This window comes from Bacillus sp. AK031 (genome assembly GCF_053903065.1).
Window position 1 is genome coordinate 2179761 of the sequence record NZ_CP096424.1, and the last position, 112216, is coordinate 2291976.

133 protein-coding genes, 3 pseudogenes, 1 riboswitch and 3 other annotated features (2 of these 140 only partly in view) are annotated in these 112216 nt (G+C 41.4%); of the genes and pseudogenes, 109 read left to right on the forward strand and 27 right to left on the reverse strand.

Features of this window, described 5'->3' with window-relative positions:
- The 11 genes from M1E09_RS11155 to M1E09_RS11205 all read left to right on the forward strand — a co-directional run.
- Window positions 1-86: the final stretch of a DUF2975 domain-containing protein gene (locus tag M1E09_RS11155; protein WP_456270952.1), read on the forward strand. Its footprint begins 397 nt before the window's first position; the window shows 86 of its 483 coding nt (coding positions 398-483); its start codon lies beyond the left edge, outside the window; its stop codon occupies window positions 84-86.
- Between the two features lie 10 nt (window positions 87-96).
- Complete coding sequence (locus M1E09_RS11160) at window positions 97-315, forward strand: helix-turn-helix domain-containing protein (protein ID WP_456270953.1); 219 nt, start codon at window positions 97-99, stop codon at window positions 313-315.
- Between the two features lie 37 nt (window positions 316-352).
- Window positions 353-1156, forward strand: a complete 804-nt coding sequence (locus M1E09_RS11165; protein WP_456270954.1) for a DUF817 domain-containing protein — start codon at window positions 353-355, stop codon at window positions 1154-1156.
- A gap of 128 nt (window positions 1157-1284) precedes the next feature.
- Entirely contained in the window at window positions 1285-1605 is a 321-nt protein-coding gene (locus tag M1E09_RS11170; protein ID WP_456270955.1) for a hypothetical protein, read from the forward strand.
- Between the two features lie 139 nt (window positions 1606-1744).
- Entirely contained in the window at window positions 1745-2188 is a 444-nt protein-coding gene (locus M1E09_RS11175) for a VanZ family protein (RefSeq protein ID WP_456270956.1), read from the forward strand.
- A gap of 117 nt (window positions 2189-2305) precedes the next feature.
- Window positions 2306-2632, forward strand: coding sequence for a YnfA family protein (locus M1E09_RS11180; RefSeq protein WP_456270957.1), 327 nt, complete (start codon window positions 2306-2308; stop codon window positions 2630-2632).
- 48 nt (window positions 2633-2680) lie between these two features.
- A complete protein-coding gene (locus tag M1E09_RS11185; protein WP_456270958.1) occupies window positions 2681-3139 on the forward strand; it encodes a hypothetical protein in 459 nt (152 codons plus the stop codon).
- A gap of 16 nt (window positions 3140-3155) precedes the next feature.
- Window positions 3156-3428, forward strand: a complete 273-nt coding sequence (locus M1E09_RS11190) for a hypothetical protein (RefSeq protein WP_456270959.1) — start codon at window positions 3156-3158, stop codon at window positions 3426-3428.
- A gap of 799 nt (window positions 3429-4227) precedes the next feature.
- The gene (locus tag M1E09_RS11195) at window positions 4228-4803 is read left to right on the forward strand and encodes a non-canonical purine NTP pyrophosphatase (RefSeq protein ID WP_456270960.1); all 576 of its coding nucleotides are present in this window, start codon (window positions 4228-4230) and stop codon (window positions 4801-4803) included.
- Window positions 4804-4844: 41 nt separating this feature from the next.
- A complete protein-coding gene (locus M1E09_RS11200; RefSeq protein ID WP_456274966.1) occupies window positions 4845-5402 on the forward strand; it encodes an ATP-binding protein in 558 nt (185 codons plus the stop codon).
- A 153-nt stretch (window positions 5403-5555) separates the two neighbouring features.
- Window positions 5556-5864 (forward strand): hypothetical protein, encoded by a 309-nt coding sequence (locus tag M1E09_RS11205; protein ID WP_456270961.1) that lies wholly within the window; start codon window positions 5556-5558, stop codon window positions 5862-5864.
- A 538-nt stretch (window positions 5865-6402) separates the two neighbouring features.
- Here the strand turns inward: M1E09_RS11205 and M1E09_RS11210 are convergent.
- On the reverse strand, window positions 6403-6858 hold the full coding sequence (locus M1E09_RS11210) for a DUF4362 domain-containing protein (protein ID WP_456270962.1): 456 nt from the start codon (window positions 6856-6858) through the stop codon (window positions 6403-6405).
- Between the two features lie 160 nt (window positions 6859-7018).
- Here M1E09_RS11210 and M1E09_RS11215 point away from each other — a divergent pair, with 160 nt between their 5' ends.
- The 15 genes from M1E09_RS11215 to M1E09_RS11285 all read left to right on the forward strand — a co-directional run bounded on the left by M1E09_RS11215 (window position 7019) and on the right by M1E09_RS11285 (window position 20023).
- Entirely contained in the window at window positions 7019-7336 is a 318-nt protein-coding gene (locus M1E09_RS11215; protein WP_456270963.1) for a hypothetical protein, read from the forward strand.
- Between the two features lie 208 nt (window positions 7337-7544).
- Entirely contained in the window at window positions 7545-8336 is a 792-nt protein-coding gene (locus M1E09_RS11220) for a hypothetical protein (protein ID WP_456270964.1), read from the forward strand.
- Window positions 8337-8394: 58 nt separating this feature from the next.
- Window positions 8395-8643, forward strand: a binding site (T-box leader).
- A 257-nt stretch (window positions 8644-8900) separates the two neighbouring features.
- Window positions 8901-9464: a GNAT family N-acetyltransferase gene (locus M1E09_RS11225; RefSeq protein ID WP_456270965.1), complete on the forward strand. Its 564-nt coding sequence runs from the start codon at window positions 8901-8903 to the stop codon at window positions 9462-9464.
- A 146-nt stretch (window positions 9465-9610) separates the two neighbouring features.
- Window positions 9611-10834, forward strand: coding sequence for a translocation protein TolB (locus tag M1E09_RS11230; protein ID WP_456270966.1), 1224 nt, complete (start codon window positions 9611-9613; stop codon window positions 10832-10834).
- A gap of 188 nt (window positions 10835-11022) precedes the next feature.
- On the forward strand, window positions 11023-11214 hold the full coding sequence (locus tag M1E09_RS11235) for a hypothetical protein (protein ID WP_456270967.1): 192 nt from the start codon (window positions 11023-11025) through the stop codon (window positions 11212-11214).
- Window positions 11215-11331: 117 nt separating this feature from the next.
- A complete protein-coding gene (locus M1E09_RS11240) occupies window positions 11332-11622 on the forward strand; it encodes a TIGR04104 family putative zinc finger protein (protein ID WP_456270968.1) in 291 nt (96 codons plus the stop codon).
- Between the two features lie 445 nt (window positions 11623-12067).
- Window positions 12068-12391, forward strand: a complete 324-nt coding sequence (locus M1E09_RS11245; protein WP_456270969.1) for a hypothetical protein — start codon at window positions 12068-12070, stop codon at window positions 12389-12391.
- A gap of 244 nt (window positions 12392-12635) precedes the next feature.
- Window positions 12636-13109, forward strand: a complete 474-nt coding sequence (locus M1E09_RS11250; RefSeq protein ID WP_456270970.1) for a DUF4367 domain-containing protein — start codon at window positions 12636-12638, stop codon at window positions 13107-13109.
- A 95-nt stretch (window positions 13110-13204) separates the two neighbouring features.
- Entirely contained in the window at window positions 13205-13756 is a 552-nt protein-coding gene (locus tag M1E09_RS11255; protein ID WP_456270971.1) for an aspartyl-tRNA synthetase, read from the forward strand.
- A gap of 397 nt (window positions 13757-14153) precedes the next feature.
- Window positions 14154-14552: a hypothetical protein gene (locus M1E09_RS11260; protein WP_456270972.1), complete on the forward strand. Its 399-nt coding sequence runs from the start codon at window positions 14154-14156 to the stop codon at window positions 14550-14552.
- A gap of 163 nt (window positions 14553-14715) precedes the next feature.
- Entirely contained in the window at window positions 14716-15237 is a 522-nt protein-coding gene (locus M1E09_RS11265; RefSeq protein ID WP_456270973.1) for a GNAT family N-acetyltransferase, read from the forward strand.
- Window positions 15238-15307: 70 nt separating this feature from the next.
- Window positions 15308-15478: a hypothetical protein gene (locus M1E09_RS11270; protein WP_456270974.1), complete on the forward strand. Its 171-nt coding sequence runs from the start codon at window positions 15308-15310 to the stop codon at window positions 15476-15478.
- Window positions 15479-15593: 115 nt separating this feature from the next.
- Window positions 15594-16808, forward strand: coding sequence for an MFS transporter (locus M1E09_RS11275; protein WP_456270975.1), 1215 nt, complete (start codon window positions 15594-15596; stop codon window positions 16806-16808).
- Window positions 16809-17355: 547 nt separating this feature from the next.
- Window positions 17356-18741: a PepSY-associated TM helix domain-containing protein gene (locus M1E09_RS11280; RefSeq protein ID WP_456270976.1), complete on the forward strand. Its 1386-nt coding sequence runs from the start codon at window positions 17356-17358 to the stop codon at window positions 18739-18741.
- 754 nt (window positions 18742-19495) lie between these two features.
- Window positions 19496-20023 (forward strand): hypothetical protein, encoded by a 528-nt coding sequence (locus M1E09_RS11285; RefSeq protein WP_456270977.1) that lies wholly within the window; start codon window positions 19496-19498, stop codon window positions 20021-20023.
- 146 nt (window positions 20024-20169) lie between these two features.
- On the opposite strand, the gene M1E09_RS11290 is transcribed toward M1E09_RS11285, so the two are convergent.
- Window positions 20170-20346 carry a hypothetical protein gene (locus tag M1E09_RS11290; RefSeq protein WP_456270978.1) on the reverse strand — a complete coding sequence of 59 codons (177 nt, stop codon included), beginning with the start codon at window positions 20344-20346 and terminating at the stop codon, window positions 20170-20172.
- Window positions 20347-20550: 204 nt separating this feature from the next.
- On the opposite strand from M1E09_RS11290, the gene M1E09_RS11295 reads away from it, so the two are divergent.
- The 16 genes from M1E09_RS11295 to M1E09_RS11370 all read left to right on the forward strand — a co-directional run bounded on the left by M1E09_RS11295 (window position 20551) and on the right by M1E09_RS11370 (window position 33613).
- Window positions 20551-20826: a hypothetical protein gene (locus tag M1E09_RS11295; protein WP_456270979.1), complete on the forward strand. Its 276-nt coding sequence runs from the start codon at window positions 20551-20553 to the stop codon at window positions 20824-20826.
- A gap of 94 nt (window positions 20827-20920) precedes the next feature.
- Window positions 20921-21355, forward strand: coding sequence for a CBO0543 family protein (locus M1E09_RS11300; RefSeq protein ID WP_456270980.1), 435 nt, complete (start codon window positions 20921-20923; stop codon window positions 21353-21355).
- Window positions 21356-21582: 227 nt separating this feature from the next.
- Entirely contained in the window at window positions 21583-21867 is a 285-nt protein-coding gene (locus M1E09_RS11305; RefSeq protein ID WP_456270981.1) for a hypothetical protein, read from the forward strand.
- Window positions 21868-21956: 89 nt separating this feature from the next.
- On the forward strand, window positions 21957-23090 hold the full coding sequence (locus tag M1E09_RS11310) for an alpha-hydroxy-acid oxidizing protein (protein ID WP_456270982.1): 1134 nt from the start codon (window positions 21957-21959) through the stop codon (window positions 23088-23090).
- A gap of 620 nt (window positions 23091-23710) precedes the next feature.
- Window positions 23711-25762 carry a sensor domain-containing protein gene (locus M1E09_RS11315; protein ID WP_456270983.1) on the forward strand — a complete coding sequence of 684 codons (2052 nt, stop codon included), beginning with the start codon at window positions 23711-23713 and terminating at the stop codon, window positions 25760-25762.
- An 89-nt stretch (window positions 25763-25851) separates the two neighbouring features.
- Complete coding sequence (locus tag M1E09_RS11320; protein WP_456270984.1) at window positions 25852-26064, forward strand: hypothetical protein; 213 nt, start codon at window positions 25852-25854, stop codon at window positions 26062-26064.
- Window positions 26065-26192: 128 nt separating this feature from the next.
- Window positions 26193-26612, forward strand: coding sequence for an Rrf2 family transcriptional regulator (locus tag M1E09_RS11325; protein ID WP_456274967.1), 420 nt, complete (start codon window positions 26193-26195; stop codon window positions 26610-26612).
- Between the two features lie 204 nt (window positions 26613-26816).
- Window positions 26817-27938: an NADH-dependent flavin oxidoreductase gene (locus M1E09_RS11330; protein WP_456270985.1), complete on the forward strand. Its 1122-nt coding sequence runs from the start codon at window positions 26817-26819 to the stop codon at window positions 27936-27938.
- A gap of 217 nt (window positions 27939-28155) precedes the next feature.
- Complete coding sequence (locus tag M1E09_RS11335) at window positions 28156-29016, forward strand: pirin family protein (RefSeq protein ID WP_456270986.1); 861 nt, start codon at window positions 28156-28158, stop codon at window positions 29014-29016.
- 434 nt (window positions 29017-29450) lie between these two features.
- Window positions 29451-30050, forward strand: a complete 600-nt coding sequence (locus tag M1E09_RS11340; protein WP_456270987.1) for a nitroreductase family protein — start codon at window positions 29451-29453, stop codon at window positions 30048-30050.
- An 82-nt stretch (window positions 30051-30132) separates the two neighbouring features.
- Window positions 30133-30378 (forward strand): DUF1450 domain-containing protein, encoded by a 246-nt coding sequence (locus tag M1E09_RS11345; RefSeq protein WP_456270988.1) that lies wholly within the window; start codon window positions 30133-30135, stop codon window positions 30376-30378.
- Between the two features lie 23 nt (window positions 30379-30401).
- The gene (locus M1E09_RS11350) at window positions 30402-30875 is read left to right on the forward strand and encodes a hypothetical protein (protein ID WP_456270989.1); all 474 of its coding nucleotides are present in this window, start codon (window positions 30402-30404) and stop codon (window positions 30873-30875) included.
- Window positions 30876-30954: 79 nt separating this feature from the next.
- Window positions 30955-31485 carry an NADPH-dependent FMN reductase gene (locus M1E09_RS11355; protein WP_456270990.1) on the forward strand — a complete coding sequence of 177 codons (531 nt, stop codon included), beginning with the start codon at window positions 30955-30957 and terminating at the stop codon, window positions 31483-31485.
- A gap of 96 nt (window positions 31486-31581) precedes the next feature.
- Window positions 31582-31728, forward strand: a complete 147-nt coding sequence (locus M1E09_RS11360) for a hypothetical protein (RefSeq protein ID WP_456270991.1) — start codon at window positions 31582-31584, stop codon at window positions 31726-31728.
- 141 nt (window positions 31729-31869) lie between these two features.
- Window positions 31870-32298 carry a MerR family transcriptional regulator gene (locus tag M1E09_RS11365; protein ID WP_456270992.1) on the forward strand — a complete coding sequence of 143 codons (429 nt, stop codon included), beginning with the start codon at window positions 31870-31872 and terminating at the stop codon, window positions 32296-32298.
- Between the two features lie 52 nt (window positions 32299-32350).
- On the forward strand, window positions 32351-33613 hold the full coding sequence (locus M1E09_RS11370; protein WP_456270993.1) for a hemolysin family protein: 1263 nt from the start codon (window positions 32351-32353) through the stop codon (window positions 33611-33613).
- A gap of 616 nt (window positions 33614-34229) precedes the next feature.
- On the opposite strand, the gene M1E09_RS11375 is transcribed toward M1E09_RS11370, so the two are convergent.
- Both M1E09_RS11375 and M1E09_RS11380 read right to left on the reverse strand, forming a co-directional pair.
- Window positions 34230-34853, reverse strand: coding sequence for an FMN-dependent NADH-azoreductase (locus tag M1E09_RS11375; RefSeq protein WP_456270994.1), 624 nt, complete (start codon window positions 34851-34853; stop codon window positions 34230-34232).
- A gap of 69 nt (window positions 34854-34922) precedes the next feature.
- Window positions 34923-35357, reverse strand: coding sequence for a MarR family winged helix-turn-helix transcriptional regulator (locus M1E09_RS11380; protein ID WP_456270995.1), 435 nt, complete (start codon window positions 35355-35357; stop codon window positions 34923-34925).
- Between the two features lie 250 nt (window positions 35358-35607).
- Between M1E09_RS11380 and M1E09_RS11385 the strand changes: the two genes are divergently transcribed.
- From M1E09_RS11385 to M1E09_RS11425, 9 genes are all read left to right on the forward strand, one after another.
- Window positions 35608-36363: an aminoglycoside phosphotransferase family protein gene (locus tag M1E09_RS11385; RefSeq protein WP_456270996.1), complete on the forward strand. Its 756-nt coding sequence runs from the start codon at window positions 35608-35610 to the stop codon at window positions 36361-36363.
- 65 nt (window positions 36364-36428) lie between these two features.
- Entirely contained in the window at window positions 36429-37016 is a 588-nt protein-coding gene (locus M1E09_RS11390) for a nucleotidyltransferase family protein (RefSeq protein WP_456270997.1), read from the forward strand.
- A gap of 61 nt (window positions 37017-37077) precedes the next feature.
- Window positions 37078-38439: a TrkH family potassium uptake protein gene (locus M1E09_RS11395; protein WP_456270998.1), complete on the forward strand. Its 1362-nt coding sequence runs from the start codon at window positions 37078-37080 to the stop codon at window positions 38437-38439.
- Window positions 38440-38603: 164 nt separating this feature from the next.
- Window positions 38604-39161, forward strand: a complete 558-nt coding sequence (locus M1E09_RS11400) for a hypothetical protein (protein WP_456270999.1) — start codon at window positions 38604-38606, stop codon at window positions 39159-39161.
- Between the two features lie 260 nt (window positions 39162-39421).
- Window positions 39422-40231 carry a cupin domain-containing protein gene (locus tag M1E09_RS11405; RefSeq protein WP_456271000.1) on the forward strand — a complete coding sequence of 270 codons (810 nt, stop codon included), beginning with the start codon at window positions 39422-39424 and terminating at the stop codon, window positions 40229-40231.
- Window positions 40232-40470: 239 nt separating this feature from the next.
- Window positions 40471-40983 carry an N-acetyltransferase family protein gene (locus M1E09_RS11410; RefSeq protein WP_456271001.1) on the forward strand — a complete coding sequence of 171 codons (513 nt, stop codon included), beginning with the start codon at window positions 40471-40473 and terminating at the stop codon, window positions 40981-40983.
- A 105-nt stretch (window positions 40984-41088) separates the two neighbouring features.
- Window positions 41089-41355 carry a hypothetical protein gene (locus tag M1E09_RS11415; RefSeq protein ID WP_456271002.1) on the forward strand — a complete coding sequence of 89 codons (267 nt, stop codon included), beginning with the start codon at window positions 41089-41091 and terminating at the stop codon, window positions 41353-41355.
- 34 nt (window positions 41356-41389) lie between these two features.
- Complete coding sequence (locus M1E09_RS11420) at window positions 41390-41632, forward strand: hypothetical protein (RefSeq protein ID WP_456271003.1); 243 nt, start codon at window positions 41390-41392, stop codon at window positions 41630-41632.
- Window positions 41633-41660: 28 nt separating this feature from the next.
- Entirely contained in the window at window positions 41661-41858 is a 198-nt protein-coding gene (locus M1E09_RS11425) for a transcription initiation factor TFIIIB (protein ID WP_456271004.1), read from the forward strand.
- A 17-nt stretch (window positions 41859-41875) separates the two neighbouring features.
- On the opposite strand, the gene M1E09_RS11430 is transcribed toward M1E09_RS11425, so the two are convergent.
- Window positions 41876-42436, reverse strand: a complete 561-nt coding sequence (locus M1E09_RS11430) for a CBO0543 family protein (protein ID WP_456271005.1) — start codon at window positions 42434-42436, stop codon at window positions 41876-41878.
- On the reverse strand, window positions 42433-42918 hold the full coding sequence (locus tag M1E09_RS11435; RefSeq protein WP_456271006.1) for a hypothetical protein: 486 nt from the start codon (window positions 42916-42918) through the stop codon (window positions 42433-42435). Before M1E09_RS11435 ends, M1E09_RS11430 begins: the two co-directional genes overlap by 4 nt.
- A gap of 845 nt (window positions 42919-43763) precedes the next feature.
- On the opposite strand from M1E09_RS11435, the gene M1E09_RS11440 reads away from it, so the two are divergent.
- A complete protein-coding gene (locus M1E09_RS11440; RefSeq protein WP_456271007.1) occupies window positions 43764-46931 on the forward strand; it encodes a DEAD/DEAH box helicase in 3168 nt (1055 codons plus the stop codon).
- Window positions 46932-47053: 122 nt separating this feature from the next.
- Here the strand turns inward: M1E09_RS11440 and M1E09_RS11445 are convergent, their stop codons facing one another.
- Window positions 47054-47233 carry a hypothetical protein gene (locus tag M1E09_RS11445; RefSeq protein WP_456271008.1) on the reverse strand — a complete coding sequence of 60 codons (180 nt, stop codon included), beginning with the start codon at window positions 47231-47233 and terminating at the stop codon, window positions 47054-47056.
- A 208-nt stretch (window positions 47234-47441) separates the two neighbouring features.
- Between M1E09_RS11445 and M1E09_RS11450 the strand changes: the two genes are divergently transcribed.
- Complete coding sequence (locus M1E09_RS11450; protein WP_456271009.1) at window positions 47442-47636, forward strand: hypothetical protein; 195 nt, start codon at window positions 47442-47444, stop codon at window positions 47634-47636.
- On the forward strand, window positions 47633-48178 hold the full coding sequence (locus tag M1E09_RS11455; RefSeq protein ID WP_456271010.1) for a DUF4269 domain-containing protein: 546 nt from the start codon (window positions 47633-47635) through the stop codon (window positions 48176-48178). Before M1E09_RS11450 ends, M1E09_RS11455 begins: the two co-directional genes overlap by 4 nt.
- A 67-nt stretch (window positions 48179-48245) precedes the next feature.
- Here M1E09_RS11455 and M1E09_RS11460 read toward each other — a convergent pair whose 3' ends face one another.
- Window positions 48246-48608 carry a DUF2512 family protein gene (locus M1E09_RS11460; protein WP_456271011.1) on the reverse strand — a complete coding sequence of 121 codons (363 nt, stop codon included), beginning with the start codon at window positions 48606-48608 and terminating at the stop codon, window positions 48246-48248.
- 181 nt (window positions 48609-48789) lie between these two features.
- Between M1E09_RS11460 and M1E09_RS11465 the strand changes: the two genes are divergently transcribed.
- The 7 genes from M1E09_RS11465 (at window position 48790) to M1E09_RS11495 (ending at window position 58430) form a co-directional block, all read left to right on the forward strand.
- Window positions 48790-49563, forward strand: coding sequence for a class I SAM-dependent methyltransferase (locus M1E09_RS11465; RefSeq protein ID WP_456271012.1), 774 nt, complete (start codon window positions 48790-48792; stop codon window positions 49561-49563).
- 389 nt (window positions 49564-49952) lie between these two features.
- Window positions 49953-51023 (forward strand): diguanylate cyclase, encoded by a 1071-nt coding sequence (locus M1E09_RS11470; protein ID WP_456271013.1) that lies wholly within the window; start codon window positions 49953-49955, stop codon window positions 51021-51023.
- 143 nt (window positions 51024-51166) lie between these two features.
- Window positions 51167-51396 (forward strand) — a binding site (T-box leader).
- A gap of 57 nt (window positions 51397-51453) precedes the next feature.
- Window positions 51454-51681: a binding site (T-box leader), on the forward strand.
- 122 nt (window positions 51682-51803) lie between these two features.
- Window positions 51804-52877 (forward strand): bifunctional 3-deoxy-7-phosphoheptulonate synthase/chorismate mutase, encoded by a 1074-nt coding sequence (locus tag M1E09_RS11475; protein ID WP_456271014.1) that lies wholly within the window; start codon window positions 51804-51806, stop codon window positions 52875-52877.
- Window positions 52878-53073: 196 nt separating this feature from the next.
- Window positions 53074-54003, forward strand: a complete 930-nt coding sequence (locus M1E09_RS11480) for an HD-GYP domain-containing protein (protein ID WP_456271015.1) — start codon at window positions 53074-53076, stop codon at window positions 54001-54003.
- 708 nt (window positions 54004-54711) lie between these two features.
- Window positions 54712-55590, forward strand: coding sequence for a DUF5700 domain-containing putative Zn-dependent protease (locus M1E09_RS11485; protein WP_456271016.1), 879 nt, complete (start codon window positions 54712-54714; stop codon window positions 55588-55590).
- A 143-nt stretch (window positions 55591-55733) separates the two neighbouring features.
- On the forward strand, window positions 55734-56909 hold the full coding sequence (locus M1E09_RS11490; protein ID WP_456271017.1) for a TraB/GumN family protein: 1176 nt from the start codon (window positions 55734-55736) through the stop codon (window positions 56907-56909).
- A 687-nt stretch (window positions 56910-57596) separates the two neighbouring features.
- Window positions 57597-58430: an aminoglycoside 6-adenylyltransferase gene (locus M1E09_RS11495; protein ID WP_456271018.1), complete on the forward strand. Its 834-nt coding sequence runs from the start codon at window positions 57597-57599 to the stop codon at window positions 58428-58430.
- Window positions 58431-58542: 112 nt separating this feature from the next.
- Here M1E09_RS11495 and M1E09_RS11500 read toward each other — a convergent pair whose 3' ends face one another.
- Window positions 58543-58812, reverse strand: coding sequence for an OsmC family protein (locus M1E09_RS11500; RefSeq protein WP_456274968.1), 270 nt, complete (start codon window positions 58810-58812; stop codon window positions 58543-58545).
- Window positions 58813-59013 (reverse strand): hypothetical protein, encoded by a 201-nt coding sequence (locus M1E09_RS11505; protein WP_456271019.1) that lies wholly within the window; start codon window positions 59011-59013, stop codon window positions 58813-58815. It abuts the gene before it with no gap.
- A 271-nt stretch (window positions 59014-59284) separates the two neighbouring features.
- On the opposite strand from M1E09_RS11505, the gene M1E09_RS11510 reads away from it, so the two are divergent.
- A complete protein-coding gene (locus tag M1E09_RS11510; RefSeq protein WP_456271020.1) occupies window positions 59285-60862 on the forward strand; it encodes a sensor domain-containing diguanylate cyclase in 1578 nt (525 codons plus the stop codon).
- Between the two features lie 119 nt (window positions 60863-60981).
- Here the strand turns inward: M1E09_RS11510 and M1E09_RS11515 are convergent, their stop codons facing one another.
- Window positions 60982-61533 carry a GNAT family N-acetyltransferase gene (locus tag M1E09_RS11515; RefSeq protein WP_456271021.1) on the reverse strand — a complete coding sequence of 184 codons (552 nt, stop codon included), beginning with the start codon at window positions 61531-61533 and terminating at the stop codon, window positions 60982-60984.
- Between the two features lie 150 nt (window positions 61534-61683).
- Here M1E09_RS11515 and M1E09_RS11520 point away from each other — a divergent pair, with 150 nt between their 5' ends.
- The 7 genes from M1E09_RS11520 (at window position 61684) to M1E09_RS11550 (ending at window position 64868) form a co-directional block, all read left to right on the forward strand.
- Window positions 61684-62277, forward strand: a complete 594-nt coding sequence (locus M1E09_RS11520; RefSeq protein WP_456271022.1) for a kinase — start codon at window positions 61684-61686, stop codon at window positions 62275-62277.
- A 17-nt stretch (window positions 62278-62294) separates the two neighbouring features.
- Complete coding sequence (locus tag M1E09_RS11525; RefSeq protein ID WP_456271023.1) at window positions 62295-62522, forward strand: hypothetical protein; 228 nt, start codon at window positions 62295-62297, stop codon at window positions 62520-62522.
- Between the two features lie 61 nt (window positions 62523-62583).
- Window positions 62584-62865, forward strand: coding sequence for a hypothetical protein (locus tag M1E09_RS11530; RefSeq protein ID WP_456271024.1), 282 nt, complete (start codon window positions 62584-62586; stop codon window positions 62863-62865).
- 36 nt (window positions 62866-62901) lie between these two features.
- A complete protein-coding gene (locus M1E09_RS11535; protein WP_456271025.1) occupies window positions 62902-63609 on the forward strand; it encodes a hypothetical protein in 708 nt (235 codons plus the stop codon).
- A 1-nt stretch (window position 63610) separates the two neighbouring features.
- Window positions 63611-63847, forward strand: a complete 237-nt coding sequence (locus M1E09_RS11540) for a hypothetical protein (RefSeq protein WP_456271026.1) — start codon at window positions 63611-63613, stop codon at window positions 63845-63847.
- 321 nt (window positions 63848-64168) lie between these two features.
- Complete coding sequence (locus tag M1E09_RS11545; RefSeq protein ID WP_456271027.1) at window positions 64169-64459, forward strand: hypothetical protein; 291 nt, start codon at window positions 64169-64171, stop codon at window positions 64457-64459.
- Window positions 64460-64577: 118 nt separating this feature from the next.
- Window positions 64578-64868: a hypothetical protein gene (locus tag M1E09_RS11550; protein WP_456271028.1), complete on the forward strand. Its 291-nt coding sequence runs from the start codon at window positions 64578-64580 to the stop codon at window positions 64866-64868.
- Between the two features lie 28 nt (window positions 64869-64896).
- On the opposite strand, the gene M1E09_RS11555 is transcribed toward M1E09_RS11550, so the two are convergent.
- Entirely contained in the window at window positions 64897-66468 is a 1572-nt protein-coding gene (locus tag M1E09_RS11555) for an alkaline phosphatase family protein (protein WP_456271029.1), read from the reverse strand.
- 108 nt (window positions 66469-66576) lie between these two features.
- On the opposite strand from M1E09_RS11555, the gene M1E09_RS11560 reads away from it, so the two are divergent.
- The 6 genes from M1E09_RS11560 to M1E09_RS11585 all read left to right on the forward strand — a co-directional run bounded on the left by M1E09_RS11560 (window position 66577) and on the right by M1E09_RS11585 (window position 71958).
- The gene (locus M1E09_RS11560; RefSeq protein ID WP_456271030.1) at window positions 66577-67107 is read left to right on the forward strand and encodes a GNAT family N-acetyltransferase; all 531 of its coding nucleotides are present in this window, start codon (window positions 66577-66579) and stop codon (window positions 67105-67107) included.
- 117 nt (window positions 67108-67224) lie between these two features.
- The gene (locus M1E09_RS11565; RefSeq protein WP_456271031.1) at window positions 67225-67578 is read left to right on the forward strand and encodes a VOC family protein; all 354 of its coding nucleotides are present in this window, start codon (window positions 67225-67227) and stop codon (window positions 67576-67578) included.
- Window positions 67579-67636: 58 nt separating this feature from the next.
- A complete protein-coding gene (locus M1E09_RS11570) occupies window positions 67637-68821 on the forward strand; it encodes an MFS transporter (protein ID WP_456271032.1) in 1185 nt (394 codons plus the stop codon).
- A gap of 91 nt (window positions 68822-68912) precedes the next feature.
- The gene (locus M1E09_RS11575) at window positions 68913-69071 is read left to right on the forward strand and encodes a hypothetical protein (protein ID WP_456271033.1); all 159 of its coding nucleotides are present in this window, start codon (window positions 68913-68915) and stop codon (window positions 69069-69071) included.
- Between the two features lie 542 nt (window positions 69072-69613).
- Window positions 69614-70813: a CHAD domain-containing protein gene (locus M1E09_RS11580; protein WP_456271034.1), complete on the forward strand. Its 1200-nt coding sequence runs from the start codon at window positions 69614-69616 to the stop codon at window positions 70811-70813.
- Between the two features lie 80 nt (window positions 70814-70893).
- Entirely contained in the window at window positions 70894-71958 is a 1065-nt protein-coding gene (locus M1E09_RS11585; protein ID WP_456271035.1) for a hypothetical protein, read from the forward strand.
- Window positions 71959-72004: 46 nt separating this feature from the next.
- On the opposite strand, the pseudogene M1E09_RS11590 reads toward M1E09_RS11585, so the two are convergent.
- A pseudogene (locus M1E09_RS11590) lies at window positions 72005-72343 on the reverse strand (methyl-accepting chemotaxis protein); the annotation flags it as partial.
- A 710-nt stretch (window positions 72344-73053) separates the two neighbouring features.
- A pseudogene (locus M1E09_RS11595) lies at window positions 73054-73608 on the reverse strand (rhodanese-like domain-containing protein); the annotation flags it as partial.
- Window positions 73609-73895: 287 nt separating this feature from the next.
- Between M1E09_RS11595 and M1E09_RS11600 the strand changes: the two are divergent.
- The 17 genes from M1E09_RS11600 (at window position 73896) to M1E09_RS11680 (ending at window position 86281) form a co-directional block, all read left to right on the forward strand.
- A complete protein-coding gene (locus tag M1E09_RS11600; protein ID WP_456271036.1) occupies window positions 73896-75023 on the forward strand; it encodes an MBL fold metallo-hydrolase in 1128 nt (375 codons plus the stop codon).
- A 44-nt stretch (window positions 75024-75067) separates the two neighbouring features.
- Window positions 75068-75451 (forward strand): DUF302 domain-containing protein, encoded by a 384-nt coding sequence (locus tag M1E09_RS11605; RefSeq protein ID WP_456271037.1) that lies wholly within the window; start codon window positions 75068-75070, stop codon window positions 75449-75451.
- A 930-nt stretch (window positions 75452-76381) separates the two neighbouring features.
- Complete coding sequence (locus M1E09_RS11610; protein ID WP_456271038.1) at window positions 76382-76759, forward strand: hypothetical protein; 378 nt, start codon at window positions 76382-76384, stop codon at window positions 76757-76759.
- Window positions 76749-77009 carry a metal-sensitive transcriptional regulator gene (locus tag M1E09_RS11615; RefSeq protein WP_456271039.1) on the forward strand — a complete coding sequence of 87 codons (261 nt, stop codon included), beginning with the start codon at window positions 76749-76751 and terminating at the stop codon, window positions 77007-77009. The genes M1E09_RS11610 and M1E09_RS11615 overlap by 11 nt, the downstream gene beginning before the upstream one ends.
- A gap of 90 nt (window positions 77010-77099) precedes the next feature.
- Window positions 77100-77327 (forward strand): sulfurtransferase TusA family protein, encoded by a 228-nt coding sequence (locus M1E09_RS11620; protein WP_456271040.1) that lies wholly within the window; start codon window positions 77100-77102, stop codon window positions 77325-77327.
- A 58-nt stretch (window positions 77328-77385) separates the two neighbouring features.
- Window positions 77386-77865, forward strand: a complete 480-nt coding sequence (locus M1E09_RS11625) for a DsrE/DsrF/DrsH-like family protein (RefSeq protein ID WP_456271041.1) — start codon at window positions 77386-77388, stop codon at window positions 77863-77865.
- Between the two features lie 33 nt (window positions 77866-77898).
- Window positions 77899-78252, forward strand: a complete 354-nt coding sequence (locus M1E09_RS11630) for a rhodanese-like domain-containing protein (RefSeq protein WP_456274969.1) — start codon at window positions 77899-77901, stop codon at window positions 78250-78252.
- An 89-nt stretch (window positions 78253-78341) separates the two neighbouring features.
- Window positions 78342-78638 (forward strand): rhodanese-like domain-containing protein, encoded by a 297-nt coding sequence (locus M1E09_RS11635; RefSeq protein ID WP_456271042.1) that lies wholly within the window; start codon window positions 78342-78344, stop codon window positions 78636-78638.
- Between the two features lie 50 nt (window positions 78639-78688).
- The gene (locus M1E09_RS11640) at window positions 78689-79258 is read left to right on the forward strand and encodes a sulfurtransferase TusA family protein (protein WP_456271043.1); all 570 of its coding nucleotides are present in this window, start codon (window positions 78689-78691) and stop codon (window positions 79256-79258) included.
- Window positions 79259-79344: 86 nt separating this feature from the next.
- A complete protein-coding gene (locus M1E09_RS11645) occupies window positions 79345-80472 on the forward strand; it encodes an MBL fold metallo-hydrolase (protein ID WP_456271044.1) in 1128 nt (375 codons plus the stop codon).
- A gap of 256 nt (window positions 80473-80728) precedes the next feature.
- The gene (locus tag M1E09_RS11650) at window positions 80729-80956 is read left to right on the forward strand and encodes a sulfurtransferase TusA family protein (RefSeq protein ID WP_456271045.1); all 228 of its coding nucleotides are present in this window, start codon (window positions 80729-80731) and stop codon (window positions 80954-80956) included.
- A gap of 51 nt (window positions 80957-81007) precedes the next feature.
- Complete coding sequence (locus tag M1E09_RS11655; RefSeq protein ID WP_456271046.1) at window positions 81008-81784, forward strand: sulfite exporter TauE/SafE family protein; 777 nt, start codon at window positions 81008-81010, stop codon at window positions 81782-81784.
- A 681-nt stretch (window positions 81785-82465) separates the two neighbouring features.
- Window positions 82466-82855 carry a YidH family protein gene (locus M1E09_RS11660; RefSeq protein WP_456271047.1) on the forward strand — a complete coding sequence of 130 codons (390 nt, stop codon included), beginning with the start codon at window positions 82466-82468 and terminating at the stop codon, window positions 82853-82855.
- Between the two features lie 115 nt (window positions 82856-82970).
- Window positions 82971-83891, forward strand: coding sequence for a LysM peptidoglycan-binding domain-containing protein (locus tag M1E09_RS11665; protein WP_456271048.1), 921 nt, complete (start codon window positions 82971-82973; stop codon window positions 83889-83891).
- A gap of 112 nt (window positions 83892-84003) precedes the next feature.
- Window positions 84004-84702, forward strand: a complete 699-nt coding sequence (locus M1E09_RS11670; RefSeq protein ID WP_456271049.1) for a YetF domain-containing protein — start codon at window positions 84004-84006, stop codon at window positions 84700-84702.
- A 65-nt stretch (window positions 84703-84767) separates the two neighbouring features.
- Window positions 84768-85220 carry a hypothetical protein gene (locus M1E09_RS11675; RefSeq protein WP_456271050.1) on the forward strand — a complete coding sequence of 151 codons (453 nt, stop codon included), beginning with the start codon at window positions 84768-84770 and terminating at the stop codon, window positions 85218-85220.
- 158 nt (window positions 85221-85378) lie between these two features.
- On the forward strand, window positions 85379-86281 hold the full coding sequence (locus M1E09_RS11680) for an AEC family transporter (RefSeq protein WP_456271051.1): 903 nt from the start codon (window positions 85379-85381) through the stop codon (window positions 86279-86281).
- A 77-nt stretch (window positions 86282-86358) separates the two neighbouring features.
- Here M1E09_RS11680 and M1E09_RS11685 read toward each other — a convergent pair whose 3' ends face one another.
- Both M1E09_RS11685 and M1E09_RS11690 read right to left on the reverse strand, forming a co-directional pair.
- Window positions 86359-86889 (reverse strand): hypothetical protein, encoded by a 531-nt coding sequence (locus tag M1E09_RS11685; RefSeq protein ID WP_456271052.1) that lies wholly within the window; start codon window positions 86887-86889, stop codon window positions 86359-86361.
- 418 nt (window positions 86890-87307) lie between these two features.
- Window positions 87308-89353 carry a PKD domain-containing protein gene (locus M1E09_RS11690; protein WP_456271053.1) on the reverse strand — a complete coding sequence of 682 codons (2046 nt, stop codon included), beginning with the start codon at window positions 89351-89353 and terminating at the stop codon, window positions 87308-87310.
- A gap of 275 nt (window positions 89354-89628) precedes the next feature.
- Between M1E09_RS11690 and M1E09_RS11695 the strand changes: the two genes are divergently transcribed.
- Genes M1E09_RS11695 through M1E09_RS11730 form a run of 8 tightly spaced genes read left to right on the forward strand, consistent with a single transcriptional unit; the run spans window position 89629 to window position 97026 of the window.
- A complete protein-coding gene (locus M1E09_RS11695; RefSeq protein WP_456271054.1) occupies window positions 89629-90108 on the forward strand; it encodes a hypothetical protein in 480 nt (159 codons plus the stop codon).
- A 12-nt stretch (window positions 90109-90120) separates the two neighbouring features.
- Window positions 90121-90585 (forward strand): hypothetical protein, encoded by a 465-nt coding sequence (locus tag M1E09_RS11700; protein ID WP_456271055.1) that lies wholly within the window; start codon window positions 90121-90123, stop codon window positions 90583-90585.
- A 14-nt stretch (window positions 90586-90599) separates the two neighbouring features.
- Window positions 90600-91187, forward strand: a complete 588-nt coding sequence (locus M1E09_RS11705; RefSeq protein WP_456271056.1) for an SCO family protein — start codon at window positions 90600-90602, stop codon at window positions 91185-91187.
- Between the two features lie 15 nt (window positions 91188-91202).
- The gene (locus tag M1E09_RS11710) at window positions 91203-91976 is read left to right on the forward strand and encodes a hypothetical protein (protein WP_456271057.1); all 774 of its coding nucleotides are present in this window, start codon (window positions 91203-91205) and stop codon (window positions 91974-91976) included.
- An 11-nt stretch (window positions 91977-91987) separates the two neighbouring features.
- Entirely contained in the window at window positions 91988-92290 is a 303-nt protein-coding gene (locus M1E09_RS11715) for a hypothetical protein (RefSeq protein ID WP_456271058.1), read from the forward strand.
- A gap of 15 nt (window positions 92291-92305) precedes the next feature.
- Window positions 92306-92605 carry a hypothetical protein gene (locus M1E09_RS11720; protein ID WP_456271059.1) on the forward strand — a complete coding sequence of 100 codons (300 nt, stop codon included), beginning with the start codon at window positions 92306-92308 and terminating at the stop codon, window positions 92603-92605.
- Between the two features lie 28 nt (window positions 92606-92633).
- A complete protein-coding gene (locus tag M1E09_RS11725) occupies window positions 92634-96287 on the forward strand; it encodes a multicopper oxidase domain-containing protein (protein ID WP_456271060.1) in 3654 nt (1217 codons plus the stop codon).
- A gap of 19 nt (window positions 96288-96306) precedes the next feature.
- Window positions 96307-97026, forward strand: coding sequence for a hypothetical protein (locus M1E09_RS11730; protein ID WP_456271061.1), 720 nt, complete (start codon window positions 96307-96309; stop codon window positions 97024-97026).
- A 137-nt stretch (window positions 97027-97163) separates the two neighbouring features.
- Here the strand turns inward: M1E09_RS11730 and M1E09_RS11735 are convergent, their stop codons facing one another.
- Window positions 97164-97850, reverse strand: coding sequence for a hypothetical protein (locus M1E09_RS11735; RefSeq protein ID WP_456271062.1), 687 nt, complete (start codon window positions 97848-97850; stop codon window positions 97164-97166).
- A 348-nt stretch (window positions 97851-98198) separates the two neighbouring features.
- On the opposite strand from M1E09_RS11735, the gene M1E09_RS11740 reads away from it, so the two are divergent.
- Window positions 98199-99410: an MDR family MFS transporter gene (locus M1E09_RS11740; protein ID WP_456271063.1), complete on the forward strand. Its 1212-nt coding sequence runs from the start codon at window positions 98199-98201 to the stop codon at window positions 99408-99410.
- A gap of 586 nt (window positions 99411-99996) precedes the next feature.
- Window positions 99997-100956, forward strand: a complete 960-nt coding sequence (locus M1E09_RS11745; RefSeq protein ID WP_456271064.1) for a bile acid:sodium symporter family protein — start codon at window positions 99997-99999, stop codon at window positions 100954-100956.
- A 155-nt stretch (window positions 100957-101111) separates the two neighbouring features.
- Here M1E09_RS11745 and M1E09_RS11750 read toward each other — a convergent pair whose 3' ends face one another.
- From M1E09_RS11750 to M1E09_RS11765, 4 genes are all read right to left on the reverse strand, one after another.
- The gene (locus M1E09_RS11750) at window positions 101112-101372 is read right to left on the reverse strand and encodes a hypothetical protein (protein WP_456271065.1); all 261 of its coding nucleotides are present in this window, start codon (window positions 101370-101372) and stop codon (window positions 101112-101114) included.
- A gap of 132 nt (window positions 101373-101504) precedes the next feature.
- Window positions 101505-101636 carry a hypothetical protein gene (locus M1E09_RS11755; protein WP_456271066.1) on the reverse strand — a complete coding sequence of 44 codons (132 nt, stop codon included), beginning with the start codon at window positions 101634-101636 and terminating at the stop codon, window positions 101505-101507.
- Between the two features lies 1 nt (window position 101637).
- Window positions 101638-101790, reverse strand: a complete 153-nt coding sequence (locus M1E09_RS11760) for a hypothetical protein (RefSeq protein ID WP_456271067.1) — start codon at window positions 101788-101790, stop codon at window positions 101638-101640.
- 130 nt (window positions 101791-101920) lie between these two features.
- Window positions 101921-102055, reverse strand: a complete 135-nt coding sequence (locus tag M1E09_RS11765) for a hypothetical protein (RefSeq protein WP_421385108.1) — start codon at window positions 102053-102055, stop codon at window positions 101921-101923.
- A gap of 131 nt (window positions 102056-102186) precedes the next feature.
- Between M1E09_RS11765 and M1E09_RS11770 the strand changes: the two genes are divergently transcribed.
- Together M1E09_RS11770 and M1E09_RS11775 are read left to right on the forward strand one after the other, a co-directional pair.
- Entirely contained in the window at window positions 102187-103239 is a 1053-nt protein-coding gene (locus M1E09_RS11770) for an SDR family oxidoreductase (protein ID WP_456271068.1), read from the forward strand.
- Window positions 103240-103323: 84 nt separating this feature from the next.
- Window positions 103324-103830, forward strand: coding sequence for a mismatch-specific DNA-glycosylase (locus M1E09_RS11775; protein ID WP_456271069.1), 507 nt, complete (start codon window positions 103324-103326; stop codon window positions 103828-103830).
- 32 nt (window positions 103831-103862) lie between these two features.
- Here the strand turns inward: M1E09_RS11775 and M1E09_RS11780 are convergent, their stop codons facing one another.
- Complete coding sequence (locus tag M1E09_RS11780) at window positions 103863-104648, reverse strand: class I SAM-dependent methyltransferase (protein ID WP_456271070.1); 786 nt, start codon at window positions 104646-104648, stop codon at window positions 103863-103865.
- Between the two features lie 100 nt (window positions 104649-104748).
- Between M1E09_RS11780 and M1E09_RS11785 the strand changes: the two genes are divergently transcribed.
- Both M1E09_RS11785 and M1E09_RS11790 read left to right on the forward strand, forming a co-directional pair.
- Window positions 104749-105111, forward strand: a complete 363-nt coding sequence (locus M1E09_RS11785) for an aminoacyl-tRNA hydrolase (protein ID WP_456271071.1) — start codon at window positions 104749-104751, stop codon at window positions 105109-105111.
- Between the two features lie 49 nt (window positions 105112-105160).
- Window positions 105161-105499 carry a VOC family protein gene (locus M1E09_RS11790; protein WP_456271072.1) on the forward strand — a complete coding sequence of 113 codons (339 nt, stop codon included), beginning with the start codon at window positions 105161-105163 and terminating at the stop codon, window positions 105497-105499.
- A gap of 89 nt (window positions 105500-105588) precedes the next feature.
- Here the strand turns inward: M1E09_RS11790 and M1E09_RS11795 are convergent, their stop codons facing one another.
- Together M1E09_RS11795 and M1E09_RS11800 are read right to left on the reverse strand one after the other, a co-directional pair.
- Window positions 105589-106248, reverse strand: a complete 660-nt coding sequence (locus M1E09_RS11795; protein WP_456271073.1) for a hypothetical protein — start codon at window positions 106246-106248, stop codon at window positions 105589-105591.
- Window positions 106249-106417: 169 nt separating this feature from the next.
- Window positions 106418-107227 carry an MBL fold metallo-hydrolase gene (locus tag M1E09_RS11800; RefSeq protein ID WP_456271074.1) on the reverse strand — a complete coding sequence of 270 codons (810 nt, stop codon included), beginning with the start codon at window positions 107225-107227 and terminating at the stop codon, window positions 106418-106420.
- A gap of 163 nt (window positions 107228-107390) precedes the next feature.
- Here M1E09_RS11800 and M1E09_RS11805 point away from each other — a divergent pair, with 163 nt between their 5' ends.
- The 3 genes from M1E09_RS11805 to M1E09_RS11815 all read left to right on the forward strand — a co-directional run bounded on the left by M1E09_RS11805 (window position 107391) and on the right by M1E09_RS11815 (window position 109947).
- On the forward strand, window positions 107391-108677 hold the full coding sequence (locus tag M1E09_RS11805) for an MFS transporter (protein ID WP_456271075.1): 1287 nt from the start codon (window positions 107391-107393) through the stop codon (window positions 108675-108677).
- Window positions 108678-108773: 96 nt separating this feature from the next.
- Window positions 108774-108920, forward strand: coding sequence for a hypothetical protein (locus M1E09_RS11810; RefSeq protein WP_456271076.1), 147 nt, complete (start codon window positions 108774-108776; stop codon window positions 108918-108920).
- A 391-nt stretch (window positions 108921-109311) separates the two neighbouring features.
- On the forward strand, window positions 109312-109947 hold the full coding sequence (locus M1E09_RS11815) for an FMN-dependent NADH-azoreductase (RefSeq protein WP_456271077.1): 636 nt from the start codon (window positions 109312-109314) through the stop codon (window positions 109945-109947).
- Window positions 109948-110471: 524 nt separating this feature from the next.
- On the opposite strand, the pseudogene M1E09_RS11820 reads toward M1E09_RS11815, so the two are convergent.
- The 3 genes and pseudogenes from M1E09_RS11820 to M1E09_RS11830 all read right to left on the reverse strand — a co-directional run.
- A pseudogene (locus tag M1E09_RS11820) lies at window positions 110472-110973 on the reverse strand (acireductone dioxygenase).
- A complete protein-coding gene (locus M1E09_RS11825) occupies window positions 110933-111085 on the reverse strand; it encodes a hypothetical protein (protein WP_456275056.1) in 153 nt (50 codons plus the stop codon). The pseudogene M1E09_RS11820 and the gene M1E09_RS11825 overlap by 41 nt, the downstream one beginning before the upstream one ends.
- 53 nt (window positions 111086-111138) lie before the next feature.
- Window positions 111139-111241, reverse strand: a riboswitch (SAM riboswitch).
- Between the two features lie 52 nt (window positions 111242-111293).
- Window positions 111294-112216, reverse strand: partial view of an aminotransferase class I/II-fold pyridoxal phosphate-dependent enzyme gene (locus M1E09_RS11830; protein ID WP_456271078.1) — the 3' portion only. It continues 262 nt past the right edge of the window; 923 of the gene's 1185 nt are visible here — the last part of the coding sequence; its start codon lies beyond the right edge, outside the window; its stop codon occupies window positions 111294-111296.

The following is a 112216-nucleotide window of genomic DNA, read 5'->3' on the forward strand; positions in this document are numbered from 1 at the left end:
TGGTTATCGCGGTCTTTGCAGCAGTCCTCCAGAAATTATTACAAGAAGCAATTGAAATAAAATCTGAAAATGATTTAACGGTCTGAGGTGAATAAAATGGCGATTATTATCAATGTAGATGTGATGCTTGCAAAAAGGAAAATGAGCGTAACAGAACTTTCGGAAAGGGTTGGAATCACAATGGCTAACCTCTCCATCTTGAAAAACGGAAAGGCAAAAGCCATTCGATTTTCAACTCTGGAGGCCATTTGCAAGGCTTTGGAATGCCAGCCTGGTGATATTTTAGAATACCGTCCTGATGAAGATACTGAATAACAAAGCCTGCAAAAAAAAACCTTTGGAGGCACAAAAAATGAGACCACTCAAACAACTCGTTCGTTTTGGCAGGGAGCAGGCGTTATCCTGTTTGTTTCCCGTCGTGATTTTTGCCTCTTTAGCTTTGACACAAATCTTGCCGCTTCCTTTGCTGCCAAGGTATGACTGGCTTCTTCTCATCTGCCTGGTGATGCAGTGGGGGATGCTGCGTTCCGGACTTGAAACCCGCGATGAACTAAAGGTGATCACGGTATTTCACCTTATTGGGCTTGCCCTAGAACTTTTCAAGGTACACATGGGCTCCTGGTCTTATCCGGACGAAGGCTATTCCAAAATTTTTGGAGTGCCTTTATACAGTGGTTTCATGTACGCAAGTGTAGCGAGTTATCTTTGCCAGGCCTGGAGGAGACTAAAGGTTGAACTGGTTCAGTGGCCGCCGTTTATGGTCGTTGTACCTCTGGCTGCTGCTATTTATTTGAACTTTTTCACCCATCATTACTGGATTGATATTCGCTGGTGGTTATCCGGACTGGTCATCATTGTCTTTTGGCCATCCTGGGTCACCTACGAGGTTGGGGGAACCCGCTACCGTATGCCACTTGCACTATCATTTGTGCTCATCGGATTTTTCATATGGATAGCTGAGAATATCGCAACTTTCTTCGGTGCATGGGAATATCCAAACCAAACCGATGCGTGGAGCCTGGTCCATCTAGGGAAGGTAAGTTCTTGGCTTTTATTAGTGATTGTCAGCTTTTTGATTGTAGCGACGTTAAAGCAGGTTAAGGGGAAGAGTTCCTCGAAAGCAGAAAAACATACAACATGGCGCTCTATTCATTAGCGTGCCATGTTTTTCATTGACTAGGTTACCCTCTCTCTTGATGTATATGGTAATGTAGTTATTGAAGGCGATGGAAAGAACCCTTTATAAGTAGAGCAGTAATAGAAATCATTTATGAGGAGACAAACATGCAAATCAATTTACTATTTTTTATAACTTCAACTAAGGAAAAAAACAAAATGCAAACACTTGTAAAAACCTTTGAATCTAATATACGTCCTGTAAAAGGAGATATTCTTGATGATCCAGGGTTTGATGCCGCATTTCACAATGGATATGAAGTGGTAAAAGTAACGATTGATTATTCAAACAACACCTGTTGGGTATCTTTATCACCACTGGCGATTGAAGTGGAAGAAATGAAATTCGAAGAGTATATAGAAAAGTTGAAATCGAACGGGTGGAATACCCTTACAAAAGAAGAGTTATTCAATAAAGGACATAGCTAATTTTATAGAAAGTAGATTGATTGGAACCAATTCGAGGGAAAATGTCGCACGTTATTTCAGCAAGAAGGTATACTGGTTCCATGTGAAAGCGAATAGTGCTGGCAGGACATACATATACCTCTGATAAGAGGTGATGAAAATGCGAATAAACATAAGTAATCTTGCCTTTGCTTTATTCTTCTTTTATATTCTTTTGTTAATGACAGTGAGCTTCTTAGGGGTAGATATTCACAATTTGAGAGCGAGATCCTTCGAAGGTGTGAATCATAATTTTATCCCATTTAAGACAATAAGTGAGTATATTATCGGCATAGACCGCTACAATTTTGATACATGGTTTAATAATACTCTTGGCAATGTTTTATTATTTTTTCCCTTGGGGTTTCTGCTGCCTCTGATGTCCTCAAACTTGACTACACTAAAAAGTGTGTTGGGTATTTCTTTTATGCTAAGTACTTTTATTGAAGTCATACAGTATGCAGCTAAATTAGGAGTATTAGATATAGACGATATTTTACTGAATTTATTTGGAGCCACCCTGGGCTTCATTATATACCTCATTTTGACGAAGTTATTGAAGTAGTCGTTGAAGCTAGTAATTTTCACATAGATCCTTGAATTCATTTGGAAGAATGGACTGTCAGGCAAATGGCTGATATAAGGAAACAAGTTATTTTTTATAAAAGGTTGTGCATTACATATGATTCATGCAATTGGACTTTTCATAGTGGCCGGAGTTGCCGAAATTGGCGGCGGATATCTTATATGGCTTTGGCTGAGAGAAGGTAAGCCCTATTACTGGGGGCTGGGCGGCGGTCTGGCATTGGCCCTATATGGAGTGGTTGCGACTTTTCAAACCTTTCCATTATTCGGCCGGGTCTATGCTGCCTATGGCGGGGTTTTCATCGTACTTTCTGTTTTATGGGGATGGGGAATCGATAAGAAAACACCTGATTTATATGATTGGGCAGGGGCGGCGATTTGCTTGGTTGGTGTATCGGTGATGTTGTTTGCACCGCGCCATTAATGTATATGGAAAAAGAGAAAAGTCTGCCTGACCGATAAGGAGATCATAATGGAAAAGAAGTTGCTACTCTCGTTAATTCTTATATTTGCATTACCAATCACTGCGTGTTCAAGTGACATACCAAATGATGTCCAGGAAATAGAAGTGCGAGCTCATATCAGTGATGTAAAGACGTATGGTGATACCCGCGTCATTAATGATAAAGATAAAGTTCAAAAGGTAAGGAACATATTGAACGATGCTAACTGGGAAAAGAAAGTGACAGATATGGAAAGATTAGCAGATTTTCGTTTTTCCTTTGCATTTGTTGACCAGGAAATCGAAGCGAAAGCCGTAACATATGAGCTTTGGATAAGCCCTACCCTGGATAAAGTTGAAATCGCAAAAGGTGAAAGAGAATATACTCAACTGAACAAGAAAAATTCAGCATTATTATTTGAAAATTTAACGGGGCGAAAGTTATCCCAATTACAAGTGGACAGGGAAGAAAGTTCTGTACCCCAGTAAAAGGAGGATGATGACGGTGAAAACGTTTGTTATGGTAATTCTTGCAGTAAGTTCATTATTGGCCACAGCTTGTAGTCATTCAGAACCGATTATTTCTGAAGAAACAGCCAAGTCCATTATTATCGAACGATACTCTGGATCCAATGGGAACGTAAAAATCCTATCCGTAAGCCACAAAAACAATGAGTATACAGTTAAATGGGAGATTAAAGAAAACTGTGAGAGCGGAACCGACATATTGGATGATGAGACTGGGGAAGTGAAGAGAGGCGAGACTTCAATATGCTAAAATGAAGAATTGACTTTATGGTAGCAGCATTAGTTTATCAAAAGCTCCTCCTTATATTCTTTTAGAGCTTCGTTATTTAGATTATTAAACCTCAAACTAACTGTCTTTAGCACCGCTTTAGAGACACTTAGATTCCAAACTTTCAAACTAACTGTCTTAAGAACCGCTTTAGAGACACTTAGATTCCAATCCCTCATACTAACTGTCTTTAGCACTGCTTTAGAGACACTTAGATTTCAAAACCTCAAACTATCTGTCTTTAGCACGGCTTAAGAGACACTTAGATTTTAAACTCTCAAACTATCTGTCTTTAGCACGGCTTAAGAGATACTTAGATTCCAATACCTCAAACTATCTGTCTTTAGCACGGCTTAAGAGACACTTAGATTCCAAAACCTCAAACTAACTGTCTTTAGCACTGCTTTAGAGACACTTAGATTTAAAACTCTCAAACTATCTGTCTTTAGCACGGCTTAAGAGACACTTAGATTCCAATACCTCAAACTAACTGTCTTTAGCACCGCTTTAGAGACACTTAAATTCCAAAACCCCAAACTAACTGTCTTTAGAAAAGCCCTAGACACACTCAGCTCTCAGAACCAAATACCAATCGTTTTTTAAACTCACTGGAACCTGAGAAAATCTAGACCTCGTAACTAAGGAACTAAATCAGGCAATAAAATAAATCACCTTGATCACATTACCGTAAAGGGACGTTTTCCAAAAAAGGGTTACGTCTTTTTTTGTTGAAATAATAATATTGAGCAACAAATCTGGCTTCAGAAAGGAAACGATCACCATGAAAGAAATCGTATTTGTCACAACGAATAAAGGAAAGGTCGCCGCAGCCCAAAAAGAACTAAAGGATATTAAGGTATTGCCCGTCAACGAAGAATTGGTTGAACCCAGGAGTGACGATATTAAAGAAATTGCCAAGCAAAAGGTAATGCAGGCTTATGAAATTGTCAAAAGGCCATGTATAGCCCTGGATTCAGGTTTTTACATATCACAATTGAACGGCTTTCCAAGAGCCTATGTCAATCACATGTTAGATACGATCGGAATTGATGGTTGTATTAAATTAATGAGAGACGAGTCCAACCGGGAATGTGAGTTCAGATCTTGTTTAGCCTACTTTGATGGAGAAGAGATCAGATACTTTGAAAGTAAATCTCCGGGAATTTTAGCTGAGGAAATCAGAGGGACCGACAATGTGAATAAATGGTCGGACCTATGGTATATCTTCATTCCACAGCATTTCACAAAAACATTGGTGGAATTCAGTGATCCTGATTTTACTAAGTATAACGAATTGAAGGAAGACTCGGGCTTAAAGAAATTTGGCGCATGGTATATTAGAAAAATTGTTCAATAAAAAGAGAGGCGATATATTTGCAGAATCACTGCTGTGACAGCATGAAAAGACTGGTGATCATGACAGTCGGCAAGACACATAGCGGGAAAACAACCTTTGCACATTGTCTGGAGCAAAGGCTGCTGGAATCGCTTGTGATAGACCAGGATAACCACGCTGAATTCATCAATACATATTATAAAAAATTACTGCCTAAACAAGGGCCTAATACTTTAAAAAGCGCCATCTCACAGACCATCGTGGACTATGCAGTGAACCAAACGGACTTCCACCTGATCATAAGCAGCTCAAACCGGAATCAAAAAGGACGCCGCCGACTTCTTGAGCAATTTCATCAGAAGGGATTTATCAGCGTTATTGTCCATTTTGAAATCCCTGACCATATTCTTCAATCTCGCGTTGATCATAGTCAACGAAGTACGAAAATATTCAGGAGTGCGTCAACTTTTACCGAAGTCCTGGTAAGGCAGCAGGCCGATTCACTAAAAGAAGACGTCACAGATCCGATTGAAGGTGAAGCTGGTCATTTGTTTGTGATGAGAGATAACGACGAAGCAGAATCTGTTATTCAAGAAATTGTAAAGATAGCAAAAAGTTAATTATGAAAAAGCGGATTACAGGAAGAAAGGTACCTGTTAAAAATACTCGACTAGCTTGAAAATTCAAAAATCAATAGAACTGCCATTGAAATACAGGTAAAATGGAGTTATGGTTTTATTTGGAAAACAAAAGAGACAAAAAGGAGAAAGAACATGAAGAGAAATCTGATTGGAGCCTTTGTTACAGCAATTGTAATTAGCCTGGTGGTATGGATAGGGAGTTTAATCTTTTTATTTTCTTATTCTGAATGGAGCTTTTTCATCGGTTTTACCCTGTGCATTATCCTGTTTTTCTTTAACAGCAGCGGGGGCATCACTTCAAGAATGGCAAATTTCTCGGCAAGCACGAGTTACGGGAAAGTCCAAAATGATAATGAGTTAAAAGCCAATTTAGGTTTTGTCTTTTATGGTGTAGTGCTGTTTACAGTAGTCAGCCTGGCATTTCAGATTATTACATATTAAGTTTTGAACTAAGCCAAAATCGCAGAAAGCCCAATGCTCTGCGATTTTGTTTTTTCGGTTTAGTTAATTTTCGGTGGCGGTTCTTCATTATTCATTGTACTTTATGACAAGAACCTTATTTCTTATACTATACATTGAGATCGTTTTTAATATAGCTTCATTCGGCATCTGCCTCTTATGTCATCTACTTAGATGGTTTTTAAAATGGATTTATTCACCAGCTGCATCGTTTACCATCCATTTAGATGGTATTTAAAGTCGCTTTATTCACCAGCTGACTCGTCTTCCATCCATTCAGATGGCATTTAAAAGCGCTTTATTTACCAGCTGACTCTTCAATTATCCAATCAGATGGCACTTAACGCGCTTTATTCACCAGCTGACTCGTCTTCCATCCACTCAGATGACACTTAAACGCGCTTTATTCACCAGCTACCTCTTCAATTATCCACTTAGATGACACTTAAAGGCACTTTATTCACCAGCTGACTCGTCTTCCATCCACTCAGATGGCACTTAAACGCGCTTTATTCACCAGCTACTTCTTAACCACCCAAATGAGAGTATCAATATCCGAAACATTACAACCGGAAAGGATATAATCCTTTCGTATGGGCTTTTCCTCAACCTCGATTGATTGGCAGGCTGCCGTTTGAATTTCTCCGCTGCCGAATTTATCCCTCCGGGTGTCCAACTTGTAGCTGATTTTATCACCATCGTATTCCAGGTCCTGCAGGATCGGATCACCCTCTTCTGTATAAGTAACGACTCTAATAGTATCCTTGATTCCCTGATTGACGTTTTCCAAAAAGGCGAAGAACCTGTCTTCATTTTTCACCCCATCATTCGAGTACACAATGTCCTCCGCGGCCTGTTCGTATTCAGGAACATTCCAGTCGCCAATTGTATCCTGTGAGGTATTTTCATTCGATTGGCATCCGGCAGTCCACAAAGATAACATCACAATCAGAATCAATATCAATATCCTTTTCATTCATTAAGCTCCCGGTTTGTTTGACTTACCATTAGTTTACCATAATGGCTTATCGAACAGTTTCTGCCACATAAAATCCTGGAAGTGACACCAGGTTAACGATACAATAAAGCTATGGGGTAATTTGGTAAAAGAGAATATTCAAAAAAGGGAGATGAATATGAAAAAGAACATCCTGGGTACAGTCATTTCAGCACTAGTCATCGCATTATTGGTTTGGATTGCCAGTAAGGTCTTATCTTTTTCATACGTCGATTGGAGCTTCTTCATTGGTCTTGGCATATCTGTTATTGTGTTTTTCTTCAACAGCCGGGGCGGCGTAATGTCGAAAGGGGCGACTCTTGAAGCAAGTGAAGCGGCGTGGAAAGTTCAAAAAGATAATGGAAATGAATTGGAGGCAGAGGTCGGGTATATTTTTTACGGATCCCTGCTGTTTACGATCGTCAGCTTGGTTTGGATGCTGATTACTTACTTTTAATTTTTCATACTCAATCAGAAGGTGCCAAACTTAAGAGTTTGGCACTTTTTTTGTGAAAACATTCTATGTATAGGTAGGAATAGAGCAGTTCTTGGAGAATTATTCCTAATAGTAACTATATTATTGTAAAAAATTATGGTGTTCCTAAGAGCTAAGACCTTTCAGCTTAAGAAAGAAGCCTATTAACATAGTGTGATGAGGTGAATGTATGTACAGTTCAGAGGAAAGAAACACGTATTTTGTGAAAACAATTGAGAAATTAGAATCTTCCAGCTTAATAGATGGGATTGTTCAGCTGGGTTCCGGTGTAACTGGCTATACTGATGAGCATTCGGATATTGATTTAATGGTGTCTACTCCCAACATAGAGGATGCAGCATCAACTAAGGAATTCGTCCGAGAGTCCCTCAGAGATTTCACCCCCCTTTATATAAAAGAGAAACAATTCAGCAAAGACATTTTCCTTATCATTGCCATTCTGAAAAATAGATTGGAATTCAATATTTCCATTGTACCTAGAGAATTTTTATCCGTGAAATCGCCCTTATGGAAAATCATTTTCGACAGAAATGGCCATGTAACAGAGAAAATGAACAGGGAAATGGATCATTTTAACAGTAAACCAGTGAAATACACGGGGAATTTTGATGCCGCATTTGAATTTAGTTATTGTGCCTTTCGACTGGACAAGGAACTGCAACGAAACAATGTCATCTACGCATTAAAGGTCTTGGAGGAAATGAGGGACTATACCTTGATCGTCCAGGCAATGAATGAAAATAAGAAACTTCATCAGTTCAAAGCCTATGATACCTTGAATCCAACATTCAAAAAAGCATTCCTTTCAACCTATCCTGTGGGAATGACTGTTGAGCAGTTGCAAATATCAGCAGAAAAATTGACTCAATTATTTGTTAAAACGGTGGAACAAAGCTCCATCTATTCTATTGATCACACCTTGCATCAATTAATGAAACCTTCCTTAAATGCAATGGAATAATTATCTAGAATTTTGACAATTCCATCAATAAAAGTTATAATCTTTAAAATATTTGATAATCAGTGCGTTGATGAGAAAAGTAGTTAAGAACGGGTATTCACAGAGAGCTCCTGACAGCTGAAAAGGAGCAATGCCTGCCTTGATGAAAAAAGCCTCGGAGCTTCTTACCAATCTAATCTTACATTAGGGATCGTAGGACGGGTTCTTCCGATAAAAAGATAGGGTATGAAAGTACCTGAAGAGGCTGGTATGGCGACATATCAGCAAACTGAGGTGGTACCGCGAAATGATGACTCTCGCCCTCAAGAATGATTTCTTGGGGGTGGGAGTTTTTTTATTGCTTAGGAAACTATAAAAATCTCGGGTTGTGGATAATCTGGATTGTTTTCTGCATCCAGCTCCAGCGCCTAGCCCCTCGGGTCATAAGTCAACCCGTCAAGAAGGTTAAAGAGCAACCTTCTCGCCGGCCCGTCTTATGCCTGTCGGCCCTGAACAAGGCGCTTGCGCTTTTGTTCTTGTCCAATTTTCATTGCAGGGAACTGAAAAAATGAGAGGAGAACTAAGATGAATCCGATATTATTAGATATACCTTTACAGTTAGAGACAGAGAGACTTTATCTTCGTGCACCACATCAATCGGGTGATGGTTCAGTTGTCAATCAAGCCATTCGCGATTCCTATAGTGAATTAAAAGCGTGGCTTCCATTTGCACAAGAAATACCTGCTGTTGACGAAACAGAGATCAACTTGAGAAATGCCCATATTAACTTTTTAAAAAGAGATAGCTTCCGTTTCCTCATTTTCCATAAAGAAACCAATGAGTTTATCGGAACCACGAGCCTTCTGGGGATTGACTGGGATATTCCTAAATGTGAAATTGGCTACTGGATTAACACGAGGTGGGGCGGACATGGGTATATGACAGAAGCGGTGAAAGCCTTGTCTGAATTTGGTTTAGATCACCTTCATTTCAGGAGAATTGAAATCAGGTGTGAATCAACAAATCTAAAAAGTCGTGCCATTCCAAAAAAACTGGGGTATGTACTGGAAGGCACATTACGGAATGATGACCTATCGGCCGACGGCAGAATGCTGACGGACACCTGTGTTTATTCGATAATAAAATAATAGTGAAGTGTTGAAGGGGGAGGGGCATACCTGAATTACACTTTTACCTTATAGGGGAGTGATTGCCGAATGGGGAATCGCTCCTTTTCCTTTTATTAGAATGGAAAAAACAATTTAAAAGCATTCTATAAATAGGAGGGATGCCCTTGTTCATACGGATCTTATTTCTAACCCTATTCACCTGTTTCTATTTCACTTCAATGGTTGCTGCCGAAACACCACTAAAAGCGGCATTTATTCGTGACCACCAACTCTGGCCTAAAGAGGGCGGTGAAGAAAGTCAACTAACGAAAAACCGTTATGTATACTCTCCGAAATGGTCATTTGACGGGCGTTTCATTGCCTATATTGACGGGGATGAGAAGGGTGAAAAAACGGATTTATTCATTTATGACACGAAGCAAAAAGAAAGCTATCAGCCTTATGTAAAGGTTGAAGCAACAAATTTTAAGTGGTCGCCTATAAAAAATCAATTGGCTTACACTTCCGGCGGCTTGTTGAATGTCACAAAAACAAAAAATGGCCGGCCGCAAGGATTTCAAAACGTATCGCTCGGTGTCAGTGATTTTGAATGGTTTCCCAATGGAAAAGAGTTCATTGTTTCTTCGCAAGCCGAGCTGCTTCCAACCGGATGGGGGCCAGTCAGGCTTTATAAAATCCCTGTCGATGCCAAGCTTGCAGCAGATAAAATGAGGCTCTTCTATACAATCGAAACAAAAGAACCTGACCTGTTTGCGATTTCAGCTGACGACTTCAAATGGAGCCCTGACGGAAAATGGGTAAGTTTTCTCGCCACCGCAACAGCTTCCTGGTCAACTGACAGCAATACATTATGCGCTTTATCATCAGAGGGAGATCATTTTCAGCCGATAGGAAAAATGCTGTGGTATCAAGATTGGATGAAATGGGCTCCATCCACTAATCGACTTGCTTACATTTCAGGTGAAGGAAGATTTCTTGTGGAAAATAAGAAAACCACGATCGCCGATATGCCTGCTGCTGTTCAGCAAAAGGAATATACCCCAAAAGGGTTTGTAGATCTTGACTTGGAGTGGTTTTCACCGGAAAGCGTGATTGTTGCCCGCGCTAAAGAAAATAAGGAATGGAACGAAGGACCTGTGCCCACTATGTTCACCTCGCTATATGCGATTAATCTAAGAAATGACAGGCAGTATCAAATTTCATTCCCACGAAAAAAAGAATTGGATGAAGACCCTCAAGTCGTTGGCTCTAAACTCACTTGGGTAAGAAAGAGGGAAAATGCTGAACATGGGGATGTTTGGATGAGAAATGGTTTGACTGGAGAAGAGCGTGTATGGATCAATAATGTTGACTATGCTCCTGTCTTGTTTTCCGGCAATAAAGAATGAGGACCCTTTAGTTAAAATATGGATTAATGCGCTGGAGCTGCTAAAGCTCCAGCTTTTTTTAATTAGAACAGTTTCTGTCATCAGAATTAAGTCATGGTACCATAAGAAAGGAATATGTGCTTTAAATTAGAATTTTCGAAACTTAAATCATGTGGCCTCCGTCTAACTCATAAAAGGGGGATTTACCTATGAAAGAAGTCCGTGATAATGTGAAATATGCCGGATTGATCCTTGCAGTATCCTTAATCATGTATCTGGCTTATGGATATGGGGAAGGAGAATTCGATTCGAAGGTATTCATCCTATTTTTCACTGGTGCCGTTTTCGGCCAGGGTGTCGGATTCATGAGAAATAATAAAAAGCATCGAAATACTTTATAAATATATCGGGAGAGCAAATAATACATAATTCTTTAAACACACCGAGAGCTTTAAAGAGCGCTTCCTGACATCAAAGTCAACACATTTTCAACACAACCTAAAAGGTGGTTTTATTCCTTGCAAAACTGTGAACAATGCAATAATCAATTCAGTTGGGGTAGTATCTATCGTTCCTTATGGGGCTGGATGTACAAACCGATTAAATGTGAAAAATGCGGCAGTTTGCACAATATTACGCTGCGCGGCCGATTCGCAAGTACCTTTCTAACTGTAGTTCCAATGCTGTTATTCGTAAACCTTTTTTCTCCTTTCAATAATATCACTGTGAGTGTCGCGGCTGGTTTATCCATTGCATTCCTGGGTTCACTGCTGACCCCTTATTTCGTTACATACAAGATCTATCAATAACATTCATACATTTTATGGCCAAATATAGAAGCGGCATTGCGAACGTATGTAATAATGTATCCATTGCAAAACTATTATTTACTCGAAGAAGGATTATAAACAGTTAAACGAACAACCATTCAACACTGAACAAACACAAACCGACGAAGATCAATCCGACTCTATTAAGTATATTTTAGAAAAATACTAGCTTGCTGCACTAATTGAGAGGTGAACCCTTTTGTTAAATGGGCTTGGTTTACAGAGTTTACTATTTCTCGGCCTGCTTGCAATATTTCTTTTTTTATTCGTTAAATGGATATTTAAAAAAAGTTAAGAACGGCCGTTATCATCTAAGAAACAATTGCTACATTCAATACTCCTCGTTAATAAAAAGTTCAGAAAAATTGAAACCTTTCTAACTAGACCTCGTATATAAATTAAAGAACGAAGAGGAGGTATACTTATGAAAAAAGCATCAATTGTATTGCTGACAATGTTGATAGAAACCGGGGGCCTTTGGATTGTTTCATTGGTCTTTGGCTGGAACCTTATGGATGTATTGTTCTTAGGCGGATTACTAATCTTTGGTGTCATATGGCTTTATTTATTGTTTTCCAACCAAACCAACAACGGATTTAACGCAGGAGTGAGAGGGTGGACAGGGCAGGACGCAGGTGAAATTAAACTTTTTCGATTCCAAATATCGCCGGTCACTTTAGGCATTGTATTGTTTATGCTGTTAAGTTTTGGCCTGACCATTTTCTATTACTCTTCATACTTTATCTAGAGGATAATCGAAGTTAACAATCATGAAGAAGGGGAAGGAAGAATGTTTGTTTACATCAATATTTACTTAATGCCTATTTTCGCTATCATTTTTTGTCTTAATCTAGTAGAAATTTTAAAAAATATAAAAGCAGATCTACCTACTTCCAAGAATACCTTTTGGTTGACGGCATCGTTTGTATTAATTGTATGGAGTATTGCAATTTCTGCAACTTTTGGAGGGTGACTATTAAGGAGGTAATTGTATGAAGAAAGTTCTGTTCATGCTGACCATAACTATTTTGATTTTATTCGGATGCAGCAGCAGTAATAGCACTTTACATAATTTCGATACTAGTCAATTAGAAAAAGAGATGGACACCCTTTCGTTTCAACCTAAACTCCCTACGAAAATCCCTTTTGAAGAGACCAATGCTCAATTTAGTCAACCACCAAGTTCTGAAAATATCATAACCATTGATTTTATGAGCACGGGTGAAAGCACCAATCACTTGGGACTGATGATTGTAAATGGTAAATCAGTCGAAAGTTCAGACCTGGAGTTCGAAGAGGTCACCATCGGAAATAACAAGGGCAAGTATGCCGTAAATAACGCAGGTGCCATGATTGTAAAATGGACTGATAATAATATTTCATATGATTTAGGGTATTATGGCCAACAATCAGATAAAGAAATTACGAAGGAAGAATTAATCGAAACGGCCGAATCATTCAAATAAAGATATGCAGATGAAAGCTGGGGAGTTTAAAACGCAACCCTCAGCTTTTTATTTTTAAGTAATCATTACATTTACGTTGTAAAAGAGGGGAACATGTGAAAAATTCTACGGTTTTCAAAACAGTTGCTACAGTTGCTATAGTTATTATTCTCATTGTTTTATGGGTCTTCAATGAACAGAAGGACTCCTATTCGGAACCTCATGATGCCATTAATGCAGTTGACAAAGAATTGTTGTTAATTCCTGCTTTCAAAGCGGAGGATGAGTCTTTGTACTTTTTTATAAAGGATAAGAACAACCTGGGGGCTGTGAAAGTTCGAAAAGGATTAACCGGGTGGAAAACCGGGATGTTCAGCTGGAGCCCTATGGATAGTAAGCGAAAGTATGAAGAATTAGGTGGATACCAGGGACATGGAGAGAATCTGATATATGGTCTAATCCGAAATGGTGATCAAAGACTTGTCACAGTTGATGGGCAAGAAGCTGAATTTTTAAATTTGGCGATGTTACCCCCTTCCTTACAGAAGGAATATAATGTAGAGGGATTGTATCTATGGTATTTTGAAAGTGATGAAGATACTGATCATGAGGAGTTAAAGTTGCTCAATAAAGATTCACATACGGTCATTCAATCAATAAATTTATAGAGCGCTCATACATCTCTAATTTTACCTTTCTAGTTTTAAAGATTGCAATCCAACAAAGGAAGAATCCCCAAAGGAGGGATTTTTATTAAAAAGAATAGCAGACAACTTGTAGTCAAGCTATCTCTTTTCGCTCTACTCATCATTGCATTAATAACAAACCCAAGAACAGAGGACTATATCCAGTTTAATGAAGAAAACTTGCACGATCCAATTCCTGCTAACCTAGATATTGAAAGAATTAACTTTTATATCTTTTCTGCATACACACCAGTTGTTCATAATCAGCACGGTGTTACCCATATTGGTGTATTCGGGAAATTCATTCAAATCTCTGATGGCCAGTTTGATTATCCAATTTGGTTGGAGTTATTCAATTAATAATAAAGGGAGTGACATCTTGAAACGAAAATGGTTGATTATTGCTGCCATCCCCTCCGTGCTGCTATTGATTTTTGCCTTAACGTTCATTCCTCATAAATTTATGAATATAGACCCATCTGATGTTTCAAAAATAACTGTTTTTGACGGGAACACTGGATTTGAAACGGAAATCACGGACAGGGAGTCTATCCGCCATATCATCAATAACCTAAATGCTGTGACCACTCAAAAAGGCAAGCCTTCGTTTGGCTATATGGGTTACAGTTTTCGAACAACCATTTTTAATCAAGAGGGCCAAAGATTAAAAGAATTCATTATTAACTCCGATGATACCATCAGGTACAGAGGATTCTTCCATAGAGCTGTTCATCATTCAATTGATTATGAATATATTGAAAGGCTCGTTCGCAAATAATTTTACACCCCAAAAGTTTTTTGGGGGGATTTTTTATCATGCAAGCCAGCCTCGCACTCTACTCAAAAATTTAACACGCTCTGTACGAACACCATTAAAAGAATGAGAAGATGCAGGTATAATAAAAGAAGAGTCAAAGACGAACAGAGACAGGAGAGAAAAAATGAATATTCATTTTGAGAAGTTACTTGAACCCACTCCAGCTATAGTGGAAGCCATGAATCGCTGGGAGAATGATCCAGTTATCATTCCATTGACCCGCCCTAACAAAAATCAGGAGGAATTGGAACGCAGGGAGAAAGTCACTCTGGATGATCTAACTAAACGACTGGCAAACCATCGTACTTATATAATCTATCTTGACAACGAACTGATCGGCGAAATGAATTATATGGTTGACCCAGGTCATCTTTTTAAAAAAGAAGCAGGAACTGCATGGATTGGCATCACAATTGGTGAGCCGGCGGGAAGAGGAAAAGGGATCGGAAGACAGGCGATTCAGTTCCTGGAGAGACAAATTAAATCGGAAGGGCTGTCGCGGATTGAGCTAGGTGTTTTTGAGTTTAACCAAAATGCTATGAAGCTTTATAAAAAAATGGGGTATAAAGAAATTGGCTATATAGAGAACTTCACCTATTGGGAAGGTAAAATGTGGACGGATATCCGCATGGAAAAGCATGTGTGAAACCTGGTGTATACTTTAACACTGAAGTACTTCTATTTTTTATTTGGAACCTTGGACAGCCTTCGGGAAAATGGAGGACCTTGAAAACCTGCTGAAGCTTTCCGACCAACTGGGCTGCCTTCATCGGGCAATTGGCTGGCATCTCTATACACTTCCCTATCAGGACCTTGATGAATTCAAGAAACGTCCGGCCCAATGGCTGCAGGTATTATTGGAATACCGGGATTCCATGGAAAAATGATCTGATAAGAAAACCTCATGTTAATGCAATGAGGTTTTTGATTTTTATAGATTACAAGCTTAAATGGTACAATAAAAAGTATGGTTTTCAGAAAAAATAAAAAGCAGGAATCAAAATGACAACAACTAGCATTTCAAAACACAATATTAAGTATATGTTCTGGATCAGCTTCTTCGGGACCATCAATTTCATTGCCCCTGTATTGACTCTTTTTTATATGGGAAGGGGGCTTGAACCGTTACATATTCTCTGGCTTCAGTTATTCTGGAGCGGAGCTGTCCTTATCGGGGAAGTTCCCGGGGGAGTCGTCGCCGACCGGTTTGGTCCCAAGGTTTCTTTTCTAATCGGGGTCATCATAAAAATCGGAAGTCTCGTATTGTTGATTTTCTCCTATGAACCTTGGATGTTCTTCCTGTTCAGTGCGCTGAATGGGTTTTCTGTCACCTTTTTCTCAGGCGCAGATGAAGCACTTGTCTATGAATCTTTGAAAGAAGTCAATGACCATCACCGGATGGACCGTGCGATGGGTAAAATTCAGTCAGCAGGATTCATTTCTATGATTCTTGCCGTCTTGTTTGGAGCCTATTTTGCCAGTGATTTGAAGGATGAGCAATTTGTCTTTCTGATTGTACTGGGTCTTGCCTTTCACGTGGTTGAATTGCTGTTGATTTTCTTCTTGCGGAGTCCAAGTAACTATGGCGACTACCGGGAAAACCCGTTCACTCAGGTGGCATCCGGGGTGAAGGCAATTCGAAAAGCCCCCACGCTGCTGTTATTGTTTGTGAACTTTACGTTGGTGTTCATTCCGGCTGATTCTGTCTATGAAGCATTCAACCAGCCGATTTTCACCGATGCCGGCCTGCCGGTTGTGATGATCGGTGTGTTATATGCTTTGGCTGCCGTTGGCGGTTTTTTCATCTCCCAATCTGTTGGATGGTTCACGAACCGTTTCAGCAGAGTACTGTTGATGAATGTTACGGGAGCACTGGCAGCTATAGGCTTGCTTCTTTCAGCATTGTATGGGAAATCGCTTTGGATCGTCCTTGGCTCGTTCTTTGTCTTAAGGCTGGGACAGGCGATGAGGGGACCGATTTACTCTCAATTGAAAAATGACTTGATCCCTTCGGAAATCCGCGCGACCACTTTGTCGCTGATTTCCGTATTGGATTCTGCCTTTGATTTGATTGTGTTCGGCCTGTTATCCATCGTGGCATTCAAAGGGGTGACAGGGATCCTGCTCGCGAGCAGTTTTGTCGCATTGGTCGGGACCCTGACGCCTATTCAATGGAAAAAGGCTAAGAAGAAAGGGAGGTTAAAGTATAGCGGATAGACAGCCCAAAGTAAAAGGCAACTCGAAGCAGGTGTGGAAACCTGCTTCGAGCTGCTTTTTTTCATGGTCCTGAAAACTTCTGGCTATGCCAGGGGTTCCAGAGAGCTTATAGCGTTGTATAAAAGAGTCTCCCTTCATGATAGGATAAGCAGGTTTCCCTATCACATCATTTCACTGTAGCAGGAGGTATGCCTGTGAAGGATATGAATATTCCTATCTGAAATAAAGGGAAATTTTCCCGTTAAGCTGTTCAATAGCATTTGATTTAGGCTATTTAAGCGGAATTTTTCCCCTTAAACACAACGAAATGAACCATTTAGGCATCTTTTAAAGAGAATAAGGGGAATCTTTCCCTTTATTTTAGCTATTTTTCGTGCTTTTTCTTAAATAAGCGCAATTTCTCCCCTTATTTCCAAAAACCAACCGATAGTAAAATGTGACAAGTTAATGACGCAGCGATTTTCACCCCTATACTTCATACTTATCTCACAATTACCTATTACTATAATCTTACTGAAAGATTATTGATGCAGGAGTTGTTGAGAGTATGGAAGCAATTAAACTGGAAAGTAAAGATAGAGAAAAGCCGAAGAGAAAGGTTCAGACTGATATATACAGAGCCGTGTGGAGATGGCATTTTTATGCCGGTATTCTTTTTGCACCGTTCTTGATCATCCTGGCCTTTAGCGGAGCGGTCTATTTATTCAAACCGCAGATTGAATCAATGCTGTACAAAGATTTGTATTATGTTCAAGATTCCGGTGACTCCCTGAAGGTTTCCAAGCAGATTGAGAAAGTTCAGGAAGAGTATCCAGGCGGAATCATTACTTCCTATAAAGTATCAGATGATCCATCAAGAACAACAGAGATAGGTTTAATGGAGAATAGTGTGATGAGTACAGTCTATGTCAATCCATATTCCGGTCAGATTCACGGTTCCATGGAGAATTCGGAGAAGTTCACTGAAATTTTCAAGAAACTTCATAGCGAATTGATTATTGGCGGCACGTTTGCAAACCGCCTGGTAGAATTGGCGGCTTGCTGGTGCATCATACTTCTGGTCACAGGATTGTATATTTGGTGGCCGCGCAATAAAGCTTCAATTTGGGGAACTGTTTTGCCGCGTTTCAAGAGCAGAGGAAGAACGTTTTGGAGAGATATGCATGCCGTCCCTGCATTTTGGCTGTCCTTATTTATTGTAATTTTAATAGCAACAGGGCTTCCGTGGTCAGGAGTGATGGGCGAGCAAATCAACCGGCTTGCCGCTTCCACTAACAGCGGCTATCCAGCCTTTGCTTTTGCTTTCGGACCAAAACCAGAATCGGTGGTTACAGCTAAAGATGTGGCAGAGGACGTTCCTTGGGCTTCAGAAAATTTAGAAGTTCCCGCTTCCGGGACTGGTGTCCAGCAGTTAGCACTGGATGAAGTCTCTTCCATTGCAGCTGCCGAGTCAATCAATAAACCTTACACAGTTTCCATGCCACAAGGCGAAAAAGGGGTTTATACGATTGCCACTTCCCATACCAAGCCTGGTGATAATGCAACCTTGCATGTGGATCAATTTTCCGGCGAGGTTCTGACTGATGTCCGGTTCTCGGATTATGGGTTGATGGCAAAAGCGATTACAATGGGGATCGCACTCCATGAAGGCAGATTGTTCGGCCTTGCCAACCAAATAATCGGCCTAGTGGTATGCCTCGGTCTGATTGGATTTATTGTCAGCTCATTAATGATGTGGAAGAAACGAAAGCCGCAAGGAAAGCTTGGATCTTCTCCTAAGCCGAAAGACAAAAGGATAACGAGGACTGTGTTCATCATCATGCTGGTTCTCGGCGTCATCATGCCATTAGTCGGATTATCTATTGTTATCATCTTTGTGTTAGATCGATTTGTTTTTACCAAAATCAAACCCTTACAAAACTGGTTGAATTGATTGTGATGCAAATCGGGTGTTTTTTGGACATCCCGAAAACAACTAAATTCTAACTGAATACTGTTCCGTTTTGGAGAATATAACTTATGTATAACATTAGAAAGAGGCTGGGACATAAGTTGAAAAATTAATTGATTCAAGTAGAAATATCAAAATAAAGCCGCATGAGATCAAGGTTTATATACTTGACTTCATGCGGTTCATTCATTTTATTAGGATCTTTTCTAAAAGATTGTTCTTTTAATGCTATTTTACCCTTCACCCTATTACGTAGGGGGATTGGAGCGGAAGGCGTACGACCTCCTGCGGGACTAGCGGGACAGGTGAGACCCCGGAGGCGTAGCTGAGGAGGCTCACCGCCCGCCCCGCGGAGTCGTGCGTCTGGAGCGGAAATCCATTACTTTTAATCAGCCACACTCATTGCGAAAAGACCCTTTTATTAAGGTTTTGTCCCAGCCTCGTTTTTTTTTGTTTCAGGATAGTTATTGTAAAACAATTGTTGTCCAGACTCCTTTATATAAGCCTAGTGAGAATACACCGTTAATTGCAGATTAACCGATTATTCCGAAACTAATCTAACCGGGTTTTCGTCTAATTAACAGGGTGTTATTCAAGAAACAACAGATTCTTTAGATAAAAGGTGTCTATTGAAAAGAAGGAGAAAGAAGCGGCACATCAGAAGGGCAGGTTAGCTAAAGAAGACTTACATACTTTACACGATATAAAATCGTTATGTTATTGGAGGATGGGGGCATTGAGTACTATATTCAAAACCAGTATTTTATTGTTATTTTTTGGAGCATTATTTTTAGCTGGTTGTATTGGGAGTAAAGTTAACCTGCAAGATGGGGATAAGCATATCCCAGAAGAGGTGGATAAGGTCATTTCTGATTACATCATTCAAGAATACTCCTCCTCATATTTTGATACAGAGAAACAATTCGAAGTCCATAAAGTATATGGCACGAATGAATCAGATGGAATCTTAAGCGTCTATATGTGGTCTTATTACGGCGGTTTTAATAAATCTACTGGAATAGAAAACCAAGCTGGGCATTCCTTACCTGCCGTAATTCGATTAAGTAAAGAAGAAGATTATTCCGTTATTGAATATTTAGAACCAGAAGATGGAAGTGGATACCTGCCCTCTCTAAGAAAGATGTTTCCCAAAAAATACTTAAAGATGACTCATCAAGACAGTGGGAATATAGAGGATTTACAAAAAGAAATGGATAAGAAAGTTAAACAGTGGTTAGAGAAGGATGAGTTGGACAGTCAGTAGAGTCGAAAGAGATATTGGTGGATGTCTGAAGGGCATAAACATTTTATCAGACCATGATATACCCTTTTAGGGGGGCAGCTGCTGTACAAAACAGTCGCCCGGGCAATACTATCCGCATATTTCCTGAGTAAAACCTTGTCCTATACTTAATCTTCCTTTTTATCCGAAGAAGATCCGTTTCTTTCTTTCATCATTTCTAACTCAATTTGTTTCTCTTTTAAATCAATTTCTCTTATTTTTTGCTTATGCTTCAATCCATTCTTATGAGCATAATAAGATAAAGAAATTGCAACAATTAACGGTAACCAGAGCCAATCAAACATTTTTGTTTCTCCTTTCCCTCGTAAACTAGTAATATTATATCATTAGTAATTTAGTGATATTACTCTTGAAACAATTTAGAGTCCAGGATTTACTGATGTGCTGTGCGGTAATTGTGTTGATCTCAATAATGTTCAGATATTCAGGGGTTCTGGAAAATGCAAGAAAGGTAATGTTATTTCGATTAAAAGGTGAGGTGGCAGGCGGTGAATTTTGGAGCATGGCTCTTTTTCGTTTTTGTAATAATAGGGTTGACAATGGCTGTTAAAAATAAAAAGATGACAAAATTGGATATGTCATTATTCATTGTTATTGCCCTTGTATATTACTTAGTTGCTTATTTGTTTGATAATGATATGTTAAGTCCTTTTATCTTCAAAGAGGATAATTTCACAATTAGTTTCGTAGGTATTGCCTTGTTATTTGCCACTTATCTTCTTTTGAAATATGTAATCAGTAAATTAAATAAAAGTAGAAGTTAATTTTCAAGTTATTGATGAACCCCGTTTTCTTGAATACTTCCCGGAATTAATAGGAGAATAACTTGTATGAGATTTGATCGGGGAGAAGATATTTGTGACTATAGAACAACTTGTAGAATTGAAGAGAGTGCAGAGGGATGCTCTGGTCGAGTATTGGATAAGCAACACTTTTTTACAATGGGAATGGTGGGTGTTATTGGTTCTTACAATTATCCCATGGGTTGTCTGGTGGATGCTTGCTGATAAAAAAAGGATTTATGAGCTGCTGACCTATGGACTGTTAATGGCTGTCGTTACGGTAGGCCTCGATAGCATCGGCACGAATATGGTCTGGTGGACCTATCCGCATGAACTATTTTCCATGCTGCCTCCTTTAGTTCCAGTCGATCTTAGTATCATTCCTTGTGCAATGATGGTCGTCTATCAATACTTTGATAAATGGCAGGCCTTCTTCTTTGCAAACTTAGCCTTGGCCCTATTCTCAACATTTGTTGGAGAAGAATTGTTCATCATTGCCGATTTTTTTTGAAGGATATCGTGGGAACCCTATGAGTCGATTCTCTTTTATATAGTTGCCTCTGCATTAGGAAAAGGGATTGTACAAATTATTTCGCCAGAGAAGTGAACTAATCCAGCAGGGATGATCCAAGATTGTTTAAAAAGTGCCAACCAAACTGACTTTTCATGAAGGCCTGAATCGGGTATTTACTGTATAAGAACTGTTCCCTCCATTATAGAAGAGGAGATGATAAGTGAATGAGCAATATGAAGAAATTATTCTTTTATGTTGGGAATGGCCTCATCGGGGTCATATCCTATTATATTTATCTTATCCTGTGGGTTTCTTTCAGCTGGGGTGAGGAATTCAGCCTTCTGACTTTAGAATCCCTTTTAAGTCTATTCATCAGCGGTATTGTATTCCTTGGTTTTAACTACGTGATGTTGAGGAAGGAAGGAAATTCAAGCCGCTACTGGTTGATTGCAGGTGGTATTGTGATCATCACCATTATCATTTTCGTATCAATCATCGGATTTTCTTAAAGTGAACATATTAATTTTCAGATTAGTTTGAATTATATCCAGCCGTATGCCATACTTATTTTACCTATTAGAATTGGAGGGAAGAGCGGTTGGAAAGGGTTGAAAGAGCAGTTACTGAATTGGAAGAAAGACATATCACCATCAATGAATGGGAAAACGAAGCTGAAAAAGTGATGAAGATAAACGCATTCGATTACATAGCCAGAGGTGCTGGAGAGGAATCTACGCTGAGGGCGAATAGGGAAGCGTTCGGCCAATGGCAGCTGTTTCACCGGGCCTTGAGGGATGTTTCGTCAATTGACACATCCGTCTCCCTATTCGGATATAATTTGCCTACTCCTGTTTTTCTAGCCCCGATTGGCGTGCAGACAATTGCGCACCCCAAAGGAGAGCTGGCTTCTTCAATAGCGGCAGCCTCTATGAATCTTCCATATGTTACAAGCACCGTCAGTTCGTACTCAATGGAAGAGATTGCTGATGGAATGGGAGACTGCCCTCGCTGGTTCCAACTATATTATGCAGGGGATGAACAAGTAGCGGAAAGCATGATTAAAAGAGCTGAAGCTTCCGGTTATTCTGCCATCGTCTTAACAGTGGATACACCGATTGTCGGCTTCCGGGAGAGAGATCATTTTAACAAATATTCCCCAGTGGGTGAAGGAGTCGGCAGCGGAAATTATTTTTCCGACCCTGTTTTTAAGAAACTCTTGGAATTCCCCATAGAGCAGGACCGGGAAGCAGCGATAAAGAAGCAGCTGGAATTGTTCGAAAACCCTGCAGTGAAATGGGATGCCATCCAGAAAATAAGGAAATATACGGACCTGCCTGTTCTATTAAAAGGAATCGTTCATCCTGAAGATGCAAAATTAGCGTTATCCTATGGTGTAGACGGAGTAATCGTTTCGAACCATGGCGGCAGGCAGTTAGATCACGGAATTTCTGCATTGGATGCACTCGAAAAGGTATGTTGTGCAGTTGAAGGGAAGGTTCCTGTGTTATTCGATAGCGGCATACGCCGGGGAAGTGACATCTTCAAAGCGTTGGCCTTGGGAGCAGCTGCTGTCCTGCTGGGCAGGCCATACATCTATGGACTTGCCAGGGAAGGGGAAGAAGGAGTCAGGAAAGTCGTTCACCAGATTCAGAAAGAGTTTGAAACCACCATGGCTCTTGCAGGAGTCACATCCATAGAACAAATCAATAAGTCATTTTTATATCGCAAATAAAACCTTATTGCTCTGAGTATCTATACTTGGAGCTTTTTTAATTGATAAGCTCTGTTAGTTGATGATGTCAATCAAATTTAAATGGTGAATCTCTTATCCATTAATAATATAATGCATTGATTATGCTACTTCTGTTATAAGTGAATAGTTTTTTTGTGCGCAGTTTATAGGGGTAAATACGTTTCTTACAGTTCTAGAATCTCAAAAATTCAGTGAAATATAGAAAAACCGTCGATTGGAGCGGAAGGTGTGCGACCTCCTGCGGGATTAGCGGGACAGGTGAGACCCCGCAGGCGAAGCTGAGGAGGCTCACCGCCCGCCCCGCGGAGTCGTACACCTGGAGCGGAAATCAGGCAACATCATTTAAGTAGGTTCCTAAAATTACATAACTCTTTAACAAAGCCAATTGATAAGCATTAAGATTTTTGTTTTAAAAATTAGACGGCGAATCTCGAGCAAGTCGTACGTCCAACCATCAGAATGTATGGGTCGCTTAGGATTTTTTGAATTTTCATCATTCCATTACCTCTCCCGTGACAAAAGTCACAGTCGATCCACAAAAAATTTGGCATAATTTTCTTGGATTGAATTTGGAATGACTTTAAGAAAAGGTGAGCATCATGAATCAAGCTATAGAATCAACCAACGACCAAAGATTGAAAAATATAAAAGAAGCTTTGGATATATCCTCGATTGTCGCCATTACGGACCGCGCCGGAATGATTACCTATGTAAATGAAACATTCTGCAAGATATCCAAGTACTCGAGGGAGGAATTGATCGGGCAAAGCCATAGGATCATCAATTCGGGACATCACAGCAGACATTTTTTCCGCAATATGTGGAGGACGATATCCAGTGGCGCCGTTTGGAAAGGGCAGGTTAAAAACAGGGCGAAGGATGGAACTTATTATTGGGTGGATACAGTCATCGTTCCATTCCTTGATGAAAAGAACAGACCCTATCAATATATTTCCATTCGTACCGATATTACGGAGAAGAAAGCATTGGAAGAAGAAATCAGTTCCAATGAAGAACGCCTCAAAGCGATGAATCAGTACTCGAGTGAAGGAGTGGCAATTGTCGATTCTCATGGATTGATCAGCTATATGAGCCCATCTTATGAAAAAATCACTGGCAACAAAGTCGACAAAGTCATCAATAATAGTGTGATGGAGCTTATACATAAGGAGGATTATGATTTTTATAAAAATCAGTTTCAATCTGCTGTAAGGAAAACTCAGGTTCCTATCCGATTTCAAGTCAGAGCCATCCACGGAGATGGTTTGTATTATGTACATGAACTTGTGATGACAAATTTCTTGAATCATCCAAGCATTAACGGCATCGTCATCAACTTTCGGGAAATCACCGAAGAAAAAAGGGCACAGCAGCAAATGAGCACGAATGCCTTCTATGATTCTTTGACGAGTTTTCCAAATAGAAACTATTTCAAATCCCGCTTAAAATCCCTGATCAGTGCTGAAAAGCCAGTAACTCTGGTTGTGTTTAACATAGATGATTTCAAACATATCAATGATCTCTTTGGCTATGAAGCAGGAGATCAGCTCCTTCAAAAGATTGCTGGCAGGATTTCCAAAAGTTTAACCAGAAACCTGTTTGCAGCAAGGATTGCAGGTGATGAGTTTGCGCTGATTTGTACGGATGACAGAATTTCAGAACAGGACCTGGGCTCCTTTCTGCTAGACTTGTTCAAAGAGCCTTTCGATGTCGATGGACAAAGAATAAATATAACAGTAAGTGCGGGAATCAGTCGATACCCTGATGATACTTCAGACAAGCAAATCCTTCTTAACTATGCAACGAACGCACTAAGACATAGTAAACAAAAAGGAAAAAACAATTATAAGGGGTTCGACTCATCCATCAAAACCCTGAGCTACCGGTCCTTTGTCATCAAGAACGATCTTCGAAAGGCAATAGAACAAAATGAATTGGATGTACATTTCCAACCCAGGATCAATACAAAAACACAGAAAACAGAATCCTTTGAAGCCTTAATTAGATGGAATCACCCTGAATTGGGGCCTGTTGCTCCGGGAGAATTCATACCTGCCGCAGAAAGAAGCAACCTGATGAACAAGGCCGGACATTGGATATTCATGGAATCCTGTAAAAGATTAAAAGAGGTGAACCAGCAGTTTCGATCAGATTATAAAATCTCCATAAATTTGTCACCACAGCAGCTTTTACATGATGATGTGGTAAAAGATTATCTCAAAGTCGTCAGTGATTTGGATATTGCACCCTCCCTAATTGAACTGGAAATCACTGAATCTGCCATTATTCACAACAAAGAACGTGTGAAGGACATATTGCGTTCTTTTAGGGAACATGGCTTCAGCCTAGCACTGGACGATTTCGGAACCGGCTTTTCCTCCTTGAATTATATTCAGGAGTTCAGAACAGATGTAATCAAGATGGATAGAAGCTTCGTCAAACGCATCACCCTTGATAAAGAAAGCTATCTGATTGCCCGCATGATCATCAATTTAGCCCACGAACTTGGGATCAGGGTTGTCGGGGAAGGTGTTGAAACTGAGGAACAGCTAGTATCACTTAAAAATATGGGCTGTGATGAGATCCAAGGATATTTATTCAGCAAACCATTGCCATATCGCAACCTGGTTAATTATTTATGGAATAAATGATTTTTAACAATTTGTCCGAAAGTATCGAATTCCCGCCCCAATCATATAGTTATGAAAAGGAAGATATTCTATATGAAGCGGGTGAGATTATGTATCACGTCTATTTCATTGAACAACGTAACATCCTGTTGAATCAACTCCGCGATAACCTCCCTTATGAAGGGGAAGTTATCAAGATAAAAGGCCGAAAAGCAAAAGTGTTAAGTGCCCAGAGCTTTGACGGACGAAATGTCCATGTGCAGGTGAGCATGGAACCCATCATCAAAAAGCAGGCAGTCGATCCGAAAAAGAAGCGGCGGTAATGTCATATTTCTCTCTGAAGTGGTCCAGAGCTCTAGCCCTGGGCTGCTTTTTTCAAAATTCTCACCAATTGACAGACCAAACTGTTAACCCTATCATTACAGTAAGAATCATTGAGGAAGTGATGACAGTGAATAGTGAATTTACGATTGCCGTTCACAGCCTGGTTTATTTAGCTTACCTGCCTGATCATATGGCGAGCAGCCAGGCAATAGCGCACAATGTTGCAACCAACCCCGTAAGAATCCGGAAAATTATGAGCCTTCTTCGCGGATCTGGTTTTATCAAAACAAAAGAAGGAACCGGCGGTGGCTATACGTTGACTGCCGACCCTGAAGAACTGACATTGGGACAAGTCTACCGTTCCGTTTCAATGGGTGCAATCAAGCCCGCATGGTGCAAAGGAGAGCGTGAAGAATCCTGTTTGATTTCTACCAATATCCAGGAAGTCGTTGATGGCATTTTTTTTGATGCCGACCAGTACTTTGCTGATTACCTTGATAAAACGACCATTCAATCTGTTCTGAATAAGATCAAAGAATGTAAATGAGTTGACAGGATAAACTGTAAGTTTTATTATTACAGTATTAATTTTAAACATAGCTTGAATGGCAGTTCAGTCATTTAAGCTATTTATTCATCTTAACTGTAACTTTTTACATTACATTATAAACGAGGAAATACCTCACATGTAAAGTTAAAAAACGCAGACAATAGGATAGTTGACGATTACAGAACAGGAGTGTTTACAAATATGAATAAAAACTATCAGGCTCTAATTGAACCATTTAACTTCAATAATGGCATACAGTTAAAAAACCGGATTGTGTTAGCACCGATGACGAACTTTGCATCACATCCTGATGGAACGGTATCTGATCGCGAATTAGAGTATTATATTCGCCGTTCAAAAGGTGCCGGAATGGTAATTACTGCGTGTACATATGTTACACCGAATGGAAAAGGGTTCCCTGGAGAGTTTGGTGCAGACCATGATGGTATGGTCCCAAGCCTTCGCCGGTTAGCGACAGCTCTAAAAGATCAGGGAACAAAAGCAATCCTGCAAGTTTTCCATGGCGGAAGAGCATGTCCTCCAGACTTGGTTCCGGATGGTGACATCGTCAGTGCCAGTCCAGTAGCAGCCGAAGGAAGCGGGCACACTCCCAGAGCTTTGGAGGATTCAGAAATCCAAGAAATTGTTAAAGCATTCGGGGAAACAACACGCCGTGCGATTGAAGCAGGATTTGACGGGGTGGAAATCCATGGAGCAAATGGATATCTGATTCAGCAGTTCTTTTCCCCGCATTCCAATCGCCGTGAGGACCAGTGGGGTGGAAGCCTGGAGAAACGTCTAACATTCCCGCTTGCGATAGTGGACGAAGTGAATAAAGTAGTATCTAAGCATGCAGATGATTCGTTCATCGTCGGATACCGCTTTTCTCCTGAAGAGGCCGAGACACCTGGCATCACGATGGATGACACATTGTTTCTTGTGGATAAACTTGCTGGGAAAAACCTTGACTATCTGCACGTTTCGCTGATGGACTTCTGGTCTGAACCTCGCCGCGGCGTCGAGAACACGAAAACACGAATTGATTATCTTCTCGAAACGATCAGCGGCCGTGTACCACTGATTGGAGTAGGAGGGATCCATACACCTGAAGAAGCGTTGAAGGCTTTGAATGCTGGTGTGCCATTGCTCGCACTTGGCCGTGAACTCATCATGGATCCAGATTGGGTGCAAAAAGTGGAAGAGGGAAGAGAAAGTGAGATTGCGACAACTCTTTCCAAATCCGATCAACAGGCTCTCGTCCTTCCCGACTACTTATGGAATGCGATCATCAATACTCCTGGTTGGTTCCCAGTCGAGGAATAAAATATCGGAGGTCTCATGATACGCTCATGAGACTTCTTTGTAATCAATCCCGAAAGCCGGTGGTTTGCAAGAACTCCCTGAACAACGTAAACCAAAGCTGTTTAATTGAAACCATTTAGTCAATATGGTCTAATATAAATGGAACTAATAAATTTTTTTATTGTCAATGTTGCTATAACAACTATTAAATAAACATCTTAAATAAGGAGGAAATAACGTGACTAATTTTAAAAGAAACGTGAAGGATCACTGGTATGTTAAATATGAAGAAGCGGCATTCCCTTCAATCCAAAAAGGCTGGGTACTGCCCGCAAACCGCCACCACGATTTCGATCCGTTCATCCTGATGGCGGAGGACTGGTTTAAGCGCGGGACTTTCTCCGATCATCCCCACAGAGGATTTCAGACAATAACATATGTCATTGATGGTCGGTTAGAGCACATCGATAATGGCGGCGGCAGAGATATCCTTGAGCCGGGAGATGTGCAATACATGAACGCTGGATGGGCAGCACGGCATGCAGAGGAAGGCGTCGATGATGATATCGCACATACACTTCAGCTTTGGTTGAATCTTCCGAAAGACCTGAAGAAATCAGAAACCTCTTATCAAAATGTTTATTCTGAGGATGCACCTGTCGTTCAGGTTGACGGAGGAACGGTAAAGGTTTATTCAGGTGATATTGCTGGAGTGAAAGGACCGATGGAATCTGTCGTACCGATTACATTGTCTGAGATTTCTCTTGAAAAAGGTGCAGACTATACGCTTCAACTTCCTGAAAATCATAACGCATTCATCTATGTCCTTTCCGGGGACCTGGATTTAGGTGATAACCAAGTGAATTTGACAAAACATGGAGTTGGGACTTTGACCTATGAAGAAAATGGAGAAGAAGGAAAGGCTAGTGACCTTGTCATCAAAGCGAACAGCCGCCGTTCCCGGATCCTCGTCTACTCCGGCAAGCCGATCAAAGAAGAAATTGTTCCATATGGCCCGTTTGTAATGAATACAATGGAAGAAATCCGTGAGGCCTTCCGTGATTACCAACTTGGCAAATTTGGTCCGGCTGCTGAATAGTTAACTCGATTTGCAGGCCGTTGACTCTTAGCATATAGGTTTTTATTGGACCGGTAACTCGTTTTTCGGGCCGTTGACTCTCTGTATTCAGGTTTTCACTGGGCCGGTAACCCGTTTTTCGGGCCGTTGACTCTCTGCATTCAGGTTTTCACTGGACCGATTACACCCTATTCGGGCCGTTGACTCTCTGCATATAGGTTTTCATTGGACCGGTAACTCGTTTTTCGGGCCGTTGACTCTCTGCATTCAGGTTTTCATTGGACCGATTACACCCTATTCGGGCCGTTGACTCTCTGCATTCAGGTTTTCACTGGGCCGTTGACTTCCTGCAAATAGCTTTTCATTGACTGGTAACTTCCTTAAATTGATGATAGCAGGCAATAAGCACACATATATAAGTAATGAAGTACAAAATTTTTCGGAGGTGACACCATATGGATATCATCGAAGCAATCAAAACACGGAGAAGTATGGGACTCGTAAAGGACGAGCCGGTTCCGCAGGACATTACCGAAAAAATCCTGGAGGCAGGGCACTGGGCTCCCAGCCATTTCCGGACAGAACCTTGGCGTTTCTTTGTCCTGACAGGAAACGGAAGGAAGCCCCTGGGGAGGGTGCTGGCCGACATTGCTAAAGAAAATATGGATGAACCTGATAACGAAACCAACCAGAAGAAACTTCAAAAGACGTTGGAAAAACCCTTCAGGGCCCCGCTCGTTATCACAGTAGCAGTTGAACCGACAGCGGATAATCCGAAAGTGATTGAGGTGGAAGAATACGGAGCGGCTTTTGCAGCTATTCAAAATATGCTGCTTGCAGCCCATGGTCTTGGATTGAGCGGTTACTGGAGAACTGGAAAGCCTGCGTATCATCCAAAAATGAAGGAGTTGTTCGGTTTATCTGAAAAAGGTGAAGTCTTGGGTTTTCTGTATTTTGGTTATCCAAAGAGGGATGCACCGCCAGGTAAAAGGAAGGACCTCCATGATGTCGTCAAGTGGCTTCATAATGAAAGTGATTTTGACAACCTAAAGTAACCTGAAAGGGAGTCCTGAAACCCTGTCCATGTTATAATATTTGGCAGGGTTTATTATTTTTTTAATAAGGAGGCAAGTCGTAATGGGAATTGTAGTGGTCGAAATTTGTGATGGAAGCTTGATCAACTCAATCAATCTTGAACAAATTTTAGAAGAGAAGTACCCGGAAGTGGCAGTCATTGAAAACACATGCCTTTCCTTTTGCGGCATGTGTGCAAAGAGACCGTATGCCATCGTGAACGGAAAACGGATTTTTGCCAAAACTGCTGAAGAGTGCCTTATAAAGATCGAAGCTCATATTGAACACGAGCTTGCAGTGTATGCTTAGGAAAGTACGGTGAGTGGTAAAGAATGAATCTTCTTCATATATATACGAATGCATTGCGTTTGCCCAAAAAGGAAGCACGCAAAAATTTAACTAAAACCGATTTAAAAGGGACGATGCTCTACCTGCTGTCACTGATCATCCTGTTGTTCATCCCAGTGCTGATCCAGTTGTTAGGGGCTGACGGCAGGGAGATTGACAGCATCTATCTCACCCAGGTACTAATAGTCGGCCCGCTTTTTTCCATATTCGGTATGCTGGCAGGACTTTCTGCGGTGACGATTTTGCTGGTTGGATTCGCAAAGCTCGCCAAACGGAAGCTTCAGTATCAATATCTTTGGAAAATGGCTGCTTTTTCACTCCCGATGCCCATCATCTTTGCGTATCTGGCAGATCTTATTTTTCAAAACGAATCGCTTACTGTCGCGATATTTGCGCTAGTATTCTCTTTCATCCATTATAAGTTGATCATGGCTTTTCCAAAACGAAAGCATATTTGATCACAAAGGGGAAGGGTATGTGTTAAGGTAATAGAGTGGTTTAAATTTACATTCCATGTAATTTGTAGGAGGGAAAGATATGAAACTAGTAGGACTTTCAGGTGCTCTTGCCGGTTCTAAAACAGCGATCGCCGTCAATCAAACGTTGGATATCGCTGGCCGGCTGGATGAAAACCTTGAAACAGAATTAATCGATCTTAAGGATTTCGACGTAGAAATGGTACGCGGCTTTCCTTTGGGAAAATATAATGAAGATACGCAGAAGGTCGTCAAAACCATCCTGTCTGCTGATATGCTGATCATCGGGACACCTGTCTATCAGGCTTCCATTTCAGGTGTGCTTAAAAACCTGTTTGACCACATTCCACAAGAAGGATTCAATGGAAAAGTGGTCGGTATGGTAACAACGGCAGGTTCAGAAAAACATTACCTTGTTCCTGAATATCATTTGAAGCCAATCATTTCATTCTTGAAAGGCACATTGCCGTCCAGAAACGTATTCGTCCACAACAGCTGCTTTGATGGACAGAATGTCATCATCAACGAAGATGTGCTGGACCGAATGGGTAAAATGGGCGATGAAATGATCAAACTTCAAAAAGGATTGTAAAAACTAATTACACCCCAATTGAATTCAGTAAAATATCCCTGCAAAACCAATTTTCATTATAGAATGAAAATACATATTATTATGGGGTGATCATACATGAAACCAGAGAAATCTTCCTATTATGATGGAAGCACGAAAAAGCCCGTTTTTTCTGGCAAGACCAAATACTTTGAGTGGGTAATCAAGCCTGACACAGTGAAAAGTTCTGCACCATTCCCTTATTATCCATATTATAAAAATTAATCAATACTCAAAAAACGAGTATAAAATCACATTGGTTTTATACTCGTTTTTTTGCCTTCTGATAATTGAAATATCATTCTTAGTGTAAACCGCAACGTTACACTGTACACTTTAGGGATATGGGATTATAATTAAGCAGAGGTGATTTTCATTGGGAAATCTTACAAAATAGGTGAACTCGCTAAGGAAAGCAATGTCTCAAAGCGGACAATCGACTATTATACAAAGTTAGGCTTGATAGATTGTTCACGTTCTCAAAATGGATACCGCCATTACGATGAACAAACGATTGATAAGCTGAAAATCATAGAACAATGTCAACAAGTGCATATGCCGCTTATAGAAATTAAGGAACGTCTTTCCATGAATCAGGATGAAGACATGGATATCCAGGTATTTGAGAAACAAGTCGATCGTGTAAAATATGAAATGGAACACCTGTCGACCGAATTGAATGAGATCATACAGATAGTAAATTCATTAAAGGATGATGATAAAAAGCAGGTCCTTAACCGGGTATCACCGCAGGCCATGGCTTTGATTCAATCTTTATTGGTATTTTCTGTTTGAAGTTATATAAACTATAAATATCATTTTATACTCTAGGGAGAGTGACTTTTTTTTGGACGATATACCACTGTATTCACTGATTTTATTAGGGGTTTTAATTTTGCTTTCTGCTTTTTTCTCTTCTGCAGAAACGGCATACTCAAGTGTCAATAAGATAAGGCTGAGAAACTTTGAAGGTGAAGGGGTTAAAGGGAGCAAGAAGGCTGTCTATATAGCAGAAAACTTTGACAACGCTTTGTCCACTATTCTGGTCGGAAATAATATCGTTAACATTGCCGCAGCCAGTATCTCAGCAAAGCTTGCCACGGATATTTTCGGAGGCAATACCGGCCTAGTCATCAGTACGATTGGGATGACCATCCTTGTATTAATTTTCGGAGAAATCCTGCCAAAGTCTTTAGCTAAAGAAAATGCCGAAAGTTATTCGTTGACCATTTCAGGTGTCCTCTACTTTTTGATTAAAGTTCTTACACCTGTTAACTTTCTTTTCATTAAGCTGAAAGAAGTAGTTTCAAAAGCTTTCTCGAAAAATGATGCGATGCCTTCTGTAACGGAAGAAGAGTTAAAGGTTATGCTGGATATCAGTGAAGAGGAAGGCGTAATCGATAAAGAAGAAAGAGACCTCATCGATAGGTCAATGGATTTTGATGACATCATGGTTTCGGAAGTCCTGACACCCCGAATTGATGTAAAAGCCGTAGAAGTCAGCCAGTCGGTTGATGAAATCAAGGAAGTGTTTTTCGAGGAGCGGTTCTCCCGAATACCTGTGTATGAAGACCATATTGATAATGTGATTGGGATTCTTTCAGAGAAGGAGTTCTTCACGCATTTATTAAAATATGGCGAGGTCAATGTCAGGGAATTGATACGGGAACCGATGTTTGTATTTGAATCTGCTAAGATCTCTTACCTATTATCCAAACTGCAAATGGATAAGGTGCATATGGCGATTGTCATGGATGAATTCGGCGGAACGACCGGCCTAATCACACTGGAAGATATTCTGGAAGAGATTGTCGGGGAAATCTGGGACGAACAGGATGAAAAGACCCACTCGATGACGAAAGTGGATGAAAATATTTATACTTTTGACTCTCAAATTCAATTGGATGAGTTCACAGACTTGCTCGATGTACCAGAGCCCGAAAGTTCTTATCACACGCTGGGTGGATGGGTCATCGAAAGTTTCGTCGATATCCCGAATGAAGGGGAAAGTTTCGATTACGAAAATTTAAAGATCACTGTAGAAGAAGTTGAGAATCGAAGGGTAAGGAAGATTAAAGTCGAAGTCCTTGAAAGTCTTGAAACAGAGTGACCACAATGAAAACTAAGGCTTGATTCTCAAGGCCCTTTAAGGCAGAAAAGGCAGAAGTTCACTATTGGTGTGAACTTCTGCCTTTTTGATTTGCTAATAACCCCGTTCAGCTGCTTTCCAGGGTACAACTTCCTTTTTTTCACCAACTCGAACCTCGCTAAAGCCTCGATCAGGGTGTGAGTTTCTCTTATTATCAAACTTGCACCTCGTTCAGCTGCTTTCCTAGGTGCAACTTCCTTTTTATCACCAACTCGAACCTCGCTAAATCCTCGATCAGGGTGTGAGTGTCTCTTATTATCAAACTTGCACCTCGTTCAGCTGCTTTCGAGGGTGCAACTTCCCTTTTATCACGAACTCGAACCTCGCTAAAGCCTCGATCAGGGTGTGAGTGTCTCTTATTATCAAACTTGCACCTCGTTCAGCTGCTTTCCTAGGTGCAACTTCCTTTTTTTCACCAACTCGAACCTCGCTAAAGCCTCAAACTGGGTGTGAGTTTCTCTTATTATCAATCTTGAACCTCGTTCAGCTGCTTTCCAAGGTGCAACTTCCTTTTTATCACCAACTCGCGCCGCGAACCGTGTTATTTACACTTCTCTAACAGTGCAAAGTCAGCCATTTATTCAGCAGCCACCGCGGCAGCTTTCACTAACCCTTCCTCAATAATGGTTTCTGCTTGGTCTGGGTACTGGTTATGGCCTTCAATGATTACACTTTTGATCTCTTTGACTCCCCAAAATGTCAGCATCGTTTTTACATAGTTAACGGACATTTCAGACGTCTGGGCTGGTCCTTCTGAATAGACTCCGCCACGCGCATTCAGCAATATCGCTTTTTTATCACCGAGCAATCCGACAGGGCCCTCTGGAGTGTAGCGGAACGTTTTACCGGCTTGAGCCAGGTAATCCAGGTACGTATGAAGGACTGCAGGAACAGAGAAGTTCCAAAGAGGGAAGGCGAATACCACTTTATCCGCTTCCAGGAATTGGTTTAAGTATTTCGTAACCGTTTCCGTTGTTTGTTTTTCAGCGCTTGTCAGTTCCATTCCTTTGGAAAGCTTGAACATGCCGTTGATCATGTCATTGTTATAGTAAGGCAGATTTTCATTGAACAGATCAAGCTCAGTGATTTCATCTTCAGGGTGCGCTTCTTTATAGCTGTCCAAGAATGTATGATAAAGTTTGACACTTACTGCCTGTTCGATTGGTCTGCAATTTGCTTTGATAAAAAGTACTTTTTCCATGTTGTATATAGCCTCCGTTGTTAGAAATTCATTTAAGTTGTTATAGCAACTATAGGGCAGAGAGAGAACCTACAATTCTCTTTGGACATTCACATTAATTTTTGTAAGGATTCTCTCAAATTCCTCAAGGTCTTGTTCGGAAATCCCTTCACAAACAATGTCATTGAACGCTTCTGCAATAGGGACTACTTTTTCGCCCAGATCTTTGCCTGTTTCAGTCAAATAAAGTTTGAGGGAGCGCCGGTCGTCCTGGCAGTTCGTCCTTTTGATGAACCCTTTTTTCTCAAGGCTTGAAGCCATGCGGGCCAGATTGGTTTTGTCCTTTCCGAGTCTCTCGGCTATTTGGTTCTGGGTCATTCCGTCTTTTTCCCAAAGAAGCATCATGACTAGGTTCTGCTCGGGAGCCAGGTTGTATTCCTCAAGACGGGACTTGATGTAGCTTGTAAGGTTTAAATCTGTCTTGTGAATTTTGATACTGATATAATCCTGAAATGTCAGCTTCATTTTACGCCTCCGGTATTTAGTTGCTATAACGACCATTTACTTGGACCAGTATAAAGATACGGGGAAGGAAAGTCAATTGATGTTGCTTCTGTTTAGCAAAGTTATTAAACATACTGTTGAAACTTTGCTAAGCCCATACATAATAGAGTCCTAATGTAGTCAATTGATCTATCGTCAGAGAGCTTGCTGGCTAAAGCAGGAAATCCCTATCTACATATAGAATTAACTGTAGCGATAGGGAGGACTGATTTTGAACCATTCAAAGATCGAACAAATAACAGGCTCCATTCATTCAATAATCGTTTTGGAAGACCAGGGATGCACTTCAGAGGTACGCAGAATCAACTCTGACAAGGGCACTTTTATTCTGAAAAGCTCTTTTAAAAAGAAATACCGTGAATGGCTGCAGGCGGAAGCACGTGTACTGCAAATGAATAATCAAGAGAATAATATCTCAATGCCGACATTCTATGGATTTTATGAGGAAGTAGACAGCAGTCATTTGATTATGTCTTTTGAAGAAGGACAGACTCTTAGATCTGCTCTGAGGAAGGCAGCATCCATTCAGGAAAAGAAATGGTTGGCCAAAAGTTTCGGCAGCTTCCTCAACCAGCTGCATGAGGGACATTTGACTGATGAGGCAATTCACACCTGGCTGGATGAGCAGCTGAGGAAATCAGCCATTTACTTAGCTGCCGGAGAGGCGGATGGAACCCTCGCACTCCTGCAAGAACTGAAGGAGAATAAGCCTGCGCCTGTCAAACAAACCCTCATACATGGGGATTGCACAACAGACAATGTCATTGTCACAGAAGGTGAAGTATCGATGTTTATAGATGTAGCAGGCATGACAAACGGAGACCCGAGGTATGATGAATCACTGGCGATAGGACGCTTCAAGGGTGACTCGGTGATCCTCGAAGCCTTTTATGAAGGGTATACAAGGTATCGGGTGTCTGAGGAAGAATACCGGTATTTTAATGAAGGGTTGTATGAGTTTTTTTAAGGGAAATCTGACTTAATCTGAATGAATGATATAATGAGAATGAACGTTCGGTGGGAGGGACAAATATGATAAAAAGTGAAGAGCAAGTACTTAGATTGATTAAAGAAGACGAGTGGATGTTGGATATCCTGAAAGCTGCCAAGTCTCTGCAATTACCTGATTGGTGGGTGTGTGCAGGTTTCGTCCGCTCAAAAATATGGGATACCTTGCATGGATTTCAAGAAAGAACCACTTTAGCTGATGTTGATGTTGTCTACTTTGACAAGCACCATACAGACGAATCCATAGAAAAGGAATTGGAAGAAAAGCTGAAGGCCCTACTGCCTGATGTTCCCTGGTCGGTGAAAAATCAAGCAAGGATGCATCTGGTCAATGGTGTTCCCCCATACAAGTCTTCCGTTGAAGCGATCTCTAAGTTTCCGGAAACCGTGACAGCCGTTGGTGTGAAGCTGGATGTTGATGATACACTCATTCTGACTGCGCCACATGGGATAGAAGACGTGTTGAATATGAAAGTAAAACCCGTGCCTTTTATACAAACATCCCCAGCTCTCATAAAAATCTATGAGGAGCGGATTCATCGGAAGGACTGGCAGGCAACCTGGACGAAGGTGAAAGTGTCCTCGCTGAAAACCTTGAATCCAGAAAATTAATGAGGTATAGCCCAATTAATCTTTTATACTATCCATATCTATTAGAAGGTTGTGAAATAGAATGGGATATATTAATAAAGAAGAGAAGCTGAAACGGCGACTTTCTTCCGTTCAATTAATTGTACTTTTTTACATACTAGCTGTATTCGTATCAACGATCCTTTTGAGCCTGCCATTTGCCCACAAAACATTTGAAGAATGGACACTGATAGATGCTTTATTCACCGCAGTCAGCGCTATCAGTGTAACGGGGCTTACAGTCGTTTCCACGGCAGATACCTTTAATGAAGCAGGTTACTTTATCCTGGCGTTCATCCTGCAGTTTGGCGGGATCGGCATTATGACGCTCGGGACGTTCATTTGGATCATCTTCGGGAAAAAAATCGGCCTGAAAGACCGCCGGCTTATCATGACTGACCAAAACCGGTCTACATTCGCAGGCTTGGTTCAACTGATGAAGCAGATCCTGATTATCATACTGGCAATTGAATTCGTAGGCGCTATCATACTGGGGATCTATTTTCTGCAGTTCTATCCGACATGGCAAGAAGCATTCATGCAGGGGTTCTTTGCTTCCGTCAGCGCTACTACGAATGCCGGCTTTGATATAACGGGCAATTCTCTCATACCATTTGCAAATGATTATTTTGTCCAGTTCATCAATATGGTGCTGCTTATACTCGGAGCGATTGGCTTTCCCGTATTAATAGAAGTGAAGGATTTCATTTCAAATAGAAATAGTACACCTTACCGTTTCACTCTCTTTACAAAGCTGACGACTTTCACCTTTTTCTTATTGATTCTTTTTGGTGCCATTTTTATTTTCATTATCGAATTTAACCATTTCTTTGCTGATAAGTCGTGGCATGAGGCATTGTTTTATTCATTATTTCAATCGATTTCCACCAGGAATGGCGGATTGGCCACGATGGATGTCAGCCAATTTTCTGACCCTACATTACTTTTGCTCTGCGGCCTGATGTTCATCGGAGCCTCTCCAAGCAGCGTAGGGGGAGGAATCCGGACAACTACATTTGCCATCATGGTGCTGAGCATCTTTTTTTACGCAAAGGGCAAAGACACGATTAAAGTCTTTGGCAGGGAAGTTGACCCGGAAGATATCCATCGGTCATTTATCGTTATCACTACAGCCGTGATGATCTGCAGCTCGGCCATAATATTAATGACCATTTTCGAGCCGTCTTTCAGTGTGATTGAAATTGTGTTCGAAGTGTCTTCGGCATTCGGGACCACTGGACTGTCGATGGGGATAACTGCAGAAATGCATACTGCTGGTAAAATCATCATCATTTCATTGATGTTTATCGGACGTATCGGAATCTTCTCTTTCTTGTTCCTTATAAGAGGGAACAAAGTCCAGGAGCCTTATCATTATCCTAAGGAGAAAGTGATCATCGGTTGATTATTCTCTTTATCCCGCTTCCCAAAAGCGTCTCGTGAATTGACACGGGGCGTTTTTATTTTGCCAGGCTTTACTATGTTGAAAAAAAAGGGCAGATTCCATAAGTGGACACTAGTTTGTATGGTAAAATCAGGTTATCCAGTAAAAATGTCAGGGGTTCTTTTATGAAATTTAAAATTTTAGCAGCAATTATTTTATCCATATTTGTTTCTGGCTGTACTTCCGGCAATCCGGAAACCATTGAAAGTATTGGAGGGGAGCCGTTTACCTCCTTAAGGTTTAAGGATGAAAAGGCAGATGTCTTGAATATAAGTGAACTGCCAATGACAGAAGCGGATAAGATTGAAGCTTTCTTGAATCTTGTTCAAAATGTTCAATTTGAAGAAGTTGGCATGAAGAAGTACAACGAATACTATTTTGGCATGAAAAACTCCGAAGAAGTAAAAGCAGTGACTGTTTTTGCTCTTACTTCTCCAATAGAAGAGGGTTCCTCGCCTGATACGGGCATGGACGGTGTCAACGTAACGATTTCAGATGATGGCAGAATTCTGGCTTCGTTCTTTGAAGACCATCTCGGCAAAAAGTTTTATCAATCAGTTGAAAAAGACAAGTCACTGTACAGCCAAGTGTTTTCTTATTATAGGGACAATATCGAAGTTAATGAGAGAGTGGATATCCTCGAAATGCTCGAGGAAGAAGATCAGTCCAGTAAAATAGAATGATGCAAGCAATAAATATAGCAGTCTATTTCAGAGAACGTAGAATCTGAAATAGACTGTTTTTTCTTTGTCCTAGTGCTGTGTTAAAGATTGAAATTGCTTTAATAGTTCACAATGAAACTCAAGTTTAAAAAAATACAGTTTCTTGGAAATAATGTTACGTTTACCCTTCAAAGGCATAAGATAATCTGAAAAACCTTTGAAAGGAATGAGTAACTTTGAATCCCTACAACCAAGCTTATCAAAATAGGAGCAGCCAGGGGATGGACCAGCAAGTCACCGAAGCAGTCCTTTCCGGCATAAAACGAAATGCTTCAGCCATTGACCTTTACAGCCGGTTGGCAAATGAAGCTCCAAATCCCAAACACAAACATTTTCTTGGATACGGACTGGAACAAAAGAAATGGAATATGAGGCAATTTACAGATGCCTTTATCTCCTTAACTGGAACTCAGCCCCATTTTCAATTAGAATATATTCCTTTTCATAACTATAGCGAAGGCTTAGAACATGCTTATCAGATGGAGTTACAGGGCTGCCAGGATTGCCAAAGGAATTCCAGCCTTTCTGATCACCCTGCGGTCCAAAACCTGTTCTTCCAGTCTTTTGAGGTCGATAGGGAAAATGCCCTTCGGTTACAGGCTTTAAGTGCAGAGAGGGCAGTGGAGTTAAAAGATTACGGGTCCAAGCCGTTCGTCTTCAATATTGATGAAGCGACAAAGCGTAATAATACTTACCGGACCGCCATATGGACAGGGGAACATCTGCAAGTGACTTTAATGAGCATCGATGTGGGAGACGATATCGGTTTGGAAGTTCATCCGACAACTGACCAATTTCTCCGCATTGAAGAAGGCCAGGGCTTTGTGCAAATGGGAGATACGGAAGATAATCTAACATTTGAAGCAGATGCCTATGACGACTATGCCATCATGATTCCAGCAGGCAAATGGCATAATGTAACAAACACAGGTGATAAACCACTGAAAATTTATGCTATATATGCCCCGCCAGAGCATCCATTTGGGACCGTCCATGAAACAAAGGCTGATGCGATGGCTGCAGAGTCCTGATACTCCCTCTTAAAACGTTCTGCATTGAGCAGGACGTTTTTTTAGATTCCCATTTTAAGAATAAGCGAATTCCATTTTTATGTAAAAAAAAGATTGTAACTCTATTATGGTTTTGAAATAATTGATGTATTCAAATAACTCAGCGGAGTTCCTGTCAATGAAAATGAATTTACCTGTCCATATAGAAATTATGGGGAATGAGCAGGAAACATTTTACATACAGAAGGGAGATATGTGTGATGAAGATCAGAAATGCAACAGCAGAAGATGTGAAATCCATAGCAAGAGTCCATGTCGAGAGCTGGTGGACTACTTATAAAGATATAGTGCCGAACGAGTACCTGCAATCATTAACCTATGAAGCCAGGGAACAACTATGGGAACAGGCCATTCCAAAAGGCCACGTATTTGCTGCAGAAAATGAAAACGGCCAAGTTGTCGGATTTGCTTGCGGTGGAAAAGAAAGAACGGGGGATTATCCGGATTATCGTGGCGAAATCTACGCCATTTACCTGTTGGAAGAGTACCAGAAGCAGGGGTTTGGAACTGAATTGATAAGGGCCGTCGTCCGTCATCTGCAAGAGAACCAATTGAACTCCATGCTGATCTGGGTAATGGACGGTAATGAGGCGGCCTTTTTTTATAAGGCACTTGGCGGCTTGAAAATAGATTCAACGGTATGTGAAATAGGCGGCAGAAGACTTAAAGAGACAGCCTATGGGTGGAAAGATATAAGTCTGTTTATCAGGTGATGATTCGGTTGAATAAGATGTATCTTAAAATATAAAGTGATTTTGCTATTCATCAACTTAAGCTCGTGGTATGGAATAGAATGAATATAAAAGGGGGGTGTTCAGATGGAAAATTTGATGGGTCTCCTATTGGGTTCATTAAATTTGTTTTATCCATTACTCATAGCCTCAGCTATCATTTTCATATACGCACTTTTAAAGCGATCCTGGATCGGGATGCTGTTAAGCGCTCTCTTACTGTTCCCGGATGCTTGGTATTTCAGTGGTTATCCCGCTTTTCCGTGGGCCATGCTCCTGCCGCTCATTCAAGTTCTGTTAGCTGTCACCTTCTATAAGAGAAATAAGAATGGTGAACGAAATGGACAGTATTGAAAAAAAAAGATGTCCTATTAAAGAGGTGGGATCTATGAAGAAAGCTTGGCTCTCAATTATTGGCGGTATTTTCTCAGGACTTATCATATCTTTCTTAACACTGGAATATAAAGGCTGGACATTCATTCGCCATAATAGGAATGGAGAGGTTGAACAAGTTATCAATGAGATGGACCTTGATCTTGTAACGAATTCATTTCTTATCATTGTCGCTTCAGGAATCGTTATTTACATCACTTTAACTTTTATCGAGAAGTTCATGAAGAAAAGAACATAATTTAAAAACTTATTGAAGGAGGGCCAACATGAACAGTCAAATGACAGAATGTCCAAAGTGCGGGGGCACAGAATTAGGCAAAGGGAGGCACTCGGGGTATGCCGTCATTGCTCCTGTGAACAAATTCAGCTTAGGGTCAAATGTTGAATACCTTCTTTGTACCGATTGCGGTTATATCATGGAAGCGTATGTGAAAAATCCAGAAAAATTCAAAGGAACACTTTGAGATTGTTGTTTACACATTCAAAACTCTTTCTTGATATTTCCGCTAATTTGTTTATGCAAATATTTATGAAATAAGTTATAGAAAATAAGGTTGGTCGCCATCACAAGGATATATATTAAGAAGGAATACCATAATTTCCATCCTTTATAAGTGAAAAGATTGAAGAATTCTACTGAGATCCATTCCAGGACCATCAAAATAGCAGCCCCTGCAACTACAGCAATCAAATTATTCGGCTTATGCTTTGCGTAAAAATGAATGATGATCAATAAAGTAAAAGGATAAACAATATTCTGAAGCAGCAAATCCATAAGTTCACCACTGTCATGGTCGACGGTATCATAAAAATCATAAGGTGACATCGCCAAAAAATAATCCCCTACAGTCGTATATAGAAGATTGAATAGAAGGATGCCGATGATTTCCGTGCTAAGAAAAACAGGTTTCTTTTTAAGGAGATAAAAGGAAACCGAAGACACTAATAATGTAATAGCAAGGGTAAACCATTCATTTTCATCAAATCTCTTGGGTAACATCGGCTTCAATAGGTCATGGAGTTCATTAAAAAAGACATTCATACAATCTTCTCCTTTCTTAATATGCCCAAAAGGAAATTCATAAAATAAAGAGTCAGTATTATAACCATCATTTCAAAGAACATATCTAATGAAGGATACCAACTCTTACTGTCAGTACGAAGAACACCAATCAATAAGAATGTTTTTTCGACAGTTATCCCGAAGGCTACCCATGAAAAAGTCCCTGTTAATTGAAGAAGCAAAGAGGCTTTTGAGCGATAAAGAGCCATCAACCACATCAATGTAACAGCAAATATAGCACCATATTGAAGGCGGACTATCCAAAAAGGGATATGCTCTGTTACTACAGAAATACGATCATATGGTGATGAAGTCGTATAGAACATATTCTGACAAAAGTATGATGTAAACATAAAAAGCAAAAAAATTTCTATAGTTGCAAACCATTTTCTTTGTAATGGTAAAGTGAAGATTAGAAGAACTGAAATGATTATGACCACAATAAAAGTTACAATTAACATAGAACGACTCCCATTACAAAATAGAAACATCAAAAACAATAATGTAAAAAGAAATGATTAACAAGATTCTCAGTGTGAATAAGGGCTTTTTATAATAGTTAGTCGAAACATAGGATACATCGTTGAATAGTGTTTTGACACATTTGTTACGGACGTTTGCTGTTTTCAAATTAGTTTACTCTTTTTCATTAGAAATATTTAAGTGGATTGACTTGTGCATTTCATGATTCTCAATAGAAGGGAAAACGGCTGAAGAAGTACACCCTGACTATTTTGAATGGAAACAGAAATGGGAAAGTAAGTATGGGGATTAGCTTTAAAAGGAGCCTGGTACACAGTATAAGCAGGTCAGATTTGGCGTGCAAAACTAGAAAAAGCAGTCCAAAACGGACTGCTTTTTCACTATGAATTCATAATAAAATTCATATGATAAATTTCATTAATTGAGTAGGTCACAGAAGGAAAGCTAACTAAAATAAGGGAAAATTTTTCCGTTAAGCATGCTCAGTAACACAATTTTCATGTTTTTTAAGTAAATAGCGGAAAATATTTCCCCTATTTGACCTGTTTTTCCCGACATCTCTTACATAAGGGAAATTTCTTCCCTTATGGTATAAGCTCATGGTACTGGTTCTTTATTGGTCCTCGCTTTTATGGTGGGGGGCATGAATAGATATTCGCTTATTGAACAAACGAAAAGCTTAATTTGAAGATTTTGAATCAGTGATCTTGTTAAATTATTTTTTATCCCCATAAGAAAGAACGGATTAACCATCATCAGCACCCTCTAGTTATGATACAATTTGAATGTTATTCGCTCATCATCCGTGGAAGGAGAATAGACAATGAATATGAAACTAAGCCACAAAGACATCTTGGAAAAGTGCGGAAGCGTCTCCTTCAAACGGGGTGAGGCTTACTTTAAAAACAACCAAGTTCAAATAGAAGAAATGAACAATTCTTTTTGCAGAGCAGCCGTCAGTAGCACGGAAGATTTCGAGGTCATTATTACAGCAGGTCCCCATGGAGGTTACCATGCTGATTGCACCTGCCCGAAGCTGGCGTCCTTCACCCTTGAGTGCCAGCATGTTGCCGCTGTACTCCTTGCAATCCAAGATTATCAAAAAGAAAGCTCATCGCTGGCAGAAGGTTTCTTGAATCTTTTTGAAAATAAACCGGGCAAATCCACTGGACAACAAAAGCACTTTGAAACAAGAAGTGTCATCGATGTGCACTTCACTTGTAAACCTGTACATATTGGAAATGGGCTGAACTTATTTGGTATTGAACTGATGTTGAACAGAAAGAAGATAAACGACATACGCACCTTTTTACAAAACGCAGGAAATGTACGCCCCCATTCCATAACCTCCGATTTCATATATGACCCTAAGCTTTACTGTTTCAGCAGGGAAGTCGATGAAGTATTGGGACAGCTCTTAAAGGTTCTGCATGACGAGAGAATTTATATGGAAGAACAATCAGACAAAAGAGACCAGGATCCCCGGCTTCTAATAATTCCGCCATCTTCCTGGGAATCCCTTTTGCCTTTTCTGTTAAAGGCACCGAATGTCATGATTGATGATGCGGGACACTTGTACGATGGTTTCGAGGTGTCAGAGGGACCTTTACCACTTAAATTCAGCTTCGATGACGGGATAAAAGATGGATACAGCTTGTATGTGAGAGGACTGCAATGGATGGTCGTGTTCCTTCCTTATTATTCTGTTCTCCATAATGGCCAAATCCATAAGCTGGCCCCAGAGGATTGCCAGCGTCTCTTTGAAATTAAAGCGATGCTCGATACATCTGGAACGAATGAAATTCCTATTCCAGATGCAAGAATCGGATATTTCCTCGAAAAAGTCGCAGTTGACCTCAAAACGCTGGGAAAAGTTGATATATCAGGATCCTTGCGGGAAAAGTACATGAAGACACCGCTGACCGCCAAGCTGTACCTTGACCGAGTGAAAAACCGGCTGCTGGCAGGACTTGAATTCCAATATGAGAATGTGGTCATCAATCCGCTGGAAGAAAGAGAAGTCCCGACTGGAAATATGCTTGTCAGGGATATGAAAAAAGAAAAAGAAATCCTGGCAATCATGGAAGACAGTTCGTTTGCCAGGACAGAAGGCGGCTATATCCTTCACAATGAAGAGCTCGAGTATGAATTTTTGTACTATATGGTGCCGAAGTTAAAAAAGCTGGCTGGGATATATGCCACGACAGCTGTCAGGAACAGGATTTTCAGAGGCAATGCCAAGCCAAAAATCCGTGTGAAGGTGAAAAGGGACCGAATGAACTGGCTGGAATTCAAATTTGATATGGATGGAATTCCCGAAAGAGAGATACATGAGCTTTTATTTGCCCTTGAGGAAAAACGGAAGTACTACCGTCTGCAATCCGGATCCTTATTATCGTTGGAAACGAAAGAAATTCAGGAAATCCAGCGTTTCCTCCGAAGCTCACAGGCCGACCATATCGATTTTGCCAAAGGGATTTCCCTGCCGATGAGCCAGTGTCTTGATTTCCTTGATCACGTGGAATCAAGTGACGGATTCAAGATGGAAGAATCATTTCGTGCGTTTCTTGAAAGCCTTCGGAAGCCCGGAAGCATGGAGTTCGAGGTCCCGGCGGACTTAACAGGGGTATTGCGCGATTATCAGAAGCAAGGTTACCAGTGGATGAAGACAATCGCGCATTATGGCTTTGGCGGTGTGCTTGCAGATGATATGGGACTTGGAAAAACACTGCAAAGCATTGCTTTCATCCAGTCGATCATTCCTGAGATCCGTCTACATAATACCCAGGCTTTAATCGTCTGTCCTTCTGCCGTCACTTATAACTGGTTGAATGAGTTTGCAAAATTCACTCCAGATATAAGAGCCTGCGTGGTGGATGGGGATAAAAAAAGAAGAAAGACCATTCAAGACAGTTTAGAGAGTTATGACGTGTTGATCACATCCTACCCGCTACTCCGAAGAGATATCACGTGGTTTGAAAAGCAGTCGTTTACAGCCGTATTTTTTGATGAAGCCCAAAGCTTCAAAAATCCGGTTACCCAGACAGCAAGAGCCGCCAAAAAAATACAAGCAGACCACAAGTTCGCATTGACAGGAACACCCATAGAAAACTCAATCGAGGAGCTGTGGTCAATCTATCATGTCGTATTCCCGCAGCTGTTCCTTGGATTGAAGGACTACAGTAAGCTCACGACTAAAACTGTATCAAGAAGAATCCAGCCCTTTATGTTGCGGCGTGTAAAAGAAGATGTTCTCGACGAGCTGCCGGCTAAAATTGAGAGCAGGGAAACCGTCGAGCTGCTTCCCGAACAAAAGAAGCTGTATGCCGCTTATTTGGCAAAGTTGAAGCATGATACATTAAAACACCTGAATAAGGATACACTCAGAAAAAATAAAATTAAAATACTCGCAGGAATCACAAGACTGCGGCAAATCTGCTGTCATCCGAGTCTATTTGTGGATGGATATAAAGGAGATTCCGCTAAACTCCTGCAGCTGCTTGAAATCCTGGAGGAGTCCAGAAATTCAGGCAGAAGAGTATTGATCTTCTCCCAGTTCACCAAGATGCTCGGTTTGATAGGAAGGGAGCTTGCCGGGCAGGGGCTTCCGTTCTTTTACCTGGATGGCTCCACATCTTCAGAAGAAAGAGTGGATTTATGCGGCCGATTTAACAGCTGCGAACGGGATGTGTTCCTGATTTCATTGAAAGCAGGAGGGACAGGGCTTAACCTCCATAGCGCCGACACGGTTATCTTGTATGATACCTGGTGGAACCCCGCGGTCGAAGAACAGGCTGCGGACCGGGCGCATAGAATGGGACAAAAAAATACCGTGCAGGTCATCAAACTAGTTGCAAGTGGAACAATTGAAGAAAAGATGAATGAATTACAGGAGAAAAAAAGGAATCTCGTTGAAGAACTGATTGATTCGCAGGAGAAGAAGTCATCCCAGTTAACCGAGGAAGATATTAAGGAGATTTTGAATATTTGATGGTTGAATAAACATGACATCCTTCAATTTCAATTGCTGTTATTTACACAAAAAGGAAGCGTGGAGTAAACTCCGCGCTTCCTTTTTGTGCTTGTTGCGTATTATTAATGTCAGTAGTTAGTTCAGCTGATTTTGTTCAGGATATTTTTCGTATTCGCTGTGTCAATCTCTTTCATTAACTGCTGCAGTTCTTCTTTCGTATTGCTGTCCAGCCCATTGTAGATCAGCAAAGCTTTTGTTTCATCAGAAGTAACGATCCTTCGATAAAGCTTCGAAATTTTTTTACTCCTGTGACTTTCCATTTAACCACCTCGTGAAAAAGATTGATTTAATTATAATACTGAAAGTGCTGTCTAATCAATATATAAGTATTAAAAAATTATGAAATTAATTCCTGTTCTTGCCTGTATTTAATGAAATTTGGCTATTTACACAATGCAAATCAACCTTTTATGAAAAGCTGTGTTGAATTATAATGGTCATATCAATCAAAAAGACAGGGGCAGGGAAATGGAGTTTATCAAAAACAGAACACAAACAATTTACTTAACAGCCTCTTTTATCATGTTTCTGAACACATTTTTTTCACCGTTTGGAGAGGCAGTCAAGGATGCCTTCAGCATGTTACTCTTTATCACTGTTCTCTTTGTATTTATCCTCAATAAAATAGCAGTCAAGATGCCTAAAGGAAAAGATTTGAAGTGAATCAATTATATATGAAGATGAAAACCGGGAATGAGAAGCAGCGAATGGCGTATAAAGCTGTCGGCCAGTTAGGGATACTTGAAGAATTGAAAGCTTATGCTCCCATAGTATGCGGCACAATACCGATTGGTATCGATGTGGAGAATTCCGACCTTGATATCATCATGGATGTAGGCAGTACTGATACTTTTGAAAAAGATCTCCTTTCATTATACAAAAACAAGCAGAATTTCAGAGTAAAAAGAACCACTATTAGAGAAAGGGAAGTCATTAAAGCAAACTTCATTTATGAGGGATTTGAGTTCGAACTCTTTGGTCAATCGGAGAATGTACTTAACCAGCATGCCTACCTTCATATGATCATTGAATACAAGCTCTTACAGAGGTTTCCTTCATTAAAGGAGAAGGTTATTAGGTTAAAGAAAAACGGCATAAAAACTGAACCAGCGTTTTGTATGTTGTTGATAATAGAGGGCGACCCCTATACAGGGCTCATTCAATACGGAATTAAAAATGGATTGATACAAAGGCTGTGTTTTTGAATATACAGCTATTTAGAAACAAAGGAATCAATTCGGCAATTGATTCCCTTGTCATGGGCTTAACAGATTATTCTTTCCGAGGATCCGGCTCCTGATCTTCCGCAAATTCATAAGCAAAATTGCCATTGAAGCTGCGTTGTTTTTCACTGGCCTCTGTGACAGCATTCTTTACAATATAGGAATGAACGAACACCTCTGAACCTGCAATGAGGAGAGCCGAAATAATACTACCCCACGCTACCTGCAGATAACTCTCAAAGAGGATGCCTCCAAAGACCCAGACAAGTAAATAGGCAAGGAAGAAATCAGTAATCACTGCATTCACCCTTCCTATACGAGGCAGGAGAATCCGATCCCCAATAAAATAAGAAATAACCGTAAGCAGCAAACTGAATGAAACAATATCTGCAATGGTTGCCTCAAAAAACAAATCAAGGCTCACCCAGAAACAACCAGGCTTATAACAAACTTTATCAAAAGTACATTTAAATGCTTCAATAGGAAAACTCCTTTTTTGCTTAGTTTTGCGCAAATGTTCCCAGTGCATACAGGTATTATGGCCACATTTGGAGAAATAGTCCTTTCGATTATATTCATTAGGAGGAAATGGGATGCTGTTGAAAGATCCAACGAAAATGCAGGAATGGCTGCCGCCTCATTCAATTCAGTGGTACAGCCAGATCGGGGAATTAGAAGGAAAATACAACTATACGTGGAACTCAACTGTACTTGTCCCAAATGGAGAGACAATCTTTGATGAAGAAGTCATGAAGATGGTCAAAGGAAAAAAAGTACTGGATATCGGCTGCGGCCATGGAGATTTTGCCCTTAATTGCAGTTCGGAAGCAGCGGAGGTGATCGGGTTTGATGTAACCAGCCAATTCCTTCCCAAAGATAGAACACCACTTAACGTTTCATTCGTGGAAGGGAATACAAAAAAAGGTCTGCCCTTTAAAAATGCAGAATTTGATTGTGCCTACAATCGCAAAGGGCCAACCTCCTCTTATCCTCATGTAAAAAGAGTTGTTAAGAATGGCGGTATCTTCCTTGCACTGCATCCCGGTGACAACCTGGGGATGGAACTTCCTGAACTCTTTCCGGGGCTTTTCAACAAACAGGAAAGCACTCCTGTGTTGTGTAATTTACAGCAAAAAATAAAAGAGAGTGGCTTTCACAAGTCGGAGATTGAAGAAGTGAATGTGATCGAGTTTCTTCATTCCCCAGTGGATGTTCTGAAGAGGAGGTGCTTCGGACAGCACCCTAAAATCTATGATGAGCTAATAAAAGCAGAATTGCAGCAAGTGGCCAGAATTTTTGATGAAAATAAAACAGATCAGGGACTACCTGTGACCTTTTCCCGTTATATTGTCCGTATTGTTGTTTGACATGCAGAAGTTTTCTGAAGGCTACTTGAAAAAATTTTGAAGTCGAGAGAGAAACGAATAGATTCCTTTCAAGAAATTCAGGAAGGAACGATTTGTCCATGTAATTGAATATATGAAAGAGAGAGGCTGGGAATTTAAGGAACAAACCGGAGCTGGTCCCGTTTCTTTAAAACTGACAAACAAACGGTCATCGAAACCAGACTTTATTTCAGCTATTTTTTATTTGGGATGCCGTTGAAGCTTGTTAACCGCTATAGATACAACAAAAAAAATGAAAGAAAGTTCATTATAAATATGATAAAATTAAATTTTTTCCAATATTTCTTACGAAAAACTTAAATCTAGTATTATAATAAGATTACTCCCTGTTTAAAAGGTGGTAATCTGCTTTGTTAAAACAATACTTGTACCAAAGCGAATCATTTACATATTTAAAGCGTCGTATTTATATTGTCCTTCTGCCGGTTTTCATTCTTGTTTTTGGTGTTGTTATGGCTTTGTTATATATTAGTGAAGGATATATTGATCCAATCAATAATGTAACCTTCTCTTTATTGATCACCGGTTTGTCCATTTTTTGGGCAGTGCTCGTAAAAAAGCCGGAAAGGTTTTGGCTCGTTGAACTGTCTGTCTTTATCTTGGCCACCGTTTTATTCCTCCTGCGAATGTTTCTTGCAATCCTGGATGACTTGGGTGTTCAAGGAGATGTTCACTTAGGGACAGTCTCCTATTGGGCATCGATCTATTATTTCCTTGTCTTTCTGACGTTCAGGGGGGCGGGGGCCCTATTTGTATCAATCAGTACATTTTCCTTAATAGCCTTTGTAGCAGGATATCACGTATTTTTCAGTATAAATGCCAATGGAGACACAATTGATACCTTGATGCAGTTCACCATAGCTACCTTGGGGAACATTGTAGTGCTATATTATATCCAGAGGATGATTGAAACCTATCTTGAGGCGGAAATCACAAAGTATCATGCTAACACTGATTATCTTACAAAGCTTCCGAACAGGAGGAAGATGGAACAAATTTTGCAACAGGAAAAACAAACCTTTCAGGATGATGGGACCACATTTACCGTTTCCATGTTTGATATCGATTATTTTAAAAAGGTCAATGATACCTATGGCCATGATGTAGGAGACAAAGTGCTGCAAGAGTTGACATCACTCATCTCGGGTAACTTAAAGGACAATGAATATATTGGCAGGTGGGGAGGAGAGGAATTTCTGATGATTTTTTCTAATTCAAATCTGGAAAAAGGGAAACAGAGATCCACCGCTATTTGCCAATTGATCCACCAGCATAATTTTCCTGAAGCCGGAAACATCACCTGCAGTTTCGGCATTGCCCAATATGAAAAATATGAAGAATTGAAAGACCTGCTGAAAAGAACGGACGATGCGCTCTATATAGCTAAAGCCAAAGGCAGGAACCGGGTTGAATGTGCTTGAGTTTCCGCTTTTATACACACTGGTGAAAAAGCGGAAATCAAATGAGGACCTGCACCTTTTTACCCTTTTTCGTTAAAAGTATTGACATTTTTCTATTGAAGATCATATAATACCGAAAATAAGTATTACGGAATTAGTATAGTGAAATGGCTTTGAAAGGAACAAAGTAATGCTTTATCTCCCTGAACCAGAGAGCTGATGGTGGTGGAAATCAGCCATAGATAAGCATGAATTACACTCCTGGAGCTTCTTTTTCGTAGTAAAGGGCCTGCCTTTATGAAGGGAAAGACGGTGAGACACCGTTACCAAAGTTGAGTGGTGAAGAATGTTTTCACAACCAGGGTGGTACCGCGATGAAAAATTCGTCCCTGCTGATCAAATGATCGGCAGGGACTTTTTATATTCCTTGCCAACCTGCAAAAATTAAATAATTTCAGCCATGAAAGGAACCAAGTAGTGACTTATCTCCCTGAACCAGAGAGCTGATGGTGGTGGAAATCAGCCATAGATAAGCATGAATTACACTCCTGGAGCTTCTTTTTCGTAGTAAAGGTCATCCTTTATGAAGGGAAAGACGGTCAATTGATCGTTATCAACTATAAGAGGTGAACATTTCTGTTCGCAATGAGGGTGGTACCGCGAGTCATTCGTCCCTGTCGTTATCTAACGGCAGGGATTTTTTTAGTTTATATTTGCAAAATTTCTTAGTATTTCAATGGAAGTCGCCAGCAGCTTGAATGATTTTTTTACAACTAATTTAGAAATGGGAGGAATTTTAAAATGAGTGCTAATGGATTGGTGGAATTGCGTCATAAAATTGATGATATTAACCTGCAGCTTCTTCAGTTATTAAATGAACGGGCAGAAATCGTGAAAGAAATTGGCCGCAGCAAAAAGGAAGGGGTTAACCGGTTTGATCCAGTCAGGGAACGACAGTCCTTGGATATGTTACTTAAACACCATAATGGGCCATTTGAATCATCCACGATCGTTCACATTTTTAAAGAAATTTTCAAAGCAAGCCTTGAACTGCAGGAAGATGACCATCGGAAAGCACTGCTCGTTTCCCGTAAAGATCATCCAGAAGATACAGTGGTCAATATTAATGGAACACAGCTGGGGAACGGAGCGCAAAACTTCATCATGGGTCCATGTGCGGTGGAAAGCTATGAACAGGTCAAAACAGTTGCACAGGCAATGAAAGCACAGGGCCTGACACTATTAAGAGGAGGAGCATTCAAGCCCCGTACCTCTCCCTATGATTTTCAGGGACTCGGCCTGGAAGGTCTGCAAATTCTGCGAAGAGTGGCTGATGAGGAAGGACTGTCTGTTGTGAGTGAAATCTTGTCACCCCAGGATGTAGAAAAGGCGCTCGACTATGTGGATGTCATCCAAATCGGAGCAAGGAACATGCAAAACTTCGAGCTTCTAAAAACGGTTGGAAAAGTGAATAAGCCCGTTCTACTAAAAAGGGGCCTGTCTGCTACAATAGAAGAATTCATTCATGCTGCCGAATACATCTACTCAGAAGGAAATAAGGAAATCATTCTTTGCGAACGAGGCATCCGCACATACGAAAGAGCCACAAGGAACACATTGGATATTTCTGCGGTGCCGATATTGAAGAAAGAAACTCATTTACCGGTCGTTGTAGATGTAACGCATTCCACAGGCAGAAAAGACTTATTATTCCCAACTGCCAAAGCAGCTCTCGCAATTGGAGCGGATGCCGTCATGGCCGAGGTCCATCCGGATCCTGCAGTCGCTCTTTCCGATTCTTCACAGCAGATGAATATAGAGGAGTTCAATGAATTTATGGAAGGATTGATTTCTTTCAAAAACAAGCTGCTGTAATGGCTGCCGCTGAAGGGGCTCTGTTAAAATATCCTTTTCATTTTAACAGAGTCTTACTTTATTATCGGTAAGCAGATCGCCACTTCTGTCAATGATTGCATGAACAGGAAATCCTGCCAAAAAATGGACAAATATATTTTCAAATACATGTAGATTCATGATTATTCCTGTTTTATACTTGGATTCAGGTGATGACTTGAATATTTTTTCAAAGTATATACATAAAAGTACACATTTACATCCTTTAATCAAAATTTGTATCCGTTACAGATATATTGTCTTCCTGGTAGCCGCTCTGGGTATATGGATAGATGCCGCTTTATACACCGGAGTCAGTCTGATTGCGATATACAGCTTGATTTCTTTATATTTGGGGCTCGTCTACAGGAGTGTCGGCCAGGGAATTTTGAACACTTTTTTTGTAACTTTCTTGCGGTTTTTTTGTTCACCTAATGGATTTCCTGAACAAATTGAAGTGTTCTTTTTTCAATGGCTGAGCTATTTTGCGATTTGGTTTGCCGTTTCTACTCTGATTAAAATGTTCATCGAACAGAAAGAAAATCTTTTGAGATTCACTACCACTCTTGCTAAAACTCTGGATTCCAGGGATAAATATACTGCCTTTCATTCCGAAAATGTCGCGAACTATTCTGTGTTGATCGCCAAACAACTGGGACTATCAAAGACTGAATGCAGGAAAATAGAGCTGGGGGCTAAACTGCACGATATCGGTAAAATCGGCATTCCGGAAAGCATCCTGAATAAACCGGGTAAATTAACGTCTGAAGAATATGAGATCATCAAGAGCCATACAACGAAAGGCTACGAGATGGTTAACCATATTAAGATTTTCGAAAAGAATGACATCCTCGACGCCATTCTATATCATCACGAGAGAGAAGACGGCAGCGGGTATCCGGAGGGTTTGGCAGGGGAAAGGATTCCTGTGATCGCAAAGATAATAGCCGTTGCAGATTCATTTGATGCCATGACTTCGAGCAGGATATACCGGGAAACGAACAGCCGCGATTCTGCCTTAAGTGAAATAAAGAAGGGCAGAGGGATCCATTATGATGCACAGGTAGTTGATGCTTTCTTAGAGTGTATTGACAAGAAAATAATTTAACGTGAAAAAATGACCTCAATCATGATTTGACTGAGGTCATTTTTAGTTTTTATAGTACCCTTTTACTGTTAAAAAAATGATAAAAATAAATCCATTTCACATACTTCTGAATGCATTGAATCCAGTCATGATGAAAAGTATATTCCCAAAAGATTTCCCCATAACGTCATGTATGAGGTTCAAGTTTGAATTCGAGGGTAACTCACACCCCGGAAAAGGAACAAGCGAGGTGCAATTTGGCCAATCAGCACACCTTACACCCTGATAACAGCACAATCAAGGTGTAAGTTTGAATTCGAGGGCAACTCACACCCCGAGAAAAGAACTATCGAGGTGCAACTTTGTGAATCAGCACACCTCACACCCTGATAACAGCACAATCAAGGTGTAAGTTTGAATTCGAGGGCAATTCACACCCCGGAAAAGGAACAAGCGAGGTGCAAGTTGGCGAATCAGCACACCTCACACCCTGATAACAGCACAATCAGGGTGTAAGTTTGAATTCGAGGGCAACTCACACCCCGGAAAGGGAACAAGCGAGGTGCAAGTATGAATTCCAAGCCATATCACATGAACGGAATGCTGGTCAGCCCATCAAGAACAATAATGTAGTTTTGAATTCCATGCAGAACCAAAACAAGGAGAAACTTCCCTGCTGGTCGAATTACTTCAGAGAAAGAATTCCCATTTAAGAAAGAGGCCAGTCAAATGATCACCAATACAATTCCTGAATTCCTTGATTTATACCATGAAAGAAACCCTTTGTCCCTTCAAGCATTAGAATTGTACTATGAGAAATACCCTGCCATTTTCAATGAATACTTTAACTACCACTGCCCAAGGACAGAAGAAAGGCTTTCCCGTGCATTAGACCTGTACCCTGATAAAATCCATGACATCAGCACAATATCCGAATTGCTTCCTGACATCCTTTTAGAAACCCAGTCTGCATACAACCAAAGATTCAACACGAATTTAAGGCTGAACTTTAACCTATTGGTGGGCGGATTTGGATCCAATGCTTTCGTAGAGCGCAAAATTATTGGTGAATTATATTTTGCAGCTGAGAAGCTTTCGGCAAAACCTGACCATCTGAGAATCATAGCAGCCCATGAAATAGGCCATATATTTCATAATGCCCTTTCACAAGAAAGAAAGATGGACTGGCGCAAGGTAGAGTGGACAGACGGGCTGTTCACCATGTACAGGGAAGGGGCGGCCACTTATTTATCGAAGGTAATCTGCCCGGGATTCAGAGAAGATATCTATTACTCTTATAATGATAAAGACGCGGATTGGCTCCGATTTTACAAAGAGAATATATCCGGCATTAAAAAGAGATTCCTGCAGGATGCCAAAACCGAATGGACTTTTGAAAAAGAAAGAGAATGGTTCCGTTTGTCCGGAGGCCAGTACTTTGGCTATAACCGTTTAGGCTACTTTTTAGGCACATCTTACTTTGACTATTTAGTACAAGAAGCCGGTTTGGAAGATGCTATTATTTACTGGAATGAAAATGAGGTACGAACATCCGTTATTGAGTGGCTCAAACACGAAAATGTCCAGGAAGAATTCTGGACGGACTAGATCATTTAGTCAGTTGATTTTGGTTTGTAAAATGCAGGGATTTTATTCAAGTGGGATTCTATTAATCCATTTCCCATAAAAAAAATGGTAAACTATACATATCATACATATTTTAAGCCAATGTGATAAAAGGAAGGGAATCTATGTCTATTGAAAATGAACAGAACATAACCAGATTGAATCTGGATGGAAAAGAATTCATCCTGATCGGCACTGCTCACGTTTCAAAGAAAAGTGCTGAACAGGTTAAAGAAGTAATTGAAAGAGAACAGCCTGATTCTGTTTGTGTCGAACTTGACGAACCGCGCTATCAATCTGTCATGGAAGGCAACAAGTGGAAAGAAATGGACATTTTTAAAGTCATTAAAGAAGGAAAAGCTTCCTTGCTGCTGATGAACCTGGCAATCTCCTCTTTCCAAAAACGAATGGCCAAGCAGTTTGGCATCAATGCCGGGCAGGAAATGATCCAGGGGATTGAATCGGCCAAAGAAATCGGTGCAGACCTTGTCCTTGCTGACCGCAACATCCAAATCACCTTTGCACGGATTTGGAGCGGGGTAGGTTTTATCGGAAAAGGAAAATTGATGATGCAGATCATTTACAGTATTTTCAGTAATGAGAGTATTACGGAAGAGGAATTGGAAAGAATCAAATCACAGGATATGCTTGATGCAATGCTGAATGATTTCACCGAACATTTTCCGCGCTTGAAGAAACCGTTAATCGATGAGCGTGATCAATATTTATCGCAGAAGATTAAAGACGCACCGGGCAAAAAGATTGTAGCTGTATTGGGAGCAGCCCATGTTCCCGGAATCAAGGAAGAGATCAAAAAGAATCATGATCTTGACCGGTTAAATCAGCGCCCGCCTAAATCAAAAGTTCCAAAAATCATCGGCTGGGCGATTCCGATTCTGATCCTTGCCGTGATTGCCTATACCTTTATAAGCAATCCGACAGCAGGCATCCAGCAGTCCATCAGCTGGGTACTTTGGAATGGCTCTTTCTCTGCCCTTGGTGCAGCAATCGGACTCGGACATCCTCTTGCCATTCTGACAGCTTTTGTAGTAGCGCCTATCACTTCTTTAAATCCGCTGTTGGCAGCAGGCTGGTTTGCCGGATTTGTCCAAGCGTACTTCCGCCGCCCGAATGTCCAGGACTTTGAAACACTGCCTGAAGATGTGTTAAGTGTAAAAGGCTTCTGGAACAACAAAGTAACAAGGGTTTTGCTAATTGTCGTGCTTGCCAATCTTGGAAGCACCCTCGGTACCGTCATTGGTGGTGCAGATGTTGTACGATTATTCTTAGAAAATCTGTAGATCAGTTAGAAGGCCAGGTTCCTCCAAGGGAACCTGGCTTTTTTAAGAAAAAAATGAAAGGCGAAAACCATTTCTCGTATGAAGAGGGACAGGAAACCATCAATTTTTTAAAATAGTTTGATTTAGAATTATACTTCCCACATCCATAGAGATGTGTGTTACCCTTGTTGAGAGTATAAGATATAAGGGGGAAAAGGATGTATTTGCTATTATCCATTTTTCTTAGTGCCCTTCTGGGTTTTGCCCTTCTAATAATGGGGCCTTCTGGCGTTTGCCATTGTGGCGGGCTCTATCTTCCGGGGACTTTATTTACTGAATGACATACATAAAAAGATTTCCAGTAAAATTCCTGCTAAAGATGAAGCAAAAGAAGCTTATGAAAAATACTTAGAAGAAAAACAGTCAGATATCAAATGATAAAGAGGCAGCCTTGAGTTGAAGAGGGCTGTCTTTTTTGTATTTCTAAGGGATTTAATAGAGTGAAAATCCTTTGATTGGAAAACACCATACAATTTTCCAAATCGTACGAATAAGCTCTCAGTAGACCAAGCAGAATCTCTTTCAAATATTAAAAAAAGAGATTGTAGTTTTCTTCCAATTTTGAAATAATATCGTTAAACACTGATGAAACTGCAAAGATAACTAAGACTATAATCAACTTATTAAACAAGGAGCTGGTAAACTTGTGTGGGATTAAACTCTGAACATAGAAAAAGAGACTTAGAGATTCCAGTGATCAGGCAGAAATTGATGAAAGCCATAGAAGAAGATTTTCTGAGCGACAAAAATGTTCTATGTCTCTTTTATGGAGGTTCAATTGGGAATGGAAATACGGATCTTTATTCTGATATTGACCTGCGAGTGGTGGTAAAGGATGACGTGTTTGAGTTGTACAGACAGAACAAGAAGGAGCGCGCAGCCAAGTGGGGAAGCACTTTGTTTTATGAAGACTTTCCATGGGCATCCCACAGTGTCGCTCATTTCAGAGGTTTCATAAAGGTCGATTCTTTCTATTATATTCAACATGATATTCAACCTTCTGTATGGCTTAAAAACATTGAAATTGTCCATGACACCGACGGCTTTATGAAAGAAATCCAATTGATGTCCAATCAATTGAAATATGAACCCTCGATTGAAGAGTTTGATTTATGGAGAAGCAAAATTCTTGCAAATACTCATGAGGTTTATCGCGGCGTGATGAGGGGTGAGTTCTTTTACGCATTGGACTGCCTTGACTCTCTCCGCTTATTGATGACCAGCGGCTGGTTCATGGAGGCAGGCATTCAGCCTAACAATCCTGGCTATTGGGCAAAGCTTGAAGGCGGAAGAAGCAGGCTTAAGGATTGGCAGGTAAGTATGCTGCAAAGCTGGATGAGCAGCAGGGAACCAAATGAGATTATCGATACAATGAAGAAAATGGTTCCTGAATTCTTGAGGCTGCATAAAGAGCTTTGCAGAAAGTTCCGTATTGAGGATGATCAACAACAACTTGACGAGATATTCAACATGGTTTTATAGGCTGTAAACACTAAAATGGGCAGCTGATGAATAACAGAAATTTTCCAAGTAAGGCTTCCGGAAAATAAAAAAGAGCCTGGAACAGAAAGTAGTCCTGTTCCAGGCTCTTATATTAATACTCCTGAATGTCCCATGAATGATTAAACTCTATGGCTCCTTTAAGGGTTTGAGCGACAGGACAGCCTTTCTCAAAAACAGATAAAGCACGTTCTGCTGTTGCACGTTTTCCTTCAGGAACTTTCAATTTATAATGACAATTGATCCTGGTGATTTTCAGTACGCCCTCCGGCGCTTCGATCACCCCTTGAATTTCGGCAGTGACTTTGTCTGGTGAAGTCGGGATTTTACGCGCCTCCAGCGCGCCTGATAAGGTACCGACCAGTCAGCCGCCTGCTGCTGCTACAATGTGGTCAAGTGTGGAAGGGTATTCTACTTCCGGCTCTACACCATAGAATTTTTTTACTCCTCCATGAACACCAAATAGAACAGGTTCCTCGAACTTACCTATGTAAGCTTCCCTGATTTTATTAGCTGTATCCTTCTGAATGATTGTGATTTCAGTCAATTCTTCTGGTTTACTCACTTTTCTCACCACCTTTTTAATTAGGATAGCGACTAAGTTTTATTGATGCAACTAAAAGGCACCGAAGATCATGGGAACTTATGTCGAATGATAAATCAACAGAAACAGCTACAGACCTGCACCTGAGCTTTGCCATATCAATGGTGTTGTATTTAGATTGTAAGCGGCATAAAATGTTCACACTTAAGGCTTTGAACCTTAACCTGTATGCGATATACTAGTTTTGATTGCAAATATTTATAGAATTGAAACTTGTTGGAGTCCTTATTATATGAAGAGAATTATACATAATCGTAAATATCGTTTGACGACATTACTGACTGGTCTCGTAACGGCTTCCGTTCTATTGACCACAGTCATCCTATTGATTGCCTCTTTTCAGTCTGAAAGAGAGTCACTTACTAATACCTATCTTTCTTTAAATTATTCCAAAGCGGATAAAATCAGCCGTTCAGTTGATTCCTTGTTCCATGCAATGAGAAACAGCCTTGAAAAAACAGCCGCCTATTTATCAGAACATGAAAACTTGACTGATCATGAAATTCAAGAACAGCTTGAACTAATAAGGGAGAGCGGCCGTTACTTTAATTCATTGTCATGGGTCGATGAAACAGGGCTTGTACGTAATATTGCGCCATCTAGTGTAGGACTAAAAGGTGAATACATTACTGGAATTACCAAGGATGTTGTCGATTCCAAGGAAGCCACTCTGACGACGCCTTATGTTGCTCCTTCCGGCAGGTTGATTGTCCTTCTAAGCCAGCCGATTTATGACAAAGAAGGGAAATATAGAGGGATGCTCGGCGGAACCATTTATATGCACCAGAGAAATGTATTAAATGAAATACTGGGGAATGACATTATTGATGAAAATGGTTCTTACTATTATGTTGTAGGGCCAGACGGAAAGCTTCTTTTTCATCCTGACACCGAGCGCATTGGCCAGGATGTGACGGCAAACAAAGTCGTAAGGAAACTGACGCAAGGTAAAAGCGGGATGGAAAAAGTAATCAACACGAAAGATGTTTCAATGCTTGCCGCTTATAGTTTCATTCCGGATTCCCAGTGGGGTGTTGTACAGCAAACCCCAATTTCTTATATCAATGAGCTTTTAATAAACAATATCAAGAAGTTATTTCTTTATATTCTGTCACCATTCCTGATACTCTTATTGGTTTCCATCACACTTGCTCAAAAACTCGCAAAACCCTTTATCAATTTGGCCAATGTTGTTAACAGGCTTGGGGACGGCCACAAAGTGACCCTTCCTGAAAATGAAACACATTGGAACCGGGAAGCCGATCTATTAACGAAAAGCGTTAGAATTGCCGTCCAAACTGTCCAGGAAAGTCATCACCAATTGGAACAGGAGGCCATAACAGACGCTCTCACAGGCATCCACAATCGAAGGAAATTTCAAGAAGTGTTGGAAAGCTGGACAATTGCCGGGCAGAAATTTTCACTTGTTGTATTCGACATCGATCATTTCAAGGCCGTCAATGATACCTTTGGACACCAGGCAGGAGACGAAGTTCTGAGATTCCTGGCAGACACTGTACAAGCAAGGTTGAAAAAGAAAGAGCGCTTCTTCCGCTATGGTGGGGAGGAGTTCGTTCTCTTAGTGCCAAATAGCTCAGCGGCTGATTCCTTCAAACTCGCTGAAGAGATCAGAACAGCCATAGAAGGAAGTTCCAACCCCGTTGGAAGGCCGGTAACGGTTTCGCTTGGAATTGCGGATTTTCCTGGTGACGCACTTACCTCCCAGCAACTGTTCGATTATGCTGACAAGGCTTTGTACCAGGCAAAAATTGAGGGAAGAAATAAAACGGTCATTTGGAAGAGTGAATAGATTTCTTGCTAAGACAAAAATAAATATACAAGGCGGTTGCAGCCTTGCTTCTTAAGAACAAAAAGCTCAGGATTAACCCTGAGCTTTTTTGGTAACCAGATATTTTTCAATATTTAGACTCACTCTGAATTGTTCACTGCTTCAAAAAACTCGTCACGGAGTACTCCCATGATGATATTGTCATGGAACTCACCGTCGTAGAATAACTCACTCCGTAAGACTCCTTCTTGCTTAAACCCCAGTTTTTCATACGATTTTATCGCACGTGAATTGTAGGAATAGACACATAATCCTATGCGATATAAGTTCAATGTCATAAAACCATGCTCAAGAATTAACTTCAGGGCTTGAGTTCCATAGCCTTTCCCGAAAAACCCAGGGTCATGGAGCGCTATTCTGATATTAGCATTTCTGTTCAAATGATCAATTTCATTCAATGCCAGGTCGCCCACTGGTTCATCAGTGTCTTGTAAAGCGATAACCAAGTCGATACGTGTGTCATCCAAAGCAAAAGCATCGTAAGCTTTCTCAATCTTTTGCGCGGTCAAAAATTTCTGCAGCCCTGTCAATTTCCTGATTTCCGGGTAGGAAAGGGCCTTCGATATAAGTCTGTAATCTTCCTTCTGAAACGGCCTCAGATAAACCGCTGTTCCTTCTAAGAACTTCTCCATAAAAAGTGGCTCCTATTAATTAGTATTTTTATCCATTTATTATACCAGATCATTCTGATTCATATGTCTGATTTTTTTGCCAGTCGTAATATTCTGTTAATTTATGTTATAATCATGAGAATATCTAAAAAATGAAGGAGAGGCATGAGGATGGAAGAGTATTCTAATACGCTGCTAAACCTGATTAAGGAGAAGAAAACCGGAAATCGCTTTCTATTCGGAATTGATGGTTTGAGCCGGTCAGGGAAAACGACGTTGACCAAGAAGTTTTGTGGGCTCTTAAAGGAGAATAACATCCCTCATTCAGTGTTTCATATTGACGACCACATTGTTACAAGGAAGGATCGCTACAATACTGGCCGTGATGAGTGGTTCGAATATTACTTCCTGCAATGGGATCTCCATGAGATTCGCCAGCACTTTTTTGAAAATCTCATTTTATCGAGGAAGTTTGACCTCAACTTTTACGATAATGAAACCGATACACATTCACCAAAAACGATTGAACTTCCCGATGACTGCATCATTGTTGTCGAAGGAGTCTTCCTGCAGCGTCAGGAATGGCGTGATTATTTTGATTATGTCGTATTTCTTGATTGCCCGCGGGACATCAGATTCGACCGGGAAAGTGACGAGGCGCAACAACTTCTGGATAAATTTGAGAAACGCTACTGGAAAGCAGAGGAATTCTATCAAAAGGCTGTTTCTCCAAAACAAAAAGCGGATTTAGTTCTGCATGGATAGTCAAAGGAGGCACCATAATGACAGATACCCATGAAACTCAACCGACAGAAGAATCCCCGTACAATGAAGATGAAATTTATTCTCCTGTGGAAAATCTGCAGAAGATTGAAGCAGGCGGAACTTTTAAACACAAAAACATGGAGATGGACACACTTCCGATCGGCATAAGGATAATTGGATATTGCATAATCGGTTTTATCTTTGTCACAAGTGTATTGGGGTTGATATTGAGCTTTTTTGATTAACTGTCCGAAGAAGCTCACCTCCCTATACATGAAAGTAATAAACAAAGTGGAGGCAGTCAAAATGAAGGCAGTTAATGTTTGGTCATTCTTTGCGGCGATTCTCTGTATACTACTCTTTGTTATAACCACCTTCACTAAATTGATAACCGTGACTTTGTTTGGCATTCACCCTCTGACAATTCTTCTGTTTTTGACAATCGCCATATTATTCATTGGGATTGCAGGCTTCGCCGGTGTGCATGATGGAAAGTCACTGGCTAGAAGCATTACAACGGTCATCATTGCATCAGCACTTGCTTTTGTTCAATTTTCCTTATTGTTTTTTGGACTTATACTCAGTTAGGGCTTTTAAAAAATATCATGTAAAAGAGGATGCTAGATGAAGAAATGGCTTATCATTCTACTGTTGTTCTGCATTACCGGGTGTAGTCCGGAAACCAAATTAACCAAAGTCAAAGGAGACAGTTTTGCCTCCAGTGAGATGTTCAAAGCAGCAGATGAACTGGATAGCCGAAAGGACGCGCAATTCTACAAGCCTGTCTCCATACAGGAAATGCTGGCTGAAATGCCTGAAAATATGAAAGGAAAGGTCCTGCCAATCGATCACAACGACTTGCCTTTTCCAGTAACAAAGGAAAACGCCATTCTTGTCACTGCCACAAATCCAAACGGACAAGAAGTAAATGAAATTCAATTCAGCTACTTAAATAATAATGCAAGCGGAATGACAGAAGAGTTTTTTATCGTTTCCGTTACTGAAGCTGCTGAAAACCCTCTCGAGTTGTATGATTTCTCAAAAGAAGAAACCGATGGTATGGGGAATGAATTAAGGAAAGAACGAATAGGGGATACACCTTTTTATCACATCGTCCGGACGGCCAATTCTGCTCTCCTTTATACTTATTATGGTTACAACGAAGAAGAAGGACGTATCAATTTGCATGGCACAGCAGCCAATGAGATTTACGGCTATCATGAAGGCTTTATTTATCATATAGGGTATCAGATCACAGATCATGGTGATGAAATGCCAGCAAGAATGCTTGAGTTAACAAATCAATTAATTTTTGGAATAAAGGAGTCATGAATTGAAGAAAAAAACCAAATCACTTTCTGGACCCATAAATGCTTTACTGGTTATCATGGCGGTCATCTTCATGAGACTTGTTGATGAGTATCTCTATGATTTTTCTATATGGGTCGGAGGGTTTCTTTGTGTGTTGCTTTATTTTGTTTCAAGCAAGATCATCTCAAAGTTTTCTTTTTCCAGGAAAATCATCGGAAACAAAACAGCAGCCGCTTTGGATATCTCTGTCTATTACTGATTTTATTTCTATTTACCTCTCTAGACCTGTAGACTTAGAAAGAACAAGTTGCCGGCTTAGATGCTCATCAAAAGAGTTGTTACGTTAATTTCATTTGACCCGTCAATTTAGCGTCTTCGAATTCAGAAGATTTGAAAACGATAACCCCGTAGAGGCGGTATGACGCCTTCGATTTCTGAAAAAAGAAAATTGACAATAACATCATCGAAAGAAACACCAATTTGTTTTCAAATAGAGCATGGTTTGAATTAACAAAGTTCCTTATTGATATTCTTGCCCAATTCTGTTCATCCTAAGAAAAAACACTCAGGAGGCGGCATAATGGGTAACGCAGATGGTCGGTTTTATGGATTTGTCACCAATAATTTTATCAGTGCTGAAGAAGGAAAGCTGAATCATGACCGCTATGAAGTATATGTGAATGACGACTTTCTAGGGAATAAAACACTTTTGAATCAAGGTGACAAGCTGTCGGATGTAGATGATTTTTTAAAATCTAATGGATACAGTACTTTCAGTTCTTTGCTTGAGGGGGACCACTATTACATCAAACCTTATGAACAGCAGAGCGAAATTACAAAGGCTCTTGAAGTTTATTTTAAAAATAGATAAAGGAACAAAGATTCTGGGCCCGTCAGAAATATTACCAATTATAATTAATAGCCTCTGACAGATAATAATTTAGAAAGTGAATGCGAGCTTTCTGAATCTTATTAAAGAGGTGTTACATTTGAAAAATTTACTAGCGATGCTTTTCAAACCGAAAAGAAAAACATCTTTTTTTAATATGTTTGGTCGAAAGAGAAATAACAGAAAGATGATGTGGGGATCGGCTTTAAGCCTGGCAATGAGTGCCGCTGCCTATGGGTTGAACAGAAGGCGAACGGGCAGCAATTCAGGACAAGGTTTTCAAAACATGATGAGCAACACCTCATTAAAAGGAATCCAGCCTAATTTCGCTGCTATCAATGAATTCGCAAACGAGATAGCTCCTGACAAAAAAACTCAACAGAACAAGTAAGAGAATGCCCACGAGCAGTGGGCATTCTTTATTTCCTTAGAACATCTAGTATCCAGTCTTTTAGATCAACAATCCGAAGATTTTCTATGCTCTTGTTCGTTCCTGCAACGATTATCGGCACCGATGAATCTACTTTGTGCATCGAACCATGCGCTCCACCGCCAGTATGCTGAGGTGAGCTTTCTCCAATAAATTCATATCCCGGTTTGGCGTCGGCTATAAGAAACTCACCTTGCTGAGATTGCGTTGCTCCATACAACCTTGCTAATGCATCAGGATAATTTCCATAAACGATCTGATCCTGTTTGATGGAGAGGTCCAGAATTTCACGATTTCCATTTATCGACCACCGTTGAGTATATTGATCTTCATAGCTGCCTCCTGGTGAAAATGTAAAATCCCCTTCATGATCAGGCGAGACGACTCTGATCTTTTCACCATCTTTCCAGGCTATCCAGGCAATACGGGAATCTGGTTGTAAATTTCGAGCCAACTGTTGAAGGCGAAGATGCTCTTTCAGTGAATAAATATAGGCCATCCGTTCATTTGCCGTGATGACAATCTCATCTTTCCCGCTTACATCTTTTCCAAGTTGAAGCACTTTATATTTGGAGAAACTTTTTCTGAGATCGATAAGAGCCTCTTTTTTGTCATTTATCACAAGTGACTGATTGCTGTCACTCATAATGACCCATACCGTGTTAACTAATGCTTCATCCCATTCCTGAAAACCATTCAAGATCTTTTGCAATTGTTTATCAGCTTCCTCAATTCCATTTGTGGCAGTTGGTCCTTTTTTGTGTGCGGCATGGTCATTTTCAGGGAAGTACATAATCGTAAAAGGCGGTAAACTGTTGTTTTTCAATAGATGAATCATTTCTTCAGCTGCAAAAGTATCGTTTAGACCTATCCGGTTAAGGGTATGGTCGTTGTCCAGATTCTGACGTGAAAATAATCCCAGTGATAATTTTTCAGGCCCCATGGTTTCCAGTTCTTCCGGGAGGTTAGATAATTTAGAGATAATTTTCGGTACCTTAAGGGTATGTGGATAGTTCCCTCGATAAACCAAAGCGTTAATGGAGGCTGTTTTCAAACCTGCTTTATCCAGATCTTCATGGATGGTCGTGACTTCCCGACTGAGATCGATGTTATTAAACTCATAAAGGCCATTCTTCGCAAAATCAGATAGGCCAAGCTTTAGAATCTCAAATACGCCGTTTCCATAGGTGATGATCTGCTTCTCTTTGTCATTGAACCAAACCAGTCCCGGTATTTTGTGTTCATCTGGATAGGCACCGGTGAGAATGGAGCTATCGATCGTAACAGACATCGTTGGATAAGAGCTTACCAGGTTATTGCTATATTGGCCCCTGTTCATAAAAAACTCGAGTGCCGGTGCTTCGCCGTCCCCAATTGCCTTTTTCAACGGTTTATCCATTAATGAGTCGATAACGAGAACGATCACTTTTGATGTCACATGGCTGCTTGTTTGCATCGGCAATGGTATCTTGTCATCCTCACTTGAATACTGGCTGCTGCCTGCATATCCCAAAGAAAGTGCTAAAAAGGTTATAATCAGAAATAAGCGTTTATTCATCATTTCATCCCCGGAAAAGTGTATTTAGTCAATACGCTTAGTATGAACATATAGACGAAATTGATGATGGCTATTAATCAGGAGAAGTATCATCAAGGAGGGATAGACACTGTGACATCTGTACAAGTTCTTTCAGCACCAGATATAAAAGATAATATGCTTGATCAATTTGAACGTTATCAAGAGACATCCACCGTGCTGAGACACCATGACGGTTTGTTTAAAGAAGAAAAGGATCCATTCATCGATGACTGGTCTGCAATTCGAAAACGGGAGATCGTTCAGCACTTTCGCCTATGTATAAAAGAGGGAGGTGCAGTACTGACTGCCAGCGAAAATGATAAAGTCAAAGGATTTGCAATAATCGAGCCAGGGACGTTTGGAACCGTGCATACCTATCGCGAGCTGTCGTATATCCATATTTCCAGGGAGGCAAGAGGAAAGGGGATAGGCAGGATGCTCATGGCGGCCGTTAAAGAAACCGCCAGATCAATGGGGACCGATAAATTGTATATTGGTGCACATCCTGCCGTGGAAACGCAGGCTTTCTATAGGAAATTGGGGTGTGTTCCGGCTCAAGAAGTGAATCTGGCAATTTATAACCGTGAAAAGCTGGATATTCAGCTGGAGTTAATTTTATGAACAAGTGTGTTCTATCTATGTCTGATTAGATTACATCAATCTTTTAAATAAGGGAGGATACTCATTTCTTCTCTCGAATGGTATAGATGAGGATACTATATTTAAGGAGGTACCGATTTGAAGAGTCCATTAGATAATAAGGTGGGAACGATTTTCATTCCTGTAAGTGATATTGAAAAAGCACGTGATTGGTATTGTGATCTCTTTGGATTTCCTGCAGATGGAGAGATTCTTTTCGGCCATTTATATATTCTGCCGATGAAAGATACAGGGGTGGTCCTGGATAGTAAGATATATTCTGAAGAAAATATTTTCAAGTTTTCACCATTCCATATTAATGCCGAGGATATCCACCACGCCTATCGATACATGAAGGAAAAAGGGGTAACACTGGTTTCAGACATTCAGGAAGACCTCTTTTTCAACTTCAAAGACCCAGATGGAAACCAGTTGATGGTTTGCCAGTGTTAACATATTATCATTATTAATTTTGTAAGCTTTCTAAATACATACCAAAGAGGTAGATAGGATGAGTGGAAGCGCTTGGAAAGCACTTGTCTGGATTGCTCTTTCAGAACTGTTTGCATTAAGCCTCTGGTTCAGTGCATCTGTCACCGCACCTGAACTCATAAAGGCATGGGATGCCGGCATTGGAATCGAAGCTTGGCTCTCCGCAGCAGTCCCCATGGGGTTTGTCATCGGGGCACTGGCCAGCAGTTATTTTGGACTGGCTGACAGATATAATTCACGCAAGATATTCTCTGTGGCTGCGCTGCTTGGAGCAACCGTAAATTTGATGATCATCTTTTCAGAAAGTGCATGGACAGGTATAACATTAAGAATTGCAACTGGAATCACCCTGGCCGGAGTCTATCCAACCGCTGTCAAAATGTTGTCCCAGTGGTTTCCGCGAAGGAGGGGGCTGGCGATCGGCATTCTGATTGCTGCACTGACACTGGGGTCGTCAACGCCCCACTTTATTGTGATCTTTTCGTCTTCTCTGAACTGGCAGGCTGTCATTGTCAGCAGCAGCTTATTGGCCGTCCTTGCTGCCTGCATCATCTATTTCCTTCTTGAGGATAATGAAATGTCAGGCAAGACATCGTCATTTGCGATTTCTTTTATTAACAGGGTGAGATCCAATAGACCTGTCATGCTTGCAAACTATGGCTATTTCGGTCATATGTGGGAGCTGTATGCCATGTGGACGTGGCTGCCTGTTTTTATTGCCGCCGCCATTGATCAACAGGGGGTTGTTCTTCCCTCATGGTCCGTTGCCATCATTTCTTTTATATCCATTGGAGTAGCAGGAGCAATCGGCAGTATTGCCGGAGGAATGATTGCAGACAAAATCGGCAGAGCTCAGCTTACGATTTTATCAATGGCCATCAGTGCTGCTTGTGCAGTTGGAATTGGTTTCACCTATGGCCACGCTTTATGGATGACAGCCGCTGTTTCATTTATTTGGGGAATATTTGTTATCTCTGATTCAGCACAGTTCTCAGCAGCCGTCACCGAGTTTGCGGATTCTGAGTACGTCGGAACGGCCTTAACTTTTCAAATGTGCATTGGCTTTCTGATCACGATAGTTTCCATCAACCTGGTTCCTTTCCTGGAAGCTTACATGGGTTGGAAATGGGTGTTTTCCGTATTGGCTGCCGGACCGATTTTTGGGCTCGTATCCATGGTTAAATTTAAGAGATATGAATCTTGAAGCTTACTGCGGACTGCTTTACAGGCAGAAAAAACCTGAATAGCTCATCCTTTCACGGGAAATCGTATGAAGTGAAAGGAGCAGGAACAGGATGGAATCTTTTAAGAAGAAACAGGAGCATCAAGCTTCTGTCGCACCTGGAATGGATGATGGCGAAGAATTGAATCAGGATGCAAGTGAAAGTGAAATTAAAAAAGGGGACTTCACGGAAGTGACAACCCTTTCTTATGATGAAGTAGATCCGAGTTAAATCTAGAAAAGCACTTGGCCAGATATGTGATGGCTGTAGTGCTTTTTTTATTAACATGGCTTTGTTAGTTGATGATGTTGTTATTTAGGTTGATTGCTGAATATTTTCTACTTTCATAAACTGCAACTATTTCCAAGTTATTTATTTGTTTTATTGAGTAGTTATCCTAAATCCAGATCATAAAGGGCCATGTTCCTTAGTTATAAAGACTTAATGTTTCATTGAAATTTGAAACAACTGTTGATAGGAGCGGAAGGTGTGCGATCTCCTGCGGGATTAGCGGGACAGGTGAGACCCCGCAGGCGAAGCTGAGGAGGCTCACCGCCCGCCCCGCGGAGTCGCACACCTGGAGCGGAAATCAGGCTACACCTTTTTTATAGGTTCCTAAAAGCAATATAACTCTTTATCAAAGCCATTTACATAATTCAAGGTCTCACACCATTGTTGAAGAATCTAGACTCAGTCAAAAGGCTGCCACGTTTAGCTCTCCTGGCAGACAGGGAAAACATACACATCAAGCTTAAATGAAAGGAAGGATCATCATGAATGTTATCTCTATTACGCGGACGATTGATGAGATGGGACGGATTCTCCTTCCAATAGAAGTCCGTAATGCTTTAGAGATTGATGAAAAGGGGTTACTTCTTAAAGTTGACGGAAAGCACCACTCCATAAGTATTCGTAAGGCGGGGAGAAATAAGGAAAATGGCAGTATGATCAGGCCGGTGGATGAGAGCGGGCGCATACACTTACCAGCTGCTGTCCGTAAAAAATGGGATTGGAGAAGCGGCACAAAGATCGGCCTGCAAGTGGAAGGTGAGAGCGGTGTTCTTCAGGAATGGGCGGCAACCTGTGTGATTTGTGGAATGAATCAAACACTTCTTCATGTAAAGAACGTACTGGTGTGCGAAGATTGCATCAATACCGGAAATGAAGCAATTGTAGGAAAATGGTCAGACATTCTAGGTCATCTAGTAAAGAAATATAAAAACTACTGTGATAATGCCCTCTCTTTCAAAGACACAGAAGACGTTCACAAGGCGCGTACAAAGGGCAGGAGACTCCGTACACTCATCCACTTTGTCGGAGTTGACAAGGAGCATGAACTGTATGAGCGCCTGAAAAAGGCACATGATGCACTGGGTGCGGTGAGAGAAGACGATGTTCTGATTAAAGCTTTTGAAAAAGAAGCAGTGACCAATGAATATGGTGATGTATATCGTCAACTCGCTAATGAGGCCAGAAAGAAAAGGAATAAACACCGTGAAAAACTGAAAAAACAACTCCCGGAACTGATAAACGATGATTTTCTTGCCTTCTGGAAAACGTTTGAACAAAAGGAGATACGAGGATATATATTGCCTTTGGATATAATTGCACAGCTTCAGAAGTATGAACAGGACTATAATTCAAGGGTGCAGAATTACGACAACGTGATAAAAGAGAAGGGAAAAATGTCAGATGACGGACTGGATGCACTTCACGCTGTCAGAAAAAAAGCAAAAAAACTCCGCTATATCTACAGCTACCTCGATAAGATGTATTCCGGCGATTTTAAAACAAGATCCAAACAATACAAAAAGGTGCAGAAGAAATTCGGTGATATCATTGACCTGCGCGATTGGCTTGAAGAAGCAACTAAACGGAAGAAAAAATCTGATGCCAAAGAAAAAGATGTAAAAAAAGTCATAAAACAAATGGAGGATAGACTGAAGAAACTGGTTGACCAAGTAGAAATATAAGCATGAAACTCCAATTGTAAATATTTTCAGATTCCTTTATCATTTAAGGTAAGAATTCAAGGAAACTGAGGAGTGGAACTTTGAAAAAGTTAACCTGGAATGAGAAAGTCAGTTTAGAAGAAGTGAAGAAATGGATCATGAAAGTGTCTGATGGTCAAGAGGTAAAAGGACCTGAACAAATCTTCCGTTCAAATGACTGGGGAATCACAGCCTTATTTCATATGAAAAGTGGGGGAGGCTTTGAAGAAGTCGTTTTCAAGGCAGCCTTCTTACCCATTTTTCATACTTCCCCATCGATTTATGAATTGTTATCCAGACTGGACTCAGGCTCGCTACCACATTATTTAGCGGGAGAAATACGAGGAGATGAAACCTGGATGCTGTTCGAAAAATTCGAAGGGACGCTCATCAGGGACGAGTCAAGCCTCGAGTCACTGATTGAAACAGGGGAAACAATGGCTGTTTTGCAGAAAGAAACAGCTGAATACATACATAAAGGTTTACATATTCCCTTTTTCAGCTTTAAGGAACTCTCTGGAATCCTTAAAAATTTCATTACAGAATCGGCTGATAATTATCAGTCGAACTGGAAAAATGAGAGTGAGAAGCTTGCCAGTCAATATACTCTTAAAGAGGAGGACCTCGAAGCCATCTCTGGTGAAAATACACTGAATTCTCTCTGTAAACAAGTGAAGGGTATTCTCGAGGAATTGGCTTCAGTGAATATCCCTTATTCAATTGATCACCTTGACCTTCACAGCAACAATGCTGTCCGTACTGCCGACGGCAAAGTTCTTATCTTTGACTTTGAGGAAGCCGTCATCAGCTGTCCGTTGTTTTCCCTTGAGAAACTGCTGGATGAAGCAGGCGAGATGGTTTCCGATTACAAGGGGATGGCCTATAAACTACCTTGGAATAACGCACAACTGAGATTAAGAGATGCTTACTTTGCTAAACTGGACGTGCAAATGGATCACCAGGAATTTAATAGAGTATTTGATTTGGTAATGGCGATTGCACCCCTGAAGTATGCCTTTCAAAGCCGATTTTTCATCAAGGAAGTTGGTTGGGACCAAATGGAACCGGCTTTAATGGCGGAAAGCTTTATAAAAGCGGTAAAACGAATGGAATACCTAAAAGTTTAGATGTCAGAATAAAAGACAGGCCGAATTTCTGGCCTGTCTTTTATTCTTATAATTGCGCAGCATACTTATTAAGTTCTATACTCATTTTTTCAATCTCATCAATAAAAGCAGAAATTTCCTGGGTCGATGCCGCTTGATTTTCTCCGACACTGACCACTTTTTCTATGGAAGATGCCATTTCTTTCATTGATTCTTGGAGATTGGTAATGATGCTCCGCACTTTTTCGGTAGAAGCAACCGTCTCGCTCGAAAGCTTACGAATTTCCTTCGCAACAACATCAAACCCCCGGCCCATTTCTCCAGCACGTGCAGCCTCAATTGAAGCATTCAAGCCAAGCAGGTTCGTTTGATCGGCAATTTTCTTGATCATGGTAATCACTTCATTCGTCTTTTCCATTTCATCAGCAGCATGATGGGATTGCTGCAACAATGTGTGGCTGATGTCAGATAAGCCATCCGCTCCTTTTTCCACATTACTGACACTCTCATTTGTGTGACTGACAGCGTCTACAATCTGGTCAGAGATTCGGCGAAGCTCTCTTTCGTTCTGCTCCTGCATTTGAATGGCCACCGCCCCAATGACTTTTCCGTCCTTGACAATCGGATTAGCAAGGCCTGTGAAAGAGATCCCAAAAAACTCGGCAGGAACTTCTTCTTTAATCACTTTATTATTTGAGATGCAATCAGCAAGAGGTTCTCTGGGATTGATCTTTTTACCAGGTTTGACACCTAGGTCGATTTTCCGGCTGGGATAGTACGCCAGCCATTCTTCCGTATTTGAAATTCCAATTGCAATATCAGGGAGCATTGAGGATATTAACCTCGAAACCTCAATATATGATTCTAATACACTCTTGTAATCATTGTTATCTGATGTTGTGACGGTATACATTATAAATCCTCATTTCCATGTGACTATTTTACTAGTATTATACCAATGAAGATGTCTTGAAGCCAAAATAAATGTGCTGATTTCTTAATAAATAAGAAGTCAGAACTCTTAAAGATTAATTCCACCCATAAATCCCTTATAATATTATTATGTTAACTTATTGAGAAAAAAGAACCTCCAACAAAAGGAGGTCCCTTAACTAATTAACTCCTGCTATGAACAGCACTGTAAGTCATCCAGCCGCCATCCAGGTTATAGACATCAAACCCATTCATATCTAGAATCCTTGTTGCAAGATATCCACGTAAGCCTACCTGGCAGGCAACATAAACCGGTTGATCAATCGAAAGCTCATCTAAACGAGACCGTAATTCTCCCAGGGGGATATTAATCGATCCGGGTATATATCCATTTTCTCTTTCCTTAGGTTCACGGACATCCACCAGCAATCCGCCTGCTTTTACAATCTTATCAATTTCATGCCACTGGACTGTTTGGATTTTTTCGTCCATGATGTTGGCAGCGACGTAACCCGCCATATTGACCGGATCCTTTGCTGATGAGAAGGGAGGGGCATATGCCAGTTCAAGTTCCGTCAAATCAAAGATCGTTAAGTTTCCTTTTATAGCCGTCGCAATGACATCTATCCGCTTATCAACACCATCTCTGCCCACCGCCTGAGTACCAAGGATTTTCCCGTTTTCCGGATCAAATAATAGCTTAAACGCAATCGGGTGCGCGCCAGGATAGTATCCCGCACCTTATACCCCCACCCCTAAACTAAAATACCTAAGTAAATAAAACAGTGATAAAAATCACACGGTCACTTCTTATGAAAGACGGTATATCAGCTTTGTCAAAGCAAAGGAATCCCTGAAATTGCATAACTCTCCGTGACGATACAAACAATATATGCTGAATGATACATAACAGAAGGATACTCAATGAGTACCTTCAAGGGTATATATATTTCATGTGTAAAAAATACGCATAGGGGTAATGGTAGAACAGAACGACAATCACCAGCTACAGAGGAGGATTTTTCATGTCAGTAAAAATGGTGTCATCAAAAGAATTAGCTGAAAAAGTGTTAAGCAAAGAGAAGGGTTTTATTGTAGACGTAAGAAACACAGATGCTTTTGATGACTGGAAGGTAGACGGAAGAAATGTCGACATCATCAATGCACCTTACACAGACATTAAAGAAAACGGGATTGGCCCATTTCTTGATAAACTGCCAAAAGATCAGGATATCCATGTCATTTGTGCAAAAGGCAATTCTTCCAAAAAGGCAGCTGAAGAAATCGCAAATGCTGGCTATACGGATGTATTTTCGGTAGAAGGCGGCATGGAAGCTTGGAGTGAACATTTAGAGCCTATCAAAATCGGTGAGTTAAAAGGCGGCGGAACAATCCATCAGTTTGTCCGGATAGGAAAAGGCTGCCTGTCCTACTTAATCCAGTCAAACGGAGAAGCCGCAATCATTGATGCTGCCAGAATGACCCAACCCTACCGAGAAGTGATCGCAGCTAATGATATGAAACTGACCCGTGTTCTTGATACCCATTTGCATGCTGACCATATTTCTGGAGGCAGGGACCTTGCAGAGAAGTATGAAGCTGACTATTACTTGCCCCCTAAAGATGCTGGGGAAGTCCAGTTTTCCTATCATCCGGTAAACGATGAAGATGAATACGAAGTCGGCAATACCACCATTAAAGCTGTATACTCCCCAGGGCATACAATCGGCAGTACTTCCTATATTGTCGATGATCACTATCTGCTCACAGGCGATATCCTGTTCATCGACTCGATCGGCCGCCCCGATCTCGCTGGAAAGGCAGAAGACTGGGTAGGAGACCTTCGGACAACATTGTATAAGCGGTACAAAGAACTAGCCGATGATTTGGTCGTACTCCCGGCTCATTATATGGGCATCGATGAAATGAACGAGGATGGCAGTATATCAGAAAAGCTGGGTACACTCTACAAAGAAAACCATGGCTTAAACATCGATAACGAAGATGAATTCAGGAGGGCCGTAACGGAAAATCTTCCACCGCAGCCGAACTCTTATGAAGAGATCCGACAAACAAATATGGGGAAACAATCTCCAGATGAAGAAAAACAGAGTGAGATGGAGACTGGGCCTAATCGCTGTGCAGTAAGATAAGCCGTCCATCCAGCGTATAAAAAAATTTATAAAGGAGAATGAAGATGTTTGATTATACTCTCTCAACAGATAAAAGTATCGAAGAAGCCGTTCACAGTCTCGAATCAAGCTTGAAGGAAGAACAATTTGGTGTCTTATGGACATTTGATATCAAAGAGAAGCTTCAGGAAAAAGGATTGGAGTTTGAAAAAGAATTCAAAGTCCTCGAAGTCTGCAATCCAAAAGAGGCACAGAGAGTATTGAATGAGAATACGATGGCAGGCTATTTCCTTCCATGCAAGATGGTTGTCTATAATGAAAATGGAGAGACAAAAATCGGAATGCCAAAACCGACATCGCTTATTTCCATGCTGAACGACGACAAAATGAAGGAATTTGCTAAAGACATTGAAAAGCGTTTGATCGGCTGCATGAAAAATAGTGTTTAAAAAAGAAGGAAGCCTCACAAATATTGTAACCAATAAAAAGAAGTTAAGAGGAGAATTCAGTTTGGATTCTCCTTTTAATATTGAATATATTTTAAAATCTGAAGTGGCAGAGTCACAACTTTAGTAGAATAAAGCTGGAGAATTGAGTCTTCCTTCATATTTTAAGCTGAATTTTTGATTGAGCTATACATAGGGTGGTATACTCTAAAAATAATTCTCCTTAAATACTATCTGATTGAATGAGTTAGGGGCTAGATGGGTGGTAAGCACCCTTTATGTACCACCTGATTCTGGGAGCATGAAGCTAGATGGTCGATAAACACTCTTTATTTACCATCTGATTCAGGAAACATAAGGCTAGATGGCCAATAAACTCTTTCTATTTACCGCCTGATTCAGTGGGCATATGGCTAGATGGCCAATAAACACTCTTTATTTACCACCTGATTCAGTGAGCATGAAGCTAGATGGCCAATTAACCCTTTCTATTTACCACCTGATTCAGCAGGCATGAGGCTAGATGGTCGATAAACACTCTTTATTTACCATCTGATTCAGCAGGCACGAGGCTAGATGGCCAATAAACACTCTCTTTTCACAACCTGAGTCCACAAGTAAGTGGGTAGCTATTCAACAAGCCTTCTAAATGTACCACCAAACTCAGTAAAGAAAGTGATCCCAGGTCAATATCATTCTTTAAATAAATTACCCTGAGGTAAAGTATCTTCATTATAAGCAGTTTTTATATGTATTAACTTTTCTATTGTTAAGATGGTGTCGAATGGAGCAAAAACAAAGAAAGAGGAAGCTAATAAAAGACGATGACAAGTACAATTCTTTCATAAATGAAGGTGTTGACTTTATACCCACCAGGGTATATAATGAGTTTTGTAAGGCTCTTCCTTTTAGATTGATTAGGGAGGTACAGTAATGTTATTATTGATTATCATAGTGTTAAGTATGATAATAGCACTATACAAAAGATATATTCCTGTTACAGGAGTTCAATGCATGAAGGACTTCCCAACTGTGACAGATTCCATAGAAATCTTAGATGTCCGGGATTATAACCAGTCATTTAATGATCCTATACCAAATGCCGTTAATCTGCCTGTTGCTTATATTAAAAGAAATTGGCAAGAACTCTCAGGTGCAAGCATCCATGTGATTGCGTCAACACAGGTAGAGAAAAACTTGAGCATAAGGCTTTTGAAAAGGAAAGGGTATAGGGTATCAGGATACACATTGACTGAAAATCAATCTCCACCCAACCAGAATAAAGGAAAGGGGTATTGCTATGGAGTATAATGATCAGGTCAAAAATAGAGTTAAACGCATGGAAGGCCAATTAAGAGGCGTTCTGAAAATGATGGAAGAGAATAAAGACTGTAAAGAAGTCATCACCCAGTTATCTGCTGTCCGTTCGGCAGTAGACAGAACTGTAGGCGTTATCGTAAGTTCCAACCTGGTAGAATGTGTCCTCGAAGCAGAAAAACGAGGAGAACAAACCGATGAAATGATCAAAGAAGCTGTCAACCTGCTGGTTAAAAGCCGTTAGAAATTAACGGGTTGACATTCTTTTTTTAACATAGTAACATACCCCTATGGGTAATTTGATTTACATTATAAACTTTTGGAGGAATGACAAATGAACGCAGATAAAACATTAGATGCAAAAGGACTGGCATGTCCAATGCCGATCGTTAAAACAAAGAAAGCAATGAACGATATGGAAACAGGCCAGGTGCTTGAAGTCCTGACTACAGATAAAGGTGCAAAGAACGACCTCACAGCATGGGCAAAATCAGGCGGCCATGAATTGGTTGATCATAAAGAAGAAAATGACGTGTTTACATTCTGGATTAAAAAAGGCTGAATTTTCTTAAATCAAAATATACCCCTACGGGTAGGGGTGGCAACTAGGAGGAGAAACTATGACAGAGAAAAAAAGAACAACGATTGTATTATTCAGCGGAGACTACGACAAAGCCATGGCTGCTTATATCATTGCAAATGGAGCAGCTGCTTATGATCACGAGGTAACCATTTTCCATACATTCTGGGGGCTTAATGCGCTTCGTAAAGATGAGAATATTGAAGTAAAAAAAGGCTTCTTGGAAAAAATGTTCGGCAAGATGATGCCAAAAGGCGCTGACAAAATGGGGCTTTCGAATATGAACTTTGCCGGCTTAGGTCCGAAAATGATCAAAGGTGTTATGAAGAAACACAATGCAATGTCACTCCCAGCTTTGATTGAAATGGCTCAGGAGCAGGATGTAAAACTTGTATCTTGTACGATGACAATGGACCTTCTTGGTTTGCAAAAAGAAGAGTTATTAGATAATATCGAATATGCTGGTGTTGCAGCATATTTAGCAGATGCAGAAGACGGAAATGTCAATCTGTTCATCTAATTAGGAGGCCAATTACAAGTGGATTACGAGTACATGAGGTATATTCTGATTGGAATACTGGTTATCATCATTATTCTTCGCCTGATTCCAGCCAGAGGTGTGAGACACCTTACAACAGCTGACCTGAAGAACGAACTGCAGGATAATGATAAACTGTTTATCGATGTTCGCACAAAGGGTGAATTCAACAAAAGAAACATTGAGGGATTTCAAAATATCCCGCTGTATGAACTGCCGTATAAGACAAAAGAGCTGACTTCGAATAAAGAAATCGTCTTGATCTGCCAAAGCGGCATGAGAAGCAACAAGGCGGCAAAGCTGTTAAGAAGGAAAGGCTTTAACAAAGTGGCGAATGTGAAGGGCGGCATGAGTGCCTGGTCCAAGTAACAGGACCCAGTCTCAAAAAAATCCGGCTCTTTTCCTAGTATTCTATTAAAAAGCGGGAAAAGAGCTCATTAACCAGGAGGTAACAAAAAATGAGAGAGATCACACCTAAAGAAGTAGAAGCAATTGTAAATGAAGGAAAACCAGCAAATATCATTGATGTCCGTGAAACGGATGAAGTGGCTCAAGGGAAAATCCTTGGTGCGGTCAACATTCCATTAGGTTTAGTTGAGTTTCGAATGAATGAATTGGATAAATCCAAAGAATATATCATGGTTTGCCGTTCAGGCGGAAGAAGCGGGCGTGCCTGCCAATTTTTGGAGAGCCAAGGCTACAATGTAATCAATATGAATGGCGGTATGCTTGCTTGGGAAGGTAAAACAGTATAATTTTTTTCAATAAAAATATACCCTACACAGTATAATCAGGAGGTAATAATATGGAAAATATCACAGCGAATCATGTATTGGATGCGAAAGGCTTGGCTTGTCCGATGCCGATCGTCAAAACTAAGAAAGCCATCACAAACCTTGAAGCGGGCCAGGTGCTGGAAGTGGAAGCAACAGATAAAGGTTCAAAGGCAGATATCAAAGCATGGGCAGAAAAAGCGGGGCATCAATATTTAGGTACTATTGAAGCAGGGGATGTACTTAAGCATTACCTAAGAAAGGCATCTGGAGAAGAAATGATTGAGAAAAAACATCCTAATGTTGTGAACAACGATGAGTTGGCCGCTAAATTAACCGGAAACATTGTCATATTGGATGTAAGAGAAGCAGCAGAGTATGCTTTCAACCATATCCCTAATGCCGTTTCCATTCCATTAGGTGATCTGGAGACCCGCATGAATGAGCTTAATAAAGAAGATGAAATTTATGTGGTTTGCCGTACAGGAAGCAGAAGCGATCTGGCTTCACAAAAGCTTGCGGAACGTGGGTTTGCCAATGTAATCAATGTCGTTCCGGGCATGAGCCAGTGGACTGGAGAAACTCAATCATTAACCAAATAATCCGTACCCGGAAAGATCATAGAAACTGTACAAGGCACCCATTCAAATTTTTTTACAACAAATAATACCTTAGGGGGTAAATAATAATGGCTGTAAAATCAATGAATTCAAAAGAAGTAACGACAAAAGTATTCAATAATGAAGAATTATTCATCCTGGATGTACGAAACGAAGATTCATTCGCCGACTGGAAGATCGAGGGACATAAGTTTGATTATTTAAACGTTCCTTATTTTGAATTATTAGATGGTGTGGAAGAAATCATGGACAAACTTCCTCGAGATAAAGACATCCTTGTGGTGTGTGCGAAAGAAGGGTCATCTGTCATGGTAGCGGAAATGCTTTCAGATGAAGGCTTGGATACAGCTTACCTCGAAGGTGGTATGAAAGCATGGAGTGAACACTTGGAGCCGGTTAAGATCGGTGACTTGAAAGACGATGGAGAACTTTATCAGTTCGTCCGAATCGGTAAAGGCTGCCTTTCTTACATGGTTGTTTCAAACGGCGAAGCAGCGATTATCGACTCTACCAGAATGGCAGAAGTATACACAGAATTCGCTGACAACCTAAATGCGAAAATCACTCATGTATTTGATACTCATCTTCACGCCGACCACATCTCAGGCGGCCGTGTAATTGCAGAAAAAACAGGTGCGACATACTGGCTGCCACCAAAAGATGCTGAGGAAGTAACCTTTGAATATGCAGGATTGGAAGACGGCAATGAAGTGAAAATCGGTAACACGAAAATCAACATTCATGCATTATACTCACCAGGGCACACAATCGGTTCTACTTCATTTGTTGTAGACGAACAATTCTTGATGACTGGAGACATCCTGTTCATCGATTCAATTGGAAGACCTGACCTTGCAGGCTTAGCTGAAGACTGGGTTGGAGATCTTCGTGAAACTCTTTACTCTCGTTACAAAGAACTTTCAAACAATCTCATCGTTCTGCCTGCTCACTTCATGATTATCGATGAGTTGAACGAAGATGGCAGCGTATCAGAAAAACTGGGTGTTCTATATGAGCAAAACCACGGCTTGAATATCGAAGACGAAGGGGAGTTCAGGTCTCTTGTTACGGAAAACCTTCCTCCACAGCCGAATGCTTATCAAGAAATCCGAAAGACAAATATGGGTAAAATCTCTCCGGATAATGACGAGCAGCGAGAAATGGAAATCGGGCCAAACCGATGTGCGGTGAGATAGTGTTCTGGTATGTTAGCTTGAGCCGGTCGAAATACTGGCCGGCTTTACACGGCTGGTTTCCAATAGAATCCACTTTTAACTTTATCGGCGTTTCCAGCTGATTTATCGGCGGAAATGAGTCGTTTATCGGCGCTTTTGCTTAGTTTATCGGCGTTTCTCTGACCTTTATCGGCGAAAACCAAATGTTTATCGGCCAAACGACAAATTCCGACAAAATCGCATCAAAAAAATAACTACTAATTAGGAGGCTATTAAAATGGAATCAACAAAAGTACTCGACGCAAAAGGCCTGGCATGTCCAATGCCAATCGTTAAAACAAAGAAAGCAATCAACGAATTACAAACAGGGGACATCCTCGAAATTCATGCGACAGACAAAGGTGCCAAGAGTGACCTGACTGCCTGGGCAAAATCAGGCGGCCATGAACTGATTAATCATGAAGAAGAAAACGATGTCTTCAAGTTTTGGATCAAAAAGGGCTGATACTATAAGGGAACCTAAAGACGGTTCCCTTTTTTTAAGGAGGTAAACAAAATGGATTTAAGCTTCATTATCGTCATATTTTTAATTGGATTCATAGGTTCTTATATCTCAGGAATGCTAGGAATCGGCGGTTCGATCATCAAGTATCCGATGCTTCTCTACATTCCGCCATTATTCGGGTTGGCCGCCTTCAGTGCCCATGAAGTTTCAGGGATCAGCGCCGTGCAGGTTTTCTTCGCAACGATTGGCGGTGTTTGGGCTTACCGTAAAGGCGGCTACCTGAACAAAACCTTGATTGCTTATATGGGTGGAGCCATTCTGCTTGGCAGTTTCATAGGTGGTTATGGTTCAAAATTGATGTCAGAAGGCGGCATCAATCTAGTGTATGGTGTGCTGGCATTGATTGCTGCCGTCATGATGTTCATTCCCAAAAAAGGGATCGACGATATTCCTCTTGATCAGGTCACATTTAATAAGTGGCTGGCTGCTTCCCTTGCCTTGATTGTTGGCGTAGGAGCAGGAATTGTTGGTGCTGCAGGTGCCTTTTTACTTGTACCCATCATGCTGGTGGTATTAAAAATCCCAACGCGTATGACAATCGCATCTTCACTCGCCATCACATTCATTTCTTCAATCGGTGCCACGGTCGGAAAGATTACAACCGGGCAGGTAGAATATATGCCCGCACTTGTTATGGTAGTTGCCAGCTTGATTGCTTCACCACTGGGGGCAATGGCAGGCAAGAAAGTTAATACCAAGTTACTTCAATATATTTTGGCTGTCTTAATCCTTGGAACAGCAATAAAAATCTGGATGGATATCCTATAAATTGGTTTATTTCACTGATATTTGAGATACTGATTACTATACAGCTATCATATGGGAGGGTTGAACATGATAAAAGCTACTCAAGCTGCCATTACACAAATCAAATCTGAAGTTGAAGACGTCATTAATGAAGGAAAGACTCCGTTTATAAGGCTGGAAATGGGAATTGGCTGAGGAGGCCCTCAGCTTCGCCTGACTCTGGAGGAGTCGGCTTTAGAAAAAGATCAGGCAATAGAAATTGAAGGAATTCAATTTCTCATTAACGAAAATGATTCTGTTTATTTTCATAATGTAAAAGTGGATTACATAAAGACCCCGTTTGGCGGAGGCCAATTCAAAATCCTCACTATATAAATAGAGGTGAGTATAGTGTATCAGCCAGACAGATGTAAAGGTAATGGGTGAGGCACCAACAAGAAAAAGGGGACCCGGTTCGGTTACCCGCCAATATGACCGGCGATGCTTATATGGCTCCTGGCAGGAGTCATTTTATTGATTAACAAACTATTTTGGTAAGGGAGAGGCCTATATCAGCCTCTCTCTTTCATAGCACAGTCAGAATTCACCATTTTATTAACAATTCATCCTTTTATTGACCGTCTGAGACTATATACAAAACATGAATAGGAGTTCAACCGAAGTTGAAACTAATAACATATTATCGGACGAGGTGACGTCTTCATGAAGCAGCGAGAGTCTAAACAGCCTGATTCAGTTACTCCCAGCATAGAATCGAAATACATACAGCAGCACCTCGCCAGTGAACGGACATATCTGGCCTGGATCAGAACGGCCATTGCCATCATTGGTGTTGGCTTTCTTGTAACGAACCTGCATTTCACAATGAAAGCCAGCCTATCTCCAGTTGGTGATTTACTGGCGAATATTATAGGTCTATCTTCAGTAGGGCTCGGCATTTTGACGATCATCATGGCAAGTGTGACCTATATCAGAAAAATAGATGCGATTAATAATCAATCATTCCGGACATCGAAATTAACGATTCTAACACTGGGCATTTTCGTCATTGTCATCGCTCTACTATTCGGTGCATATTTCTTATTGGTTTAATACCTCCAAAATGGGCTCATCTTTATGTAACTTGTTATCCTTCCTGCCGTCTAATCTGGTGTATAAGGAAAATCTTAGCAAGTACATCAAGAGAATTCATAATGGGGGTTTTACTATGAAGAAAAGCAAATTACTGAAATCGGCAGGCTTGGCTTTGGCCATTTCCGCTCTAAGCGTATCCAGTGCAGGTGCTGCTGGTTTCCACCTGATCCAGAAAGGAGATACACTCTGGAGCCTGTCTCAGAAGTTCGGGATGACAGTGGAGCAGCTGAAGGACACCAATAACCTGGATTCAAACATGATTTATGCCGGCGATAAGCTTCAGGTCAAAAAGCTTGTCACTGTCAAAAAAGGAGATACGTTATGGAGTCTTGCCAAAAAGAATAATAGTACTGTTGGACAATTAAAACATGTAAATCGGTTGAAATCAGATACCATTTATATAGGGCAAAGCCTTGTAATCCCGAATGTGGAGATAGTGAGGGCAGGCGATACACTTTGGAGCATAGGCAAAAAATACGGCCTCACAGTGAAAGAGCTCAAACAGAGAAATGGGTTGAAAACAGACCTTATCTTCGTCGGCCAGGTATTACAAGTAAATAAAACAACAGCCGATATACCAACCGGATATAATGCCGATAAAGTGACACCCGGCTTAACACCCTATATCGGATACTACTATACTTCAGAGGAGCCAAGAAAATTCATTTTACAGTCTGCCAATGATGATGCCTATTTTGTAAGAGTAGAGGTTTTGGACTTCAACTCCGACATGGACAGAGTGAAGAATAATGCTGAAGAACAACTGACGGCGCTTGGAAAAGTCTCTGAACTTTCAACGAGCAATTCAGTGCCTTTTTACAAAGGGGCCAATTTCTTGCTGCACGCACATGATTCAGAGGTGCAGACGAATATAGTCGTCAAAGAAGTGGACGGTGTGCTCTTAAAGTTTACGATTCATTATCGAAATGCAGAAGAGTCTGAAGGGATTGTTCCTGAGTTATTGAAAATGCTGAATTCTATCAAAATAAAGTGAACGGTTACGCTGTCTCATTTGAGGCAGCTTTTTTATTTTAATTTCTATCAAAGATCATTGTAAATAATCTTAATGCTGTTTACAGATAATAACAAAAAAGGAGAGGATAAAAATGGCTGTATCGGAACTTTTGATCAGGGTCGTCATCGCATTTGCTGCTTTACTCGTATTGGCACGCATCGCCGGCAGAAAAGAGATCAGCCAGATGACCTTCTTTAATTTTGTTTCCGCAATTACCATGGGTACTATTGGAGGCTCGATCATCACGTCAGCTGATTTCAGCATCCGGAACGGTCTGTTGGCACTGGCAGGGTGGCTCGCCTTAACCTTGATTTTTGGTTACATAGATATCAAATCCAAAACAGCACGGAAATTTATTGAGGGTGAACCCATCATTGTGATAAAGCAGGGAAAAATCATGGAGAAGGCTTTACGAAAATGCCGACTCGATATGGATGCTTTGATGATTTTACTGAGGGAAAACAAAGCTTTTTCAGTTAAAGAAGTGGATTACGCCATTTTTGAGACGGATGGAAAATTATCTGTTTTGAAAAAACAGGCCCAGCAGCCTTTAACGAAAAAGGATATGAACGTAGCACCAACATTAGAGAAATTTCCATCAGCTACTGAAGTGATTTCAGACGGAAAAATCAATGTAAACAACCTGAAGAGGCTGAATTTGCAAGAAAACTGGCTTGAGCAGCAGTTAAACCAGAATGGAATCGATTCAGTATCAGATGTCTTTTATGCTGAAGTTCAAAAGGATGGGTCTTTATATATTGACAGCCGAAAAGATCACATGACTCACTAAATAAAGAATTTGTCCAATCGCTTGTCTCATCTTCTGAATAGACTGTATCAGGAGGTGAGCTTTTTATGGAGAGGCTTGTAGACTTCTTAAAGAAATGGCTGACTCTGAAAAATGAGGACTGCCCTTGCATTCCATCTGGCTGTGAAGGGGAGAAATGTGTACAGTTGAAAGAAAAATTAGCTGACTCAACAAGATTTGACGCTCACTCAAAAATCATTTTTCACTATATGAACCAAAAAGTGCCCCTGAATGATGCTCTTTCAGCCATGGAATCACTCGGACCAGGATGGAGAATTGCAACGGGGAATGAACTGATGCAAATCAGCGGATTATTTGGCTACATTGAAAAGAGTTCATTTATTCATTGTCCTGTATTGACCTGGGTAAGGATTGGTGAAACTTACACAATAGTTATTCTTAATCCATGTTCAGAGGATGTCATTGAGATATGTGAACAGCAACGGAACTGCAAAGCTGAAGTGATTTATGTATTCGAAAAAGAAAACATGGAGGGGTAATGGACAAATGTTCATTACCTTTTTTACAATCATCGAGAAATTTTTTTCGAAGACTAAGCATTAATTCAGCAAGTTTTTTCGATTTGGATTATACTAGGATAATGAATTGAATTGATCTCGTTTGTGTTGATTGAAAATACTGATTTGGAGTTATGAATATGAGTTTTATATTGATTGTTTTGCCTGTTTTTATTATCCTTTCGGTTGGTTTTATTGGCCAGAAGGTACTTAATCTCGATATTAAATCGATTTCAACAGCAGCTCTCTACTTAATGCTGCCGTTTTTGGCTTTCCAAACCTTCTATGAAAATGAATTAAATATGAATTATTTGTACATCGTCCTATTCTGTGTTTTTCTTCTATTAGGCTTGATCGTCGTTTCTCTAATTGCCGGGAAGATGACAAACAGGCCGAATACGAAAACATCGGCTTTTGTACTGGCTGGCGCATTCATGAACAGCGGGAATTACGGAGTGCCAGTTATTCTTTTTGCATTTGGTGAAAAGGGCTTCCAATATGCTGTCATTATGATGGTCATTCAATCCTTGTTAATGAATACAGTCGGACTCTATTATGCAGCGAAAGGAAGCAGCAAAGGGGCGACTCTGAAGGAATCAGTGATAAAAATACTGAAAATGCCCGTCCTGTATGGTTCCATCGCCGGACTTCTTTTTCAACTCTGTGCCATATCAATTCCTTCCTTTATTTATAATGCAATCGATCTCATTGCGTCAGCGACCATTCCGACCATCATGCTTGTCCTCGGGATGCAGTTAGCCAGCATCTCGAAAAAAAATGTGGCAATGAAAGAATTGTCCGGTGTCATTTTAATCCGCCTGGTGGTTTCACCGGTTATTGCATACGCCATTACTGTAATTTTGTCACTTGATAGTTTGCTTGCGAAAGTACTCATTGTGTTGGCAGCAATGCCGACAGCCGCCAATACCACGATGTTCGCAGTCCAGTTTGATACCGAACCTGACCTTGTCTCTTTCAGTACGCTGGTCACGACCTCCCTGAGCATTATAACAGTGCCATTGATGATCATGCTTATGTCTTAAGAGGCAGACGTTTGATCTTCAACTAACACCAGAATAAAAACCGCTACCCTGGCCAGGAGAGCGGTTTTTCTGTATTCCTATCCAACTTGCAGTACTTGCAAGGTCGGCATACTGTACGTGACATTCTCCGGTATCTCCGCGACCAGCTTAACAATGTCACCTTCAAGCAGCGAAAAGAGAACGGATGCACTCAATGTCTGCTGTTCGGTGGAGGAAGAAGCTGCAGTCAATGAAGAACGTATATCTACAGAATCATTTACAAGCAGATAAAACGCAGATGGACTGTTTACCGCATTCGAGCTTCCTTCAAGATTGACCTTATAATTGATTTGGTAGGTTCCAGCCTGTAAGACTTTCAATCCCTGGCTGACGAGTTCAGTGTTTGTTAAAGGGCCTGGAACATTCAGTGGAACGATTCCTGACTGGTTTCTTTCACCTTGAAAATACCCATACCCATGGGTTACCGCCAAGGCACCCGGATCACCCTTTTCACCTTTTGGCCCAGGGGGACCCTGTTTGCCCCTTGGCCCCCGCGGCCCTCTTTCACCGTTGCAGCAGCATGAGCAGCAGCCGCTCAATGCTTTTAGTTGTGAATAGTAAAATTCCATTCCTATGAACTCCTTTCTAAAAGGACATTTTTTTAAATAAGGCTATGTTAAAGATTGATTTTGTTTTAATAGGCATATTAATAAGATGCTGCCTGATTTCCGCTCCAGGTGTGCGACTCCGCGGGGCGGGCGGTGAGCCTCCTCAGCTTCGCCTGCGGGGTCTCACCTGTCCCGCTAATCCCGCAGGAGGTCGCACACCTTCCGCTCCAGTCAACTAGTATTTTACTCTGAGGATAAATGAATTTCTGTAATTGAAAATACAAATCGATTCCGTAATTACTAGAAAATGCTTTTCCTAAACAACCAATTTAGGACCAGACAAGTACTCTTTATTGTAAAAGTGGATAACTTGCTTCTTTAAATTCACATAAAATATCAGTAACTAAACTGTCGGGTCTAACAGGTCGGTTGCGCTTTTTTATTGTCTTATATTTACTGGTATATCGAGGAGGGTACCGCCTGCAGAGGATTGTACTGAAATCGATCTCGAAGCATCCGGCGCTATTGCAGATCCTTCAACTCTGTATTCCCAATTTCCCAGGCCATCTGCAAACGTTTCAGCAAGAACAGTCCCATTAAGGTCTTCTCCCAGGTAAATAGTGACTGTAACGCCCGCTGCCGCTGCATCCGTAGTACCGCTGATTCTCCACTCGGAATCCCTGGTACGGAATTCCGCACGGGTAATCGTTAAGTTATCGGCTTCAGAACTGATAGACACACTGTCACTTGAACTCCCGCCAGGGCCTGTCACTGTCAGTTCAAACACAAGGGTTGCCTGCTGGTTAGGGAAGGTGAACGTGGTTACCGGTTCAGTTGGTGAGCTTAATGTGACATCAGGACCTGAAACTTGTTCCCACAGATAGGAGGAAACGTCACCAGATGCACTTCCGGACAGTGTTACAATACTTCCCACCGCCGCTGACTGGTCAGGACCCGCATTCGCCTCTGGCGGCGGCGCTGATTCAATGACAGTGACGGTCACCGTATCAGCATCGGAGTTGCCTTCTGGCCCAAAAACGGTCAGTTGAAATTCCAGAGAACCATCGAGTGATGGGGCAGTGAAAGAAGGCTGGGGAGTGTCTGCACCCGTGAGCGTTACCGGTTCTCCTGAAACCTGGATCCAGCTGTATGAAACGATAGCACCGGTTGAATTGCTTCCATTCAGAGTCACTTCACTTCCCCATAGGACGGTCTGGCCGCTACCTGCATTAGCTGTCACAGGAAGTGGATCCGTGCTTCCTCCGGTAATAACCACTGAAGCCACAGCCATCCCTCCTGCAGACGATACGACTGTAATGGAATCAGGGACAATATCCAATTCTGACACTGTCAGTGTACCAGTGCCAGGAATTACATAGGCCCCATTACCAAAGTCAGAGACGGTAAGTTCCGGGTTTGCAAATTCATCACTTGAACTTGAAATCACCGTAAGGGTCGATGAATCGGTGTCATACATTGCTTCAGCCCAAACAAAATCCACCGGGACAGCGGTTTTCACTGTAACCGGAATATCAGTAACGTTTCTTATTGTCACTTCCGGTGGTATAGCTCCTGTATAATCTGTTCTGGCGAAATAAACGCCATTGCTTCCTATTAAACCTGCCTCCGTTAAGCCCTCACCTGAAACCTGGATATCCTGGGGAGTCGTATCGGAAGTTGCGAAAATATCAATAAATCCGGTTTCTTCTTCAATTCTTGAATAATTCACCCGTTCAATATCAAATCCTGACACAGCGGAAATCTTTCCTGCCAGGGTGAACAATCTGGTTTCTATCGTATTGTCAGGATCGAATCCAGGTGTTTGCGATGCATCAGGAGATCCAATGCCGATTCCCCGCCCTTGAATCCGGAAAATATTTTGCGGTTCACCGGTTTCATCGGTGAATACACTTCCGATAACCGCATGGGGGATGTCAGGATTTCCGATATATCCTTCAGGGGGAGACGGGGTTGCAGCCGGATCCCATTGCAGAAACGGATGGACACGGCTTTCCAGTGCAGATGCAAAATCCTGGACGACTCCGATATCCTGGGTAAAGTTGATTTCCCCTACTTCTGGTTCATCATCATCCGCCACTTCGGCTATGAAGGTATCCGTTCCATAAGGATGGGTGACGACATACTCTTCAGTTGAACGAAGGCCGTCCACCCTGATACGGACCCTTCCGAACACCATTTGATCTCCGTCCCGGGGAACTTCTTCTGCAAAAGCGGCTTCCAAAGCAAGGACAAGGCGGGCTCTTTCTCCAGTTCCCGTAGTCATCTCAGCTTCAGCAAGCATATAAAAAGCCTCAGCAGGAAAGTTGCCGGGAAACGAAACCGGGCTCGAAGGATCAGGAAGGTCCTGAGGTGCCAAGCCGGATAACGGGTCAAGTGGATTGGCGTTTAACGCTAACTTCAATCCATTCTCGTCTTTATACCACATCGGAAAACCATTATTGGGATCGATTGGCCCAACTATCATGATGTTACCTCCTTATTTTCAAATTGATAAAACAACATAATTTTCATAGAATCACTCCTGAGCTAAAGTAAAACTCTATTGGGGCAGGTAAAATTTCACATGTTTTTACCAATCCCTTACTATTCAGTAAATGTACAGGCGGGTAAAAAGGTGTATAAAACGGGCTGGACCCTTGTCTGATTGAAGTAAATATGAATAAAAATCCGCCTAATAGTCATGAACCCCAAAATAGATTAATAATATTGGATTGATAAGGGATAATGTGGAAAAATTACATGCCCATTGTTTTTGAAAAGGGGACTTTTTGTCCACCTCTGAATAAGGGCGGGGTGAGGAACATCGATTTATACTTGCTTATATTATTCGTAACAAATATTTTATTGACTGCCTGTTTGTATGTTTATGTCGGCAAAAAAAGCAGACTCGTAGGGTTCCAGCTGGGAATGAACATATCCATCATTGCCGGGGGATTCACTGCTGTTTCAACCGGAATTGTACTTATTATGATATATCCATTTTTTTATACAAGTGTAACGATTCTGTCCGTCTTAATCGGCCTCATTGCCGGCGGTGCATTCGGCCTGCTTTTTGATTACCAGACTGCTCTTACTGGATATGTGAATGGTTTAATGATGGGGCTTATGGCTCCGATGGTCGGCGCATTGATTGATAACCAATTGATGTTCCTTACATTTCTGGAGATTTTACTGGTTTCTTCCTATTTCGCCGTTCTGTTATCAGTCAGAAGATCGTGAAGGGGACCTGCTATGACTCTGCTAATCTACGTCTGCCTCATCTTCAATGTTCTATTCAGCCTGTATGCTTATTACCGGTTCTTCAAAAAGAGAATTCTCTTAGATAACCGGTACAGCATGACCATTACCATGTCTTCCGCAATGGTCATTTCATTGTTTTTGTCGATGCAGATTTCTTTTCTTAACTCTTTTGCAATCGAAGGAATTATTGCCGGCACGGTCCTATTAGGCGTCTTCATCGGAGGAGCCTTTGGGGCATTAGTCAGGATGCATGCCATTCTATCCGGTGTTTTTTCAGGAGTAATGGGAGGAATGATGGGCTCAATGGCAGGGAGCGTCATCAAAAACCCGTCTTTATGCGGACTCCCGATGGATAATCAAAGTGCGCTGCTTTTCAACATGTCGATTTTCACAGCCTTTGGGACGTTCATTCTGTTTGTGACCCTCGGATTGATTCTTTACTCCTTGAAGGTATAGAAGGGCGGGGAACTATGAATCGAAAAGGATTAATTCTATTGCTGCTTTCAGCCGCTCTGCTTACGATTGTCATTCTGTGGCCGCAGCAAGAGGAGCTGCCTCACCTCGGAACAATTGAAAATGAAACTCTTGAAAAAGTGGACGGCGGGTCGTATTCCCTTAAAGATAAAAGCATCAAACTGGTCATGTTTTTTTACAGCAGCTGTCCAGACATTTGCCCTATGACAATGTTTGATCTTGAGGAAGTAAAAACAAAACTCGAAGAAAGAAACCTATACAATCAAAAAGTCAAACTAATCAGCATTACTCTCGATCCGGATATGGACACCACAGAAAGGCTGAGAGAGTATGCCGGAAATTTTGGCATTGATCATGAAGGGTGGATGATGCTTCGGGCGGACACCTCTGTTACCAAAAGGATTGCAAAAGATTTCAGGATGGTCTACCAGAAAAACGAAAGCGGGTTTGTGACACACAGTACAACAATGTACCTTGTAGATGCTGAGAATAATATAAGAGCTTATCATGATATGGCCGTTGGAGATAAACGGGTCAATATTAAAGAAATAGTGAAACATATTGAATTGCTTTCCGCAGAATGAACCAGGAGGCGGTGTATGAAACCAAAAATCCGAAGAGACGATTATATCAAGAAGCTGCTGCAGGAACGGGAAAGTGAACTTGTCGAGATGGATGTTATCAACCAAAGAAATCTCTCAAGAGGGGAAGGCCTGACATCACCTGCAAGTGCCGTATCAACAGAAGAAACCAGGATTCTGATGGAATATATGGAGCAGCAGAATCTATTCAACCTCACCTCAACCAATGAAAACAGGCGAAAAGTGCTGACACTGAAGAAATTTTTTAAAAAGAAGCGCAATCAGCAGGTGGAAGTCTATTCCTGTTCCGGGCAGGAAGTCCTTTACACAGAAGGAAAAGTCTCTGCCATCGGCCGCAATTTCGTCATGCTATCCAACTTGAAGGACCGTTTCTGGATTCCCTATCATGCCATTAAATCTGCCAATATTCCCTATGGTATCCCAAATTACTCCAACACACATCAACACTATATTTATGATAATGATCTAAGAAAGAAGCTCCTGCTGCAGTTCGGAGAAACGGTTTCAAAAAAAGAAGAGCTGTTTCAACAGTTTTGTGAAGACTCGATACAATCCAACCTGCAGACATGGAAGGGAGCGAGAGTGGAAGTGAAAACAGCTGAAGAGGGAGGAGATTTCACAGGAAAAATTCTGGAAGCAAAAGAAAATCAGCTCTTCCTAAAACATTCAAAAGACACGATTGCCATTGCGCTTGAAGATATAACCTATATCAGATCGCTCAGGTTTCTGCACATGGCCAAAAAATTCTTTAAAAATTCTCGAGACATATAAGGGGGAAAAACATGAAGACAAATAACCACCAGCCTGAAGATCGGCTATATCGGGATTTAATGGACTTAATGGGCAGGGAGATCTTAATCATTACACAGGCTGCCCAGCTGAACCTATTAGGGCAAACGTTCAGGCCGATATTTTGCGGGACGATTGCTGAAGTCGGGCGCGGCCATGTTACTTTAGATCCGGTTATTTTCAAGATGGTCAATGCACCTTTTTACGAATTTCCAATGCCTATCAGCATACCGCTCGAGAAGATTGTCTCATTTTCTTCAGAAATACCTTGTGACACAGTATTTCCACTAACCTAAAGGGGGATATTTATCATGCCTTCCAACGCACAGGCAAAAGAACAATTCCATTCAATTAATGACATTCATGATGAAGCGTTAATAGATGCCTTCAGGATAGCCAAAGGAAGAAGAGTCTTTATGCTGCTTCAAAGCTATCCATTCATTTTTATAGGAAAAATTGAGGAGGTTATAGATGATATGGTTGCGCTCCAGGTAGAGACCTCCCAATTCCCGGCCCTGGAAAATAAGCAATGGCATATCCATATCCACAATGTCGAAGTGTTTTATATAGAGAAAAGTACTGGTCCCCGAATTCCAAGATTGAAGGATTAGCAACTGAGAAAAGAAAGGAGACCACTTCATGAAACGTTGCTTTCACGTCGTAGCGATTCCGATCCGGATTGTCGTGAACAATTTCGGTGATTACAATCCCAATGGCATGATGTATGTGCTGAAAGAAAATGAACAAAAAATAAAGCATCTCGTCAAGAAGTATCCTTTTTCTGTCGTTGACCTTGTCCAGCCGCTTGTGATAAGAGCAAACGAGGGCGATGAAGTCGAAGTCCTGTTTGAAAACCAGCTTCCATTTCACACATCTATGCATTTTCAGGAAGCTGAATACGATGTCCTGACCTCGGATGGTGCGAATGTTGGTTTTAACCCTGATACAACTGTAGCGCCCGGTGACAAAATTTTATATACACTACAGGTTCCTACCGAGGGGATTTACCTTTTCTCAGATTTAGGCAATCCTTCCAGCAGTGAACAAGGCTCTAATTCAAATGGTCTATTTGGTGCACTGTTTGTGGAAAAGCGCTTTTCATGGTGGACCGACCCCGTTACAGGCGGCCCCTTAAACAGCGGGATGTACGCTGATATTCACCATCCGATTCTGCCTTCTTTCCGTGAGTACGCCTGGATATTCCAGGATGAAATGGAAATCAATGACCTCACAGGCAACAACCCGATCGATCCAGTAACAGGAGAGCCTACGGAATCGTTCCATGGAGTCAATTACCGGTATGAACCCCTGCACCGCAGGAAACAGCTGATAGATGAAGGTGTCGTCTGTCCTGATTGCGACGGGGAGGAAGTCCACCATGACTCCTGGGTGTTTGGTGATCCGGTAACACCTATTCTGAGGGGGTATGTCGGGGATCCTGCCAAAATCCGCCTGATCCATGCCGGGGTAAAGGAAACCCATGTGTTCCACTATCATGTCCATCAGTGGTTCAATGATCCCGATAATCTTGAGTCAGAAATATTCGATTCGCAAGCGACAAGCCCCCAATCACATTATGATATTGAGCCATTATACGGTCTTGGCAGTCTTCATGGAGCCATCGGGGATGCCATCATCCACTGCCACTTATACCCTCATTTCGGTGTTGGGATGTGGGGAATGAACAGGGTATTCGATACCTTGCAAGATGGCAGCCAATGCTATCCGAACGGGGTGAAAATAGAGGCACTTCAGCCGCTTCCTGACCGCCCCGCACCGCCACAGCCTACGAAACAACGGCCTGGATTCCCAAATTTCATTCCTGGAAAAGTGGGATACAAAGCTCCCCGTCCGCCTCTGGGCATTGTCGGGGGCAGGGGACTGACTGAGCTGGAGAGAAATGCAGCAGTACCTAATGCGAGGCCGGGTGCTGTTTTCGCTGATCCATGCATCGAAAATGCCAATGTCATAGAATACAATATTTCCCTGATTGAACTGCCCATCATCTATAACAAACAAGGATGGCATGATCCAAAGGGAAGAATCTACATTCTGGATGAAGACATAGATGATGTCTGCTCAGGGAGGAAAGAGCCGGAACCACTTATTATCCACCAGCCGGCTAATACCTGTATCAGGGTCAACTACACCAACAGGCTGCCTCACATACTGGATGGAGATGCTTTCCAACTCGTGACGCGTTCTTACGAAGCCGGGATGCATATTCATTTCGTCAAATTTGATGTGCTTGTTAACGACGGCGCGAATGTAGGCTGGAACTATGATTCCAGTATCCTTCCCGGAGAAACGATGAGGTATGAGTATTATGCTGATGTCGAGTTGAAAGCATGGTTTTTCCATGACCATTTGTTTGCCGTCATGCATCAGCAGCATGGCGTATTCGGAGCAGGGGTCGTCCATGCAAGATTCACGGAGTTTATCGATTCAACCGGCGGCGGGGAAATCGGAAGAGGCGCGCAGGTTACTGCGATACATCCATTAATACCGGACTATCGTGACTTCAGCTTGATGGTACAGGATTTTGCGCTTCTTTTTGACAATAAAGGAAATCCAATTGCACCACCGGAATTTCCCGGATCGCTCGATGATCCAGGCTTGTTCGCAGTCAATTATAAAAATGAACCGCTGCAATTCAGGCTTGGTCCGGACTGTGATCCTGCTTATTCGTTCAGCTCCTATGTCCATGGTGACCCAATCACCCCGATTTTGCGGGCTTATGAAGGGGACTCGATCAGAATCAGGCTTCTACAGGGGGCCCATGAGGAGTCACACAGCTTTAATGTCCATGGCCTCAGGTGGCAAAAAGAGAGATCAGACCTCGATTCGATGATGCGCGATCAGCAGCATATCGGAATATCTGAATCTTTTACATTTGAAACCTATATTCCCAGATCAGGAGATTATTTCTGGGCGTTTGAAACCGAGGAAGATTTATGGAACGGCTTATGGGGTCTGATCCGTGCCTATGATGAAATCGTTCCGGACCTGTTCCCGCTTGAAGACAGGCCGAGACCGCTGAAAAGATCGAGGCTGCTGCCTTACCAAACTGGAAAACCGCCACATAAAGGAGACTGTTTTGATGATGATTTGATCATCCCAGATAAGAGGCCGGTCAAACACTTTGACATCGTTGCCTTCCAGGTCCCGATTATTTATAACGATTATGGTGATACCGATCAAAACGGAATCATCTTTTCATTAAGGGAGGACATGAAAGATATCCTCTCAGGGAAGAAAAACCCCGAGCCTCTCATCATCCGGGCTAATGTAGGAGACGAAGTCCATGTAAAACTGACCAGTTACCTGGAATTTGAAAAGTTCCCAATCAAAGATGGCATTTATCCTTATCCCATGGTAAAAGAGCAGGCGTTTTACCCGCCATCCCTCCGAATCTCCCTGCATCCGCAGCTGATCCAATATGATGTCAAAACCTCCAGCGGCGAAACTGTAGGATACAATTACGACCAGACTGTTGGACCTGGAGAATCGATCTCTTACCGCTGGTATGTCGATTTCCCTGTAGGTGCATGCGGTATGTGGGATATGGCCGATATCCGCAACCATAAATCTCAAGGGGCTTTCGGTGTATTTATAGCAGAACCGAGGGGGACGAAGTACTTGGATCCCCAAACCCTCAAGCCAGTCAACACAGGGGAAAGTGTCGTGCTAAGACATCCAATCCTGCCAGACAGGCGCGAATTCGTCATCATTATGCATGATGGTGTCAGACTTCATGATAGGGACGGAAACCTGATTGTGGATCCAATAGAAGGAATCCTGTTAGGGCCGGATAATCCTTTTGATGAAGATTTGGTTGATACGTACGACCAAGGGTCCAGGGGATTCAACTATCGATCCGAAAGATTGATTAACCGATACAGAAAGCACTCAGTACTGCATGATTTATTCAGCTCGAAAGTGTTCGGAGACCCGGCTACTCCATTGTTTGAAAGTTACCTTGGCGATCCAGTGTCCATAAGGCTTGTTACTCCCTCAGAAAGAAGGAGATCCCATACCTTCCATTTACACGGCCACTTCTGGAGGAAAGATAGCTCGGATATCAACTCAGTAACCGCCTCTTTTGAAGGTTTTAACCTTGCCGGAAGCAAGCAGGATCTCGAACTTTACGGCGGGGCTGGAGGATTCGGCCGCTATCCTGGAGATTATATGTATCGGTCAGGAAATATCCAGTGGGATATCGAACAGGGAATGTGGGGGATCATGAGGGTCCATAAAGAACGCCAGCCTCATCTTCCGCCTTTGGATAAGTAAACGGAGGGAGGAGACAGGAATGGAGAACAACGGCTTTCCCAAAAAGGACGATGGACATCATGAGTTTGAATTTTGCACAGAAGGCCATTGCTGCCAGGACCGGTTAAAGCAGCCTAAAGTCCTTTCTGATAACAGCTGTTTGCCGGTGGAAAAGCTGGAGGCAGTGGAAGAAGACATTAAGAAAGCCAACAAACTTCTTCTTGATTTGGGGCTGGAAGACCCTGAACGAAATAAGGTCATTAAAGAAGCATTCACAGGAATCGAGGGCCTGAATGTTAAAGTAGAGATAGAAGCAGGGCAAGAAGATGAGGTAGACGGAAAAGTTTATTTTGCCGGCAATGATTTTGTAGCACTTTTTAAAGATGAAAACGAGATCATGATTCCGAATGAAAGGGTGTCTCTGATCCAGGTAGAGGGAAGGTTTGCAGAACCCATTTCTGAACCGCTGCTGGCTGAAATCGATCCCTGTTTCCGCCGGGAACTGACCTTCCATTTTGGAAGGACAGTATCCTCCTCACCGGAACTGATCAAAATATTTTTTGGGATGAAACTAGCCATCTATCTCCTGCTTATGCAAGATAAAGAGATTTCAGTCAAATTGGAGGGGGAAATCCTGGACGGCGTTCTCTGGAAAGTATCAGAAGACAGCTTCACATTGAGGAATGAAGAGAAGGACCGGGAAGTGAACCTGGCCCATGTGCTTTATTTAACACACAAGCGAAATAATGAGAAGGAGTAACCCAAACCTTTTGAAGACAAAATCATACTTGATTTTGTCTTTTTTTATGTTCTTTTTATACATATTTATATTTTTAGGAAATGGCTCTTTAAATTAAGAAAAAGCTCAGGAAGCATCCCAAGCTTTTGTGCCTATTTTCAGCATTTTTTTCCATGGTACACTTCAACATATTTGATCTTGTCTACAGGAATAATCCAGGAGTAACAGTGTCTTTCTTCTTCCTGATCTTCTTCTGCAGCTGCTGCAGCTTCCGGATTGTCAAGGGATTCATCTGGTTCCTCATCCTCTGGATCTTCAACTGGAACAGGTTCTTCTACTTCATACTTTTTCACTTCTACAAAATTAGAGCCCACATAACAGATCTCTGCTTCAATGCTTCTTCCATCCTCAAGTTCCATATCAACGATACAGCCGATGAGCTGCCGAAGCTTGAAGTTTAAGTTGTTTAATAGACCGCCAAGTCTCAGCCTGAAATCATCATCGCATAAATCGCGGCGGCAGTGGTTATGGTGGTGGTGGTGGCAGCCATGGTGATGGTGACTGCGGCAATGACAATCATGATGGCCATAATGGTGATAAGGGGTTTCATATCCATGATGGCAGCGGCTGTGATGTTCGCGGCAGTGGCAAGATTTTTCATTGGGATGGTTGTGATGACGGTGATGATAATCTTCATGATGGTCATGATTTTCATGACAATGACACTTTTCTGTATCCTCCCGGCCTTTTTCTTTTAGATATTTTTCACGGGAGGGAAGCCCCAATCTGTCATGGCCTTTTGCCTCCTCATGAGAATGACCTTTATGGTCAGGATAATAGCTCATTCAAAAATCCTCCTTTTATATATGGTGGGAGTATAATGGCCAGATAGACCCTTATACTTATTGAACTGCTGATAAGCACTTGTTATATAATATGAAGTTTTTCCTATCCCGAATGGGACAAAGGCCTTTAAAATTGGCAATCTTTTGAAAAAAAGAGGTCCATATCATGAGTTAGTAAACAGATAGGAGGATTTTCAGGATAAAGGGCTTCAGATAGTAAGGGGAATTCATGAAGAGTTCTTTAATCCAATAACTTTTTCTTATCCATATCAATAAATTAAATAAAATTTACTTATCAATCTTTTCATTATATAGTTATTAATGGAAAAAGGAAGGAGAGGTGGGGGTATGTTTAAAAAGTATAGGGATCAATTTCATCCGATCGTCTGGGTCCTTCTAACAGGTGCAGTACTGTCGAGAGGCGCGATGTTCATGACAATGCCATTTCTGGCAATCTATCTTTCCAGAAACATGGATATGCATCCATTGTTCATCGGTCTCACCGTAGGCATAAGTCCGCTGGTGGCAACAATCGGCGGATTCATTGGGGGACATCTGTCAGACAGATATGGGCGGAAACCTGTCCTGCTTTTCTCTTTATTTACAATCGCATTGATATTTTTTGGGTTCAGCATCGCCAGTAATCCGGTTTGGTTCATCCTATTGAATGCTTTGAACGGTCTTTCCAATTCATTTTTCGAACCAACCTCACAAGCATTGATGGCAGATCTCACTGAGAAAAAACAAAGATTGAAAGCCTATTCCCTGCGTTATACCGCCATCAATATCGGAGCCGCAGCCGGTCCGCTGCTTGGTGCCTACCTGGCTGATGTCTCAGCACAATCAACTTTCATTATTACAGGTTCGATCTATTTTTTATACGCGATTTCACTTACACTGCTTATGAAAAGATTCAAGCTTACAAATGAAAGCAGTGGAACATCCAAGGTGACATTTGTGGCTGCATTAAACATTGTGAAGCGCGACTCGGCTCTAAGGTACTTAATTCTGGGTATCATTCTAATCAACATCGGCTATTCCCAGTTGCAGTCCACACTGCCTATGTATATTGAATCGTCATTTGAAAACGGTGTATATGTCTATTCCATTCTGCTGTCCATTAATGCGATGATGGTCGTGTTTTTGCAAATGCCGGTCAGCTCTGTTGCAGAAAAGTTCAGGCCTATGCAAACAATGGTCTTTGGAGCGTTCATCATGGTCATTGGACTGGCAGGTTTCGGTATTGCGAATGGATGGATCCTGTCCATTATTTCGGTTGCTTTGCTCACTCTGGGCGAAATATTGATATTCCCGGCAAATTCTGTGTTGATTGACAGGCTTGCTCCTGACCACTTGAGGGGCATCTACTTTGGGGCCGGCCAGTTCAGGAAAGTCGGAAATTTTGCAGGACCTGTCCTGGGCGGCTTTCTTCTCAATGAGATAGGCGGAGCCGGCATGCTGTGGACCGTATCGCTGGTAGCGCTTTTCAGTATTGTTTTCTTTACGATGGGGAACAGGTCGTTTGTAAAAGTGGAACCACGGGAAATAGAGAGCGTTTGAACTGCATAAAGATGAAGGGAAGCTGTTGATAGCAAGTCGCTCAGTTTTGGAGTACAAAACTAGAAAAAGCAGTCCAAAACGGACTGCTTTTTACTATGAATTCGTAATAAAATTCACATTTTAAATTTCATTGATTAAGTAAGTCACCAAAGGAAGGGGACTTAAAATAAGGGAAAATTCTTCCGTTAAATTGCAGAATTCAGCTGGGGAGAGGTAAATAACGGAAATATTTTCCTTTAAGCATGCTCAGTAACACAATTTTCATGTTTTTTAAGTAAATAGCGGAATATCTTACTCTTATTTGACCTGTTTTTCCCGACATTTCTTCCATAAGGGAAATTTCTTCCCTTATGGTATAAGCTCATTTTACTGGTACTTTTTTGGTCCTCGCTTTTATGGTGGAGGGAGCCATGCGAAAGCCCTCCAATCTGTACGTCGTTGAACGGCCCCTTACACTTTTTAGTTTACCGCCCGCCCCGCGGAGTCGTGCATCATCTAAATAGATAAAGTTGAAATAATAATGATGAAATAGTGTTTGGAATATAGTAAAATGAGAGGTATTTCTTTCAGCTGGGAGTAATATTACATGAATTTTAATATTAATAGAATTTTGGAGAAGCTCATGCCTTTCATAACACCTTCTGCAGTCCTAATTGGTGTCATGCTGGCTGAGCAGCTTCAAGACCTGACGTTTTTAGTACCATGGATTTTCGCGATAATGACTTTTGCCGGGAGCTTAAGCAGCAACTTTTCGTCACTGAAAAATACCTTAACAAAGCCTTTGCCACTACTAATGGCCATGTTTATTCTCCACCTCCTCATGCCGGTATGGGCGTTTGGAATCGGTTCGCTCGTTTTTCCGGATGATGGATTGACCGTAACGGGACTTGTGCTTGGGATGGTCATTCCTACCGGCATCACCAGCTTTGTTTGGGTATCGATTTATAAAGGGAACATCGAACTGGCGTTATCCATCATACTGTTGGATACGATATTGTCTCCCTTTATTGTTCCATACAGCCTGACTTTTTTGGCAGGGGAGAGAGTGGAGATGGATACCGGCAGTATCATGTCTGGCCTGCTTTTGATGGTGGTGGTTCCTTCGATCTTTGGAATGCTGCTTAACCATTTAACTAGGGGAAGGATCAAAAATACACTGGGTGCTAAATTGCAGCCTTTCACCAAAATCGGAATTGGAATAGTGGTCAGTATTAACAGTGCAGCTGTTGCCCCTTTCCTGAGCAAAGTGGATTGGAAGCTGATCAGTATTGCGTTTACAGTCCTATTCATTGCTTTTGGGGGATATGTATTTGCCTGGTTGATTGCCAAACTTACAAAGAGGAGCAGGGATACGAAAGTCAGCTTACTTTTCACAGGGGGGATGAGGAATATCAGCGCGGGGGCCGTCATTGCTGTGCAATATTTTCCGGCAGCTGTAGCCGTACCGGTTGTCATTGCCATGCTGTTTCAGCAGGTCCTCGCATCCCTGTTCGGATTCATCTTTTCCAAAACAGAAAAAAAGGATGCGCACAGCCATGCAGCCTGAGCCATCCCTTTACCACATTAACGCGCTAAGAGGGACTGTCCCTCTTAGCGCGTTAATGTAGTAAAGAAAGGGAAACCCTGCAAATTATTGTTGGGTGGTCCCTTGAATGTTCTAAGAGTTCAACGGCCATTTAACAAAGATCATCATTTATGTGGTTAAATAATCATGACAAGTACACTTTTATCTAAATTGAAATCCCATGATACGAAAGTGTTTTCTATTTTTGCATTCAAAAAGATTTCCAGCCTGTCTTTATGTTCGAGAAGAATTCTTTTTTCCAGATTCCTTTTCGCAATTGTAAGGGATTCTGGAAACCCCAGATGAATCAATTCCTTTTCAATCGCAACCAGGATTTGATTCCTTATGAGGATGATCGTTCTTGGGTTAAGCAGGCAAGAAGTAATTTCTCCAGGCACCTTTTCAGCTTTTTGGCTTACTTTGATGATTTCCTGATGAACTGCATCTTGGTTTTCATAGGAGCACTTCTCAGTGTCACATTGTTCATGAGAAAGGATCCCGATGAAAATTCCTGAACAGCTATCCAGGTTTCAGTCATAGTAGAACTCATTGATTGCCAGACCTGTATTCATATGTACATAAGCTTTAATATCGTCAATCAGCTTCTCCATCAGCATGTCGCGGATTTTTTGGACATATTTGCTTTGCTCGTTATCGATCAATTTACTCTCCATAGTTGTCATGAAGTCTTTGATGTAAACGTAAAAACGGGACGGGGATTGTCGCAAAGACTGAACCTGGTCCTTTTCCGAAATGTTCCCTTAATAATCTTCCTGTGTAGCTCGCCAATTCTATTTCTTTTTTACTTAAATCCATATTAGACACCCTTTGCAGATCCGGCTACATATCCAAGATCATTTGTACAATTCTTCAGAGTAAATTCCTGTCAGCTGTATGACAGGAATTTGCCTGTTTTTTGAAAAAATTTAATTCAACTATAATTAACTTATTTAAGTTTATTTTTAATATCCTGTTGTGTAATTTCACTTCGGATTGTTGCATCCTTCGCAAACTCTTCATTAAAAACTTTATTTCGCGGATACTTATTTTTACGTTCACGGTTATCATTTTTGTTTGTCAATATCTTCAGCCTCCTTTCTTTGTTATCCTTATCTTATTGAAGGCTATTTATGTACGGAGAAGGACTCAGTGAATCATTGTCCCTCCATATGGTTATGAGGTAAAATAGCTATCAGAAGTGAGGGATAACTAATGAATATATTTTTAACAGGGGCTACTGGCTTTGTGGGGAAACAGCTTTCAAAACAACTTTTGGCGGATGACCATCAGCTGTATATACTTTGCCGCAATACTCAAAAGGCAGAAATCTTCCTGGAAGAGATGCCCTTTTCATCGAGAGGGCGGGTAACTTGCATAATCGGGGATTTAAACAAAGACTCACTCGGTATTTCCGAGGATAAGATAAAAGAGTTGAACGGAAAAATTGATGCCTTTTACCATATGGCCGCATACCTGTCTTTTGATCCGGCCCAAAAAGTAGAGACTTTCAGTGTGAACCTTGAGGGTACCAGGCATGCATTGCAGTTTGCTGAGAGAACCGGGTGCGGCAAGTTCCTGTATGTGAGTACTGCCTACACGGTGGGGATGGAAACAGAAGGAAGAGAAGAACTGTACAACCTTGACAGGAATTTCGTGAATCATTATGAAGAGTCGAAGTCACATGCCGAACATCTTGTCTTCTCCCATAAAAACAAAAGTGAGATGGAGATCATGATTTTGAGACCTGCCATCATCATTGGAGATTCACGTACCGGGGAAGCCGAGACAACCTTTGGATTATATGGATTGCTTAAAGCAGCGTCGCTGTTAAAGAGAAAGGTGTCTAAACGGAAAGAGTGGCAGGACCACATCTATCGTTTTCTCGGTCAAAAGGAATTAAAAATGAACCTTGTTCCGGTGGACTATGTAACAAAAGTCTTAAAAATGGCATTAAAGCATGGGGAAGACGGGAAGATTTATAATATTACCGATCCATCACCACTTAACCAAGAAGAGATCTTTAGTGCGGTAAAAGAAGTCCTTGACTTCCCGAACCTGGATTTGGTTCCTTATTCTGAAGCAGATTCCCTGACAGACCTTGAGAAAGCATTCAATCAGTCACTAACCATCTTTACAAACTACTTTACAAGAGAAATTCAATTTCCTTGTGATCATACTTTATCTTTATTGCACAAGGCAGGGGAAGAGCCTCTCAGTATGAATTACACAAAACTGAAGTTTATCATTGAAGGGTTCAACAAATAACCGCTTCATCGCTTTAAAGCACTAAGAGGGACTGTCCCTCTTAGTGCTTTAAAGTGGTAAAGTGTGAATGAAGGAGGAATGGTTATGCAGCCGCTGCCTGATCATTTACAAGATCATCTTGATATCGTGTTCATCGGCTTTAATCCAAGCCTGAAATCAGGGGAGGTGGGGTTCAATTATGCGAATAAGAGCAACCGTTTCTGGAAAATCCTTCACCAATCAGGGCTGACACCGAGGCAGTATGCACCAGAAGAGGACTCACAATTATTGAAGCTCGGATACGGGCTCACCAATATCGTCGAGCGGCCGACGAAGGAAGCAGCCGATATCACAAAGGAAGAATACAGTGAAGGGAGAGCCATCCTGAAGAGCAAGCTGGAGAAGCACCAGCCGAAGATTGCCTGTTATGTCGGGAAAGGCGTCTATCAGCAGTTCTCCAAAAAGAGGAAAATCCCATGGGGTATCCAAGAGGAGTCTGTCGTGGAGGGTGTAACCGATTTTGTCGCTCCTTCCTCAAGCGGACTGGTCAGGATGAAAATTGATGAAATCGTTGCTATCTATAAAGAGCTGACTGAGTTAAAGCAAAAATAGCCCCTTGGACCAAAGAGCTCTCTGGTTAGGGGCTATCTCTTTTTCAAAAAGAAACAAGTAATATCCATTTTTTCTTCAAATAGACCTTCGGGATTCAAAACAATTAGTTCTTCTGCAAGCTCCTCTTGAAATTCATTCACCCTATCGCCAAACAAATCTGCCTTGCTGAAAGAAGTAGAAAATAGATAGCCAATAATATCTTCGATTGTACGGGTTATCTTCGATGAAACTTCATACTCTTCAGCAAGGAAAAAAGCCGATTCGGCAATATATTCTTCATGCCGCTTCTCATTTAAGTAGGTACCGTTTCCGGCTCTTCGGTCTACACCAAGATATCGCTGGATCACTTCCACGGTTTTATTTTGCCATTCCGAGTCTCCGCTCCAAACACTTCCTCCGGCCAGGATCGCCATCCCTCCGCCGTCTTTCAGCTTTTGATAACTCTTTCTCAACACATCTGCCCTGTCCATCCAATGAAAAGAATTTCCTGCGGTTATCAAGTCAAAATCACCTGGAAGATTGTCCAGTTCTTCTGCAGCTGCCAGCCTCCATGCAATATTGCTCACTAAGGCCTCTTCAGCACGAGAAGCTGCAGCACTCAACATGCCGCTGTTGATATCCAAACCCATCACATTCTTAAAATTGGGCGCCAAGGGAACCGCAATCTCACCGGTTCCGCATCCTATATCCAATAACATGCCGGTACTATCCGGCTCATAAACATCTATGATTTTATCAAATAACTCTTTAGGATAAGGATGGCGGTATTTCGCATAAAATAAAGCTGTTCCGGTAAATAATTGTTCGTGTTTCATCATCAGCCTCCAGATTCATTTATCTTTTCAAAGATATCGCTTTCAAAGTATAGTAGAAACAGCAGGGTTTTACAATTACAGGATTCAGGGGAGGGAATTACATATGTCATCACGGGACATTGTCCAATATTATGTAGTGAACAAGGAATTGAATATGTCAGCTGGAAAAATCGGTGCACAAACTGCACATGCAGCTACACTGAGCACGTTAGATTTGTTATCGGAATCATCATCCTTTTCTTCCTGCAGGGAATACTTTATCGAATGGTACCAATCGGGAATGACAAAGATTGTCTTGAGGGGAAGGCAAAAGGACTTGGAAAAGCTTGCCGAACAAGGTTACTACAGCATTCATGACAGCGGCCGAACCGAAATTGCCTCAGGTTCCCTGACCGTTGTCGCTTTGCCGCCGATGCCGAAAGCGGAAGCGAAAGAAAAAGTTGGCCACTTGTCATTGTTTAAATAAATACATAGAAGGAAAAACAAGTGAGGGAATAAGAAGGGAGTTATTTTGTATGTTCGCTAGACTAGACACTGTCATATTAAAGGTATCCAATTTGGAAAATGCCAAGCAATGGTATAAGGAAATACTCGAACTGGAAGAGATCTTTGATGGAGGCAATCACATCGTATTTAAAATAGGCCAGGGAGAAACACCGCTTACCATCATCCAAGGGGAACCGGCAGCTTATTCTACCGTCAAGCCGATTCTTTTTTCAGATGCCATCGAAGAGACTCAATTAAAACTAAAAGGCAAAGGTGTAGAAGTTGATGATATCCAGCAGGATGAGCCGGTCAGATTCTTCACTTTCAAGGACCCGGATGGCAACAACTTTGAAGTTTGTCATTTTTAGTAAGAGAAGAGACAGTCATTCACCACCCGATTCACTTATTAGAAACTCAAGCAAAAAAGCAGAGCATCCATTCGCTCTGCTTTAAAGAATTACCAGAATAGTCTCCTTCTCGGAGATGGAGTTCCTGGATACATACCATACTGTCCGTACTGGCCAGGCATACCGTACCCTGGAGCTGGAGACCCCTCGGCATAGGGTGGACCTGGAGCAAAGTAGCCTTCAGTCGGGCCAACCTGATAAGGTCCATAAGGAAGACCTGCGCCATAGCCCCAATTTCCTGTTCCCTGCATGAATTGAGGCTTAAACCCTTGCTGCGGGGTATACCCATATTGCGGGCCATATGGAGTGGCAGGCGTATAAGTATACTCGTTCCCCATTGGGTTCTGTCCCATTCCCATCATATCCCCGTTCATCGGATAAGGATTCATAGACGGCATATCGGACATCTGCATCGGGCTCAATCCTTGCTGCATACCATTCATTTCATATTGGTTCATTGGTGTCAGGTATTCTTCATCAATTCCGGACATTTGTAAAGGATTCAACTGAGATGGATATCCTTGCATGTCTCCATTTGTTTCACCGGTGTTCATTCCATAAGGATTCATAGGTGTCATATAATTTTGATCCATATCCGGGTAAAATTCAGTTGGATCAGAATACATCTGTCTATATTCGGGATCCATACCCGGATAATGATAAGGATACATATTCTTCAAATGAAATACCTTCCTTTCAACAATCATCATTTAACAACTTCCTTTACATCCTATTTAGCTTTACGAAAGGTGTGCCTATCCAATTAGGTATACAAGAGGGGGGATACGTTGAATGGTTCATAAAATGCAATAACAGCGCACATGTCTGCTTTACGAGGAAAAAGAGGCAATGGAAGAGGAAGAGGCTGATGTTTCAGCCTCACTTTTTGTTTTCAGGAATCTCGGTTGCTGCAAAGTCCCTCGTAAGATTACCCAGGTTCGTAGTCAATTCATCATCGGCAAGCGGAAGGCCATGTCCTACCACTGCGACTTGTGGTTTTAATCCTGCAAGTGTTTTTACCGATTGCTCTGCAGCCTGCCAATCAGTAGTGAAATATTGTGGGGGCCCGTGAATTTCCTGCTTTTGTGTCAGCACTTCATACAGCTTTTCCTGTTCCACATTGATGAAAGCATCACCGGCAATCATGGCTTTATCACTTTCTCTGAATAAGGATATATGTCCAGGTGTGTGACCCGGAGTATGGATGTATCTCCATGCCGGCAGCACAGGGATCGTTCCATCGTCCGGCAATACCTGCAGATGAGAACTGATATCTATGCTGTGGCGGGGAAACATTGAAGACATCTTTGCAACCAGGCCGGAATCGGCGTCTGTATTGGGCGGAGGATAGCTGCTTTTACCCGTAAGATAAGGCTTTTCAGCTGAATGTGCATATACGGGGACATTCCATTTCTCCAGAAGTCCATTCAGTGAACCGACATGATCGAAGTGACCGTGAGTCAATATGATTGCTTTGCAAACGGCATCCCCGCCAAAACGTTCCTTCACTGCTTTCAAGATCATTTCTTGAGAGTCAGGCATACCCGCATCCACCAATATGAATTCATTGCTTTCTTGAGGATTCCCGATCAGCGCAATATTGACGATTTGAACATTGAAGCAAAATAAATCAGGTAAAACTTCTATTCCCATCCCGCTGGTAACAGACGTCATCGGCATTTTCTTCATGTAATATCCTCCTTCACTTTTTCGTTGGTAGTATCTGTCACTCTGCTGTTGAATATGTGACAATTTATGTACGATATCTGACCTCAATCAATAAAAAAATGTCTCACCTTCAAAAAAATGTTTCCATACTCGAAATATTGTTTTACTATTTAAAAGGATGGAAATGAAGAGAGGCGAAATAACGGGAATGAAAACATATATACGAGAATGTGTAAGCAATTATAAAGCTTACAATTTCAATATCAAGATGGCTATCGCCGCTAACCTGCTAACTCAGATTGGCCTCGGTATTTTCATGACTTTATATAATCTTTACTTAAGGGATCTGGGGTACAGTGAACTGACTAACGGGAACGTCATTGCCATGACAGCTCTTGCCCAGACCATTTCCCTCGTTCCCGCCGGTCTCCTCAGTGACAAATTTGGAAGGAAAAAAGTGATGGCCATTGGGGCTTTGCTGGCATCGGTTACTTTGCTTGGAAGGTCTTTCTTTGAAGGCGAAACAATGCTGATCTTCCTTGCTTTTGGCAGTGGGGCGTTCATGTCTTTCATTCAAGTATCGATGATTCCCTGGCTTGCCGAAAACTCAAACGAAAAAGAAAGAGTGCAATTGTTTAGTTTTCACTTCGCGGTCATGATGGGGGCAAATGTTATCGGTAACCTTGCAGGAGGATTTTTGTCGGACTTTTTGTCATATATTGGATTCACATCACTTTCGAGCTTGCGAATAACATTGATTCTCGGCAGCCTGATCTATATTGCCGGAGTTCTCCCGATAGGGTTAATGAAAGAAACCACCATACGCAAACAACAAAACAGGCTTCTCGACAAAGAACAATGGAAAGGAAAAGGGAAGCAGTGGAAACTTGTGTTCTTATTCGTAGGAGCACAACTTATTATCGGCATTGGCTCGGGTCTTGTGGTTCCATACCTTAACCTTTACTTTGCCGACCGGTTCCACACCTCCCATTCTGCAATCGGGCTTATATTGTCACTTGGGCAGGGGGCAACCGCAATTGCGATGATTATCGGGCCAGCCGTTGTGAATAAAATAGGGGAAGTGAAAGCAGTCGTACTGCTGCAGCTGTTGTCCCTGCCGTTCTTACTATTGACCGGAATTACAACCAACTTGTATTTGGCTGTTTTCGGCTTCTTGTTCAGGCAGGCATTGATGAATGCGGGGAATCCCATTCAAATGGCGCTGATGATGAGAAAAGTCCCTGATGATAAAAAGGGGATTGCCAACTCATTGAGCCAAATGGCGTTTTCCTTCGGCTGGGCGACAATGGGACCGGTGTCCACTTACATTGTCGCTGCCTATGGTTCCTATTGGGGCTATTCGGTCGTATTCGCAATAACAGGTTGTATCTATTTAACAGGTTCAATTTACTTTTACTTGGTGTTTAACGAAAAAAAACCGACAGTATCGGAGCGTCCAGCTGCCATTTAATAAAAAAATTTCCAGAACCTCCTGATAAACCCTTAAATAAATGGTAAAATAAAGGTAATAATACATATTACTTTATCACCAGGGAGGAACCATACTATGGAAAATAAACCTTTGCACTATGATGGAAGCATTGCTGATCATTCTGGTAATGCAAACGATGAAACTGCTGAACGATTTATCATCTCAGCAGAAGCGAGAAAAAATATAGCTGGAAATCCTTATGAACTGAACACTGAAGAATAATCCAATTGGAGGAGCTGACTGCCATCAGCTTCTTTTTTTTAGGCTATTTTCGTAAACTTTGTGGCTATTTAATATAATCACAAAAATATCTCCATGATTGTCCTGAAATATCTCTTTAAGGATGGAAGAAAAGAGCTGCTCTCCCGATTCAGAAAGAAAATCCCCAATATCCAGGGGAAATCCGAAAGCAACAATCTATGCGAAAACAGCCTTTTTTCACGGGAAGAATCTCTTATTTTGTAAAAACCAAGCTTAATCGTTTGAGAGTCAGGAGCATTTTTTTTTACAATTTCCTTGAAACAGAGAATTTTCATTTGAAGCTAAAGAATAGACAATTATTAATTAGAACAAAATAAATTGTCAATTACATATAGAAAGGAACGGATTAAACATGGCAAAAGTTTTATATATCACAGCACACCCACATGATGACAAAGCTTCTTTCAGTATGGCAGCAGGACAAGCGTTTATTGAAGGCTATAAAGAGAGTAATCCGAATGATGAAGTGGTTCATATAGACCTGTACCGTGAAAACATTCCGCAAATCGATGTAGACGTGTTCAGCGGATGGGGCAAGCTTCAGAAGGGATCCGGATTTGAAGAACTATCAGAAGAGGAAAAAGCGAAAGTAGGAAGACTATCCGAATTAAGCGAACAGTTTGTGTCAGCAGACAAATATGTGTTTGTGACACCGCTCTGGAATTTCTCATTTCCTCCTGTCATGAAGGCCTACATTGACTCAGTGGCCGTCGCAGGAAAAGCATTCAAGTATACAGCCGAAGGACCGGTCGGACTACTGACCGACAAGAAGGCACTTCATATCCAGGCCCGGGGAGGGATCTACTCAGAAGGTCCGGCGGCAGCGATGGAAATGGGACACCGCTACCTAGACATCATCATGCAGTTCTTCGGCGTCCCGTCTTTCGAAGGGTTGTTCTTAGAAGGGCATAACGCAATGCCGGAAAAAGCACAGGAAATCAAAGAAAACGGGATTGCACGGGCAAAAGACCTGGCAAAGACTTTTTAATAGAGATTCCAGCAGATTTTTGGATTTGCTGGTTTTATTATTTCATTATTAAGGTTATTGACCATCTATAGAGGATTCTCAGTAGTCAGATGTGTTTTATGAGGGGTTTATTTACCAGCTACTCTCAATAAAAAACAAGCAGATGGCACTTAAGAGCCGGTTATCTACCAGCTACTGAGGGTCCATATTAATCAGATGGTATTTAAGTGGACTTTATTCACCAGCTACTCTCAATGAAAAACAAGCAGCTGGCACTTAAGAGCCGGTTATCTACCAGCTACAGAGGATCCATGTTAAGCAGATGGTATTTAAGTGGACTTTATTCACCAGCTACTCTCAATGAAAAACAAGCAGCTGGCACTTAAGAGCCGGTTATCTACCAGCTACAGAGGATCCATGTTAAGCAGATGGTATTTAAGTGGACTTTATTGACCAGCTACTCTCGATTAAAGCCAAACAGATGACACTAAGCACATATGCACCAGGACCGGATAAAGCACCCCCATAACTAAATGCAAATATAATCAAGCTCGCATAAACTCAGGATTTTTATAAAGATGAGCAACCCAGCCACCAGATTCGATAAACAGGCGGACAGCCACGACTTGTTTGTCTTTCATCAAAGTAAAGAAATGAGGATTTCCTTCCGGGACACAGGTGACATCGCCGGCCTCGAGCTCAACATCGAAGTAGCCTGTATCCTCACTTCATAAAGATTTCATGCCCGGTGGTGACCATGGGCATGTACCTGTCTTCAGAAGCTCCTCAATGTTCGGAGATGCTTCTGAAAGGGCAACAACATCCCAGCTGCTGGATTCGCGGTGTTCGGCCAATGACTTAATTTCAACTTTGAATGTATCAATGATTGTTTGCTTTTCTTCATCAGAGATCTGGCAGCGTTTCCGTAAGTCTGCGGGAAGTTTCGTAATGTCCCAGTCCTTATAGAGTACTTCTTCTTTTGACTAAAAAAACACGTACGTTTTCTTCACCTCAAATTGTCTCTCCAGAGTTTCTTACTTTGACCATGAACCAACCTCAATCCCAGTGCATTACTTTCTGCTTTTTTCTCGAGATTGTTTGTTGGCCCGTGTACAAGGTATTCCGCTGTAATATGTGTCAAAATGATTGCTCCTTTCATAAAAAAACCTCATCCCGGTGAGGAAGAGGTTTTATTTTCAAAGAAAAATAGAACTCTTATCTCTCAGCATCTATGCTGCAAGAATTAGCGCCGTGCTAAAAAAAGTCGGTTGCCGAGCATCATCGGGCCAGTCCCTCCGCCTGCTTTTGATAAGAATAGGTATCATTTTCACGTCAATGACATTATTAAAACTTTCTGTCCATACCGGTTAATTCGAAAGTTCAAAAAGGTTCAGCTTTCCAATCCTCTGTACTGCCTCTGCCAATACTTCTTCATCCTGGAGGAGTCCGACTCTGACAAAGCCCTCGCCATGTTCTCCGAAACCGATTCCGGGCGCTACCGCTACATGTGCTTCTTCAAGCAATTTCTTAAAGAAGCTCTCTGAAGTATATCCTTCCGGAACTGGCAGCCATGAGAAGAAAGATCCTTTTGGCGGCTCTACATTCCAGCCGATTTCTTTTAGACGGTCGAATAGAAAGTTCCGTCTCGATTGATATAGGGCTGTAAGTTCTTCGACGCATTTTTGCGAGTGGGTCAATGCAGTCGCAGCCGCTTCCTGTACACCGCCAAAAAGGCTCACATGCAAGTGGTCCTGCAATAGATTCAGTGCAGCAATGACGCTGGGGTTGCCCACCGCGAAACCGACTCTCCAGCCTGCCATGTTGTACGTTTTTGAGAGGGTATAGATTTCAATCCCGATATCTTTTGCACCCGGTGTTTGCATAAAGCTCAGTGGTTTATGGTTATCGAATCTGATAGCGCCGTAGGCAAGATCATGGACCACACAAATGTCATTCTCTTTTGCCAATTCGACAGTCTTTGAAAAAAATTCAGAAGTAGCAACCGCTCCAGTCGGATTATTTGGATAATTCAAGAACATTAATTTTGCCTTTTGTAACTTTTCAGCTTCGAGCCTGGTGTAATCAGGGAGGAAATTGTTTTCCTCAAGAAGGGGCATCGGTGCCATTTTTGCACGTGCAAGCGATATTCCCGACCAATAATCCGGATAACCGGGATCAGGCACCAGTGCAATATCCCCTTCATCCAGAAGGCACTGGCTCACTTCCACCAGTCCTGCTTTACCGCCGAATAGGACAGCCACTTCAGATTGAGGATCAATATCCACTCCAT

What these genes read in the sequence shown, in the direction of transcription:
- M1E09_RS11160 (WP_456270953.1), top strand. Translation starts at nt 97, where the DNA reads ATGGCGATTATTATCAATGTAGATGTGATGCTTGCAAAAAGGAAAATG.
- M1E09_RS11165 (WP_456270954.1), top strand. Translation starts at nt 353, where the DNA reads ATGAGACCACTCAAACAACTCGTTCGTTTTGGCAGGGAGCAGGCGTTA.
- M1E09_RS11170 (WP_456270955.1), top strand. Translation starts at nt 1,285, where the DNA reads ATGCAAATCAATTTACTATTTTTTATAACTTCAACTAAGGAAAAAAAC.
- M1E09_RS11175 (WP_456270956.1), top strand. Translation starts at nt 1,745, where the DNA reads ATGCGAATAAACATAAGTAATCTTGCCTTTGCTTTATTCTTCTTTTAT.
- M1E09_RS11180 (WP_456270957.1), top strand. Translation starts at nt 2,306, where the DNA reads ATGATTCATGCAATTGGACTTTTCATAGTGGCCGGAGTTGCCGAAATT.
- M1E09_RS11185 (WP_456270958.1), top strand. Translation starts at nt 2,681, where the DNA reads ATGGAAAAGAAGTTGCTACTCTCGTTAATTCTTATATTTGCATTACCA.
- M1E09_RS11195 (WP_456270960.1), top strand. Translation starts at nt 4,228, where the DNA reads ATGAAAGAAATCGTATTTGTCACAACGAATAAAGGAAAGGTCGCCGCA.
- M1E09_RS11200 (WP_456274966.1), top strand. Translation starts at nt 4,845, where the DNA reads ATGAAAAGACTGGTGATCATGACAGTCGGCAAGACACATAGCGGGAAA.
- M1E09_RS11205 (WP_456270961.1), top strand. Translation starts at nt 5,556, where the DNA reads ATGAAGAGAAATCTGATTGGAGCCTTTGTTACAGCAATTGTAATTAGC.
- M1E09_RS11210 (WP_456270962.1), bottom strand. Translation starts at nt 6,858, where the DNA reads ATGAAAAGGATATTGATATTGATTCTGATTGTGATGTTATCTTTGTGG.
- M1E09_RS11215 (WP_456270963.1), top strand. Translation starts at nt 7,019, where the DNA reads ATGAAAAAGAACATCCTGGGTACAGTCATTTCAGCACTAGTCATCGCA.
- M1E09_RS11220 (WP_456270964.1), top strand. Translation starts at nt 7,545, where the DNA reads ATGTACAGTTCAGAGGAAAGAAACACGTATTTTGTGAAAACAATTGAG.
- M1E09_RS11225 (WP_456270965.1), top strand. Translation starts at nt 8,901, where the DNA reads ATGAATCCGATATTATTAGATATACCTTTACAGTTAGAGACAGAGAGA.
- M1E09_RS11235 (WP_456270967.1), top strand. Translation starts at nt 11,023, where the DNA reads ATGAAAGAAGTCCGTGATAATGTGAAATATGCCGGATTGATCCTTGCA.
- M1E09_RS11245 (WP_456270969.1), top strand. Translation starts at nt 12,068, where the DNA reads ATGAAAAAAGCATCAATTGTATTGCTGACAATGTTGATAGAAACCGGG.
- M1E09_RS11250 (WP_456270970.1), top strand. Translation starts at nt 12,636, where the DNA reads ATGAAGAAAGTTCTGTTCATGCTGACCATAACTATTTTGATTTTATTC.
- M1E09_RS11265 (WP_456270973.1), top strand. Translation starts at nt 14,716, where the DNA reads ATGAATATTCATTTTGAGAAGTTACTTGAACCCACTCCAGCTATAGTG.
- M1E09_RS11270 (WP_456270974.1), top strand. Translation starts at nt 15,308, where the DNA reads ATGGAGGACCTTGAAAACCTGCTGAAGCTTTCCGACCAACTGGGCTGC.
- M1E09_RS11275 (WP_456270975.1), top strand. Translation starts at nt 15,594, where the DNA reads ATGACAACAACTAGCATTTCAAAACACAATATTAAGTATATGTTCTGG.
- M1E09_RS11280 (WP_456270976.1), top strand. Translation starts at nt 17,356, where the DNA reads ATGGAAGCAATTAAACTGGAAAGTAAAGATAGAGAAAAGCCGAAGAGA.
- M1E09_RS11290 (WP_456270978.1), bottom strand. Translation starts at nt 20,346, where the DNA reads ATGTTTGATTGGCTCTGGTTACCGTTAATTGTTGCAATTTCTTTATCT.
- M1E09_RS11305 (WP_456270981.1), top strand. Translation starts at nt 21,583, where the DNA reads ATGAGCAATATGAAGAAATTATTCTTTTATGTTGGGAATGGCCTCATC.
- M1E09_RS11315 (WP_456270983.1), top strand. Translation starts at nt 23,711, where the DNA reads ATGAATCAAGCTATAGAATCAACCAACGACCAAAGATTGAAAAATATA.
- M1E09_RS11320 (WP_456270984.1), top strand. Translation starts at nt 25,852, where the DNA reads ATGTATCACGTCTATTTCATTGAACAACGTAACATCCTGTTGAATCAA.
- M1E09_RS11330 (WP_456270985.1), top strand. Translation starts at nt 26,817, where the DNA reads ATGAATAAAAACTATCAGGCTCTAATTGAACCATTTAACTTCAATAAT.
- M1E09_RS11340 (WP_456270987.1), top strand. Translation starts at nt 29,451, where the DNA reads ATGGATATCATCGAAGCAATCAAAACACGGAGAAGTATGGGACTCGTA.
- M1E09_RS11345 (WP_456270988.1), top strand. Translation starts at nt 30,133, where the DNA reads ATGGGAATTGTAGTGGTCGAAATTTGTGATGGAAGCTTGATCAACTCA.
- M1E09_RS11350 (WP_456270989.1), top strand. Translation starts at nt 30,402, where the DNA reads ATGAATCTTCTTCATATATATACGAATGCATTGCGTTTGCCCAAAAAG.
- M1E09_RS11355 (WP_456270990.1), top strand. Translation starts at nt 30,955, where the DNA reads ATGAAACTAGTAGGACTTTCAGGTGCTCTTGCCGGTTCTAAAACAGCG.
- M1E09_RS11360 (WP_456270991.1), top strand. Translation starts at nt 31,582, where the DNA reads ATGAAACCAGAGAAATCTTCCTATTATGATGGAAGCACGAAAAAGCCC.
- M1E09_RS11375 (WP_456270994.1), bottom strand. Translation starts at nt 34,853, where the DNA reads ATGGAAAAAGTACTTTTTATCAAAGCAAATTGCAGACCAATCGAACAG.
- M1E09_RS11380 (WP_456270995.1), bottom strand. Translation starts at nt 35,357, where the DNA reads ATGAAGCTGACATTTCAGGATTATATCAGTATCAAAATTCACAAGACA.
- M1E09_RS11390 (WP_456270997.1), top strand. Translation starts at nt 36,429, where the DNA reads ATGATAAAAAGTGAAGAGCAAGTACTTAGATTGATTAAAGAAGACGAG.
- M1E09_RS11395 (WP_456270998.1), top strand. Translation starts at nt 37,078, where the DNA reads ATGGGATATATTAATAAAGAAGAGAAGCTGAAACGGCGACTTTCTTCC.
- M1E09_RS11400 (WP_456270999.1), top strand. Translation starts at nt 38,604, where the DNA reads ATGAAATTTAAAATTTTAGCAGCAATTATTTTATCCATATTTGTTTCT.
- M1E09_RS11405 (WP_456271000.1), top strand. Translation starts at nt 39,422, where the DNA reads ATGGACCAGCAAGTCACCGAAGCAGTCCTTTCCGGCATAAAACGAAAT.
- M1E09_RS11410 (WP_456271001.1), top strand. Translation starts at nt 40,471, where the DNA reads ATGAAGATCAGAAATGCAACAGCAGAAGATGTGAAATCCATAGCAAGA.
- M1E09_RS11415 (WP_456271002.1), top strand. Translation starts at nt 41,089, where the DNA reads ATGGAAAATTTGATGGGTCTCCTATTGGGTTCATTAAATTTGTTTTAT.
- M1E09_RS11420 (WP_456271003.1), top strand. Translation starts at nt 41,390, where the DNA reads ATGAAGAAAGCTTGGCTCTCAATTATTGGCGGTATTTTCTCAGGACTT.
- M1E09_RS11425 (WP_456271004.1), top strand. Translation starts at nt 41,661, where the DNA reads ATGAACAGTCAAATGACAGAATGTCCAAAGTGCGGGGGCACAGAATTA.
- M1E09_RS11430 (WP_456271005.1), bottom strand. Translation starts at nt 42,436, where the DNA reads ATGAATGTCTTTTTTAATGAACTCCATGACCTATTGAAGCCGATGTTA.
- M1E09_RS11435 (WP_456271006.1), bottom strand. Translation starts at nt 42,918, where the DNA reads ATGTTAATTGTAACTTTTATTGTGGTCATAATCATTTCAGTTCTTCTA.
- M1E09_RS11440 (WP_456271007.1), top strand. Translation starts at nt 43,764, where the DNA reads ATGAATATGAAACTAAGCCACAAAGACATCTTGGAAAAGTGCGGAAGC.
- M1E09_RS11445 (WP_456271008.1), bottom strand. Translation starts at nt 47,233, where the DNA reads ATGGAAAGTCACAGGAGTAAAAAAATTTCGAAGCTTTATCGAAGGATC.
- M1E09_RS11450 (WP_456271009.1), top strand. Translation starts at nt 47,442, where the DNA reads ATGGAGTTTATCAAAAACAGAACACAAACAATTTACTTAACAGCCTCT.
- M1E09_RS11465 (WP_456271012.1), top strand. Translation starts at nt 48,790, where the DNA reads ATGCTGTTGAAAGATCCAACGAAAATGCAGGAATGGCTGCCGCCTCAT.
- M1E09_RS11475 (WP_456271014.1), top strand. Translation starts at nt 51,804, where the DNA reads ATGAGTGCTAATGGATTGGTGGAATTGCGTCATAAAATTGATGATATT.
- M1E09_RS11485 (WP_456271016.1), top strand. Translation starts at nt 54,712, where the DNA reads ATGATCACCAATACAATTCCTGAATTCCTTGATTTATACCATGAAAGA.
- M1E09_RS11490 (WP_456271017.1), top strand. Translation starts at nt 55,734, where the DNA reads ATGTCTATTGAAAATGAACAGAACATAACCAGATTGAATCTGGATGGA.
- M1E09_RS11510 (WP_456271020.1), top strand. Translation starts at nt 59,285, where the DNA reads ATGAAGAGAATTATACATAATCGTAAATATCGTTTGACGACATTACTG.
- M1E09_RS11515 (WP_456271021.1), bottom strand. Translation starts at nt 61,533, where the DNA reads ATGGAGAAGTTCTTAGAAGGAACAGCGGTTTATCTGAGGCCGTTTCAG.
- M1E09_RS11520 (WP_456271022.1), top strand. Translation starts at nt 61,684, where the DNA reads ATGGAAGAGTATTCTAATACGCTGCTAAACCTGATTAAGGAGAAGAAA.
- M1E09_RS11525 (WP_456271023.1), top strand. Translation starts at nt 62,295, where the DNA reads ATGACAGATACCCATGAAACTCAACCGACAGAAGAATCCCCGTACAAT.
- M1E09_RS11530 (WP_456271024.1), top strand. Translation starts at nt 62,584, where the DNA reads ATGAAGGCAGTTAATGTTTGGTCATTCTTTGCGGCGATTCTCTGTATA.
- M1E09_RS11535 (WP_456271025.1), top strand. Translation starts at nt 62,902, where the DNA reads ATGAAGAAATGGCTTATCATTCTACTGTTGTTCTGCATTACCGGGTGT.
- M1E09_RS11545 (WP_456271027.1), top strand. Translation starts at nt 64,169, where the DNA reads ATGGGTAACGCAGATGGTCGGTTTTATGGATTTGTCACCAATAATTTT.
- M1E09_RS11555 (WP_456271029.1), bottom strand. Translation starts at nt 66,468, where the DNA reads ATGATGAATAAACGCTTATTTCTGATTATAACCTTTTTAGCACTTTCT.
- M1E09_RS11570 (WP_456271032.1), top strand. Translation starts at nt 67,637, where the DNA reads ATGAGTGGAAGCGCTTGGAAAGCACTTGTCTGGATTGCTCTTTCAGAA.
- M1E09_RS11575 (WP_456271033.1), top strand. Translation starts at nt 68,913, where the DNA reads ATGGAATCTTTTAAGAAGAAACAGGAGCATCAAGCTTCTGTCGCACCT.
- M1E09_RS11580 (WP_456271034.1), top strand. Translation starts at nt 69,614, where the DNA reads ATGAATGTTATCTCTATTACGCGGACGATTGATGAGATGGGACGGATT.
- M1E09_RS11600 (WP_456271036.1), top strand. Translation starts at nt 73,896, where the DNA reads ATGTCAGTAAAAATGGTGTCATCAAAAGAATTAGCTGAAAAAGTGTTA.
- M1E09_RS11605 (WP_456271037.1), top strand. Translation starts at nt 75,068, where the DNA reads ATGTTTGATTATACTCTCTCAACAGATAAAAGTATCGAAGAAGCCGTT.
- M1E09_RS11610 (WP_456271038.1), top strand. Translation starts at nt 76,382, where the DNA reads ATGTTATTATTGATTATCATAGTGTTAAGTATGATAATAGCACTATAC.
- M1E09_RS11615 (WP_456271039.1), top strand. Translation starts at nt 76,749, where the DNA reads ATGGAGTATAATGATCAGGTCAAAAATAGAGTTAAACGCATGGAAGGC.
- M1E09_RS11620 (WP_456271040.1), top strand. Translation starts at nt 77,100, where the DNA reads ATGAACGCAGATAAAACATTAGATGCAAAAGGACTGGCATGTCCAATG.
- M1E09_RS11625 (WP_456271041.1), top strand. Translation starts at nt 77,386, where the DNA reads ATGACAGAGAAAAAAAGAACAACGATTGTATTATTCAGCGGAGACTAC.
- M1E09_RS11630 (WP_456274969.1), top strand. Translation starts at nt 77,899, where the DNA reads ATGAGGTATATTCTGATTGGAATACTGGTTATCATCATTATTCTTCGC.
- M1E09_RS11635 (WP_456271042.1), top strand. Translation starts at nt 78,342, where the DNA reads ATGAGAGAGATCACACCTAAAGAAGTAGAAGCAATTGTAAATGAAGGA.
- M1E09_RS11640 (WP_456271043.1), top strand. Translation starts at nt 78,689, where the DNA reads ATGGAAAATATCACAGCGAATCATGTATTGGATGCGAAAGGCTTGGCT.
- M1E09_RS11645 (WP_456271044.1), top strand. Translation starts at nt 79,345, where the DNA reads ATGGCTGTAAAATCAATGAATTCAAAAGAAGTAACGACAAAAGTATTC.
- M1E09_RS11650 (WP_456271045.1), top strand. Translation starts at nt 80,729, where the DNA reads ATGGAATCAACAAAAGTACTCGACGCAAAAGGCCTGGCATGTCCAATG.
- M1E09_RS11655 (WP_456271046.1), top strand. Translation starts at nt 81,008, where the DNA reads ATGGATTTAAGCTTCATTATCGTCATATTTTTAATTGGATTCATAGGT.
- M1E09_RS11660 (WP_456271047.1), top strand. Translation starts at nt 82,466, where the DNA reads ATGAAGCAGCGAGAGTCTAAACAGCCTGATTCAGTTACTCCCAGCATA.
- M1E09_RS11665 (WP_456271048.1), top strand. Translation starts at nt 82,971, where the DNA reads ATGAAGAAAAGCAAATTACTGAAATCGGCAGGCTTGGCTTTGGCCATT.
- M1E09_RS11670 (WP_456271049.1), top strand. Translation starts at nt 84,004, where the DNA reads ATGGCTGTATCGGAACTTTTGATCAGGGTCGTCATCGCATTTGCTGCT.
- M1E09_RS11675 (WP_456271050.1), top strand. Translation starts at nt 84,768, where the DNA reads ATGGAGAGGCTTGTAGACTTCTTAAAGAAATGGCTGACTCTGAAAAAT.
- M1E09_RS11680 (WP_456271051.1), top strand. Translation starts at nt 85,379, where the DNA reads ATGAGTTTTATATTGATTGTTTTGCCTGTTTTTATTATCCTTTCGGTT.
- M1E09_RS11685 (WP_456271052.1), bottom strand. Translation starts at nt 86,889, where the DNA reads ATGGAATTTTACTATTCACAACTAAAAGCATTGAGCGGCTGCTGCTCA.
- M1E09_RS11690 (WP_456271053.1), bottom strand. Translation starts at nt 89,353, where the DNA reads ATGATAGTTGGGCCAATCGATCCCAATAATGGTTTTCCGATGTGGTAT.
- M1E09_RS11695 (WP_456271054.1), top strand. Translation starts at nt 89,629, where the DNA reads ATGCCCATTGTTTTTGAAAAGGGGACTTTTTGTCCACCTCTGAATAAG.
- M1E09_RS11700 (WP_456271055.1), top strand. Translation starts at nt 90,121, where the DNA reads ATGACTCTGCTAATCTACGTCTGCCTCATCTTCAATGTTCTATTCAGC.
- M1E09_RS11705 (WP_456271056.1), top strand. Translation starts at nt 90,600, where the DNA reads ATGAATCGAAAAGGATTAATTCTATTGCTGCTTTCAGCCGCTCTGCTT.
- M1E09_RS11710 (WP_456271057.1), top strand. Translation starts at nt 91,203, where the DNA reads ATGAAACCAAAAATCCGAAGAGACGATTATATCAAGAAGCTGCTGCAG.
- M1E09_RS11715 (WP_456271058.1), top strand. Translation starts at nt 91,988, where the DNA reads ATGAAGACAAATAACCACCAGCCTGAAGATCGGCTATATCGGGATTTA.
- M1E09_RS11720 (WP_456271059.1), top strand. Translation starts at nt 92,306, where the DNA reads ATGCCTTCCAACGCACAGGCAAAAGAACAATTCCATTCAATTAATGAC.
- M1E09_RS11725 (WP_456271060.1), top strand. Translation starts at nt 92,634, where the DNA reads ATGAAACGTTGCTTTCACGTCGTAGCGATTCCGATCCGGATTGTCGTG.
- M1E09_RS11730 (WP_456271061.1), top strand. Translation starts at nt 96,307, where the DNA reads ATGGAGAACAACGGCTTTCCCAAAAAGGACGATGGACATCATGAGTTT.
- M1E09_RS11735 (WP_456271062.1), bottom strand. Translation starts at nt 97,850, where the DNA reads ATGAGCTATTATCCTGACCATAAAGGTCATTCTCATGAGGAGGCAAAA.
- M1E09_RS11740 (WP_456271063.1), top strand. Translation starts at nt 98,199, where the DNA reads ATGTTTAAAAAGTATAGGGATCAATTTCATCCGATCGTCTGGGTCCTT.
- M1E09_RS11745 (WP_456271064.1), top strand. Translation starts at nt 99,997, where the DNA reads ATGAATTTTAATATTAATAGAATTTTGGAGAAGCTCATGCCTTTCATA.
- M1E09_RS11760 (WP_456271067.1), bottom strand. Translation starts at nt 101,790, where the DNA reads ATGGATTTAAGTAAAAAAGAAATAGAATTGGCGAGCTACACAGGAAGA.
- M1E09_RS11770 (WP_456271068.1), top strand. Translation starts at nt 102,187, where the DNA reads ATGAATATATTTTTAACAGGGGCTACTGGCTTTGTGGGGAAACAGCTT.
- M1E09_RS11775 (WP_456271069.1), top strand. Translation starts at nt 103,324, where the DNA reads ATGCAGCCGCTGCCTGATCATTTACAAGATCATCTTGATATCGTGTTC.
- M1E09_RS11780 (WP_456271070.1), bottom strand. Translation starts at nt 104,648, where the DNA reads ATGATGAAACACGAACAATTATTTACCGGAACAGCTTTATTTTATGCG.
- M1E09_RS11785 (WP_456271071.1), top strand. Translation starts at nt 104,749, where the DNA reads ATGTCATCACGGGACATTGTCCAATATTATGTAGTGAACAAGGAATTG.
- M1E09_RS11790 (WP_456271072.1), top strand. Translation starts at nt 105,161, where the DNA reads ATGTTCGCTAGACTAGACACTGTCATATTAAAGGTATCCAATTTGGAA.
- M1E09_RS11795 (WP_456271073.1), bottom strand. Translation starts at nt 106,248, where the DNA reads ATGATGATTGTTGAAAGGAAGGTATTTCATTTGAAGAATATGTATCCT.
- M1E09_RS11800 (WP_456271074.1), bottom strand. Translation starts at nt 107,227, where the DNA reads ATGAAGAAAATGCCGATGACGTCTGTTACCAGCGGGATGGGAATAGAA.
- M1E09_RS11805 (WP_456271075.1), top strand. Translation starts at nt 107,391, where the DNA reads ATGAAGAGAGGCGAAATAACGGGAATGAAAACATATATACGAGAATGT.
- M1E09_RS11810 (WP_456271076.1), top strand. Translation starts at nt 108,774, where the DNA reads ATGGAAAATAAACCTTTGCACTATGATGGAAGCATTGCTGATCATTCT.
- M1E09_RS11815 (WP_456271077.1), top strand. Translation starts at nt 109,312, where the DNA reads ATGGCAAAAGTTTTATATATCACAGCACACCCACATGATGACAAAGCT.
- M1E09_RS11825 (WP_456275056.1), bottom strand. Translation starts at nt 111,085, where the DNA reads ATGAAAGGAGCAATCATTTTGACACATATTACAGCGGAATACCTTGTA.